The 113,365-nt window shown below is 61.6% G+C and carries 107 protein-coding genes (2 of these 107 cut by a window edge); 65 read left to right on the forward strand and 42 right to left on the reverse strand.

The genetic code is table 11. The features are described 5' to 3' along the window. The 3 genes from tssC to tssA all read right to left on the reverse strand — a co-directional run. Window positions 1-762 carry the 5' portion of a type VI secretion system contractile sheath large subunit gene (tssC, locus tag ATY78_RS20090; protein WP_088684063.1) on the reverse strand. The gene continues 720 nt to the left of window position 1, outside the view, so only the first 762 of its 1,482 coding nucleotides appear in the window; its start codon is at window positions 760-762; its stop codon lies off the left edge, out of view. Window positions 763-885: 123 nt separating this feature from the next. Then, window positions 886-1,407 (reverse strand): type VI secretion system contractile sheath small subunit, encoded by a 522-nt coding sequence (tssB, locus tag ATY78_RS20095; protein ID WP_088675571.1) that lies wholly within the window; start codon window positions 1,405-1,407, stop codon window positions 886-888. A 78-nt stretch (window positions 1,408-1,485) separates the two neighbouring features. Then, complete coding sequence (tssA, locus tag ATY78_RS20100) at window positions 1,486-2,550, reverse strand: type VI secretion system protein TssA (RefSeq protein WP_245313613.1); 1,065 nt, start codon at window positions 2,548-2,550, stop codon at window positions 1,486-1,488. A gap of 230 nt (window positions 2,551-2,780) precedes the next feature. Between tssA and tssH the strand changes: the two genes are divergently transcribed. From tssH to ATY78_RS20165, 15 genes are all read left to right on the forward strand, one after another. Then, on the forward strand, window positions 2,781-5,543 hold the full coding sequence (gene tssH, locus ATY78_RS20105) for a type VI secretion system ATPase TssH (protein ID WP_088684065.1): 2,763 nt from the start codon (window positions 2,781-2,783) through the stop codon (window positions 5,541-5,543). Between the two features lie 41 nt (window positions 5,544-5,584). Further along, complete coding sequence (locus ATY78_RS20110; RefSeq protein ID WP_009990920.1) at window positions 5,585-6,061, forward strand: type VI secretion system tube protein Hcp; 477 nt, start codon at window positions 5,585-5,587, stop codon at window positions 6,059-6,061. Between the two features lie 102 nt (window positions 6,062-6,163). Then, the gene (locus ATY78_RS20115) at window positions 6,164-6,589 is read left to right on the forward strand and encodes a Rap1a/Tai family immunity protein (protein WP_210191806.1); all 426 of its coding nucleotides are present in this window, start codon (window positions 6,164-6,166) and stop codon (window positions 6,587-6,589) included. Window positions 6,590-6,602: 13 nt separating this feature from the next. Next, window positions 6,603-7,106 (forward strand): type VI secretion system amidase effector protein Tae4, encoded by a 504-nt coding sequence (locus tag ATY78_RS20120; RefSeq protein WP_245313604.1) that lies wholly within the window; start codon window positions 6,603-6,605, stop codon window positions 7,104-7,106. 16 nt (window positions 7,107-7,122) lie between these two features. Beyond that, window positions 7,123-9,384 (forward strand): type VI secretion system tip protein TssI/VgrG, encoded by a 2,262-nt coding sequence (gene tssI, locus ATY78_RS20125; protein ID WP_088684066.1) that lies wholly within the window; start codon window positions 7,123-7,125, stop codon window positions 9,382-9,384. Between the two features lie 13 nt (window positions 9,385-9,397). Continuing rightward, the gene (locus ATY78_RS20130) at window positions 9,398-10,504 is read left to right on the forward strand and encodes a DUF2169 domain-containing protein (protein WP_088684067.1); all 1,107 of its coding nucleotides are present in this window, start codon (window positions 9,398-9,400) and stop codon (window positions 10,502-10,504) included. Window positions 10,505-10,593: 89 nt separating this feature from the next. Continuing rightward, window positions 10,594-12,060, forward strand: a complete 1,467-nt coding sequence (locus tag ATY78_RS20135; RefSeq protein ID WP_088684068.1) for a PAAR-like domain-containing protein — start codon at window positions 10,594-10,596, stop codon at window positions 12,058-12,060. A gap of 10 nt (window positions 12,061-12,070) precedes the next feature. Continuing rightward, a complete protein-coding gene (locus ATY78_RS20140; RefSeq protein WP_088684069.1) occupies window positions 12,071-12,823 on the forward strand; it encodes a GAD-like domain-containing protein in 753 nt (250 codons plus the stop codon). Window positions 12,824-12,951: 128 nt separating this feature from the next. After that, the gene (locus ATY78_RS28735; RefSeq protein WP_210191807.1) at window positions 12,952-13,341 is read left to right on the forward strand and encodes a DUF4150 domain-containing protein; all 390 of its coding nucleotides are present in this window, start codon (window positions 12,952-12,954) and stop codon (window positions 13,339-13,341) included. Continuing rightward, entirely contained in the window at window positions 13,275-14,063 is a 789-nt protein-coding gene (locus ATY78_RS28615; RefSeq protein ID WP_210191808.1) for a hypothetical protein, read from the forward strand. Before ATY78_RS28735 ends, ATY78_RS28615 begins: the two co-directional genes overlap by 67 nt. 386 nt (window positions 14,064-14,449) lie before the next feature. Next, the gene (locus ATY78_RS28740) at window positions 14,450-15,349 is read left to right on the forward strand and encodes a hypothetical protein (RefSeq protein ID WP_210191809.1); all 900 of its coding nucleotides are present in this window, start codon (window positions 14,450-14,452) and stop codon (window positions 15,347-15,349) included. Then, complete coding sequence (locus ATY78_RS28745; RefSeq protein WP_210191810.1) at window positions 15,343-15,597, forward strand: hypothetical protein; 255 nt, start codon at window positions 15,343-15,345, stop codon at window positions 15,595-15,597. Before ATY78_RS28740 ends, ATY78_RS28745 begins: the two co-directional genes overlap by 7 nt. Next, window positions 15,594-16,769: a hypothetical protein gene (locus tag ATY78_RS20155; protein ID WP_088684070.1), complete on the forward strand. Its 1,176-nt coding sequence runs from the start codon at window positions 15,594-15,596 to the stop codon at window positions 16,767-16,769. Before ATY78_RS28745 ends, ATY78_RS20155 begins: the two co-directional genes overlap by 4 nt. A 36-nt stretch (window positions 16,770-16,805) precedes the next feature. Then, entirely contained in the window at window positions 16,806-17,543 is a 738-nt protein-coding gene (locus ATY78_RS20160) for a GAD-like domain-containing protein (RefSeq protein WP_088684071.1), read from the forward strand. Window positions 17,544-17,587: 44 nt separating this feature from the next. Continuing rightward, complete coding sequence (locus ATY78_RS20165) at window positions 17,588-18,763, forward strand: hypothetical protein (protein WP_088684072.1); 1,176 nt, start codon at window positions 17,588-17,590, stop codon at window positions 18,761-18,763. Window positions 18,764-18,787: 24 nt separating this feature from the next. On the opposite strand, the gene ATY78_RS20170 is transcribed toward ATY78_RS20165, so the two are convergent. Further along, complete coding sequence (locus ATY78_RS20170) at window positions 18,788-19,336, reverse strand: hypothetical protein (RefSeq protein ID WP_088684073.1); 549 nt, start codon at window positions 19,334-19,336, stop codon at window positions 18,788-18,790. A gap of 433 nt (window positions 19,337-19,769) precedes the next feature. Here ATY78_RS20170 and ATY78_RS20175 point away from each other — a divergent pair, with 433 nt between their 5' ends. Continuing rightward, entirely contained in the window at window positions 19,770-20,300 is a 531-nt protein-coding gene (locus ATY78_RS20175; protein ID WP_088684074.1) for a chemotaxis protein, read from the forward strand. Between the two features lie 51 nt (window positions 20,301-20,351). Here ATY78_RS20175 and ATY78_RS20180 read toward each other — a convergent pair whose 3' ends face one another. From ATY78_RS20180 to ATY78_RS20190, 3 genes are all read right to left on the reverse strand, one after another. Further along, window positions 20,352-21,797: an aldehyde dehydrogenase gene (locus ATY78_RS20180; protein ID WP_088684075.1), complete on the reverse strand. Its 1,446-nt coding sequence runs from the start codon at window positions 21,795-21,797 to the stop codon at window positions 20,352-20,354. Window positions 21,798-21,902: 105 nt separating this feature from the next. After that, window positions 21,903-22,829 carry a DMT family transporter gene (locus tag ATY78_RS20185; RefSeq protein WP_088684076.1) on the reverse strand — a complete coding sequence of 309 codons (927 nt, stop codon included), beginning with the start codon at window positions 22,827-22,829 and terminating at the stop codon, window positions 21,903-21,905. Between the two features lie 181 nt (window positions 22,830-23,010). Then, window positions 23,011-23,970 (reverse strand): LysR family transcriptional regulator, encoded by a 960-nt coding sequence (locus ATY78_RS20190; RefSeq protein ID WP_190237496.1) that lies wholly within the window; start codon window positions 23,968-23,970, stop codon window positions 23,011-23,013. A gap of 132 nt (window positions 23,971-24,102) precedes the next feature. Between ATY78_RS20190 and ATY78_RS20195 the strand changes: the two genes are divergently transcribed. The 8 genes from ATY78_RS20195 (at window position 24,103) to ATY78_RS20230 (ending at window position 33,534) form a co-directional block, all read left to right on the forward strand. Next, window positions 24,103-25,278, forward strand: coding sequence for an aminotransferase class V-fold PLP-dependent enzyme (locus ATY78_RS20195; RefSeq protein ID WP_088684078.1), 1,176 nt, complete (start codon window positions 24,103-24,105; stop codon window positions 25,276-25,278). A gap of 328 nt (window positions 25,279-25,606) precedes the next feature. Further along, window positions 25,607-26,452 carry an ABC transporter substrate-binding protein gene (locus tag ATY78_RS20200; RefSeq protein WP_245313605.1) on the forward strand — a complete coding sequence of 282 codons (846 nt, stop codon included), beginning with the start codon at window positions 25,607-25,609 and terminating at the stop codon, window positions 26,450-26,452. An 8-nt stretch (window positions 26,453-26,460) separates the two neighbouring features. Continuing rightward, window positions 26,461-27,513 carry an amino acid ABC transporter permease gene (locus ATY78_RS20205; protein WP_245313606.1) on the forward strand — a complete coding sequence of 351 codons (1,053 nt, stop codon included), beginning with the start codon at window positions 26,461-26,463 and terminating at the stop codon, window positions 27,511-27,513. After that, the gene (locus tag ATY78_RS20210; RefSeq protein WP_088684080.1) at window positions 27,510-28,313 is read left to right on the forward strand and encodes an amino acid ABC transporter ATP-binding protein; all 804 of its coding nucleotides are present in this window, start codon (window positions 27,510-27,512) and stop codon (window positions 28,311-28,313) included. The genes ATY78_RS20205 and ATY78_RS20210 overlap by 4 nt, the downstream gene beginning before the upstream one ends. A gap of 53 nt (window positions 28,314-28,366) precedes the next feature. Beyond that, entirely contained in the window at window positions 28,367-28,744 is a 378-nt protein-coding gene (locus tag ATY78_RS20215; protein WP_088684081.1) for a Rid family detoxifying hydrolase, read from the forward strand. A gap of 182 nt (window positions 28,745-28,926) precedes the next feature. Continuing rightward, complete coding sequence (locus ATY78_RS20220; RefSeq protein ID WP_088684082.1) at window positions 28,927-30,858, forward strand: diguanylate cyclase; 1,932 nt, start codon at window positions 28,927-28,929, stop codon at window positions 30,856-30,858. 100 nt (window positions 30,859-30,958) lie between these two features. Continuing rightward, complete coding sequence (locus tag ATY78_RS20225) at window positions 30,959-33,253, forward strand: FdhF/YdeP family oxidoreductase (RefSeq protein WP_088684083.1); 2,295 nt, start codon at window positions 30,959-30,961, stop codon at window positions 33,251-33,253. Beyond that, window positions 33,250-33,534 carry a hypothetical protein gene (locus ATY78_RS20230; protein WP_088684084.1) on the forward strand — a complete coding sequence of 95 codons (285 nt, stop codon included), beginning with the start codon at window positions 33,250-33,252 and terminating at the stop codon, window positions 33,532-33,534. Before ATY78_RS20225 ends, ATY78_RS20230 begins: the two co-directional genes overlap by 4 nt. Window positions 33,535-33,543: 9 nt before the next feature. On the opposite strand, the gene ATY78_RS20235 is transcribed toward ATY78_RS20230, so the two are convergent. From ATY78_RS20235 to ATY78_RS20265, 7 genes are all read right to left on the reverse strand, one after another. Continuing rightward, entirely contained in the window at window positions 33,544-34,542 is a 999-nt protein-coding gene (locus ATY78_RS20235; protein WP_088684085.1) for a helix-turn-helix domain-containing protein, read from the reverse strand. 766 nt (window positions 34,543-35,308) lie between these two features. Next, complete coding sequence (locus ATY78_RS20240; protein WP_088684086.1) at window positions 35,309-36,562, reverse strand: DUF3422 domain-containing protein; 1,254 nt, start codon at window positions 36,560-36,562, stop codon at window positions 35,309-35,311. Between the two features lie 19 nt (window positions 36,563-36,581). Further along, on the reverse strand, window positions 36,582-37,661 hold the full coding sequence (locus ATY78_RS20245) for a glycine betaine/L-proline ABC transporter ATP-binding protein (protein WP_088684087.1): 1,080 nt from the start codon (window positions 37,659-37,661) through the stop codon (window positions 36,582-36,584). Next, the gene (locus ATY78_RS20250) at window positions 37,654-38,541 is read right to left on the reverse strand and encodes a proline/glycine betaine ABC transporter permease (protein ID WP_088684088.1); all 888 of its coding nucleotides are present in this window, start codon (window positions 38,539-38,541) and stop codon (window positions 37,654-37,656) included. The genes ATY78_RS20245 and ATY78_RS20250 overlap by 8 nt, the downstream gene beginning before the upstream one ends. 94 nt (window positions 38,542-38,635) lie before the next feature. Further along, on the reverse strand, window positions 38,636-39,637 hold the full coding sequence (locus ATY78_RS20255) for an ABC transporter substrate-binding protein (RefSeq protein WP_088684089.1): 1,002 nt from the start codon (window positions 39,635-39,637) through the stop codon (window positions 38,636-38,638). 67 nt (window positions 39,638-39,704) lie between these two features. After that, window positions 39,705-40,499 carry a pyrroline-5-carboxylate reductase dimerization domain-containing protein gene (locus ATY78_RS20260; protein ID WP_088684090.1) on the reverse strand — a complete coding sequence of 265 codons (795 nt, stop codon included), beginning with the start codon at window positions 40,497-40,499 and terminating at the stop codon, window positions 39,705-39,707. Between the two features lie 11 nt (window positions 40,500-40,510). Continuing rightward, a complete protein-coding gene (locus ATY78_RS20265) occupies window positions 40,511-41,140 on the reverse strand; it encodes a TetR/AcrR family transcriptional regulator (RefSeq protein WP_088684091.1) in 630 nt (209 codons plus the stop codon). Window positions 41,141-41,289: 149 nt separating this feature from the next. Here ATY78_RS20265 and ATY78_RS20270 point away from each other — a divergent pair, with 149 nt between their 5' ends. From ATY78_RS20270 to ATY78_RS20360, 19 genes are all read left to right on the forward strand, one after another. Next, the gene (locus tag ATY78_RS20270; RefSeq protein WP_088684092.1) at window positions 41,290-43,326 is read left to right on the forward strand and encodes an NADH:flavin oxidoreductase; all 2,037 of its coding nucleotides are present in this window, start codon (window positions 41,290-41,292) and stop codon (window positions 43,324-43,326) included. Between the two features lie 42 nt (window positions 43,327-43,368). After that, a complete protein-coding gene (locus tag ATY78_RS20275; protein WP_088684093.1) occupies window positions 43,369-43,971 on the forward strand; it encodes a dimethylsulfoniopropionate lyase in 603 nt (200 codons plus the stop codon). A gap of 138 nt (window positions 43,972-44,109) precedes the next feature. Further along, window positions 44,110-44,859 carry an electron transfer flavoprotein subunit beta/FixA family protein gene (locus tag ATY78_RS20280; protein ID WP_088684094.1) on the forward strand — a complete coding sequence of 250 codons (750 nt, stop codon included), beginning with the start codon at window positions 44,110-44,112 and terminating at the stop codon, window positions 44,857-44,859. 26 nt (window positions 44,860-44,885) lie between these two features. Beyond that, window positions 44,886-45,815 (forward strand): electron transfer flavoprotein subunit alpha/FixB family protein, encoded by a 930-nt coding sequence (locus tag ATY78_RS20285; RefSeq protein ID WP_088684095.1) that lies wholly within the window; start codon window positions 44,886-44,888, stop codon window positions 45,813-45,815. A 16-nt stretch (window positions 45,816-45,831) separates the two neighbouring features. After that, window positions 45,832-46,533 (forward strand): dimethylsulfonioproprionate lyase family protein, encoded by a 702-nt coding sequence (locus tag ATY78_RS20290; protein ID WP_088684096.1) that lies wholly within the window; start codon window positions 45,832-45,834, stop codon window positions 46,531-46,533. Then, window positions 46,530-48,194, forward strand: coding sequence for an electron transfer flavoprotein-ubiquinone oxidoreductase (locus ATY78_RS20295; protein ID WP_088684097.1), 1,665 nt, complete (start codon window positions 46,530-46,532; stop codon window positions 48,192-48,194). The genes ATY78_RS20290 and ATY78_RS20295 overlap by 4 nt, the downstream gene beginning before the upstream one ends. Before the next feature lie 36 nt (window positions 48,195-48,230). Continuing rightward, the gene (locus tag ATY78_RS20300) at window positions 48,231-49,358 is read left to right on the forward strand and encodes an S-(hydroxymethyl)glutathione dehydrogenase/class III alcohol dehydrogenase (protein ID WP_088684098.1); all 1,128 of its coding nucleotides are present in this window, start codon (window positions 48,231-48,233) and stop codon (window positions 49,356-49,358) included. Between the two features lie 2 nt (window positions 49,359-49,360). Then, entirely contained in the window at window positions 49,361-50,197 is an 837-nt protein-coding gene (gene fghA, locus ATY78_RS20305) for an S-formylglutathione hydrolase (protein WP_088684099.1), read from the forward strand. A 55-nt stretch (window positions 50,198-50,252) separates the two neighbouring features. Beyond that, window positions 50,253-50,825 (forward strand): S-(hydroxymethyl)glutathione synthase, encoded by a 573-nt coding sequence (gene gfa, locus ATY78_RS20310; protein WP_088684100.1) that lies wholly within the window; start codon window positions 50,253-50,255, stop codon window positions 50,823-50,825. Window positions 50,826-51,183: 358 nt separating this feature from the next. Then, a complete protein-coding gene (locus ATY78_RS20315) occupies window positions 51,184-51,900 on the forward strand; it encodes a GntR family transcriptional regulator (protein WP_088684101.1) in 717 nt (238 codons plus the stop codon). Then, the gene (locus tag ATY78_RS20320; RefSeq protein ID WP_088684102.1) at window positions 51,897-52,808 is read left to right on the forward strand and encodes a dihydrodipicolinate synthase family protein; all 912 of its coding nucleotides are present in this window, start codon (window positions 51,897-51,899) and stop codon (window positions 52,806-52,808) included. The genes ATY78_RS20315 and ATY78_RS20320 overlap by 4 nt, the downstream gene beginning before the upstream one ends. After that, on the forward strand, window positions 52,801-54,318 hold the full coding sequence (locus tag ATY78_RS20325) for an aldehyde dehydrogenase (protein WP_088684103.1): 1,518 nt from the start codon (window positions 52,801-52,803) through the stop codon (window positions 54,316-54,318). Before ATY78_RS20320 ends, ATY78_RS20325 begins: the two co-directional genes overlap by 8 nt. Continuing rightward, a complete protein-coding gene (locus ATY78_RS20330; protein WP_088684104.1) occupies window positions 54,315-55,661 on the forward strand; it encodes an FAD-binding oxidoreductase in 1,347 nt (448 codons plus the stop codon). The genes ATY78_RS20325 and ATY78_RS20330 overlap by 4 nt, the downstream gene beginning before the upstream one ends. A gap of 72 nt (window positions 55,662-55,733) precedes the next feature. Beyond that, complete coding sequence (locus ATY78_RS20335; protein ID WP_088684105.1) at window positions 55,734-56,585, forward strand: glycine betaine ABC transporter substrate-binding protein; 852 nt, start codon at window positions 55,734-55,736, stop codon at window positions 56,583-56,585. A gap of 87 nt (window positions 56,586-56,672) precedes the next feature. Further along, on the forward strand, window positions 56,673-57,764 hold the full coding sequence (locus tag ATY78_RS20340) for a glycine betaine/L-proline ABC transporter ATP-binding protein (protein WP_088684106.1): 1,092 nt from the start codon (window positions 56,673-56,675) through the stop codon (window positions 57,762-57,764). Between the two features lie 20 nt (window positions 57,765-57,784). Beyond that, window positions 57,785-58,633, forward strand: a complete 849-nt coding sequence (locus ATY78_RS20345) for an ABC transporter permease subunit (protein WP_088684107.1) — start codon at window positions 57,785-57,787, stop codon at window positions 58,631-58,633. Next, window positions 58,630-59,481: an ABC transporter permease subunit gene (locus ATY78_RS20350; protein WP_088684108.1), complete on the forward strand. Its 852-nt coding sequence runs from the start codon at window positions 58,630-58,632 to the stop codon at window positions 59,479-59,481. The genes ATY78_RS20345 and ATY78_RS20350 overlap by 4 nt, the downstream gene beginning before the upstream one ends. Window positions 59,482-59,496: 15 nt before the next feature. Continuing rightward, window positions 59,497-60,495, forward strand: coding sequence for a 4-hydroxyproline epimerase (locus ATY78_RS20355; protein WP_088684109.1), 999 nt, complete (start codon window positions 59,497-59,499; stop codon window positions 60,493-60,495). A 29-nt stretch (window positions 60,496-60,524) separates the two neighbouring features. Beyond that, on the forward strand, window positions 60,525-61,538 hold the full coding sequence (locus ATY78_RS20360) for a GlxA family transcriptional regulator (protein ID WP_088684110.1): 1,014 nt from the start codon (window positions 60,525-60,527) through the stop codon (window positions 61,536-61,538). Between the two features lie 12 nt (window positions 61,539-61,550). Here the strand turns inward: ATY78_RS20360 and ATY78_RS20365 are convergent, their stop codons facing one another. The 3 genes from ATY78_RS20365 to ATY78_RS20375 are packed head-to-tail and all read right to left on the reverse strand — an operon-like array spanning window position 61,551 to window position 65,204. Then, window positions 61,551-62,831 (reverse strand): Xaa-Pro peptidase family protein, encoded by a 1,281-nt coding sequence (locus ATY78_RS20365; protein WP_088684111.1) that lies wholly within the window; start codon window positions 62,829-62,831, stop codon window positions 61,551-61,553. A gap of 41 nt (window positions 62,832-62,872) precedes the next feature. Further along, window positions 62,873-63,940 carry a hybrid-cluster NAD(P)-dependent oxidoreductase gene (locus tag ATY78_RS20370; protein ID WP_190237504.1) on the reverse strand — a complete coding sequence of 356 codons (1,068 nt, stop codon included), beginning with the start codon at window positions 63,938-63,940 and terminating at the stop codon, window positions 62,873-62,875. 10 nt (window positions 63,941-63,950) lie between these two features. Next, window positions 63,951-65,204, reverse strand: coding sequence for an aromatic ring-hydroxylating dioxygenase subunit alpha (locus ATY78_RS20375; RefSeq protein WP_088684113.1), 1,254 nt, complete (start codon window positions 65,202-65,204; stop codon window positions 63,951-63,953). A 111-nt stretch (window positions 65,205-65,315) separates the two neighbouring features. Here ATY78_RS20375 and ATY78_RS20380 point away from each other — a divergent pair, with 111 nt between their 5' ends. Continuing rightward, the gene (locus tag ATY78_RS20380; RefSeq protein WP_088684282.1) at window positions 65,316-66,203 is read left to right on the forward strand and encodes a LysR substrate-binding domain-containing protein; all 888 of its coding nucleotides are present in this window, start codon (window positions 65,316-65,318) and stop codon (window positions 66,201-66,203) included. Here the strand turns inward: ATY78_RS20380 and ATY78_RS20385 are convergent, their stop codons facing one another. From ATY78_RS20385 to ATY78_RS20400, 4 genes are all read right to left on the reverse strand, one after another. Beyond that, entirely contained in the window at window positions 66,204-67,856 is a 1,653-nt protein-coding gene (locus tag ATY78_RS20385; RefSeq protein ID WP_088684114.1) for an acyltransferase, read from the reverse strand. A gap of 131 nt (window positions 67,857-67,987) precedes the next feature. Continuing rightward, a complete protein-coding gene (locus ATY78_RS20390; RefSeq protein ID WP_088684115.1) occupies window positions 67,988-68,458 on the reverse strand; it encodes a cyclophilin-like fold protein in 471 nt (156 codons plus the stop codon). A 13-nt stretch (window positions 68,459-68,471) separates the two neighbouring features. Next, a complete protein-coding gene (locus tag ATY78_RS20395) occupies window positions 68,472-69,218 on the reverse strand; it encodes an SDR family oxidoreductase (RefSeq protein ID WP_088684116.1) in 747 nt (248 codons plus the stop codon). A gap of 24 nt (window positions 69,219-69,242) precedes the next feature. After that, window positions 69,243-70,439, reverse strand: coding sequence for an MFS transporter (locus ATY78_RS20400; RefSeq protein ID WP_088684117.1), 1,197 nt, complete (start codon window positions 70,437-70,439; stop codon window positions 69,243-69,245). A 96-nt stretch (window positions 70,440-70,535) separates the two neighbouring features. Between ATY78_RS20400 and ATY78_RS20405 the strand changes: the two genes are divergently transcribed. After that, window positions 70,536-71,432, forward strand: a complete 897-nt coding sequence (locus ATY78_RS20405; RefSeq protein ID WP_088684118.1) for a LysR family transcriptional regulator — start codon at window positions 70,536-70,538, stop codon at window positions 71,430-71,432. A 54-nt stretch (window positions 71,433-71,486) separates the two neighbouring features. On the opposite strand, the gene ATY78_RS20410 is transcribed toward ATY78_RS20405, so the two are convergent. Then, window positions 71,487-72,233, reverse strand: coding sequence for an SDR family oxidoreductase (locus ATY78_RS20410; protein ID WP_088684119.1), 747 nt, complete (start codon window positions 72,231-72,233; stop codon window positions 71,487-71,489). Between the two features lie 28 nt (window positions 72,234-72,261). Beyond that, window positions 72,262-72,654, reverse strand: a complete 393-nt coding sequence (locus tag ATY78_RS20415; RefSeq protein WP_088684120.1) for a DoxX family protein — start codon at window positions 72,652-72,654, stop codon at window positions 72,262-72,264. Window positions 72,655-72,810: 156 nt separating this feature from the next. On the opposite strand from ATY78_RS20415, the gene ATY78_RS20420 reads away from it, so the two are divergent. Beyond that, window positions 72,811-73,191: a helix-turn-helix domain-containing protein gene (locus ATY78_RS20420; RefSeq protein ID WP_088684121.1), complete on the forward strand. Its 381-nt coding sequence runs from the start codon at window positions 72,811-72,813 to the stop codon at window positions 73,189-73,191. 30 nt (window positions 73,192-73,221) lie between these two features. Here the strand turns inward: ATY78_RS20420 and ATY78_RS20425 are convergent, their stop codons facing one another. Continuing rightward, complete coding sequence (locus ATY78_RS20425) at window positions 73,222-73,716, reverse strand: Lrp/AsnC ligand binding domain-containing protein (RefSeq protein WP_088684122.1); 495 nt, start codon at window positions 73,714-73,716, stop codon at window positions 73,222-73,224. Window positions 73,717-73,887: 171 nt separating this feature from the next. Between ATY78_RS20425 and ATY78_RS20430 the strand changes: the two genes are divergently transcribed. The 3 genes from ATY78_RS20430 (at window position 73,888) to ATY78_RS20445 (ending at window position 80,671) form a co-directional block, all read left to right on the forward strand. Next, entirely contained in the window at window positions 73,888-74,094 is a 207-nt protein-coding gene (locus ATY78_RS20430) for a hypothetical protein (protein ID WP_088684123.1), read from the forward strand. 28 nt (window positions 74,095-74,122) lie between these two features. Then, window positions 74,123-77,830 carry a trifunctional transcriptional regulator/proline dehydrogenase/L-glutamate gamma-semialdehyde dehydrogenase gene (gene putA, locus ATY78_RS20435; RefSeq protein WP_088684124.1) on the forward strand — a complete coding sequence of 1,236 codons (3,708 nt, stop codon included), beginning with the start codon at window positions 74,123-74,125 and terminating at the stop codon, window positions 77,828-77,830. A gap of 312 nt (window positions 77,831-78,142) precedes the next feature. Further along, window positions 78,143-80,671, forward strand: a complete 2,529-nt coding sequence (locus ATY78_RS20445; RefSeq protein WP_088684126.1) for a methyl-accepting chemotaxis protein — start codon at window positions 78,143-78,145, stop codon at window positions 80,669-80,671. A gap of 28 nt (window positions 80,672-80,699) precedes the next feature. On the opposite strand, the gene ATY78_RS20450 is transcribed toward ATY78_RS20445, so the two are convergent. Continuing rightward, window positions 80,700-80,900: a hypothetical protein gene (locus tag ATY78_RS20450; protein WP_088684127.1), complete on the reverse strand. Its 201-nt coding sequence runs from the start codon at window positions 80,898-80,900 to the stop codon at window positions 80,700-80,702. 225 nt (window positions 80,901-81,125) lie between these two features. Beyond that, entirely contained in the window at window positions 81,126-81,437 is a 312-nt protein-coding gene (locus ATY78_RS20455; protein ID WP_088684128.1) for a hypothetical protein, read from the reverse strand. A 255-nt stretch (window positions 81,438-81,692) separates the two neighbouring features. On the opposite strand from ATY78_RS20455, the gene ATY78_RS20460 reads away from it, so the two are divergent. Genes ATY78_RS20460 through ATY78_RS20470 form a run of 3 tightly spaced genes read left to right on the forward strand, consistent with a single transcriptional unit; the run spans window position 81,693 to window position 84,080 of the window. Beyond that, the gene (locus tag ATY78_RS20460) at window positions 81,693-82,598 is read left to right on the forward strand and encodes a LysR substrate-binding domain-containing protein (protein WP_088684129.1); all 906 of its coding nucleotides are present in this window, start codon (window positions 81,693-81,695) and stop codon (window positions 82,596-82,598) included. Between the two features lie 55 nt (window positions 82,599-82,653). Further along, complete coding sequence (locus tag ATY78_RS20465; protein ID WP_088684130.1) at window positions 82,654-83,784, forward strand: HPP family protein; 1,131 nt, start codon at window positions 82,654-82,656, stop codon at window positions 83,782-83,784. Between the two features lie 17 nt (window positions 83,785-83,801). Beyond that, the gene (locus tag ATY78_RS20470; protein ID WP_088684283.1) at window positions 83,802-84,080 is read left to right on the forward strand and encodes a DUF6522 family protein; all 279 of its coding nucleotides are present in this window, start codon (window positions 83,802-83,804) and stop codon (window positions 84,078-84,080) included. 159 nt (window positions 84,081-84,239) lie between these two features. On the opposite strand, the gene groL is transcribed toward ATY78_RS20470, so the two are convergent. Then, a complete protein-coding gene (gene groL / locus ATY78_RS20475) occupies window positions 84,240-85,868 on the reverse strand; it encodes a chaperonin GroEL (RefSeq protein ID WP_088684131.1) in 1,629 nt (542 codons plus the stop codon). A 369-nt stretch (window positions 85,869-86,237) separates the two neighbouring features. On the opposite strand from groL, the gene ATY78_RS20480 reads away from it, so the two are divergent. The 6 genes from ATY78_RS20480 to ATY78_RS20505 all read left to right on the forward strand — a co-directional run bounded on the left by ATY78_RS20480 (window position 86,238) and on the right by ATY78_RS20505 (window position 90,728). Then, window positions 86,238-86,528, forward strand: a complete 291-nt coding sequence (locus ATY78_RS20480; RefSeq protein WP_088684132.1) for a hypothetical protein — start codon at window positions 86,238-86,240, stop codon at window positions 86,526-86,528. Window positions 86,529-86,725: 197 nt separating this feature from the next. Then, a complete protein-coding gene (locus ATY78_RS20485) occupies window positions 86,726-87,079 on the forward strand; it encodes a hypothetical protein (protein ID WP_088684133.1) in 354 nt (117 codons plus the stop codon). 15 nt (window positions 87,080-87,094) lie between these two features. Further along, a complete protein-coding gene (locus ATY78_RS20490; protein WP_088684134.1) occupies window positions 87,095-87,427 on the forward strand; it encodes a four-helix bundle copper-binding protein in 333 nt (110 codons plus the stop codon). 12 nt (window positions 87,428-87,439) lie between these two features. Continuing rightward, entirely contained in the window at window positions 87,440-87,766 is a 327-nt protein-coding gene (locus tag ATY78_RS20495) for a DUF2934 domain-containing protein (protein ID WP_088684135.1), read from the forward strand. A 5-nt stretch (window positions 87,767-87,771) separates the two neighbouring features. Further along, a complete protein-coding gene (locus ATY78_RS20500; protein WP_088684136.1) occupies window positions 87,772-88,191 on the forward strand; it encodes an HD domain-containing protein in 420 nt (139 codons plus the stop codon). A gap of 158 nt (window positions 88,192-88,349) precedes the next feature. Beyond that, entirely contained in the window at window positions 88,350-90,728 is a 2,379-nt protein-coding gene (locus tag ATY78_RS20505; protein WP_245313607.1) for a PAS-domain containing protein, read from the forward strand. 48 nt (window positions 90,729-90,776) lie between these two features. Here the strand turns inward: ATY78_RS20505 and ATY78_RS20510 are convergent, their stop codons facing one another. After that, on the reverse strand, window positions 90,777-91,019 hold the full coding sequence (locus ATY78_RS20510; protein WP_088684137.1) for a type II toxin-antitoxin system prevent-host-death family antitoxin: 243 nt from the start codon (window positions 91,017-91,019) through the stop codon (window positions 90,777-90,779). 258 nt (window positions 91,020-91,277) lie between these two features. Here ATY78_RS20510 and ATY78_RS20515 point away from each other — a divergent pair, with 258 nt between their 5' ends. After that, the gene (locus ATY78_RS20515; RefSeq protein ID WP_088684285.1) at window positions 91,278-91,976 is read left to right on the forward strand and encodes a histidine phosphatase family protein; all 699 of its coding nucleotides are present in this window, start codon (window positions 91,278-91,280) and stop codon (window positions 91,974-91,976) included. 28 nt (window positions 91,977-92,004) lie between these two features. Here the strand turns inward: ATY78_RS20515 and ATY78_RS20520 are convergent, their stop codons facing one another. The 7 genes from ATY78_RS20520 to ATY78_RS20550 all read right to left on the reverse strand — a co-directional run bounded on the left by ATY78_RS20520 (window position 92,005) and on the right by ATY78_RS20550 (window position 100,094). After that, window positions 92,005-93,855: a DUF2264 domain-containing protein gene (locus tag ATY78_RS20520; RefSeq protein ID WP_088684138.1), complete on the reverse strand. Its 1,851-nt coding sequence runs from the start codon at window positions 93,853-93,855 to the stop codon at window positions 92,005-92,007. Between the two features lie 75 nt (window positions 93,856-93,930). Then, window positions 93,931-95,205: a sugar ABC transporter substrate-binding protein gene (locus tag ATY78_RS20525; protein WP_088684139.1), complete on the reverse strand. Its 1,275-nt coding sequence runs from the start codon at window positions 95,203-95,205 to the stop codon at window positions 93,931-93,933. 40 nt (window positions 95,206-95,245) lie between these two features. Further along, window positions 95,246-95,959 (reverse strand): YesL family protein, encoded by a 714-nt coding sequence (locus tag ATY78_RS20530; protein WP_088684140.1) that lies wholly within the window; start codon window positions 95,957-95,959, stop codon window positions 95,246-95,248. Window positions 95,960-95,979: 20 nt separating this feature from the next. Next, window positions 95,980-97,089, reverse strand: coding sequence for an ABC transporter ATP-binding protein (locus ATY78_RS20535; protein ID WP_088684141.1), 1,110 nt, complete (start codon window positions 97,087-97,089; stop codon window positions 95,980-95,982). Window positions 97,090-97,104: 15 nt separating this feature from the next. After that, entirely contained in the window at window positions 97,105-98,277 is a 1,173-nt protein-coding gene (locus ATY78_RS20540) for a glycoside hydrolase family 88 protein (protein WP_088684142.1), read from the reverse strand. A gap of 3 nt (window positions 98,278-98,280) precedes the next feature. Continuing rightward, the gene (locus ATY78_RS20545; protein ID WP_088684143.1) at window positions 98,281-99,117 is read right to left on the reverse strand and encodes a carbohydrate ABC transporter permease; all 837 of its coding nucleotides are present in this window, start codon (window positions 99,115-99,117) and stop codon (window positions 98,281-98,283) included. Further along, entirely contained in the window at window positions 99,114-100,094 is a 981-nt protein-coding gene (locus ATY78_RS20550; protein WP_184467648.1) for a sugar ABC transporter permease, read from the reverse strand. The genes ATY78_RS20545 and ATY78_RS20550 overlap by 4 nt, the downstream gene beginning before the upstream one ends. 224 nt (window positions 100,095-100,318) lie before the next feature. Between ATY78_RS20550 and ATY78_RS20555 the strand changes: the two genes are divergently transcribed. Beyond that, window positions 100,319-102,109 carry a heparinase II/III family protein gene (locus tag ATY78_RS20555; protein ID WP_088684144.1) on the forward strand — a complete coding sequence of 597 codons (1,791 nt, stop codon included), beginning with the start codon at window positions 100,319-100,321 and terminating at the stop codon, window positions 102,107-102,109. 11 nt (window positions 102,110-102,120) lie between these two features. Next, the gene (locus ATY78_RS20560; RefSeq protein WP_088684145.1) at window positions 102,121-102,963 is read left to right on the forward strand and encodes a carbohydrate-binding protein; all 843 of its coding nucleotides are present in this window, start codon (window positions 102,121-102,123) and stop codon (window positions 102,961-102,963) included. Here ATY78_RS20560 and ATY78_RS20565 read toward each other — a convergent pair. Continuing rightward, window positions 102,958-103,968 carry a helix-turn-helix domain-containing protein gene (locus tag ATY78_RS20565; RefSeq protein WP_088684146.1) on the reverse strand — a complete coding sequence of 337 codons (1,011 nt, stop codon included), beginning with the start codon at window positions 103,966-103,968 and terminating at the stop codon, window positions 102,958-102,960. The two genes, ATY78_RS20560 and ATY78_RS20565, sit on opposite strands and share 6 nt — an antisense overlap. Further along, window positions 103,965-104,543: an isochorismatase family protein gene (locus tag ATY78_RS20570; protein WP_190237497.1), complete on the reverse strand. Its 579-nt coding sequence runs from the start codon at window positions 104,541-104,543 to the stop codon at window positions 103,965-103,967. The genes ATY78_RS20565 and ATY78_RS20570 overlap by 4 nt, the downstream gene beginning before the upstream one ends. A 181-nt stretch (window positions 104,544-104,724) precedes the next feature. Between ATY78_RS20570 and ATY78_RS20575 the strand changes: the two genes are divergently transcribed. Beyond that, window positions 104,725-105,393, forward strand: coding sequence for a response regulator (locus ATY78_RS20575; protein WP_088684148.1), 669 nt, complete (start codon window positions 104,725-104,727; stop codon window positions 105,391-105,393). After that, window positions 105,383-106,783, forward strand: a complete 1,401-nt coding sequence (locus ATY78_RS20580; RefSeq protein ID WP_088684149.1) for a sensor histidine kinase — start codon at window positions 105,383-105,385, stop codon at window positions 106,781-106,783. Before ATY78_RS20575 ends, ATY78_RS20580 begins: the two co-directional genes overlap by 11 nt. Window positions 106,784-107,029: 246 nt before the next feature. Here the strand turns inward: ATY78_RS20580 and ATY78_RS20585 are convergent, their stop codons facing one another. The 4 genes from ATY78_RS20585 to ATY78_RS20600 form a co-directional block, all read right to left on the reverse strand. Further along, a complete protein-coding gene (locus ATY78_RS20585) occupies window positions 107,030-107,911 on the reverse strand; it encodes an ABC transporter permease (RefSeq protein ID WP_088684150.1) in 882 nt (293 codons plus the stop codon). A gap of 12 nt (window positions 107,912-107,923) precedes the next feature. Further along, window positions 107,924-108,742, reverse strand: coding sequence for an ABC transporter ATP-binding protein (locus ATY78_RS20590; RefSeq protein ID WP_088684151.1), 819 nt, complete (start codon window positions 108,740-108,742; stop codon window positions 107,924-107,926). A gap of 94 nt (window positions 108,743-108,836) precedes the next feature. Next, a complete protein-coding gene (locus ATY78_RS20595) occupies window positions 108,837-109,850 on the reverse strand; it encodes an ABC transporter substrate-binding protein (protein ID WP_088684152.1) in 1,014 nt (337 codons plus the stop codon). A 273-nt stretch (window positions 109,851-110,123) separates the two neighbouring features. Next, a complete protein-coding gene (locus ATY78_RS20600; RefSeq protein ID WP_088684287.1) occupies window positions 110,124-110,852 on the reverse strand; it encodes a FadR/GntR family transcriptional regulator in 729 nt (242 codons plus the stop codon). 206 nt (window positions 110,853-111,058) lie between these two features. Here ATY78_RS20600 and ATY78_RS20605 point away from each other — a divergent pair, with 206 nt between their 5' ends. After that, window positions 111,059-111,244 (forward strand): hypothetical protein, encoded by a 186-nt coding sequence (locus ATY78_RS20605; protein ID WP_088684288.1) that lies wholly within the window; start codon window positions 111,059-111,061, stop codon window positions 111,242-111,244. 10 nt (window positions 111,245-111,254) lie between these two features. Here ATY78_RS20605 and ATY78_RS20610 read toward each other — a convergent pair whose 3' ends face one another. Further along, on the reverse strand, window positions 111,255-112,262 hold the full coding sequence (locus tag ATY78_RS20610; protein ID WP_088684153.1) for a LacI family DNA-binding transcriptional regulator: 1,008 nt from the start codon (window positions 112,260-112,262) through the stop codon (window positions 111,255-111,257). A gap of 206 nt (window positions 112,263-112,468) precedes the next feature. On the opposite strand from ATY78_RS20610, the gene ATY78_RS20615 reads away from it, so the two are divergent. Beyond that, on the forward strand, window positions 112,469-113,365 hold the 5' portion of the coding sequence (locus tag ATY78_RS20615; protein WP_088684154.1) for an alpha-L-fucosidase. Its footprint extends 423 nt past the window's final position; the window shows 897 of its 1,320 coding nt (coding positions 1-897); the start codon lies at window positions 112,469-112,471; its stop codon lies beyond the right edge, outside the window.

The raw sequence follows: 113,365 nt of genomic DNA on the forward strand, positions 1-113,365 counted from the left end.
GACCGGGCTGGTCTTCGGGCCATAGGGCATGCGGGCCAGCACGCGCGGCATGGCGAGAGTGACGAAGCGGGAATCGTCGCTTTCGCGCAGGCTGCGCCACTTGGCATATTCCACCGTCTCGAAGATCTTTTCGAGATCGCGGGGTTTTGCCAATTCCCGGAAATCCTCGAAGCCGAACATGCGGGGGCTGGCGGCCGAGATGAACGGGGCGAAGGCGGCCGCCGCGATCATCGAGACGCCCTGGAGAAGCTGGACGTCGTCGAAGGAATTGTCGAATTCGTAATCGCCGATCAGCGCACCCATCGGTTCGCCGCCCGGCGTGCCGAACTCGTCTTCATAGACCGACTTGAAAAGCCGGGACTGGTCGAACTCGACCGCCTTGGCAAGATCCTTGGCGACGTCGCGCTTGGAAGCGTTGAGCACGCGGATCTTCAGATTGGCGCTGGTCTCGCTGTTCTTGACGAGATAGTGCAGGCCGCGCCAGGCGCCTTCGAGCTTGGTGAACTCGGGCGACTGCATGATCGCCGAGAGCTGGCTCGAGATCGCCTTGTCGATCTCGGCAATGGCATTGTTCAGCGTGATCGTCAGGTTGCGATCATAGGTGACGGTGCCCTTCAGGGCCTGGTCGGTGAGGGTGCGCAGGAGGTCCTGGGTACGGTCGGGTTCGGTCTGGCGGGTGGCCGCAACGACCTTCGAAAGCAGGTCCTGATCAGGCGCGAACCCGGCTTCTTCCCTTGTCTGCAGTTGCGTTTCAGCGGTCATCTATCGATCCTTTTTGCGAAAGCGGCGGCCCTCGAGGGATGGTTTCCCTTCAAAAGGGGCCGCTGCCGGACAACGACTCTTCAGAATTTCAGCGCAGGCCTGCCGGCCCGCGATTCCAGGCATTCAGTTCACCACGTCCTTCGGCTCGTCGGCCTTGCCGCCAAGCTGGGCGATCAGCTGCGAAAGGTCGGCCTTGTTCTGCAGAATGTCTTCGAGCAGCCGTTCCAGCTCTTCCGAGCGGTCCGCCTTGCTCATCAGGTCGCGCAGCTGGTTGCGGGCATTGAGCAGCGCCTTCAGCGCCGGCACCTGGTCGACGATCGCGCCGGGTTCGAAATCGGCCATGCTTTCGAATTTCAGCGAAACCGGAAGCTGAGTTCCGTTGTTTTCCAGCGTGTTCTCGACCGAGATCGTCAGGCCGGGCGTCATCCGGCGCATGACGTCGTCGAAGTTGTCGCGGTCGACCTGCACGAATTTGCGCTCGCCGAAGGGCTTCAGCGGCTGCGTGGGATTGCCGGAAAAGTCGCCGAGCACGCCGACGACGAAGGGCAGTTCCTTCACCACCATCGCGCCTTCGGTTTCCACCTCGTATTTGATGTGGACCCTGGGCTTGCGAACCCGTTCCAGTTTCTCATGCACACTTGCCATCGAGATTCTCCTTCGTCTCATCGGCGGATTGCGAATAGGAATGCTGCAGATTGCTGCCGGTCGGCCGGCCGCGCGCTATCAGCCTCCCCTGTCGGATACGGGCTGTATGCCGGCCGCCGTCAGCACGGCGTTGCGCGCGTGCTGTTCGGGCAGGAGCTCGGCAAGAAGCTCGGAGAAATCCATGCGGCCGCGGCGCACCAGCGTCTCGATCGACATGGAAATGGGTGAATGGGGCTCCGTGCGGCGGAAATAGCGGGCGACGACGGCCAGAAGCTCGAAGGCTTCTTCCCGCGAACGAATCGTTTCGGCGCTGATGGGCCGCGGGCGAACGGCCTCGGTCTCTTCGGCGCCGGCGGGGTGCAGCGGTTCGGGGGCATGCGCGGCAGGGGCCTCGGAAGCCGCCACGGAATCTTCTATTCCGGCAAGCAGCCGGATTGCAGCGGCCGCCTCTTGCAAAACGTTGCGTGTATTCGAACTCGGCGGCGCCTGGTCGCCGCAGTGTTCGTCAAGTATTTCGACCATGCGGTCGAAAGCGGCGATGCACTCGGTCAGGACGCCGAGATAGGCTGACATTTGCGCGACACCGGCTTCGGCGGCCGCCTGCTGCAATTCCTTGCGCCGTTCGATCTCGTTCGGGCGCTGCGAAAGCTGGAAATCCCACAGCGAAAAATGGGCGAACCTCCCGCCCGGGATCAACGATGTCAAACGAATAGCCTGGATCAGCGTTCCTTCGCCGCCCACACCGTTCAGGCCTGCGAAAGGCGCGAACCGCTCCTCGAAGTCACCGTCCCCGATCGAATGCAGGGTGTCGAAATACTGTTCTAAAAGCGACGCGGTTGCAACATATACGTCACGCAATCCTGAGAAGCCGTTCAATCTCAGCTGGGCTTCGGCAAGCCAGGCCAATACTTCGATGTCCTTGCTCCTGGAAGAAAGGATTTGCAATCCAAGATTGCTAACATCGTGCCAAGCAGGTGCAATCGTAATAACTTCACCCGGAGAAATACTACGTTCGGCTGTACGAGCGGCGTTTCTCGCGTCCTTAATTCTATAGTATATTTCGCGATGCATAGTATTGTTTCGTACGTTTTCTCCGCACGGCCGATCTTTTTCAAGTGGATCTATGATTTCTCGGACGTTCACGCTGTTAAATACCTCAAAAATAAGAGCATACTGCGAAGAGCGGGCATTTTGGGCGGCTTGTATTGGATTGTCAACCATTTAGGAACGATGACGGATTTGTGACGACTTTCCTTATGCTCGCTTTTTTAAATAGAGTCGCTTTTGTTCTGGACAAGGGTTTATGAGCGCCCTAGTTGTTGCTTCGCATCACGAGAGTGCGCCGAATTTCGACGTATAAACAGGACTTGCGGATGTCTCATATCGATCTCAATCGTCTCATTAGAACGCTTGAGCCCAATCTACGTGTCGGTCTTGAGACAGCGGCATCGCTTGCCGTGCGTCATCAGCATGCCGTCGTCGACATTGCCCACTGGCTTCGCTCGCTTCTTGATATTGCGGGCTTTTCCGCCGTTTTCGAAGAGCTCGCGGTCTCCTCCGAGACGCTGAGAGCGGAACTCGACGCGGCGATCGCCGACCTTCCGAGGGAAGCCGGCGCCTCGCTTGCGCTCTCGCCGAACCTGCTTTCCCTCGGCCGGGAGTCCTGGCTGGTTGCATCGCTGCAATGCGGGCGCAACATCGTGCTTCTGGCCGACCTGCTGGCCGCGCTGATGAACGATTCGGCGCTGCGGGCCGTCATCCGCGGCATTGCCCCCTCCCTGCGCAACCTCGACAGAGCGATGCTCGACAGGTTGCTGGAGAAGGCGGCGCCCGGCCCGTCGGAACCGCTTTCCGTGCCTGCGGCCGCATCGGGGGACAATGAATTCCTGCGGCTCTACACTCACGACATGACGGCGGACGCGCGCGCCGGCCGCATCGATCCCGTCATCGGGCGCGACCGCGAACTGCGGCAGTTGATCGATATCCTCATGCGCCGGCGGCAGAACAACCCGATCCTCGTCGGCGAGGCTGGTGTGGGCAAGACCGCGGTGGCGGAAGCGCTGGCGCTGGAGATCGCCGCCGGCAACGTGCCGGACCGGCTGAAGGACGTGAAACTGCTGCTCCTGGATCTGAGCCTGCTGCAGGCCGGCGCCGGCGTCAAAGGCGAATTCGAGCGGCGGCTGCATGGCGTGGTCGATGCGGTGAAGACATCGCCGCAACCGATCATCCTGTTCATCGACGAGGCCCATGGGCTGATCGGCGCCGGCGGACAGGCAGGGCAGGGCGATGCGGCCAATATCCTGAAGCCCGCCTTGGCGCGGGGAGAGCTGCGCACGATCGCGGCGACGACCTGGGGCGAATACAAGCGCTTCATCGAGAAGGATGCGGCCCTGACCCGCCGCTTCCAGACCGTGCATGTCCGCGAGCCGGATGAAGAGTCCGCGATCCGCATGCTGCGCGGCGTCGCCGAAAGCCTGAAGACCCACCACAAGGTTCGCATCCGCGACGAGGCGATCGTCGCCGCCGTCCGGCTTTCGGCGCGATATCTGCCCGACCGGCAGTTGCCCGACAAGGCGATCAGCCTGATCGACACGGCCGCCGCCGCGGTCGCGCTTGCGCGCCAGACGCTGCCGGAGGCGCTGAAATCGCTGACCGAGGAGCGCGATCTTCTGGAAGCCGAATCAAGCTGGCTGGCGCGCGAACCGGAGACGCCGGAAAAGCTCGCCCGGCTTGAAGAGATCGCGGTCAAGCAGCAGGAGATCGCCTCGGACATCGAGGCGCTCCGGTCGAAATTCGACGAGGAGAACCGGCTCGTCCGGGAGGCCGACCGGCTGGAGGAAGTCTTCTCTCCCGACGATGTCGTCGCCCCCCTGGCGCCGGCCGACAGATCAGGCGAAGGCGCGAATGTCGCGCCGTTCCCGCCGCAGGCCATGACCGCTGAAAGCGCGCGGGCAGCCCTTGCCGTGACGGAACGGTGCCTCGCCGCGGTAACCGACCGGACGCCGCTGCTGCCGCGCGTCGTCGACAAGGAAGTCGTCGCCGCCGTGGTCGCCCGCTGGACCGGAATTCCGCTCGGCAAGCTGCTCGCCGACCAGATCGAGACCGTCAAGACGCTCGATGCAAGGCTGAAGGAAAGGGTGCTCGGCCAGGATGCCGCGATCGGGCGGATCGCATCGGCCATGCGCGCGGCCCGCGCCGGGCTTTCCGATCCGCGCCGCCCGCCGGCCGTCTTCCTGCTCGTCGGCATGTCCGGCACCGGCAAGACCGAGACCGCGCTGTCGCTCGCCGACATGCTCTATGGCGGCAGCCGCTATCTGACGACGATCAACATGTCTGAGTTCAAGGAGGAGCATAAGATTTCGATGCTCCTCGGCTCGCCGCCCGGCTATGTCGGTTACGGCGAAGGCGGTGTGCTGACGGAAGCGGTCAGGCGCAGGCCCTACGGTGTGCTGCTGCTCGACGAGATCGACAAGGCCCATCCCGGCGTTCAGGAAATCTTCTACCAGGTGTTCGACAAGGGAACGCTGCGCGACGGCGAAGGCCGCGACATCGATTTCAAGAATACCACCATCGTCATGACCGCCAATACCGGTTCGGAGATGATCGCAGCCCTTGCCGCCGATCCCGAGACCATGCCGGAGGCGGATGCGCTGGAAGCGATGCTGCTGCCGGAGCTGCAGAAGCATTTCAAGCCGGCCTTCCTCGGCCGCACGACGGTGCTGCCCTTCATGCCGCTTGGCGCCGAGACGCTCTCGGGCATCGTCGATATCCAGATCGGCCGCATCCGCGAGCGGGTCGGCGCCACTTACGGGACGACGCTTTCGCTGTCGCCCGAAGCGCGCGAGGCGCTGATTTCCCGCGCCCGCACGAGCGAGATGGGCGCCCGCGCGATCGAGGTGATGATCGCGCGCGACCTGCTGCCCGTTCTGTCGACGTTTTTCCTCGATGCGGTGGCGCAGCAGAAGAAAATTACGGGGATCACCATCGGATACGACGGCCGTCAATTCGGTCTCGATGCCGAAGAGGCCGCCCCAAAGGAATTCGACACGCCGGGGGTAAACCGGTTGTCGGATGAAGTAGCCCCGAGCCGCAAACGCACTCGGGGAGCAGGAAGAAGAAAGGCAACTACGCCTTAGACGCAACTAGGCACTCAACCGCCAACAGGAGAGCTGACAGAATGCCGATTTATCTGCAAATCGACGGTATCCAGGGTGATGCGACCCACGAGCAGCATCGCAAGTGGATGGACATCGAAGCCATTCACTGGAACGTTTCCCGCAACATGAACACCTCCGCTGGTTCGGCGGCGAACCGCGAAGCTTCCGAGCCGACCGTTTCGGAAGTGATCCTGACCAAGGTCAGCGACTCCTCGTCGACCAAGCTCTTCCAGGAGGCCTGCTCGGGCCGCACCGGCAAGCGCTCCGTCATCCATCTCGTCACCACAGGCAATCCGGGCGACACCTACATCGAATATTCGCTCGAGAACACGCTGATCGCCAGCTACTCGATCGATTCCAACGGTGATCGCCCGGTCGAGACGATCAAGCTGAACTTCACCAAGATGGAAGTGAAGTATACGCCTTACGACGACAAGCACTCGCCGCAGTCGCCGATGATCGCCTCTTACGATCTCGCCACCACGAAGGCCGCCTAAGTCAACCCAACCTTTCCGGCGTCGGCATCTGCCGGCGCCGGAAGGCCGCCGGGGCGAGCCCGCGTCGGCAATCTGAACTCTCTAATTTTTGTGAGCTGGTGGATGAAGTCTTCGCACGGCAATGGCCGTAATTTGCCCAATGCGTGGAAGCGCGATGGCTGGATGGGTCCTGCCTTGGCCTTTCTGCTGCTTTTCGGCACCACGCCCGTCCAAGCGCAGCAGCCCGATATCTGGCGGATGAACAGCCAGCAGCTCCTGGAAGCGCTCAAGGGCGATGCCGCACCGGAAATTACCAATCCGGAACTTCGCCGGCAGGTCTCATACGAGCGTGGTGCGGCTTACGTAGCCGGCGTTGCCGATGCGACAGATGGAAAGACCTGGTGCGTGGAAGGCGGTGTTCTCATTCACGAACTGACGGACCGCGTCTTCAGCCATCTGCAAACACTGGCGCCGGAGACGCTGCAGCAAAACGCTGCGATCTTCGTGTCCGCAGCGCTCAGCAAATCCTTTCCCTGCAAAGAAAAATGATTTTGGAGCCGACATGATCAACGTAGCCTTTGATACCCTCTACGCCAATTATCCGAGCAGCGCCACATACCGGCCTAACTATGTCAGCCAGGAGGATCTTTTCCGCGAAATCGGGTGGGACGCGCTTCTGAACAACCCGCTCTATGCGAATACCTGCGCGGTGCGTGTCAGCCTCGCTTTGGTGAGGTCCGGTATCAAGATCTCCCCGAAATCCCACAACATCCTCAAAGGCCCGCACGCCAACAAGGGCTTGGAGGTTTCCATGCGCCGGCTCGCCGATCTCCTGGCGACCACTCTGTATCTCGGCAACTACGAATCCTACACTTCCGCGACGGCGCAATCCGGTATTGGCGCCCGCAAGGGCGTCGTTGCCTTCAACGGCATACCCGGTTACCGGGGTGGCGGGCATATCGATCTGGTCACCGGGGCTGCCGACGCGGCCCAGTGCGCCTCTTCCTGCTATTATCAATCACAGTCGATCTGGTTCTGGCCGCTCCTTTCGAGCCGCACGTCCTGAGGTGTGAGGCCAGCCCATGAACGACCAGCCCTCTGCCGCCGATTTCATCCAGGCGAACCGCATTCTGAAGATCGTCTCGCCGCTCGGCGAGGACCAGCTTCTGCCGGAGCGCGTGACGATCGAGGAAGGCATTTCCTCGCTCTTCGAGATCAAGCTTTCGGCGCGCGCCAAGAAGCCCTCCGTCAAGCCGGAGGAACTGATCGGCCGGCTGATGGATGTCTCCGTCGAGGTGCAACAGGGCGATGGCGAGGGCAGCGTGCGACGCCCCTTCAACGGCCTGGTGACCGAGCTCAACGAAGGCCCGCCGATCACCCGCGGCCTCCGGTCCTATTCCATGGTGCTCAGGCCGCAGATGTGGCTGTTGTCGCGCCGCTCCGACTGCCGCATCTGGATGGACAAGACCTCGGTCGACATCGTCGAGACCCTGTTTTCCGAGCACGGCATTCCCGCGCCGGATACCTCGGGCGTCATCACGCCACCGCCGCCGCAGCATTATTCGGTGCAGTGGAACGAGACGGACCTTGCCTATCTCACCCGCCGCTTCGAAGAGGACGGCCTGTTCTACTGGTTCTCCCACGAGGACGGCAAACACAAGCTGCATGTCGCCGACGGCGCCCGCTCCTGGCTCGGCCCGTCGCCGTCGGCGCAGGGCGAGGGCCGGGTTCGCCTGGCGCAGGGATCTGCCGACCGCAACCACATCACCGAATGGAGCCGGCGCTATTCCTACGTGCCGGGCCAGCGCGCCGGCGCCGACTGGAACTTCGAGACGCCGCGCATGGTGCCGGGCACCATGACCCCGTCGCTCGTGCAGATGCCGGAAGCCACCAAGCGCGAGCTTTACGAATATCCGGCGCGCATTTCTTCCGTCGCTGAAGCCGAGCGGGCGGAAAAACTCAGGATGCAGGCCTCCGAAGCCGATCACGACCGCGTCTTCGGCGGCTCGACATCCCGCATTCTGGAGGCCGGGCGCCGCTTCACCCCCTATGAAGTCGCCCATCCCGACCATGCCTATGAGGAGCATGTCGTGATCAAGGCGGTCCATACCGTCGTCGATCGCTCCTACGAAACGAACAGCAACGAGCCCGAATATACCAACACCTTCGAGGCGGTGCCGTCGCGCGTGCCGATGACGCCGCATCGCGAGACGAAGCGGCCGCGCATCGAAGGCACGCAGGTGGCGATCGTCGCCGGTCCCGCCGGCGAGGAGATCCATCCCGACCAGTACGGCCGCATCAAGCTGTGGTTCCCCTGGGACCGCAAGGCCAAGAAGGACGGTTCCGACACCTGCTGGGTGCGCGTCAGCCAGGTCTGGGGCGGCGGCACCTGGGGCGCCCAGGTCATTCCGCGCATCGGCATGGAGGTGATGGTCGCCTTCGTCGACGGTGATCCGGATCGGCCGCTGGTGACAGGCGTCGTCCCCAATCCCTCCAACACGGTCCCCTACGATCTGCCAGCCAACAAGACGCGCATGGTCATGCGCTCGAACACACATAAGGGCACCGGCTTCAACGAAATGACCTTCGAGGACGAAGCCGGCCAGGAAAACATGTTCTTCCATGCGCAGAAGGACCAGACGACGCGCGTACTGAACGACCGCACCAAACGCATCGACCGCCACGAGGTCTCGGCCATCGGCGCCAACCGCACGGTGGAAGTGGGCGGCAACCAGAAACACGAAGTCGGCGGCTCGATGAACACCGTCGTCGGCGGTACGGGGCCGATGGCGATGGCGCTGATGGGAGCGGTCAGCGGTCTCTCCGGGCACACGGCCGGGCTGCTCGCCCAGGCGGGGCAAATTGCCGGCGGCGGCGGTGCCGGGCTTGCGGCCTTTGCCGGCACGGTTGCATCTTCGGCGCTCGGTTTCCTCGGCGCTGGCGGATTGGGGAGCCGCGAAGGGGTGGTGTCGGGACCATCGCCCAGAGCCGATGCGGGCACGGCGCTTGCCGGCTCCGGCACGGGTGTCGGCGACGCTGCCTCGGGCCTTTTCCCGCTGCCCGGCATCATGAACACGATCGTCGGCGCTTTCAAATCAGACACGATCGGCATTGCGCGGGCCGAGCAGATCGGCATGAGCAAAGTGACCAATGTCGGCCAGACCTCGCTCGAAAGCGTTGGCAAGTTCAAGAAGATCGCCGTCGGTGAGGAATTCGTCATCGAATGCGGCGATTCCAAATTCATCATGAAAGCCAATGGCGAAGTGATCATCCTCGGCAAGACGTTCAATTTCGTCGCGACCGAACATTTCCAGATGCGCGGCAAGCCGATCGATCTGAACTGAGGAGGAAGCGCGCTTGGAACTGATCAACCGGCTTCCTTTTCCGGCCATGGCTTTCCGGCAGTTCGACGCGAACGGCGATTTGGATTGCGTTGTGGCCGTGCGTGGCACGTTCGAACACGTTCAAAACGACAGATTGCGTTTGTGTCGCGAGCAGGAGGATTTTCAGTGGGAGGACGGCTATGACGGCGATCCCCATAGCAGCCCGCTATTGCGCCAGACGGACCTCACGCCGGAGAAAGTTGGGACCGACATTACGTTTCTGGGCAATGCTTATGCGCCGGGCGGCGTTCCCGCATCCTCATGGCAGGTCGGTCTGCGCGTCGGACAGCTTTCCAAAAGGCTCGAAGTCCACGGTCCACGCTTCTGGAAACCCGTCGTTAAGGAAAAGTGGGCGGGCTTTTCGGCGAAGGAAGCCAAGCGCGTGCTGACGGATTGGCAACTGAGCGAAGCCGAGCCCGCATCCCAGGTGCCGATCTGCTGGAGCAAGGCGTATGGCGGTCAGATCCCCGGCACCGGCGACCCGGAAACCGAGACGCCTGTCGATGTGGAAGCGCGCAATCCGCTCGGCTGCGGCATCGTCAATCTCGGCATGCCGGCGGATCATGCGCCCGTCGCAGCACCGCAGATCACTTTGCTTGGGGAGAAGCTGAACTGGCGCGAGTCGATCGAGCCGCAGGGACTGGGCCTGGTGTCGCCGTGGTGGCGATCTCGCCAGCAATATGCAGGCACCTACGACGATCTCTGGCTCAACGAGCGTCATCCACTTCTGCCTGAGGATTTTGACGCACGCTTTTGGCAAAGCGCTCATCCGGATCTCGTTGTTATGCAGCATCTCGGAGGACATGAAGATTACGAGCTACGACATCTCCATTCGCGTCATTCCATCGCCGAGGGCCGTTTACCTGATTTGACACTCGGTGTTCATTGCCTTCGCGAGGGAACGGGCGATTGGCGAGTCTTGAAACTTGACGGACTGCATTTCGATTGGCGTTTCGACGATCGGGTCACGTTGACTTGGCGTATCCGGTTTCCCTTGCCGGAAGCCACAGATGCAAAGCTCACCTTAACGCGTGTTCGCTTGGCTGCATCTTCTCCTAACGAACCGGTGGCATCGGCGTGATCTGCGAGGAGGGCTCTCGTCTGAATCATTGAGTGGCTGCGGGTGCCGCAGACTGAACATTCTTTAGATAAACGGAGACTGCAAGCGACATGAGCCTTCCGTCCGCCACTGATATCCGTATCGGCGATCCGGAGTATCCAAGTCCTTGGACGACCAGTCGTCCTTTAGAAGCACTGCGCGATACTGACGAAGCGCGGATCGTGTCGCTCGCACCGGATGTTTGTCTGACTCCGGTGGGATCCTCCACAGTGCCAATTCCTTACCCAATTGTCGATTATTGCGGCCACGACCGCAGTTTCACGCCAACCGTGCGGTTCGCTGGCAAGAAGGCCATGGTCATGCGTTCGTGTACTACACATGTACACGGCGACAAGCCGGGGGTGCGAAAGGGCGTTAAATCCGGGACCGTTGAAAGCATTTGCGAACCGATAGGCCATGCCTCCCAAATCAGGGCAGAGGGTTCGCACGTTATCCGGCATCTGGATCGCTTCTGGATGAACAGCCGAAACACGCAAGGCGAGGCTCTTTTTGTCCGTAGCACCGCAACGTTCGCTGCACCCAAAGACGATGATCCTGTATGGGGCTCGTTGCGTTATACGCAGCTTGCCGCAAACGACGATCCTAAAACTGCTTCGGATACAGCACCACCTGGCGCGATTCTCGGTTTCGTGGCGCCTGTAGGCGGTATCCCGGCGCTAGCGGGAGGGGGAACAGCGACTGGCGGCGCGGTCGCGGGGGGCGCCACTACCACCGCGGGAACTGCGGCTGGTGTCGGTCTTGGAACCGCATTACTTGGAATAGGCGTCTTTGCTGTGGGCGTACTTTTCCCCACCAACAAAACCAACTTCTCGGACTTCATTCCACAAGACGACCATGAACGGCAGCTTGTTCAAGATGCTTCGCAACGAATAGGTCGCCTTCCATTTTGGGACGGCGGACAATCCATAAAACAAGAAACGCTTGCGCAGATATACCAGCGCAGGCAGACCCAAACTCAGACTCAAACCCAAACGCAGATTGGCCCGCGTCCCCAGGCTGTTCCGCTTCCAGCGACCGGGAATGGCCGTGTAAGCAACCCGCGATGCTATCTGCTGCCATTTTACTTTACTACGCCTGTGCGGGGTACGAGAGCGGAAATGCAGAGGCAGCTCACTCTGCAACAGGGTGTTTTGAACGGTAAGAATCCGTGTACGGCCGCAGCGGATATTGCCCAGTATCCCGTCAACAAGCCTATCGGGGAGGCTGCAAGGCCTGGGGAGCGTCAGCGTCTGTTGACCATAAGAGCAAACCAGATCCGGGCACTTAATCCTAGCCTTTCCCCTGCGCAAGCGATGGCGCGCGCCCAACAAACGGCCGTTCGTCAAGATGCAATCCATACTCTCGATATGGTTGCTGGTGGACAGCCAACGGTATTTTCCGGGCTTGGCGGTCGTAGCGAGAATCGATCCATAGGATCTCAATGGGGAGGTGGAAAGGCTGGAATTCTCAATGATTATGCTACAACTCAATGCCGAAATGGTTGCCCCAGGATGCAGACATCCCTGATCGCGATTTGAGGAGATACGAATGACCGCAGAAGAATTTCTTGAGGCGCGAGGCAAGCCCCACGAGGCAAGAAGGATCTCGGAAGACGAAGCGGAAAGTATTGTGGAGCGCGTTCCAGAGGACCTGATAGAGTTCTGGATGCAACATGGTGTAGGATATTATGCAAACAGGAACTACTGGCTCTGCACGCCGGCCCTTTTCGAGGGCTTCTTTCGCCAGATTTTGGCGAATGTGCCGGAATTGAATGCCGATGACCTGTCCGCCTTCGGATATTCGAGCCTCGGAACCGTCAATCTCTGGCATAGGGCAGGACGACATTTCACGTTTTCGCTTGATGTCGCGCTGCTGATGGATTTGACGAGCAGAACCCGAACTGATCCTCCACCCCATGACCTGGAGGAGATCTATCGGGCGGCTGGTGTGGACATGCCCCACAACGCGGTCGAATTGTTTCTGGAAGCCAGGTCTGCGCCGGAGGACATCTGGAGCATATTGCTGGGGGCAACCAGCGCCGATTCATACAAGGCAATTTATGACGATAACGGTAAAGCCCTTACGCCGCAACTCCGCCGAAGCCTGGGTGAACTTTCGCAGAACGAGATCTATTTCCGAGACAGAAATGCTGAAAGAAATACGGTTGATCACTATCAAAAACTGAAAATTTCCGAGGCCGTCCCGCGCGTGCCCGGTGAGATCTACTATTCATTTGCAATCGAGGTCGGGGGACAGCAGCAAATTGTATCTCAAACGATTCCCTCTGGTAGCGTCCGCTAATTTGTGTGGGCCTATGGTTGTTGCCGCATCGCATGTCCACCTCCGCCGCAGCAAGCAGGAAATCGCACTGCCGCCATGCGGGTTCAAGTCAAAGTTGTGGCTAGTGGTTCTATAAATAGGGTAGCGGCATGAGCATCCCGCGCGATAATTATGTCGGTGAGCCCGACTATCCGGCGCCTTGGACGACGAAGCAGCCGCGCGAAGGTTTGCGTGATCTTGACGAGGCAAAGATCGTCTCGCTGTCGCCGGATGTATGCCTGACACCGGTCGGCTCCTCGGCTGTTCCCATTCCCTATCCGATCGTCGACTATTGCGGGCACGACAAAGGCTATACGCCATCCGTGCGCTTTACCGGCAAGAAGGCGATGGTTATGCGCTCCTGTACGACGCATGTCCACGGCGATGCTCCGGGAACGAAAAAGGGTGTCAAATCCGGCACTGTAGAAAATATTTGCGAGCCGATCAGGTGCGGGCCGAAGGTTCCCACGTCATCCGCCATCTCGACCGCTTCTGGATGAACAACCGGAACACCCAGGGCGAAGCGATCTTCGTGCGTAGCACCGAGACCTATGATCCGCCACTTGATGACGATCCTATAAAAGGATCACTGGCAGCCCAGAAACCGATACAGCTGGCGTTTGATGCCACTTCCCCCGAAGGGCAGAGGCTATTGCGTGAATTCATGGCGCGTCAGGCGGAGCAAGGCGCGACACAGCCTAAAAGCACTCCCTCGCTTGGACGCAAAGGTCGTTTTGGCCGTCCCATCCCGGGCGGTGGATTAGCTGGAGCAGCAATTGCTCTCGGAGAGATACAAAATCAATATTACGCTGGCAGCAGACTTCGGCGCTTGCGAAATAGCCTTGAAGAACAAGGTACACTGGTTGATCCAAGCAACTCTCGCGAACTTCAGGCACTATCGAATTATTCCGAAAATCTTGGTGGAACCAGTTTCGTAAGACGAAATTTCTTCCCCCCGATGACGGAGGACGAGGCTCTCAACCAACTGAAAATGGAGCTTCAAGAAGCCAGGAAAGAAGAAGCGCGAGAAGCAACAGCCGCCGTCCTAAGTTCTAAAAAGCTTGATGCAGCCCTTGGTCAAAATGTCCGTGTAGATGTCAACGAGGATGAATGGCCCTGTATCGTTGGTCCTTCCAAATATGTCGAAACGATTTGCCCGGGCGAGGCGCATCATATCATTCCGGATATGGTATATCGTCTGGGTACGGCTCCGGAAACTTAGGCAGAAAAAGACTCCACTGCCGGGCGTATTCCGAATTCGCCTACCTATAATCAGGGACAGGCTATTTGCCTTTCGCCTGGCATGCACCGTACCAACGACGATGCAGTTCACAAGTCGCTCAATCCGGCTCTCGCGAGCTTGGGAAAAAACTATAACCCTCAGGGTACGGCTCCACTCGGGGCGCTTCTTGATGAGGTTTATATGGCAATAGGCCAGGTGAAGGAGTTGCCGGAAAAATGCAAGAAAATGGCAAAGGTTGCGGCGGAAGGACAAGTTGGGCTGAATGAAGATCAACCGGGTCGCACCACGATACGTCCGCTCCGACTACCGGGCGGGCAACGCGTGATAGATGTCCTAAAGGCTGGCGCTTATTAAGGTTAGGAAATATGAAGCCATTCGATCCGCTCCGCCTCGACGGAGCCATTGCCCTGGCAAGGGACACATTCTGCGTGGTGTTCAGCGGGAGGGACTACGAGGATATGCACTCGTATATTCTCGTTTATGAAGGTCGGTTCAATCAGCCATGGTCCCGCTCTGACGTTCCCCGTAAGATTGATAGTCTTGCCGGTAGAATTGGAGAGGATGGACGACCGATCATCTACGCCCTCAGCGATGAAGGCGATGTTTATACACTTCCCATGGGAAAAGACTCTTCGCATCGAAAAATAGTCGGCGCTGGCGTCTATTCCGACGATTCGGCCGACCTCGGCTACGTCAATTCCATGGCCCTAACTGGGGAAGCGTTGTTCGTAACCGGTTATCACTCGCAGCTTTACCGTCTGACGGATTCCGATGTGGGCTGGTTTCACAAGGAAAAGCTGCCGCAAGTACCTGAAACCTACGATTATCTCGTCTTCGGTGATTTGAATGGCCCGACTGAGGGCAATCTCTATATGAATGTGACCTATTCGCCCGTCAACACGCGGCGAGCTCTTACCCAAGAAGAAAATGCTCGGCGTCGCGAACTTATTGAACAAGGACGAATTGAAGAAGCATCTGCGATTAGAGAAGCTGCTAAGCAGGGGCGCGCGCGGGTAAACGAAGGCCGTCTCTATCACTGGAATGGACAGGAATGGCGGGTGGTCGCCAAGCCACGTTCCACTAAGCACCATCCCGAACCAGAAACCCTTTCGGACATCTTCATCGAATCTCTAGACAAGATCTGGGTTGTCGGCGGCAATGGCGTCATCTTATGTGGGAATGCGAGCATGGTTTTCAGGATATCTCCTTCAAAGGAAATAATGAAAATCTGCGCTCGATCACGAAATTCAAAGATCGGATGGTGATCGCATCGGATTATGCACTGCATTGGTTCGATGGGCATCTGTTATCCCCGCTGAAACCGGTTCTCGATCCGAGCATCAATCGCAACATTCCGAACCCTCTTAAGGTTCATGCCGTCGACGACGTCCTGTATTATTTCGACTTCAAGCATGGCGTTCACACCTTTGACGGCGATCGCTGGACAGAGATCGAAATTCCGCCTGAGTTGCTGGAGCGCGATTTCAACGGGCTACCACCTAGGCGAAAATGACCGACGCAATCGACGATAAAGAGTTCGAAGAACTTTATGGAGCGTGGGAGCCAACACTTTACGCGGCGGCTATGGCTGATAATCGATACTTTGCGCTTTTGGTCGGCGGTCCGCGCTGGGACGATCCCTATACTATCATTCTAACACGTGATGCCAAGGCGCAGACATTCTCGCGCCTTGATGTGCGGCGGGAATTGCGGGATGTCAGGGTCGTGCCGCGGGCCGATGAAGTAAGTGAGCCGTCCTATGTGGCGCTCAGCCTGAACGGCGACATTTATCTGATCAGTCCCAACGGCGCGCAGCATTCAGTCATCCCCGGAACCCAAGCCGAATCTGATGACGCGCCAGAGATTTTGTTCAGCTCCATTTTACCGGTTGGGGATCAATGGCTGGTTGCGGGCGGGGAAGGTTTTCTAAAGCTTGGTAAAGAAAAATCCTGGCAAGATGTCTCTCCTCCTCTACCGACAGAATATCCCTACAAGGTCCCCGATTGGACGATCGTAGGAGCCAATCAGGCGGGTGATATCTTCATTGTTGGCACGCAGACGGCGAATGCGCGGCACTTCAATCTCTATCCCGGGCACCCTCTATATCGGAAGGATATGCCCGATGAGGAGCGCTTTGAATTGAAGAAAAAACTTTACGCCGAAATGGACAGCTATCCGCGTCTAAAAACACTTTTCACTGGTCGGCCCGGCTCTTGGAAGCAGCAGGCATTGCCGGATCGTATAGCTCGGTCCCTGCCCGCGTATTCTTATATCGCCGATGTCGAGAGTGATGGGTCCGACGCTGACTATGTCATCGGTGGCGACGGTCTGGTAATGAAGGGCAATCCGCAAGCCGGGTTTACCGATGTTTCGTCCATTGCCGACCGCGAGAAAAATTTTAAGGATGGCGCTCGCTTGCGCAATGAGCTGATCCTTGCGACTGGCACGGAATTGTTCCGGTTCGACGGTCATTTTGCAAAGCCGTTCGCGCCTAAGGTGAAGATGCGCTCCGCCCCTTTCGTCCTGCAGCCGAGCGCAATCTTCGTCCAGAACGAGAAGCTCTATGTGTTTGATTACGGGCTTCGTTACTACATCTTGGACGATGAGGGCTGGCACCAATACGACATCCCGAAAGAGCTTTCGGCAAGGCCATTCAAGGGTGGCGGTGACAAAGTCGGGCGTTGATCGCTGTCGAGCGACTGATGAGCATCTGGAGCCAATATGTCTGTTACACCTCGGCGCCCGCTGCAGGAAGTCCTGGATGAATTCGGGCCGCTCAAAGATGGTACAACGGTTTCTGCTTCGCAGGCTGAGGGCTATCGTGGGAGGTTGCCAGACGCCATGGTTGATTTCTGGATTGAGCACGGCCGCGGGCAGTGGCGGGACGGCCTCTACTGGATCTGCGATCCCGCGCCGATCATGCCTGTTTTGAATACGTTGTTTGCCGGCGATCCGGAATTCGATGCCGTAAGAATGGTGCCCTTCATGCGTGATGCATTCGGCGAAGTCAGCATCTGGCACCCTAAATTTAAGGTGATCACGCTCAACGTAAATCTTGGCACCGTCGCCACCACGGACATCACTACCAAGGTTGTCGAGGACGTCCCTCCTTTCGATGATGATATGGCGGTAGCTGCCGCCGTGGACGCCAGTGTTTTCGATCTTCGTGGCTGGGTGGATGCTATGACCGGCAAGCCTGTTTTCGATTCTGTGCGCCGCCGGCTCGGTCCGATTACGGCTGATCAGGTCTACACCATGGTCCCGCATTTCCGCCTCGGCGGCGATGGCACGGCCAAGGATTTTTCAATCGGCGGCTTCATCGAATATCTGGGTGTTTTGTCCCAGATGGGATCCTTTACATTGGAACGCTATATCGATCCGAAGGAAGGTGGTCGGGGTCCCTTTGGACATCTCGAAGCTGTCCGCACGATCGGTCATGACCGTCTGATCGATAATTAACACGCGCTTGCCTTAGGTGCACTCAGCATGATGAAGCCCACACCATGACAAACCCCGACGCCAATCTGTTGCGCACATTCATCTCCGACGAAAACCAAGCCTTCGCCGAGCGGCGCCACGGAAAATTCTGGCCCGCCAATCATCATCGGATCGGCCCTTTGGCGGCCAAGGTTTCCGGATTGCTCGATCCGAATGAGCAAATCGATTTCTATTTCCATTTCATGCGCGCCGCCGCGGTCCCTTCGGTCGGCGACAAGGAGATGCCGCTGCTGCTCGAGGCTTACGGGTGCATGCTGCCGTTTCTCGATCTTGGCGGCATCATCCAGATGTCGCGGCGGCACAAGCTGCTGTTCGTGTTCGGGTTCGACGATACCGGCGCCCTGCCGAGCGGCGAGACGGTTTCGGCCAAGGCGCTGAAGGCGCGCCTCAAGCTCATCACGCAGGTCGGCGCTTATACGACGATGCCCGCCCAGCGCGAGAAGAAGGCGAAGTTTGCTCCCTTCGCCGGCGAGGCGGTGCGTCTCCTCGAGGTTTTCCGGCATCTCGGCTATCGCCACGACAGGCGCTATGGCGAAGATCTCTACAGCGTCACCGATCTCCGCTTCTGGGGCATGGTGTTCATCTGCTTGCTCAACAAGGCGACCCGTGCCGATCTCCTTGCCGATATGCTGGAGGGCAAATACGATCTCATGCGGCGCGCCGAGCAGCAGGCGATATTGCACCGTTATGTCGAGGTGGTCCTGCCGGATGTCGGGCCCGATGAAGAACGTTTCCTCATGCTCGCACAACGGCTCAAGAAGATCGAGCTTGCGCGCCGCAACGCCACCGAATCCGTCGACCTGGCGCAAAGGCTGAAGTTGCCATTTGGCGAAGAGGAGGACTGGGAAATCCATATTGCGGTCCCGCTGCGCGGCACCGAAGACCATCCTCTGATCGCCCGGAACGCCGTACGATTGCATATCCGGCCAAATCCGGATTGGGAGTGGGAATTGAGTGCGCGCATCGCCGGGCGCGGGGAATTCTCGGAAGACGAAAAGAAGAGCTACAGAAACGAGCTCGGGTTTCCCCTTCTTGGGCGCGGAAACCTTCATGCTTTCCCCACCTGGCTGAGACAGCTGCGTGAGAACAACGGCCTCGATTTCGATATCGGCGCCGCCGACATCCGGGTTGGCCGCAAGCGGGCGGCAGCCAAACTTGTCGCCCGGTGGCTGGAGAGCTGACCCGTTCCGGCTTGACCGGCGCGCCTACCTCTCGAAGCGTGCGAGCATCGTCCTGAGCTGAAGGTTCTCGGCATGGAGCTGTTCGGCCCGCAACCGCTTGAGCCGTTTGTTTTCCGCTTCGAGAACGGCGATTTCCCGTTCGGGGATCAGATCGTTTTCAGTTTCGAATTGCAGGCTCGGATTCTCGCTGCCGATCGCGGCCGGCTTGCGTTTGGAATATTTTCGAGGGACGTTCTCCGTCACGGCTGCAGGCGCCGCCGGCGGGCTCTCTGGCGCGGGTGCTAGGGCAACCGGGGTCGCGGTTTCTTGTTGTGCCGTTTCCGACGTCGGCGTTTCCGTGGCCTTCGCATCGATCAGGTTTTCGCCGGCGGGGAGGTTGTTCAGCGGATCGGGTCGCGTGTCGGGAGTTTCGGTCGGGGCTTCGACTGCATGGAACGGATGCGACGACTGCTGCTGCACTTCGCGGGCCAGAGCCTTGAAATCCGTGTCGCCCCAGATGGAGTTCGTCCGCGCCTTCGGCTGCCGTCGGCCCGACTTGAATTCGACGACGAATTTCCGTTGCGGCGTTTTCATCTATTCTCGACCTCAGGAAGCTGTCAAAGCCCGCTCGATCGGCGGTGCTGGGTTTCTGCCGGCACGGGAATATATTGCCTCGCCGCGCGCTTCAACCGACCAGTGCGGGAGAAATGCGGTTCTGCGAGGGCATCCGCGGCTGCCGGCATCCTGAAATCCATCCGTTCCGCTCGAGCATGATCAAAATACGCAGAGATTATCCGTTCTGCGCGAAAAACAGTCGGCTGCGGAGGCGGCGAAGGATTTCCTTAAGCGTTACCGCCTTGGATGGGCTCGTCTTCTGTCACCGGCGTGATACCGGCTCGCTCGAATGTGGCAGTGGCGCGATAGGTCAGCAGGCATATGGAATAAGACATGGTTCATAGCAGTTTTGCTTTCATGCTCCGCCACGGGTCTTGCGGCAACGGTGCTTCGCGTTAGGGCTTGGGTAGGCATGGTGGAGACAACGAACAGCGCCGGGCAGGACATCAGGCATCGCGATCCCGATCAGAAAGCCAGATTCTGTGCTGAAATCGCGGCATTGGTCCCTGCCGTCATGAGCGGCGATCTGGCGGGGCGAATGAGCACCGACTATGCGGATGCGGATATTCGTCGTTCGGCAGCCATTCTCAATGAGCTGATCGCGTCGATCGACGACAACCTGTCCGATTTCAACGCGGCGATGGATGCTCTCGCGCATGGAGATCTCCAGGCCGGCATGCGGGACAAACACCGCGGCGCGTTTGGACAATTGCAAAAGAACTTCAATCTCGCCCTGGTGACGATCCGAACGGTGCTGGGGGAACGAGGTTCGGATCAGTTTGCGGACAGGGCGACGACATTCGGCCGGATGCTGGCGGGCTCCGCACCGACTGAGGCCGCAAACGAAATCCGGGCCTCCGACGAGGATTCGCGGCCTATCCCTTCGCCGCCCCACGACCTCTGGCTGAAGCTTGCCGAGGCTCTGGCTCGCTTCTCGGCCTGAGCGGACAGCGCGCCACGACAGATAAGCATCGCGGCGCGGTAGCGGCTTTCCCTAGAAGGGATAATGTTGGGCGGAATCCTCCACCGTGATCCAGCGCAGATCGGTGAATTCTGCAATCGCCGCCTTGCCGCCGAAGCGGCCGTAGCCGCTGCCTTTGACGCCGCCGAAAGGCATTTGCGCCTCGTCGTGCAGGGTCGGCCCGTTGATGTGGCAGATGCCGGATTCGATCTGCGCCGCAACCGCCATGGCCCGCTTGACGTCGCGGCTGAAGACGGCCGATGAGAGACCGTATTCGGTGTCGTTGGCGATGCGGATCGCTTCCTCTTCGCCGGAGACGCGAATGATCGGCTTGACCGGGCCGAAGGATTCTTCCGAATAGATGCGCATTTCAGGGGTGACGTGATCGAGCAGCGTCGCCTCGACCACGGTGCCGGAGCGCTTGCCGCCGGCCACGAGTTTCGCGCCCTTGGCCGTGGCGTCGGCGATCAGCTCCTCCATTTTCTTCGCCGCGTCGAGGCTGATCAGCGAGCCGAGTACGACATGGCCGCGCGGGTCGCCGGCCGGGAGCTGGCTGGCGCGGGCGGCCAGTTTGGCGACGAACTGATCGGCGATCGCCTGGTCGACGATGATCCGCTCCGTCGACATGCAGATCTGGCCCTGATGCATGAAGGCGCCGAAAATGGCGGCATTGACGGCGCCGTCGATGTCTGCGTCGTCGAGAATGACGAGCGGCGCCTTGCCGCCGAGTTCGAGAAGGGCGGGTTTGAGATATTTGCCGCAGGTCTCGGCTATGATCCTGCCGACCTTGGTCGACCCGGTGAAATTGACGCGCCTGACAGAGGGATGGGCGATCAGCGCGGCGACGATCCCGGCCGCATCCTCGGGCGCATTGGTGATGACGTTGATGACGCCGGCGGGCAGGCCTGCTTCAGTCAGAGCCGTGGCGATCAGCCGGTGCGTGCCGGGGCATTGTTCGGATGCCTTGAGGATGACGGTGTTGCCGCAGGCGATCGGCATGGCGATGGCGCGGGTGGCGAGGATGACGGGCGCATTCCAGGGCGCGATGGCGAGGCACACGCCCGCCGGCTGGCGAATGCCCATGGCGAGTGTGCCCGGCTTGTCGGAAGGAATGATTTCACCCGAAATCTGCGTCGTCATGGCGCCGGCCTCGCGCAGGATATTGGCCGCGAGCATGACGTTGAACCCGGCCCAGGGCGCGGTCGCGCCGGTTTCCTCGATCATCAGCCGGGTGAACTCGCCGACCTTGGAATCCATGATGTCGGCCGCCTTCATCAGGATGGCGCGGCGCTGGCTGGGGCCGGTCTTCGACCAGGCGCTGAAGGCGGCGGAAGCGGCATCGACGGCCGCGGCAACATCGTCCAGGCTTGCGGCGGCGGCGCGGCTTGCGAGCTTCTCGGTGAAGGGATCGAGGCGATCATAGGTCCGGCCGCCGGAGGCCGCGCGATCCGCGCCGTTGATGAGAAGAGAGATATTCATCGTGGGTCTCCTGCGACAGAATGAAAGCCGAGGACTTTTGCATGGAAAGGGCTTCGCACCCCGCCGCCGTCGGCGGTAGGATTAGCGCCGTTGATGCGGCGCGCGTCAAGAGCCCGGCATGGCCTCGGCACCTTGCCCGGCCGATGCGGAACGGGCTCCGCCACTCTTCACCAGCGTCGTCCCGCCGATGATCAAGGCCAGCGCCAGGGCGTCTGTCCAGAAGAGCTGTTCTTTCAGGAAGGTGGCGCCGATCGCCATTCCGACGATCGGGATGAGATAGTTGACGGTCGACGAAAAGGCGGCGCTCGCACGCTTCGACAAGGCAAGCAGGGATAACCAGCCAAGCGTGGTGCCGATAACGCCGAGGGCGATGCAGGAATAGATCACGTTCAGCGGAATAGGCTTGTCGAAATCGGAAACATGGACGAACGGCACCAGGGTGATCGATGCAACGACCAGACTGAGAGTGGCCGTTCCTAGCTCGTTCGTGGGGCGAAAAAAGCGGACGGATACGATGGTGACGGCGATGCAAAGCGCCGCCAGCGTCAATGCGCCTAGGCCATATATCATGGCTGCGTCGAGATTTACCTTCCCGCGCGCATAAACAATCGCGAAGACACCGGCAAAACCGATCGCCAGGCCGGCAACCGCGCGGGACGTCAGCTTTTCGTCCTGCAGGCACAGATGCGCGATGATCGCTGAGAACATCGGCGTGAGCGCCATCATGACGGAAGCAAGGCCGCTGGGGACTGTTTCCTGGCCAAGCGTCATGAGACCGAAGGGAAGGGAATTTCCGATCACGGCAAAGACGAGGATGGGCTTCCAATCACGAAAGATCCACCTGTAACCTCTGACCGAAAAGGCGGCCCAGCCGAGAAGCGCGAGAGCCCCGATCGCAAACCGCAGAAAGACGACGGTTCCGCTGGACATCGCCGTAAACGCCACCGTGGTGAGGCTGTAGGCACTGCCTCGGCAAAGAGCGAAGATAACCAGGAGAACGATGCTGCTGCCGGTCGATCGATCTAGTTTCATGGTCTCTTGTCAAGGTTGGAGGTCGGCCCCGCGCGCGAGGTCGCGGCCCTCCGTCGACGATCAGGCGAGCCGCGCGCTTTGTTTTAATTCATGGAGTGGCGTGAAGAAAATTCGATTTCGTCATGTGAGGGATGATCTGCATTCATAGATTGGCTTGTGTGCGCTGGCGCTTCGGCTGCCCTCAGCCGCGCGTGACGAAAGGACCGGCGGCCCGGGCCGCCTCCTTGCGTATTTGCCGATCTGCGTAGATCCCTTCGATCAGCCGCTTCAGCCACGTCGTTGCCGGGTCGCTCGCCATTTGCTTGTGGATGATCAGCGAGATCGGCATGGACGGGAGCGCAATAGGGGCCTTCGTCAGGCCGACTTCGCTTTTCTCGTCGAGAGTGAGGAGAATGCTGTCGGCGCAATGGGTGATCAGGTCGGAGCCTCGCAGCACCCAGGGTATCACGAGATAACTGGGTATCGTTGCCGCGACGTGCCGCTGTAATCCCATTTCGCGCAGAACTTTGTCCGCGAGCCCTTCGGACATGCCGTCGGCGGAGATCTGGATATGAGTGGCGGCCAAATATCGTTCGAGGGTCAGAGGTTGGCTGAGCAGCGGGCTGCCGCTCCATATCGCACAGACCAGATCGTCCCGGCCGACTTCGGACAACAGCAGGTTCTGGTCGTCCTGGTCGAAGTTGAGGACGATGGCGCAATCCAGCTTTCTCGTCAGGATCAGTCTTCCGACTTCCTCCTTGGATGTCGGCATCACGTTCAGAGTCGCGTGCGGGGCTTCCGCGCGGAAATGCTTGATCAGTTCCGGGATCACCATCGCGCCGTGATAGTCGATAAGCCCGACCCGGAAGACCCGTCTCGTCTGATCGGGTACGAACAGTTGATAGCGATCGATCGTGGCTCGGATGCTCGCCAGCGCGTCGGAAATTTCGGCGGACAATTCTATGGCCCGTGGGGTCGGCTTCATCGATCCGCCGTCACGAACGAATAATTTGTCCTTGAACAGCGCCCGCAGCTTGCCGAGGGAATGGCTGACGGCGGACTGAGTCCGCCCGAGGCGTTCGGCGGCAACCGTCACATTGCCCTCTCGTATGAGCACGTCGAATACGCGCAGAAGGTTGAGATCGATTCCGCTGAAGTTCATCAAACCTCTCCTGATGGAATGAGCCGCATTCATTTTTTACATTAGCATATCGAATTTGCTTCATCCATCTTCGCTCTCTACTATCGATCCGCGAGCGGACATAAGTCCGATTGGAAAACGAGAGCTGTGGCTATGGACGAGAGAAAGCTAAGGGATATACGCAGCGATATCGCGTATCTGAAGGATAAGATTTACGTCGATAATGCAGCGGTAACGCCGGTTCCGGAGCGTGTTCGGCTGGCAAGCGAACATTACAACACGATCATTGCAGAACAGCTCCGCGATGCGAAGGAAGCCTCGAAACCATACTTCGAGAAAGGCCGTGCCCTGGCCGCAAAACTCGTCGGCTCGTCACCGGAAAATGTGGCTTACGTCCAGAATACCTCGCATGGTCTCTCCCTGGTGGCGCTCGGTGTCGATTGGCGGCCGGGAGACAACCTGGTCGTCTGCGCGCAGGAGTTTCCTTCAAATTACCTATGCTGGGTGCAGTTGGCCGCCAGGGGTGTCGAAGTTCGCCAGATATCGTCGCCGGATGGGCGCCTGGAGCCGGATCAAATTCGCTCGGCGCTGGACAGCCGCACCCGCGTCGTCGCCCTGAGCCATGTGCAGTTCTACAGCGGCTTCAGGGCCGACATATCCACGCTGGGGGCTCTCTGCTCCGAGTTCGGCGCGATGCTGGTCGTTGACGGCACACAGTCGATCGGCGCCATCGATCTGGATGTCGGAGCAACAGGCGTCGACGTTCTCGTCGTCAGCGCGCATAAATGGCTTATGGGACCACGCGGGATCGGTTTTGCCACCTTCTCCGACCGAGCGCTGCGCGAGATCACGCCGCAGATCGTGGGCTGGCTCAGCGTAAACGACCCGTTTGCATTTCATCGGACGCTCGATTTCCTCCCCGATGCACGGCGGTTCGAGCCGGGGACGGCGAACGGATGCGGAATCCTGGGGCTCGCGGAACGCCTCGCTCAGATCGACGAACTCGGCATCGAATGGATAGAGAACCGCGTCCTGTATCTGAACGAACTGCTCTGCGAGACGGCTCTGCGTCACGGGATCCAGCCCGTGCACCAGTTCGAGCCCAGATCGCGCTCGGGCATTACGCTCCTGCGCAAACCAGGGATAGGAGCGGCCGAACTGCATTCGGCTCTCACCGCGCAAGGGGTTTATGCCAGCATCCGAAACGGTGCGATCAGGCTCTCCCCCCACTATTACAACACTGTCGAAGAGATGGAGGAGATTGTCTCGATCATGGTGTCGGCCGGGGGGCAAACGAATGAACGGCATGCTGTTTCGTTCTCGCGATAAATTTCGCGCGAAGTCATGATATTTCGATTGGCCGGCCAACTGCGGCAAGGCTGACAATACGAACCTGTCGAGCGCCTGCACCGGCTCATGCCTTTGCAGGCGCAAGCGTCTTTGCTTTGGCCCTCGGATCTCCGTGATGGATCGGTGGTGAGAGACGCCCACTTCAACTCAGCGGTGAACGATTTCGACGGATGCGAAATACGCTGCCGGCCGGTCATGAGCTTCGAAATTGAATGAATACAGTGCATATTGTATATGACAACTATCGATTTGAATAATTCTATGGCCCGCGCGAATATTTCTAAGCAACCAAAAAGGGGAGGCGGAAATGACAAGAATGCTTTGCAATGCGCTGGTCATCGGAGGAATGGTCGCAGCCAATGCTGCCTGGGCTGGTGACTTGCCCAAGAACGACGATGTGCAGTCAACCGGGAAGCTGACCATCCTCAGCCCGATGAACTATGCGCCCTTCGAATTCGTCGGCGAAGACGGCAAGCCCGCGGGTCTCGATATCGAGCTTGCTCAAGCCATGGCCGATGAACTGGGCGTCAACCTCGACATCGTCGTGACGCCTTTTCAGACAATGTTCCCCAGCATCGCGGCCGGCCGCGGCAAAATCGCCTGGAGTACCTTCACCGTCACTGGCGAAAGACTGAAGATCGTGGACTTCGTTTCGTTCCTGAAGTCGGGCATCGTTCTCATCACGCCGGCCGATAAGGTTTCGAAGTTCAAATCAAAAGACGATGTCTGCGGCGCAAAGATCGCCGTTCACGGCGGCTCGTCGGCGGATTTCGCGGTCGACAAATTGAGCGCGGACTGCAAGGCGGCCGGCAAGCCGGACATTCAGAAGGCGCTTTATCCCGAGCAGAAGGACACGATCCAAGCCGTTCTGGCCGGCCGGGCCGATGGTCGATTGGATGATACGACCGCGGCGATCTACTACGTCGATCACAGCAACAATACGATGGCGGTCGCGCCGGGCGAGTACTTCCCTCTTCCGCTCGGGGTGGCGGTGCCGAAAAACGACAAGCAAACCGCCGAGATGATGCAGAAGGCTTTTCAGCATCTTATCGACAACGGGACCTATCTGAAGATTCTCGACAAATACAAGATGGGGCCGGCGGCGGTGACGCATTCGGAGGTGATCACCAGCGCCGACCAGCTGCCGCAGTAAAGGCGGCGATGGCTTCGCGGCCGGTTTCGGATGCGAAGCCATTCGGTTTCCCTACGGAAATTCGCGTCAAGCCGGTCGAGTTCGGCCGGTTTGCGCCAATCGGATCGAGAACTATCATGTCGAAAACATCTGGAAAGGGCGTACAGGCCTCCGCGCAAATCAACGCCGACAGCCTGACGGTCGTGCCATTGCGCCATCCTTTTCGCGTCGCAGCCATAAGCATCGTCGCGGTTGGATTGCTCGCCGTCGCCTACGCGATCTTCACCAATCCCAATTTGCAGTGGCCGGTCGTCAGGCAGTATATGCTGCACCCCGTCATTCTCGAGGGGCTGAAAACAACACTGATATTGACGGTGGTCATCCTGTTTTGCGCCGTCGTGCTCGGCACCGCCGTCGCGCTGATGATGCTGTCTCCCAGCAGACTGCTTTCTGTCCCTGCGCGCGGATATATCTGGCTCTTTCGAGGGGCTCCAGCCCTCGTCCAGATCATATTGTGGTACAATCTGTCGCTCGTCTTTCAAACCATCACCTTATGGATTCCTGGGATCGGAACGGTATTTTCGGTGCCGATGAACGATGTGATGACGCCCATCACCGCCGGGGTCCTGGCGCTCTCCCTGCATGAATCCGGATATATGGCGGAGATTATCCGTGGCGGGCTCAAGTCTGTCGCCAAGGGGCAAACCGAAGCGGCGATTTCGCTTGGGATGACCCCTTCCCAACTGATGCGTCGCATCATCCTGCCCCAGGCGATGCGAATTATCATTCCTCCGACCGGCAACGAAGCCATCAACCTTCTCAAGATGACTTCGCTCGTGAGCGTCATCACGGTGGCCGACCTGCTCTATGCCGCCCAGTCCATCTATGCGCGGACCTTCGAGACCACGCCTTTGCTTCTCGTCGTCACCTGCTGGTACTTGATCATCGTATCCATCATGACGTTCGGCCAGTACCATCTGGAACAGTATTTCTCCAGGGACGAGCAGCCGCTTCGGAAGTCCTTCCTCGGCACTTTGATCAAGTCCGCCTTCAACTTTCGCCACCGGGAGATTGCAGCATGAGCGCGCTTATCTCGCATAAGGAAAAATTCGGAGTGGCGCAGAACGTCATGGTGCATGCGTCTGCCGTCCGGAAGTCGTTCGGGCACCTCGAAGTCCTGAAGGGCGTCGACCTCCAGGTTCCCGAAGGGTCCGTCGCCTGCATCATCGGTCCGTCGGGATCGGGCAAGAGCACCTTCCTGCGGTGCATCAACCACCTGGAGGAGATCAACGGAGGCCTTCTATTGGTGGACGGTGATTTCGTCGGCTACCGGCTCGAAGGTGATAAGCTCTACGAACTGTCCGCAGCGGCGATTTGCAGGCGGCGTGCCGACATCGGCATGGTGTTCCAGCAGTTCAATCTCTTCCCCCATATGACCGTTCTGGAAAACCTGATCGAAGCTCCGACGCGTGTTCGTGGGGAGGATGCCGCCAGCGCCAGGAGACATGCTCTCCAGCTTCTCGATCGAGTCGGCCTGAGCGAGAAGGCGGGTTCCTACCCTCGAAGCCTTTCGGGCGGACAGCAGCAGCGCGTTGCAATCGCCCGCGCGCTGGCCATGAAGCCGAAGGTTCTGCTGTTCGATGAACCCACTTCCGCGCTCGATCCCGAGCTCGTCGGCGAGGTCCTGGCGGTCATGAAGGATCTGGCCACCAGCGGCATCACCATGGTGGTCGTCACCCATGAGATCGGTTTTGCCCGCGACGTTGCCGATCAGCTCGTTTTCATGGATGGCGGTGTCGTCGTCGAGACGGGAGAGCCGCGCGAGATGATCGCAAATCCCAAGTCCGCGCGCACGCGCGAATTTCTGGCGAGAGTTCGCTGATGAAGGCGTGCGCCGTTGGCGCGCATTCGTAACATCGATCATGGATACAGAACATGCAAAAGATAGATACCGCAACCGCTCCGAAGGCCATCGGGCCCTATTCTCAGGCAATCGCTCACAACGGCTTCTTGTTCGTGTCGGGCCAGCTTCCGTTGGACCCGGCGACCGGAAACATATCCGGCGAGACCTCGGCCGAGCAGGCTCGTCAATGCCTTGATAATCTGCGGGCCATCGCCGAAGCTGCCGGGGCCGATATGAGCAAAGTCGTCAAGACGACAGTGCTGTTGGCCGATCTGGCGGCATTCGCAGCGGTCAACGACGTCTATGCCGGTTATTTCAGCGACCCCTTTCCGGCACGAGCTTGCTATCAGGTCGCGGCACTCCCCAAAGGCGCCCTCGTCGAGATCGAGGCCGTGATAGCGCTGGAATAATGCCCGCGCAGCTTGGTGTCGGATATCCGGCTTTCAACTCGGACGCGGCATGCGTTGCAGCCAACGCCGCCGCGCAATTTTTTTCTGCGATCCGCCGATAAGCCGGGAAAGAACCGGTATCTGCGGGCGAATATGGCCCGGATGGCTCTCCGGTTTAACCAAGATCAAACGAGTTTGGCCGTATGGTCAATTCGTTACATGTCTTGGAAGGTGGATCCAACGCGGTGAATGGCATCTGGACGCAATTTGGTGGCAACCTTTCTTTCGTGTGCCTGGCAATTTCGCTTTGGGCGCATTTCTCGATCCAGTTTCAGTGCCGGTCGTCCACGCAGGAAAAGATCACCTTCGGTATCGTAGCCGGCGGCGCCTCCGTCGGGTCCATATTCCTGGCTATCGAATTCAACTCCGGCATCTATATCGACCTTCGCTTTGCCCCGCTCGCCCTGGCCGGCATGTTCGGGGGGCCGATTGCGGCGGCTTTTGCCGCTTCGCTGGCGATCGCCTTTCGTTTCGTCGTCGGCGGCGCCGCCATGATCGACGGGATCATCGCGATCCTTGCTGCGACCGGCATCGGTCTGGCGGGCTATTTTTGGACACGAAAGAGATCTCCGGAGTTCCGGGACGTTGCGTTGCTGAGCCTTGGCCTCGGCATTGCGCTGGTCGCGTCGATGGCCTTGCTTCCCACCCTGGTGAATGCCCATGTGCTGGCCAGCATCGGTTTTCCGCTGACATCGTTGAATTGTCTGGCGACGGTGCTCGGCGGTTTCGTCCTCCTGAAGACGCAGCAATGGGAACTGGAGCGGAGCATATTGGTGACCGCGTTTTCGCAGTCGCCCGATTATCTCTATGTGAAGGACCGGAACAGCCGCTTCATCACGGTCAATGAAAACATGACCCGCCTCTTCCGTTTCCGGACGACGGCGGAGATGACCGGATTGTCGGATTTCAATCTGATGTCGCCGCCGCTCGCGGAAGAACTGTATCATCTCGAACAGCAGGTGATGGAGACGGGGAAGCCGCTGATCGACTCCACCGAACGGATCGAAGGCCGGTTCCTGCTCGCTTCCAAAGTGCCGCTGAGGGACAAGCAGGGGCGGGTGATCGGCCTTGCCGGCGTGACGCGCGATATGACCGAACGGACCGCGCTGGAGCGGGAGCTGCGCGAAAGCAAGAACCTGCTGTCGCATGCGATGGCGAATATGTCCGACGGCATCGCCATGTACGACGGCAAAGGCTTTCTTATCTTCTGCAACGATCAGTACCGCGATGCTTTTCCGCTGTCCGGGGACGCCCGCGTGGTCGGCGCGCATATCAGTGACATTCTGCGCCGCGTCGTCGAAACCGGCGAGCGGCCCGCTATCGCGGAGGGTGATCCGGAGGAGTGGATGAAGGCCGCCAGCGCCTCGCTGCACAGCAACAAGGACGAAGAGGTTCAGCTTCACAACGGCGATTGGCGCAGCATCCGAACGAGGATTGCCGGAGACGGCACGGCGATGGCCGTCGTCTCTGATATCACGGCGACGAAGCAGGCGGAAATCGCGCTCAGGCTGTCGGCGGAACAGTTGAAAAATCTCGCCGAGACCGACGGGCTCACCGGCATCGTCAACCGTCGGGCCTTCGACGAGACTTTCGCGCGCGAGACAGCCGGCAGCACCAGGAGAAACACGCCGTTCAGCCTGCTGATGGTCGATATCGACCGCTTCAAGGCTTATAACGATACTTACGGCCATCCCGCCGGAGACCAGTGTCTGCGCGTCGTCAGCAAGTGCCTGCGCCACTCCGTCAGCCGCCCGGCGGATATCGTCGCGCGTTACGGCGGCGAGGAATTCGTGGTGTTCCTCCCCGATACCAGCGCCAAGGGCGCGATGATCGTTGCCGAACAATTCGCACGCCGCCTTGCCAAGGAAAACATCGCGCATTCCGGCAGTGAATTCGGGCGGGTAACGGCGAGCATCGGCATAGCCTGCGCAACGGGCGCTGTCCTGAGGACCAACCCGAACCGTCTCCTGACGGAGGCCGATGCCGCGCTCTACGATGCCAAGACGCAGGGGCGCAATCGCATCCTGGCCCATTCGCCCAATCCGGACCGGCATGTCATGAAGGATGCGGGTTAGCGGGATCGCGCGGACGCGGCGCCTTTCTTGATAGATTTTTTCTATCGAACCATCGTTGGTGCGGCCTTGATGTTTTTCCGGCTTCGACGATACAGGGCGCATGGACACAAAATTCATCGGTAAGAAATCGTCGGCGGCCGGCGGCTGGGGCGCCCTGAAGAGCTGCGGCAAGCAATTGCTGCAAAGCGGCATGCCCATCTCCGGGGCGCGGACGATGCTGAAGGCGAACCAGCCTGACGGTTTCGATTGCCCGGGCTGCGCCTGGGGCGATCCGGAACACGGATCGTCGTTCGAATTCTGCGAAAACGGTGTGAAGGCCGTCGCCTGGGAGGCGACGGAGAAGCGGGCGACCCCTGCCTTCTTCGCAGCGAACACCGTCACCGAGCTTCGCCGGCTGTCGGATTACGAGCTGGAGCTCAACGGCCGCCTGACGCATCCGATGCGCTACGACGCGGCGAGCGACCGTTACCTGCCTGTTGCCTGGGAGGACGCCTTTGCCGAGATCGGCAGCATCCTCAAAGGTCTCGACAATCCCAACCGGGCGGAGTTTTACACGTCGGGCCGGGCGAGCAACGAGGCGGCCTTCCTCTATCAGCTGTTCGTGCGCGTTTACGGCACCAATAATTTTCCCGATTGCTCCAACATGTGCCACGAGGCGAGCGGCATCGCCATGAAGCAGGCGGTCGGCGTCGGCAAGGGCACCGTGCTTCTGGAGGATTTCGAAGAGGCCGACGCTATCTTCGTCATCGGCCAGAACCCCGGCACCAACCATCCCCGGATGCTCGGCGACCTCCGCCGCGCGGCGATACGCGGCGCGCGCGTCGTCGTCTTCAATCCCCTTCGCGAGCGCGGCCTGGAGCGCTTCTCCGATCCGCAGGACAAGATCGAGATGCTGCGCGGCGGCTCGACCGACATCGCCAGCCACTACCTGCAGCCGCATCTCGGCGGCGACATGGCCGCGGTCAGGGGCATGGCGAAGGCGGTTTTGGCCGCGGAAGACGCGGCTGCCGCCGCCGGCCTGCCCTCCGTCCTCGACCATGCGTTTCTTGCCGAACATTGCGCCGGTTTTGCCGAATACCGGGCAGCCGTCGAGGCGACCGGCTGGGCCGAGATCGAGGACCAGTCGGGACTGAGCCGCAAGGAGATCGAAAAGGCGGCCGAGGTCTATATCAAGGCCGAACGGGTGATCTGCACCTGGGCGATGGGTGTCACCCAGCACCTGCATTCGGTGGCGACGATCCGCGAGATCGCCAACTTCATGTTCCTGCGCGGCAATATCGGCAAGCCCGGCGCCGGCCTCTGCCCGGTTCGCGGCCATTCCAACGTGCAGGGCGACCGCACCGTCGGCATCAACGAAAAGCCGTCGGACGATTTCCTCGATGCGCTGGAGAAGCACTTCGGCTTTGCCGTTCCCCGCGACCATGGCCATAATGTGCTTGCCGCAATCGGGGCGATGCTCGACGGTTCGGCCGAGGCTTTCATCGGCCTTGGCGGCAATTTCGCGCGCGCCACGCCCGACAGCGCGCTCGTCGAAAAGGCGCTGCGGCGGCTGAAGCTGACGGTCCATATTGCGACCAAGCCCAACCATTCGCATCTCATGCCGGGCGAGACGGCCTTCATCCTGCCGTGCCTGGGGCGCACGGAGATGGACCGTGATGCCGCGGGCGGCTCCCAGCTCGTCAGCGTCGAGGATTCGATGAGCATGGTGCATGGCTCCGCCGGCATCAACCGGCCGGCCTCGCCGCATCTTCTCTCGGAGGTTGCCATCATCGCCGGCATGGCGCAGGCGACGGTCGGTTCCGCCGTGGTCGACTGGGCGGAACTCGCCGGTGACTACGATCTTATCCGCGATCATATCGAAGCGACCATTCCGGACTTCGAAAACTATAACGAGCGCCTGCGCAAACCGCGCGGCTTCCACCTGCGCAATGCGGCGGCGCATCGGGAATGGCAGACGCCGGCCGGCAAGGCGGCGTTTTCGTCCGAGGCGCTTCCTGACGAGACGGTGCACCAGCGTGCGCGCAAGGGCGAGGGCCGTTTCGCCCTGCAGACGTTCCGGTCGCACGACCAGTACAATACCACCGTCTACGGCCTCGACGACCGATATCGCGGCGTCTACGGAGAGCGGCAGGTCATCTTCATCCATCCCGAGGATCTGGAGGCGATGAATGCGAAAGCCGGCGACCGGGTCGACGTGGTCGGCGAGCACGATGACGGCATAGCGCGCATCGCTGAGGATTTCCGCTTCGTGCCCTATGACATTCCGAGGGGCAGCATCGCCGGCTATTATCCCGAATTGAACGTGCTCGTGCCGCTTGGCAGCGCCGGCACGGAGAGCGATACGCCAACCTCGAAATCGATCATGGTCTCCTTCCGCCGGCGAAATGCCGCGTGAGCGACGAGGCGCCGGAGGCCGGCCGGTTTCTCGCTCTCGTCGCCGCGGCGCAAGAGCGGGATGGCAGGCTCACGTCCATACAGGCGGGCCTCCTCGTTGCGGCGGAACTGGGGATTGCATCTGACAGCCGCTCCTTTGCGCGCATGCTGGGGATCGCGCACTCCCTCGTGCTGCGGGAGCTCAACGCGCTCGCCGAGCGCGAAGGCGTGCTCGAGATCGTCAAGCGGGACCCGAGGACGATGAGAGTGCATTACGCGCTGCCGTCTACCTCTTCGCCGTAAGCGGCGTCCCTACCGGTGGCCGACACGCTTTCTGGTGTCGGAAGGATATTCTCCGTATGTCGACCTGTAGACCGCGGAAAACCGGCCGAAATGAAAGAAGCCCCATTTCAGACAGATTGCCCTCATGGTCTCGTTGCTCTCGGGATCGAGCAGGTCCTGCCGCGCCGCGCGCAGGCGCAGTGTCAGCAGGTAGGCAGCGGGAGAGGTTCCCCTGAATGCACGAAAGCCGGTTTCGAGCGCCCGGCTGGATACGCCGGCGGCTTCGGCGACCTTCGGCATGGTGATCGGCTGGTCGATGTTGGCCTGCATGAATTCGATCGCCTTGCGGATATGCCTGGGAGCGATCAACGCTGGTCCCTTGTCCAGGAAGTGGGAGAGGCGATTGGGCACCATACGCACGACCAGCTCGGCCAGCGCCTGCGTCATATGCGCCATGGCGATCGGGGATTGCAGCAGCGGCCCGTCATCGCGCATGCCGATGGCGATCGTTTCCGTCAGGCTGGCGATCGTGCGGCCGGCCGGCGTGGAGAGATCGAGTTCGGGCAGGAGATCGAGAGAGCCGCTGAACGGTATCTCGAAGGTCTGGCCGATCGTCTGAAGGATGACGGACCAGTTGATCAGCAATTCATCGATGACATTGGACTGCCCGTGCATGATGACGCTGTCAGGCTCGAAATTGTTATAGAGCAGCAGTTTTCCCTGTCCCGCCTCGGCGACGCGGGACCCATAGGTCACGCCCATGCCGCCGCTGCGCGGCACGACGATCGACAGATATTCGGCCGTATCCACCGTCGGCTCGATGTTGAACTGAAACTCTGCCTCGTGATAGCCGGTGAGCAGAACCGCGCTTTCGGTCGCGGAAAAATCCAAACCCCAATGAAAGTCCTGAGAGCGGCCGACAGGCTCGGCATCGAATGCGCCAAAGGCGCCGCCAAGGGTTTCGACCATGTTGTCGAAGGATGAACCGCGAAATCGAAACGAGAATGGCGGAGGGGTGTTTTCGGACATGCTGCTCCCGGTGCGTGGTTGTGTCGACGGCATCCGACATACATGGATGCCGGTTTGACGCATGTTCTTCTTGCGGCCGCGCAGGTCGCCATTGACCACCTTCCTCGGTCGCGTCGGTACAGGCGGAGGGGTGATAGGAAGCTTAGCCTGATGTTACACGATCCGAGTTCGGAGCGCAGCAAGTCGGCCGCATCAAACTGCGGGTTTGATGGTGCGTTCTAGCCGGGCGCGGGTGCAAATGTGATCGAGGGGGCGCGAGGTTGCCTGCCGAAGGATATCTAGTGGACCGCTGAGATGGCCTTCGGCAGGCAGACAGGCAAGCATACGCACAGGATGGGGTGCGTATGGATGTATCCTTCCATCCTCTTGGGGTGACGGATGGATGGATTTCGCTTTGGGACCGCGGACCATCATGGACCCGGTCAAAAGTCATCTTATTGTTCCACAGCGATCGAGCAATTATCGGATCACGATATTATTGGCCGATCGGTTTTTCGCGACGCAGTCTGGACTAAACTTGCGCAAAATGTATAGGCGGGCTCTCTCCCGGAGCGCCGTGCTTCCTTTCGGGCGCACGAGGGATCGAACACTTTCAATCCTCACATCCCGCTTTTCGAAAAGCGATTCCGATTTTTGGACTAAACATCCGGGCCGGCCGTTCGAGGTGTTGGCCTGCGCAAAGCGGACACAGATCTCAAATTTCTCATTTGGCATAAGCGAAGTGTTCATGCCAGGCTCGTCGGTCGAGGATCGCGCCGCCCGCGCGCTATTCGTGCGCTTTGGTGGGGGCGCCGGCAATGCTCCTGCGGACATGGCGAACCGCGGTCCAGACGGCAAAGAGCACGAGGGGGATGGCGCCGAGAACGGCGAGTTTGGTCACGTGCGGATCGACGCCCAGGGCGGAGATGCTTTCGAGGCAGATCTTGGCGAGGCCGATGGCATAATAGGTGATGGCGATGACGGAGAAGCCTTCGACCGCCTGCTGAATATGCACCTGGATGCGCGCCCGCTCTTCCATCGAGGTCAGCAGCGAGGCGTTCTGGTCTTCGAGCTGCACCTGCACCGTGGTTCTCAACAGGTCGCCGGCGAGGCTGACGCGTTCGGCCAGTTCGTCGAGGCGGCGTTCGGCGGCGCGGACCGAGCGGACGGCCGGCTGGAATCGCCGGTCAATGAAGGTGCCGATCCGCTGACGCTGCTCGGCGCGCTCCTCGCGAAGCTCCGACAGGCGGCTGGCGACGATCTCGGCATAGGCGTTCGTCGCGCCGAAACGGTGGCGGGCGAGCGCGGAGAAATTGAGGACATCGGAAGAGAGCCTGGTCACTTCGGAAAGCAGCGCCTTGTCGACTTTGACGGCGCTCTGCATATGCGCGATCAGGAGGTCGAGGCGCCGGTCGAAGGCCGAAAGTTTCGACACCGTCTCACGCGCCATCGGCAGCGCCAGAAGCGCCATCATCCGGTAAGTCTCTATCTCCAGGAAGCGCCTGACCATGCGGCCGGTGCGATAGGCGTTGAGGTTTCGATTGAAGAACAGGAATTCGACGAAACCGCTGTCGCTCAGCCGGAAATTCGAATGCACTTCCGCATCGCCGCCGCCGACCTTGGATGCGACATAGTCGAGCTTCGGTTTTTCGAGAGCCTGCCCGTCCTTCTCGTCGCGAACCAGCACGCGGACGGCGGCAATGACCTTGCCGTCGATCTGCCGGCAGCAGGTCTGAAAGGCTTCAGGCGGGTTGCTGCCGGGTTCGGCGGATGCGGGGATGACGAAGGTGAGGGTCAGGAATTCGGTATGGGCTTCCCATTTCAGCCGGCCGCCGCCGAAGCGGCCGATGCCGTGGCTGCCCTGGTGTGTCGTGGAAACATCCTCCAATCCCGGCAGAGAAGCGGGAAGCGGAGGAGGGGCGTTGTCGCCGACGATGGCGACGTGCCAGACATCGGTGTCGCCGTCAAAATAAAGCGACGGCCGCGCATGGAGCTCGTTGTGTAACTCCTTGCGCAGCGGATGCTCGGACGCCAGTGGCATGCCTCTCCCTCACGGAGCTTCAGAGCGCGACCGAAAGGGCACTATTGCGTTGGTGAGCCGCCTCTTGCGAGTTCACCATAGCGCTGGCAAGTTGACGGAAAGTGACGAGGCCCAAAGTTTCCCCGGATGGAGAAATCACCCTGGCATCGCCTTCCGGCGCGGACGCCAGCATCCGGACGGCTTCTTCGACGGTCGTTCCCGCCGCAATCGCCAGCCCGACCGGCGCCGCACCGGAGTGCACCGGCGTCATGACGGCTTCGACGTGGATGACGCGGCCCCGGTTCACTTCCTTGACGAAGTTGGCGATGTAGTCGTCGGCCGGGCGCAGGACGATGTCCTGGCTGGTGCCCTGCTGGATGACTTCGCCGTCGCGCAGGATGGCGATCTGGTCGCCGAGGCGCAAAGCCTCGTCGAGATCGTGGGTGATGAAGACGATGGTCTTCTTGATCTCCTTCTGGATGTCGAGAAGGACCGTCTGCATATCCGTGCGGATCAAGGGGTCGAGCGCCGAATAGGCCTCGTCCATCAGAAGCACCGGCGCATCGTTGGAAAGTGCGCGCGCCAGGCCGACGCGCTGCTGCATGCCGCCGGAAAGCTGGTTCGGATATTTCCGCTCGAAGCCCTTCAGCCCGACGCGCTCGATCCAGCGCATGGCGATTTCAACGGCTTTCGCACGCTCCATGCCCTGCACTTCGAGGCCGAAGATGGTGTTGTCGAGGACATTGCGGTGCGGCAGAAGTGCGAACTTCTGGAACACCATCGCCGTCTGCTGCCGGCGAAACGTCCGCAATTCGGCTTCGTTCATCTTCACCACGTCGACGCCGTCGACCAGCACTTCGCCCGATGTCGGATCGATCAGGCGATTGATGTGGCGGATGAGCGTCGACTTGCCCGAACCGGAAAGGCCCATGATGACCTGAATGCAGCCGGAGGGAATCTCGACATTGATATCCCTGAGGCCGAGGACATGACCGTGTTTTTCGTTGAGTTCGGTCTTCGTCAGGCCCTTCTGGACCGCGTCGACATAGGTCGTGGGGTTGGGGCCGAAGATCTTGTAGAGGTGGCGGATCTTGATGCCGCCGAAACGATGCTCAGCCATGGACGGTCTCCTGATGCTTCTGGAGCCTTTTGCCATAAGCCTGGCTGACCCGGTCGAAGATGATGGCGATGCCGACGATGGCAAGGCCGTTGAAAATGCCCAGCGTGAAGTATTGGTTGGCAATTGCCTTCAGCACCGGCTGGCCGAGGCCCTGGACGCCGATCATGGAAGCGATGACCACCATGGCGAGCGCCATCATGATCGTCTGGTTGATGCCGGCCATGATGGTGGGGAGCGCCAGCGGCAACTGCACCTTGAACAGCTTCTGCGAACGCGACGTCCCGAAGGCGTCGGCGGCTTCCAGCACGTCCTTGTCGACCAGACGGATGCCGAGATCGGTGAGCCTGATCATCGGCGGGATGGCGTAGATGACGACGGCGATCAGGCCTGGCACCTTGCCGATGCCGAGCAGCATGACGACCGGGATGAGATAGACGAAGCTCGGCATCGTCTGCATGACGTCGAGGATCGGGTTGACGATACGCTGCAGCCGGTCTGAGCGGGCCATCAGGATGCCGATCGGAATGCCGATGGCGATGGAGAGCACGGTACAGACGAAGATCATCGAGACCGTCCGCATCGTGTCGTCCCACATGTCGAAATAGCCGATCAGCAGCAATGTGACGAGACAGCCGACGACGATCTTCAGGCTGCGGCTCGCAAACCATGCGATGACGAGGATGATCGCCGTAATGATCGGCCAGGGCGTCTGCGTCATGAAGCGCTCGGCGGCGATGAGGAAATGCTGGAGCGGGACGAAGAGGCTTTCGATGCCGTCGCCATAGCTGCGCGTAAAGGCACGAAAACCGTCGTCGATCGCCTTCTTCAGATTTCGAAGCGCGTCGTCGTTCATGTGTGGGAATTTATAAAACCATTCCATTCGGATCCCCTTTTTCTTCAAAGAGCCGTGGCAGTCTTTTTGATTTTATCGGCAGCGAGAGGCGGTGCGCTTTCGCGCACCGCGTTAGTCAATGTTAAAGCGCAGCTTCGATCTTCTTGGCTGCTTCAGGCGAGACCCACTTGGTCCAAATGTCCTTGTTTTCTTCAAGGAAGTGCTTGGCGCCGTCTTCGCCGGTCGCCTGATTGTCGGTCATCCAGGCCATCAGCTTGTTGACAGTGTCGTTGGACCAAGAGCGCTTCTTCAGGTAGTCCATCACCTCAGGCCCGACCTTTTCGGAGAAGGGCTTGGCAACCAGGGTGACGACGTGGTCGACCGGCCACGCTGCGGCCTTCGGGTCGGGGCAATCGGCAACGGTGATGCAACGCTTCCATTCGGCGGCATCCTCCGGCACGCCGGCTTCCAGCTTGACCATCGCGTATTTGCCAAGCAGCGCGGTCGGCGCCCAGTAGTAGCCGACCCAGCCTTCCTTGCGTTCGTAAGCCTTGGCGATCGAGCCGTCGAGACCGGCAGCCGAGCCGGTGTCAACGAGCGTGAAGCCCGCCTTCTCGGCGTCGAAGGCCTTGTAGAGCTGCGAGGTGACGACGGTGCCGCCCCAGCCCTGCGGGCCGTTGATGATGGCGCCCTTCTTGGCATCCTCGGGATCGGGGAAGAGTTCCGGATGCTTCAGCACGTCGCCGATCGTCTTGATATCGGGATGCGCCTCGGCGATGTATTTGGGAATCCACCAGCCCTGCACGCCACCGTCCGGCAGCGGCGAGCCGACCTGGACGATACGGCCTTCGTCCGTGCCCTTCTTGACGACGTCGGGCAGCAGGTCGATCCAGGCTTCGGGCGCGATATCCGGCTGGCCCTTCTCGGCCATGGAGGTGATCGTCGGGACGGTGTCGCCGACGGTGATGTCGGCCTGGCAGCCGTAGCCTTCGTTCAGGATGAACTTGTCCAGGTTGGAGAGAACTTCGGCGCTCTGCCAGTTCATGCTGGCGATGGTCACGCTGCCGCATTCGGCGGCGCTGGCGAAAGACGCGCCGCCGATCAGGCCGAACGTCAAACATGTCGATGCAAGTAGTTTCTTCATTCTCGTTCCCTCTGCTTAACGGCTTGTGTTGTCGAACGGGGCGCCGCAGAACCCGTTCCAACGGTTGTCAGGAAGGTTCTCCCATACTCACCGATTTCTTGAATGCCGCCGAAAGGCCACTGGCGACCGAAGCGTCGAACCCGGCGGCGCGCATCGTTTCGATGGCTGCCGCGGTGGTGCCGCGATAGTCGAGAAAGGCCTGAACGACGTCATCGGGACATTCGTCGCTGCGATCGAGCAGCCGGCCGGCGCCCGATATCACCGTGTTGACGGCACGGCGCGCAACCTCGGCCGGCAGGCCATGAGCAACGGCGTCGCGCATCATGGCCGCGGCAAGCAGGGCCGGGAATGCCGGCCCGGAGCCGGTAAGGCCGGTGAGGTAATCGATGTCGCTTTCCCTTGCGACCTCGTCTTCAGACCCGCAGGTTTCGAAAATGGCGCGGACGAGCGCCCGGTCATCCCCGGTGATGCCGCTCGCGCCGATCCAGGGCGTATAGGATTTCGCCACTTCCGCAGCGGCATTCGGCAGGGCGCGCACGACGCGGCCGGTCTTGTGGCGCTCCGAAAGGGCGCTCAGGCGAATGCCGGCCATGACCGAGATGACGAGCTTGCCGGCGGCGTCGACTTGAAGCGGATGCCAGTCGTCCGGGCGGACGGAGAGAAGGATCACGTCCGAGCGGTCGGCAAGCTCCTGGCTGTCGGCGGTCCAGAAGGAATCCGGGAAGCGCTGCGGCTGCTCTCTGCGATAGGAGAGGCAGAGATTTTGAGGATCGACCAGGCCGGAATCGAGGATCGAACCGGCGATGGCTCCACCGAGCCAGCCGCCGCCGCCAATAATACCGATCCTCAAGGAAACGCTCATCTCGGTTTCCTCTAGCCGGGCCTATAGCCATGCCGGGCGAAGAAGCGGTCGAGCTCCCTCTGCTGCGGCACTTCGCCCGTGTAGATCGCGATATACTCCGGAATCCGTTTCATGCGGATGGCGAGTTCCTCCCTCGATTGCATGGAAATGTAGCCGATCTGAACGAGGTAAGTTGTCCGCGCTCTGACATCTGATGTCGTTTCTGGTACCCCGAACCGCATGAACATGCGTTTGAGCGCCTCCATGCGAATTTGATCGGCCTGCTGGACCTCGGCCAGGAGTTCGTCCGACTGCAGCGCCCAGCTACGTACGGCAAACTCGAATTTGGCGTCGAAGAGGTCGGTGTTCAGCCAGCAATCGAAAACGTTGAGCATCGCTTCGGCCAGAGATTCCGCGTAGGCTTCGGACTGCTTGACGATATTGCCGGTGTTTTTCTCGCGCCATCGCGCCACGAGTGCGCTCAACAGTTCCTCCCGATCCTTGAAGAACCAGTAGAAGCTCGTTCGTGAGAGGTTGAGCTTCTTCGCCAGAGGCAGAATTTTCACCGAATCCACGCCTGAATCCAGAAGGGAGTGGTAAGCCGCTTCCAGCCATCCCTCCTGTGATCCGCGCCAGCCAGTGTCGTTCAAAGCCTGATCCATACATTATCTCCTATCAAATTCCGGAGCCTTGCGCAAGAAAAATGTACACAAGTGTCGAAAATAACGACTTACTTGTTTTCAACATTGACACATATGTACATTGCGCTTAGCGTCTCGTCTGACATATTTTTAATACGGAACCACGGCCCATGTCGAACGATCCTCTCCTTCAGCCCTACCAGCTCAAGCATTTGAAGTTGCGTAACCGTATCATCGTCACCTCGCACGAGCCGGCCTATCCCGAGGACGGCATGCCGAAGGAGAAATATCGGGCCTATACGGTGGAGCGCGCCAAGGGCGGCGTGGCCCTGACGATGACGGCGGGCTCGGCCGCCGTTTCCAGGGATAGTCCGCCCGTCTTCAACAACCTACTGGCTTACAAGGACGAAATCGTGCCCTGGATCAGGGAGATGACCGACGCCGTGCATGAAGAGGGGGCGGCGATCATGATCCAGCTCACCCATCTCGGCCGGCGCACGCGCTGGGACAAGGGCGACTGGCTGCCCGTCGTCGCTCCGTCGCATCATCGCGAAGCTTCGCACCGCGCCTTCCCGAAGAAGATGGAAGACTGGGATATCGAGCGCATCATCAAGGATTTCGCCGATGCGGCCGAGCGCATGAAGGCAGGCGGCATGGATGGAATCGAGCTGGAGGCCTACGGCCACTTGATCGACCAGTTCGCGTCTCCGCTGACCAACGAACTCGACGGCCCCTATGGCGGCGCGCTCGAAAACCGCATGCGCTTCTGTCTCGATGTGTTCAAGGCGGTCCGCGAGAGGGTCGGGAACGAATTCATTCTCGGCGTGCGCTATACGGCGGACGAATGTCTGCCCGGTGGCAACGGCCAGGCCGAAGGCATCGAGATTTCGAAGCGGCTGCGCGACAGCGGCCTCATCGACTATCTGAACGTCATTCGCGGTCACATCGACACCGATGCCGGCCTGACCGACGTCATCCCGATCCAGGGCATGGCGAACTCGCCCCATCTCGATTTTGCCGGTGAAATCCGCGCCGCGACCAACTTCCCGACCTTCCACGCCGCGAAGATTCCCGACGTCGCCACAGCGCGCCACGCGATCGCAGCCGGCAAGGTCGACATGGTCGGCATGACCCGTGCGCACATGACCGACCCGCACATCGTCCGCAAGATCATCGAGAAGCGGGAAGAGGATATCCGCCCCTGCGTCGGCGCCAACTACTGTCTCGACCGCATCTATCAGGGCGGGGCTGCCTATTGCATCCACAATGCCGCCACCGGCCGCGAGCTGACCATGCCGCATATTCTTGCGAAGGCCGATCATAAAAAGAAGGTCGTCATCGTCGGCGCCGGCCCGGCTGGTCTGGAAGCGGCGCGCGTCGCCGGGGAGCGCGGCCATGAGGTCGTCGTCTTCGAAGCGGCGAACAATCCGGGCGGCCAGATCCGGCTCACCGCCCAGAGCGAGCGCCGCAGGGAAATGATCAGCATCATCGACTGGCGCATGAGCCAGTGCGAGAAATACGGCGTCACCTTCCACTTCAACAGCTGGGCCGAAGCCGACACGATCGAGGCCGAAAATCCTGACGTCGTCATCATCGCCACCGGCGGCCTGCCGCATACGGAAGTTCTGACGAACGGCAACGAGCTGGTGGTCTCCTCATGGGACATCATTTCCGGCGACGTGAAGGCCGGCTCCAACGTGCTGATCTTCGACGATGCCGGCGATCATGCCGGCCTGCAGGCGGCGGAGTTCCTCGCCAAATCGGGCGCCAAGGTCGAGATCATGACGCCGGACCGGTCCTTCGCGCCGGAGGTCATGGCCATGAACCTGGTGCCCTATATGCGTTCGCTCCAGAAGTACGACGTGACCTTCACCGTTACCTATCGCCTGGAGGCCGTCGAAAAGAGCGGCAACCAGCTCGTCGCTCATATCGGCAGCGATTACGGCGGCATTGCCCGGCAGCACAGCTACGACCAGATCGTCGTCAATCACGGGACCATCCCGCTCGACGAGCTCTATTTCGAACTGAAGCCCAAGTCGAAAAACCTCGGCGAGATCTCGCACGACCAGCTTCTGCAGGGGGAGCCGCAATCCGTCATTCGCAATCCCGAGGGCAAATTCCAGCTGTTCCGGATCGGCGATGCCGTCGCTGCGCGCAACACGCATGCCGCTGTCTATGACGGTCTGCGCATCGCGAAGGATATATGATCGCAATAACTGCCGGCTGCCAGCCGATCGGGAGAGGATGATATGAGTGTGCGTAATGAAAGCCTCCAGCACTTCCTGGAGGCGGCTTCCCTGGCTTTCGGCCAGTTCGCCGAGGCTCCGGAAGCCCGCCGCTCGGTCGGTCAGATCTTTGCGGCGCTGGAACGACCGGGAACGGCGCGCGGGGGCAAGGGAAGCCGGCTGCCCGTCTGCGCTCACCTCGATATGGCGCTCGCGGTCGATACGTCCTATGCTTGCCTGGCGCGGTTGATCGAGGGGTTCAAAGGCATCGAGCCAATGCTTGAATGGGGTCGACGCACCAAGTATGACCACACGGCCAGCGACAATTTCGTCGATGGGCATGCCAATGCCATGATCGTCGGGCCGGGCGGATTGGAGGAGCGAAGCGACCTGTGGTTCGGCGTGACGTTGATGGCGCCTCACGTGCGCTATCCCGATCACGACCATGCGCCGGAGGAAGTCTATCTCGTGCTTTCCAAGGGGGAGTTCCAGCAGGGGGAGGGGAACTGGTTTTCGCCTGGTATCGGCGGATCGTTCTACAATATTCCCGGGATCAAACATGCCATGAGGTCGGTGGAGACGCCGCTCTTCGCCTTCTGGGTGCTGCTTGCCGATCGGCCGCATTGACGGCCTGAAGTCTGAAGCATGTCGCGCAAAGCCGTGCAGCGGTTTTGCGATAACGGCATGCGTAAAACAAAGAATTAGAGCGCGGGCCAAGCGAATCTGAAAGATCGCGGCGCGCTTTGGAATAAAAGGGGTTCGCACATGAAGATTCTCGTGCCCGTCAAACGGGTTGTCGACTACAACGTGAAGATCCGGGTTCGTCCGGATGGCACGGGTGTCGAGCTTGCCAATGTGAAGATGTCGATGAACCCGTTCGACGAGATCTCGGTGGAAGAGGCGCTGCGGCTGAAGGAAGCCGGCAAGGCGGAGGAAGTGGTGGTCGTGTCGATCGGCCCGGCCAAGGCCGAGGAGACGCTGCGGACGGCACTTGCCATGGGCGCCGACCGGGCGATCCTGGTCGAGACCGACGATGCCGTCGAGCCGCTCACTGTGGCCAAGATCCTGAAGGCGGTCGCCGATGCCGAACAGCCGAGCTTGATCATCACGGGCAAGCAGGCGATCGACGACGATTCGAACCAGACCGGCCAGATGCTGGCGGCGCTCTTGGGTTCGGCCCAGGCGACCTTCGCCTCGAAGATCGAGATTGGTGACGGCAAGGCGACCGTGACCCGCGAGGTCGATGGCGGCCTGCAGACGATCGAGATCAAGCTGCCGGCGGTCGTCACCACCGATCTGCGTCTCAACGAACCGCGTTATGCCTCGCTGCCGAACATCATGAAGGCGAAGAAGAAGCCGCTCGACAAGAAGACGCCAGCCGATTTTGGCGTCGATACGACACCGCGGCTGAAGGTGCTGAAGACCGAGGAGCCGTCCGGCCGCAAGGCCGGCGTCAAGGTCAAGTCGGTCGCCGAACTCGTCGACAAGCTGAAGAACGAAGCCGGCGTGCTCTAATCGGGTTGGAATAGGAGTAATTATCAATGACCATTCTTCTTCTGGCCGATCATGACAATGCCAGCCTTTCCGACCAGACCGCCAAGGCGCTGACCGCGGCAAGCCAGATCGGCGGCGATATCCATGTGCTGGTCGCCGGCAAGGGCGCCAAGGCTGCGGCCGATGCGGCGTCAAAACTCTCCGGCGTCTCGAAGGTGCTGCTCGCCGAAAGCGACGAGCTTGCCAACAATCTGGCCGAGCCGCTTTCCGACCTGATCGTTTCGCTGGCCGGTTCCTACGACACGATCCTCTCGGCCGCGACTTCGGTCGGCAAGACGGTGCTGCCGCGCGTGGCCGCTCTTCTCGATGTCGCCCAGGTCTCCGAGATCATCGAGGTCGTTTCATCAGATACCTTCAAGCGTCCGATCTATGCCGGCAATGCCATCCAGACGGTGCAGGCAAGCGATGCCAAGAAGGTCATCACCGTGCGCACCGCTTCCTTCGCCTCCGCTGGTGAAGGTGGTTCGGCAAGTGTCGAGGCAATCCCGGCTGTCTCCGATCCCGGCCTGTCGCGTTTCGTCTCCGATGCGCTGTCGGCCTCGGAACGTCCGGAACTGACCTCGGCGAAGATCATCATCTCGGGCGGCCGGGCACTCGGTTCTGCCGAGAAGTTCAAGGAAGTCATCCTGCCGGTTGCCGACAAGCTCGGCGCCGCCGTCGGCGCATCGCGTGCCGCCGTCGATGCCGGCTATGCGCCGAACGACTGGCAGGTCGGCCAGACCGGCAAGGTGGTCGCGCCCGATCTCTATATCGCCGCCGGTATTTCCGGCGCCATCCAGCATCTGGCCGGCATGAAGGACAGTAAGGTGATCGTCGCCATCAACAAGGACGAGGAGGCGCCGATCTTCCAGGTCGCCGACTACGGCCTCGTCGCCGATCTCTTCGACGCACTGCCGGAATTGCAGAAGGTGCTCTGAGCGGGAGAAACCGAACGTGGCTCGCGTCGTGGGACGTCCAATCAAACCTGGTGCCGACCTTCTCCTCAACGATGATACGAAGCCGGCCTATGTTCGGCTGCACGACATCGGGAGGGAGAGGCGTCCGCAGCCGCTGCAGGAATTCCTCAACGGCGTCGGCGGGCTGATGCTGTCGGCGGAAGCTCCTGCCGTTGCCAGTTTCGTCGCCGGCAAGGTTCTCCAGAAGCTGCTCAAGACAGGCAAGATGCGCGCCGAGGGCCAGCCTCTTCCCGGCGCGCCGGAAGGCCTTGATGATGCCATTACGCATCTTGCAAAGTCAGGACGGAAATACGAGGCGCTCGCCGGCCAATTCCGCAGCCTCGCCGACAGCCTGCTCTGGCGGCGCGGCCGCTCCGGACCCTTCGCCAGCCTGAATTTCGGCAATACGCACTCCCATGCGGTCGTGGTCGGGCCTGGCGGCATGGAGGAACGCGCCGATCTCCGGCTCGGCGTCATCTATATGAATCGCTACACCCGGTTCCCCGATCATGTTCAGACGCAGCCGCGCGCTTTCCTTTTGCTGTCGCCGGCGGAAATCTCCCTTGGCGATTCCCAGTGGTTTTCTGCCGCGACCGGCACAGTCTTCGCAAACGACGCCGGGCAATCCTTCGCGATAAGATGCACGGCCCGCCCGCTTCTCGCGGTCTGGTGCCAGGTCGAGCCGGAGACGAATGGATGAGCGAGATGACTGACCTGCCCGAACGCGAGAGCATGGAATTCGACGTCGTGATCGTCGGCGCCGGTCCGGCCGGTCTGGCGGCGGCGATCCGGCTGAAGCAGGTCGATCCGGAACTGTCGGTCGTGGTGCTGGAGAAGGGCGCCGAGGTCGGGGCGCATATCCTGTCAGGCGCCGTCGTCGATCCGATCGGCATCGATAGGCTGCTGCCCGGCTGGCGCGAGGATGGCGATCATCCCTTCAAGACCGAGGTGACGGCCGATCATTTCCTGGTGCTCGGCCCGGCCGGCTCGATCCGCCTGCCGAACATGCTGATGCCGCCCTTGATGAACAATCACGGCAACTACATCGTCTCGCTCGGAAACGTCTGTCGATGGCTGGCTGGCAAAGCGGAGGAACTCGGCGTCGAGATCTATCCGGGCTTTGCCGCAACCGAAGTGCTCTACAATGAGGCGGGTGCCGTCATTGGTGTCGCCACCGGCGACATGGGCATCGAGAGGAACGGCGAGCCCGGCCCGAACTATACCCGCGGCATGGAACTGCTCGGCAAATACGTGCTGATCGGCGAAGGCGTGCGCGGCTCGCTCGCCAAGCAACTGATCGCCAAGTTCGACCTGCAGAAGGATCGCGAGCCGCAGAAGTTCGGCATCGGCATCAAGGAACTCTGGCAGGTCAAGCCCGAGAACCACAGGCCGGGTCTGGTGCAGCACTCCTTCGGCTGGCCGCTCGGCATGAAGACCGGCGGCGGCTCCTTCCTCTATCATCTCGAAGACAATCTGGTGGCGGTCGGCTTCGTCGTGCATCTGAACTACAAGAACCCCTATCTCTACCCCTTCGAGGAGTTCCAGCGCTTCAAGACGCATCCGGCGATCCGCGGCACCTTCGAGGGCGGCAAGCGGCTCTCCTATGGCGCTCGCGCCATCACCGAGGGCGGCTACCAGTCGGTGCCGAAGCTCACCTTCCCCGGCGGCGCGCTGATCGGCTGTTCGGCCGGTCTGGTCAACGTGCCGCGCATCAAGGGCAGCCACAATGCGGTGCTGTCGGGCATGCTGGCGGCCGAGAAGGTGGCGGCGGCGATCGCATCGGGCCGCAGCCATGACGAGGTCATCGAGATCGAGAACGAATGGCGCAAGGGCGACATCGGCAAGGACCTGAAGCGGGTGAGGAACGTCAAGCCGCTGTGGTCGAAGTTCGGCACGGCGCTGGGCGTGGCGCTCGGCGGTCTCGACATGTGGACCAACACGCTGTTCGGCTTTTCCTTCTTCGGCACGCTTGGTCATGGCAAGACCGATGCGCAGTCATTGGAGCCGGCCGCAAACCACAAGCCGATCGCCTATCCGAAGCCGGACGGCGTTTTGACCTTCGACCGTCTGTCCTCGGTGTTCCTGTCGAACACCAATCACGAGGAGGACCAGCCGGTGCATCTCAAGGTCAAGGACATGGCGCTGCAGAAGCGATCGGAGCACGACATCTATGCCGGTCCGTCGACGCGTTACTGTCCGGCCGGCGTCTACGAATGGGTGGAGAAGGATGGTGAGGAGACCTTCGTCATCAACGCCCAGAACTGCGTGCACTGCAAGACCTGCGACATCAAGGACCCCAACCAGAACATCAACTGGGTGCCGCCGCAGGGCGGCGAGGGGCCGGTCTATCCGAATATGTGACAACCGAAAATTCAATTTAAGAGGAAGGATATCGAAATGGACGTTCGCGCCGCCGTTGCCGTTCAGGCAGGAAAACCGCTCGAAGTGATGACCGTGCAGCTCGACGGCCCGAAGGCCGGCGAAGTGCTGGTGGAGATCAAGGCGACCGGCATCTGCCACACCGACGACTTCACCCTGTCGGGCGCCGACCCGGAAGGCCTCTTCCCCGCCATCCTCGGCCATGAGGGCGCCGGCATCGTCGTCGACGTCGGCCCGGGCGTCACCTCGGTCAAGAAGGGCGACCACGTCATTCCGCTTTATACACCCGAATGCCGCGAGTGCTATTCCTGCACGTCGCGCAAGACCAATCTCTGCACCTCGATCCGATCAACCCAGGGTCAGGGCGTGATGCCGGACGGCACGAGCCGCTTCTCGATCGGCAAGGACAAGATCCATCACTATATGGGCTGCTCGACCTTCGCCAATTACACGGTGCTGCCGGAGATCGCGCTCGCCAAGATCAATCCCGACGCGCCCTTCGACAAGGTCTGCTACATCGGCTGCGGCGTCACCACCGGCATCGGCGCGGTCATCAATACCGCCAAGGTCGAGATCGGCGCGACCGCGATCGTCTTCGGCCTCGGCGGCATTGGCCTGAACGTGCTGCAGGGGCTGCGGCTTGCCGGCGCCGACATGATCATCGGCGTCGATATCAACCCGGATCGCAAGGCCTGGGGCGAGAAGTTCGGCATGACGCATTTCGTCAATCCGAAGGAAGTCGGTGACGACATCGTGCCCTATCTGGTCAACATGACCAAGCGCAACGGCGACCTGATCGGCGGCGCCGACTATACGTTCGACTGCACCGGCAACACCAAGGTGATGCGCCAGGCGCTCGAAGCTTCGCATCGCGGCTGGGGCAAATCCATCATCATCGGGGTTGCCGGCGCCGGCCAGGAAATCTCGACGCGGCCGTTCCAGCTCGTCACCGGGCGCAACTGGATGGGCACGGCCTTCGGCGGCGCGCGCGGGCGCACCGACGTTCCGAAGATCGTCGATTGGTACATGCAGGGCAAGATCCAGATCGATCCGATGATCACCCACACCATGCCGCTCGAAGACATCAACAAGGGCTTCGACCTGATGCATAAGGGTGAATCGATCCGCGGCGTGGTGGTCTATTGAGCATGAAGACGATCTCGACCGACAAGTCTTACGGCGGCACGCAGGGCGTTTACGTCGAACGCTCCGAGGCCTGCGATTGCGACATGACCTTTGCGGTGTTCGTGCCGCCGCAGGCCGCCAAGGGCAAGCTGCCGGTTCTGTGGTATCTGTCCGGCCTGACATGCACGCATGCCAATGTCATGGACAAGGGCGAGTATCGGCGGCTTGCCGCCGAACTCGGCCTGATCGTCGTCTGCCCGGATACCAGCCCTCGCGGAGACCATGTTCCCGACGAAGCGGACAACTGGCAGTTCGGCAAGGGTGCGGGCTTTTACGTCGACGCCACCGAGCCGCCCTATTCGGCGAATTATCGCATGTACAGCTATATCGCCGACGAATTGCCGAAGCTTGTTGGAGCCGAGTTTCCGGTCGACATGGACCGCCAGGGGATCTTCGGCCACTCGATGGGCGGACACGGCGCGATCACGATCGCGCTCAAGAACCCGGATCGCTTCCGCAGCTGCTCGGCCTTCGCGCCGATCAGCCATCCCTCGGTTTCCGGCTGGTCGAAGCCGGCCTTCCGGAAATATCTCGGAGCCGACGAAAAGACCTGGCGGGCCTATGACGCCTGCTCGCTGATCGAGGACGGGCATCGTTTCCCCGAACTCTTCGTCGACCAGGGAACGGCGGACAGCTTCCTGGAGGATGGGCTGCGCCCCGACGAGTTGAGACAAGCCTGCGAGGCGGCTGATATCAACCTCAAGCTCCGCATGCAGGAAGGCTACGGCCATTCCTACTTCTTCATTTCGACATTCATGGAAGACCATCTGCGCTGGCACGCGCAGAGGCTGGGAAATTGATTGCAGAGCTCGGCCGGGCATAACGCAAACGGCCAGGGAGGGAAGGAGAAAATCAATGAGCAGCATAGCCATTCATCCGGCAGTGGATTCAGGCTTTCGAGCGACTGACGCCGCCTTTGCGGGCGGGACGCTCGTGTGCAAATGCGCGAGCAACCCCGTCAAGGTCAGGATCAAGGGCGACATCGCCCACAACCACGCCTGCGGCTGCACCAAATGCTGGAAGCCAGAGGGAGCGGCCTTCTCGGTGGTGGCGGTGGCGCCGACCGAAAATGTCGAGGTGCTCGAAAACGGCGACAAGCTCGCTGTCGTCGATCCCGCGGCCTTGATCCAGCGCCATGCCTGCAAGGAGTGCGGCGTGCATATGTACGGTCCGGTCGAGCGCGAACATCCGTTCCAGGGGCTGTCGTTCGTCCATCCCGAGCGCTTCCAGGAAAGCGGCTGGGCGAAGCCCGGCTTCGCGGCCTTCGTCTCGTCGATCATCGAAAGCGGCTTCGACCCTTCGAAGATGGACGCCGTCAGGGCGCAGCTCAAGGCATCGGGCCTCGAACCCTATGATTGCCTCTCGCCCGGCCTGATGGACTATATCGCCACCTGGACCGCCAAGAAGAGCGGCGTTCTCGCCGCATAATTCTTCGGGGAGCGCCGAACAGGCGCTCCTTTTGAAGTTCAGCGATCGACCTCGGCCAGAGACAATCTCGCCGACCTGCCACAATAGCCCATGAGACGAACCCCGCGACGGCTGCCGCCGCGGGGTTTTCGCTGTGTCGGTCACTCCTGAAACACGCAGGGCATCAAGCCCCTCGATCGGCGGAAACGTTCTCCCTTGCATGGGGACGCCGATCATCGTCGGCGCTCAACCGCATGCTCTCCGTTTATTGTGTATCTTAAGAATAATGAATGTGTACATAGAGTACACAATTGTTGACTCCGTCCGGGAGGCGTGTCATCTTCACAAGCGTAGGGCAACGAGCGGTCGGAGATCGACGATGGCGAAGACACCCAAGAGCAATCTCTACGAAGATCTGAAACGCCAGATTCTGACGATGGAGCTGGATCCGGACGCCGATCTGGACGAGGTCAGTCTGAGTGAGAGGTACGGCCTGTCGCGGACCCCGGTGCGGGACATATTCCGCCGTCTGGCCGGTGAGGGCTATATCGATATCCGCGAGAACAGGGGGGCGCGGGTCATCCCGATGAACCACTCCACGCTGCGGAATTTCTTCCTCGTTGCGCCGATGATCTATGCGGCGATCGGCCGTCTCGCGGTGCAGAATTTCAAGCCTGCGCAATTGTCCGACCTGAGGCAGACGCAGGAGCGCTTCCGAGCCGCCAGCGAGACCATGGACCCGCTGGCGATGGTTCTGGAGAACAACCGCTTTCACGAAATTTTCGGCGAGATGTCGGGCAACGTCTACATGCAGCCGAGCCTGGGCCGGCTGCTGATCGACCACGCGCGCATCGGCCACACGTTCTTCCGGCCGAGAAACGAGGACATGCGGCGGCGGCTTCGGCTGGCCGTCGAGCATCACGACAGCTTCATCGCAGCGCTTGGCGCTCACGATGAGGACGCCGTCGTCGACCTCGTTTTCGAACACTGGGAATTGTCCCGCGAGAACATGGAGATGTTCATCGCTCCGCAAGGCCTCAAGGCGGACGCCTTCGTCGGCGGTCCGGCCACGCAATTATTGGAGAAGTCATCGTGAAATTTGAGGGGATCTATACGCCGGCGATCACGCCGCTCGACCGGAGTGGTCAGATCGACCGGCCGGCATTTGCCGCCGTGCTCGAATCGCTGATCGAGGCCGGCGTCCACGGCATCATCGTCGGCGGCTCGACGGGCGAATACTACGCCCAGAGCGGCCAGGAGCGTTTCGAGCTTGCGGCTTACGCGAAAGAGGTCATCGGAACTCGGTTGCCGCTCATCATCGGCACCGGCGCCACGCGCACCGAGGATTCGGTCGAATATGCAAAGGCGGCGAAGGAAATCGGCGCGGATGCGATCCTGGTGTCGTCGCCGCCCTATGCGCTGCCGACCGAACGCGAAAACGCTGTTCATGCCCTGACGGTTGACCGCGCCGCGAACCTGCCGATCATGCTCTATAACTATCCCGCCCGCATGGGCGTGGTGATGGGCGAGGAGTATTTCTCCCGCGTCGGCAAGTCGAAGAACGTCGTCGCCATTAAGGAAAGCTCCGGCGACATGGGCAATCTTCACCTGCTCGCCCGGAAGTTTCCGCATATCGCGCTGTCCTGCGGCTGGGACGACCAGGCGCTCGAGTTCTTCGCCTGGGGCGCGAAGAGCTGGGTCTGCGCCGGCTCCAACTTCCTGCCGCGCGAGCATGTCGCCCTCTACGAAGCCTGCGTCGTCGAAAAGAACTTCGACAAGGGCCGGGCGATCATGAGCGCGATGCTGCCGCTGATGGATTTCCTCGAATGCGGCAAGTTCGTCCAGTCGATCAAGCACGGCTGCGAAATCATCGGCCTGAAGGCAGGCCCGGTGCGCGCGCCGCTGCGCGGCATGACCTCCGAAGAGAAAAGAACCCTTGAGACTGTCGTCGCCACTTTGAAGCGCACGGTCGCCCAGATCACGTCGGGAGCCAACCATGCATGAACCTTTGACCGCCGCCGAATACAAGGCACTCGCCAAAGACCTCACTCTGCCCACCAATGCCTTCATCGACGGCGCGTACCGTCCGGCGAAGTCGGGCAAGACCTTCAAATCCACCAATCCCGCAACCGGCGAACTCCTCGCCGAGATCGCTGCCTGTGATGCAGGCGACGTCGACTACGCCGTCGCCAAGGCCCGCGAAGCCTTCGACGATGGCCGCTGGCGTCAGCTGACGCCTGGCGCGCGCAAGGAAACGCTGATCGAGTTCGCAAAGCTGCTGGAGCGCAACCGTCACGAACTTGCCGTCATGGAAAGCCTCGACAGCGGCAAGCCGGTCCGCGAGTGCCAGACCGTGGATGTCCCCGACACGATCCACACGATCCGCTGGCATGCGGAGCTGATCGACAAGCTGTACGACAACACCAATTCCGTCGGCCCCAATGCGCTGGCCATGGTCGTTCGTGAACCTATCGGCGTGGTCGCCTGCGTCCTGCCATGGAATTTCCCGCTGCTGATGCTCGCCTGGAAAATCGCGCCGGCGCTCGCCGCCGGCTGCTCGGTGATCGTCAAGCCCGCCCAGGAAACCACGCTGACGACGCTGCGTGTCGCCGAACTGGCGCTCGAGGCCGGTATCCCGGCAGGCGTTTTCAACGTCGTCACCGGCAGCGGCAAGGATGTCGGCGAACCGCTCGGCCTGCATATGGATGTCGACATGGTCGCCTTTACCGGATCGACTCCCACCGGCCGTCGCTTCCTCCACTACTCGGCCGATTCCAACCTCAAGAAGGTGGTGCTCGAATGCGGCGGCAAGAACCCGGCCGTGGTGCTTGAAGACGCTGAAGACCTCGATCTCGTCGCCGAGCAGGTGGTCAACGGCGCCTTCTGGAATATGGGCGAAAACTGCAGCGCATCCTCGCGCCTCATCGTTCACGCCAGCATCAAGGACGAACTCCTCAAGCGGATCGGCGCCTATATGCGCGAGTGGAAGACCGGCGATCCGCTCGATCCGGAAAACCGCATCGGGGCGCTCGTCAGCAAGAGCCATTTCGAAAAGGTGAGGTCGTTCCTCGACGACGTGAAGAGCGAGAAGCTTTCGCTGGCCTTCGGCGGGCAGACCCAGGACGGCGTCTACATCGAGCCCACGGTCGTTGACGGCGTCACACCGGCCAGCCGCCTGTTCAAGGAGGAGATTTTCGGGCCGATCCTGTCGGTAACGACATTCGAGACCCTCTCCGAAGCCGTGGCTCTCGCCAATGACACCAATTACGGCCTGACCGCGTCGGTCTACACGGGCAGCCTGCGCAATGCGATCCGGGTGTCGCGGGATATCCGTGCGGGTCTGGTCACCGTCAACTGCTTCGGCGAGGGCGATGCGAGCACGCCGTTCGGCGGCTACAAGGAGTCCGGCTTCGGCGGCCGCGACAAGTCGATCTTCGCCCACGACAATTACTGCGAACTGAAGACCATCTGGATCGACGTATCCGAACGGTCTGTCGACGAGACGATCCGATGAGCCGACATGTGATCAAGCACCTGCCGACCGATACCGGTGTCTCGGGATGGGAGGCGATGAGTGAGCGTGCCTTTCCCGTGACGGCGCTTGAACACGACATAACCGCCGACTGGCTGATCATCGGCGGCGGATTTGCCGGCCTGTCGGCGGCACGCCGCCTCTCACAGTCGCGCCCTCAGGACAAGATCGTCATCCTGGAGGCGCGCGAACTCGCCAAGGGACCGGCCGGCAGGAATTCCGGCTTCATGATCGACGTGCCGCACAACCTGTCCTCGGGCGAGTATTCGGTATCCGACGAAGAGGCGACCAAGGAGGAGATCCGGCAGAACCGCATGGCGATCTCCTTCGCAGCGGATGTCGCGGCCGAATACGGCCTGTCCAGGGAAACATTCGATCCCTCGGGCAAGGTGAATGCGGCCGCTTCCGAGCGCGGGCTCGGGCTCAACGACAACTACAGGAAGTCGCTGGAGAAGATCGGCGAGGAACATCGCGTTCTCGACGCCGATCAGATGCGGGAGATGACGGGCTCGCGCTATTATCGCGGCGGGCTCTATACGCCGGGCGCGGTGATGATCCAGCCCGCCGACTATATTCGCGGCCTGGCGCGCGGCCTTTCCTCGAAGGTCGCCATCCACGAACACTCGTCGGTGCTGGAGCTTTCGCGCGAAGGCCGGAGCTGGAAGGCGAAGACCGCCCGCGGCTCCGTCTCCGCGCCGAAGGTCATTCTGGGCGTGAACGGCCATATTCAAAGCTTCGGCCATTTCCGCGGCCGGCTGATGCATATCTTCACCTATGCTTCGATGACGGCGGCTTTTTCCCAGAACGAATTTGCAGGCGATGTCACCGGCGTCGATCGCTGGGCGCTGCTGCCGGCCGATCCGATGGGCGCAACGGTGCGCAAGATCACCACCGACGGCCGTTCGAGGATCGTCGTCAGGACGCGGTTCACCTACGACCCGAGCCTCAAAGTGTCGGAAAAGCGCGTCGCCGGTATCGCCGCCGAACAGCGCCGGTCCTTTGACGCCCGGTTTCCCGGAATGGAGCGCCTGCCGATGGAATATAGCTGGGCGGGCGCGCTCTGCCTCAGCCGCAACCATGTGCCGGCCTTCGGCGAGGTCGAAGAAGGGCTGTTCTCCGCCTGCTGCGAAAACGGTCTCGGCACCGTCAAGAGCACGCTTGCGGGAATGATGGCGGCCGACCTGGCATCGGGCGCCGGCAGCCCCGAGCTCGACAAATTCAAGAACCAGCCGGAACCGACCAGACTGCCGCCAGAGCCCATCGCGTGGCTCGGCGTCAACTCGGTCATCCGCTTTCAGGAATTGCGTGCAGGCCGCGAGGGATGATTCCTCGGGTCACGCAATATGAAGCTGCCCGTCAGCAGACTTCAAAGGGAACGTAAAACAGGAGTAACAACAATGAAAAATTTGTGGAAGGCGCTTTGCGCCGCTGCGATGGTGGGGATCAGCATCCTTCCCGCTCGCGCGGAAGAAAAGACGATCAATCTGGGCACGATGGCGTGGGAAGACCTGACGCCCATCACCGGCATCACCAAGAAGGTTCTCGAAGACGCCGGCTACACGGTGAAGGTGACCGAGTTCTCCGAATGGGGCATCGCCTATGCCGCTCTCGCCAAGGGCGATATCCAGGCTCTCACCTCGCAGACCGACTACGTGGCCTCGGACTATTGGGACAAGAACAAGAACCGTCTCGAAAAGATTTCGCCGGTGTCGCATGGCCTCTACCAGGGCGTTGCCGTTCCGAAATATGTCCCGATCGACTCGCTGGAACAGCTCAATGAAAACGCCGACAAGTTCGGCGGCAAGATCATCGGCATCGAGCCGGGCGCCGGCCTGATGCGCGATACGGCGAATGCGGTCAAGGATTACGGCCTGAAGCTCCAGCTCGTCGAAGGCAGCACGGCCGCGATGACGGCGGCGCTGAAATCCGCCTACGACCGCCAGGAATGGATCGCGGTCACGATCTGGGAGCCGTCGTGGATGGTCCAGAAGTACGAGGTCAAGTACCTCAAGGACCCGAAGGGCGTATTCCCGCCGCCGCAGACCTATTACTGGATCGGCCACAAGGGCTTCTCCGAAGAATATCCGCATGCCCGCGAAGTCATGGCCAGCGTCTACGTGCCGATCGCCGACATCACCACCATCAACGGTGCGGTCAAGGACGGCAAGACCATGGACCAGGCCGTGCAGGATTGGATCGGCGCCCATGCCGACCTGATCAAGCGCTGGGAAAACATCAAGAAGAACTAAGACGCCTCGTGGCCGTCCGCTCCACCGGGCGGCCACCCTGAAGCCCAATGAAAGAAGCCGGCGCCAATTGGCTCAAAGGGGATCGCCATGAAAACCGTAAACACCGATTTCAATGATGTCCTGATCGACTGTCAGTCCCTGTGGAAAGTCTTCGGCGCCAAGTCCGCCGCTGCGATGAAATCGATCAGGGAACGCGGCCTCGGCAAGAAGGAAGTCCTGCAGGAATTCAACTGCGTCGTCGGTGTATCCGAGGCGAGCCTCCAGGTCCGCCGCGGCGAAATCTTCTGCATCATGGGCCTGTCGGGAAGCGGAAAATCGACGCTCATCCGCCTTCTCAACAAGCTGATCACGCCGAGCTCCGGCAAGGTCCTCGTCAAGGGACGGGACATCGCCAGCCTGTCGCCGGCCGATCTCAGGCAGATGCGGGCCAAGAACATCGGCATGGTGTTTCAAAGCGTCGCCCTCCTGCCGCATCGCACGGTATTGGAAAATGCGGCCTTCGGACTGGAAGTCCAGGGGATCGCGAAACCGCAGCGAAACAAGACTGCCGCCGCAGCACTCGAGAAGGTCGGCCTCGCCGATTGGGTGAGCCGGTATCCGGGCGAGCTTTCCGGCGGCATGCAGCAGCGCGTCGGGCTTGCGCGCGCGCTGGCTTCCGATCCCGAGATCATCCTGATGGACGAGCCGTTCAGCGCCCTCGACCCGCTGATCCGCCGCCAGCTGCAGGATGAATTCCGCCAGTTGACCAAAGCCCTCGGCAAATCGGCCGTCTTCATCACGCATGACCTCGACGAGGCGATCCGCATCGGCGACCGCATCGCCATCATGAAGGACGGCGTCATCATCCAGACCGGCACGGCCGAGGAAATCATCCTCAATCCGGCCGACGCCTATGTGGCCGAATTCGTCGCGGGCATTTCCCGCCTTCACCTGATCAAGGCGCATTCCGTCATGCGCAGCGTTTCCGAGTTCCAGCAGGGCGCGCCGAATTCCGATATCGCGTCGCTGGCGCGCACGACGCCGGACGCCGACATCGACGAGCTCATCACCTTGACGATGCAGTCGGAGCGCGACGCCATCGCCGTCGTCGACAACGATCAGGTCGTCGGCGTCGTCACGCCGCGCAGCCTGCTGATGGGCGTCAAGGGAACCTCCGCCCACGATCTGACGGCGGCGTGATCCCAACTGGAGGTATTGAGATGGATACTTCAGCCTTCACCGATCTTTTCGACGAATGGACGGACTCGGCGCTCGAATGGGTGAGCGACAATGGCGAGTTCCTGTTCGACTATATCAGGCAGGTGCTCGAAGGGCTCTATGACGGGATCCTGTGGCTCCTGCAGCTTCCACCCTTTTACGTGATCGCCCTCATCGTGGCGCTCATCGGCTGGCGGCTGGTCAATGTCTGGTTCGGCGCTCTCGCCGGCGTCGCATTGGCGCTCTGCTTTTCCATGGGTCTCTGGCCGGAAACGATGAGCACGCTGGGTCTGGTGCTGACCGCGACCTCGCTCGCTTTGGCGATCGGCATCCCGATCGGCATTGCCGCTGGTTTCTTTACCGGCCTCGACCGCTTCATGGAACCGGGCCTCGACCTGATCCAGACGCTGCCTCCTTATATCTACCTGCTGCCGGCGATCGCCGTGCTCGGCTACGGCCCTGCCACCGCGATGATCGCGACGGTGATCGTCGCCGTGCCTCCGGCCATCCGCCTGACTTCTCTCGGCATCCGGATGACGCCCAAGGAGTTCATCGAACTCGGAGAGGCGCTCGGAATGACGCCGGCGAAGATGTTCTTCAAGATCCGCCTTCCCTTTGCGCTGCCGAGCATCATGGCAGGCATCAACCAGAGCCTGATGATGGCCTTCGGCATGGTGGTCATCGCCGGCATCGTCGGCTCCGGCGGGCTCGGAGAGACGATCTATGGCGCGATCAGAACGCTCGATATCGCGACCTCGATCAATGGCGCGATCGCCATCGTGGTATTGACCATGGTGATTGACCGGATAACCCAGAGCGCTGCCCGCCTGGGAACAGGGAGGAAGTCATGAATCCTGCGAACCTGCAGTTTTCGCCCGGCGCTTTCCTCGCGCCTGCGGTCGATTGGCTCAACACCAACCTTCACCCGCTCTTTGCTGCCATCAGTGCGGTGGTCGAAGCGGTCCTTTCGGCAATCGAGGCGGCGCTTCTCTTCGTGCCCCCCTTTGCGCTGATCGCGATCGTCGTCGTCCTGGCGTTCTTCGCCGTCAGCCTGCGCGCCGCCATCCTTGCCGGCCTTTGCCTCGGCTTCTGCCTTCTCGTCGGGCTGTGGACGGCATCGATGCAGACGCTCGCGCTGGTCACCGTCGCCGTCATGATTTCCGTGCTGATCGCCTTCCCGATCGGCGTGCTCTGCTCGCGCTACAAGACGCTGGAGGCCGTGGTTCGCCCGATCCTCGACGTGATGCAGACCGTGCCGCCATGGGTCTACCTCATTCCGGCGGTGATGATCTTCAGCCTCGGGCGCGTGCCGGCCATCATCGCCACCATCGTCTACGGCATTCCGCCGATGCTGCGCCTGACGACACTCGCCTTCAACCAGGTGCCGAAGGTGTTCATCGAGCTCGGCAGCGCCATCGGCGCGCCGCCGCGCTCGATCCTCTGGAAGATCGAGATCCCGCTCGCCAAGCAGACGCTGCTCGTCGGGCTCAACCAGTGCATCCTTCTGTCGCTGGCGATGGTCGTGCTCGCCGGCCTCGTCGGCGCCGGCGGTCTCGGCGCGGAAGTGACGCGCGGCCTGACGCGCATGGAGATGGGGCTTGGCCTGCGGGCGGGCCTTGCGATCGTCGCGGTCGCCCTGCTGCTCGACCGGCTGTCGCGCGGCCTGCTCGACCGCGGCAGTCTGCCGAAGGCGAGATGAGCAAGGATTGACGGGATGAGAAACAGCTTCTTCTGCATCGACGCCCATACCTGCGGCAACCCGGTCCGCCTCGTTGCCGGCGGCGGTCCACTGCTGCCGCACTTGCCCATGGGCGAACGACGGGAGATCTTCGTCCGCGACCATGACTGGGTGCGCAAGGCGCTGATGTTCGAGCCGCGCGGGCACGACATCATGTCGGGATCGATCATCTATCCGGCCTATCGCCAGGATTGCGATTTCGCCGTTCTTTTCATCGAGGTGAGCGGCTGCCTGCCGATGTGCGGCGCCGGCACCATCGGCACCGTGACCGCCGCGATCGAAGAAGGATTGGTCAAGCCGCGTGAGCCCGGAAGGGTCGCCATCGAAACGCCGGCGGGCAGGGTCGACGTCACCTATGAGGTGAAGGATGGATATGTCGATTCCGTTCGTCTCCACAATGTCGCGAGCTATCTCCATGAGGCCGATGTCGCGGTGGATGTGCCAGGAATGGGCCGCCTGCGCGTCGATATTTCCTATGGCGGCAATTATTATGCGGTCGTCGAGCCGCAGGAGAACTGGAGCGGGCTTGACGGCATGAGCGCATCCGACATCGTCGGCTGCAGCCAGAAGCTCCGGGCAGCACTTGCCGATGTCTGCAATCCCGTTCATCCCGACGATGCCAGGATATCGGGCGTGCACCACGCGATCTGGTGCGACCGCCCGGTGAACGATGTTTCGGACGGGCGCTGTGCGGTCTTCTACGGCGAGAAGGCCATCGATCGCTCGCCGGGCGGCACCGGCACTTCGGCGCGCATGGCGCAGCTCCATGGGAAGGGACGGCTTACCGTCGGGTCGCGCTATCGTCATGAAAGCCTGATCGGAACCATCTTCGAGGGCCGGGTGGAAGCCGAGGCAAAGATCGGGCCTTATCGCGGCATTCTCCCGAGCATCGGAGGCTGGGCGCGGGTCATCGGGCATAACACCATTTTTGTTGACGATCGTGATCCGCTAGCGCACGGTTTCCAGATTAGATGAGCGCATTCAGGGACGGTGATGAGATGACTATGCGACCCGGGCAGCATCGGCAGGCAGACGGAGCCGCGAAACCCGCCGCCCGGCTCAAGGTTGGGTTCGTTCTGTCGCGGTCGTTCACGCTGTCCGCCTTTGCGCTGTTCGTGGATACGCTGCGGCTTGCCAGCGATGAGCAGGACCGTTCCGGAAGGGTGCTTGCCGACTGGCAGGTGATCGGCAGCACGCGTCATCTGATCACCTCGAGCTGCGGCGTCCAGGTTGCGCCGACGTCCGATTTCGTCGATCCCGCGCGGTTCGACTACATCGCCGTCGTCGGCGGCCTTCTCAGCGTGGAAAACCCCGTCGACCAGCAGACCATCACCTTCCTCAAGCAGGCGGATGCCAAGAAGGTGCCGCTGATCGGCGTGTGCACCGGTTCGTTCATCCTTGCCGCGGCGGGGCTGATGAAGCGGCACGAGTCCTGCGTGAGCTGGCTGCATTACAGGGAGTTCCGCGAGCGGTTCCCAGAACTCAGCGTTCGCTCCGACCGGCTCTTCAATCTCGATCGCCAGCGCGGGTCCTGCGCCGGCGGCAGCAGTGCTGCCGACATGGCGGCGTTGCTGGTCCGGAAATACATCAGCCGTGATGCCGAACGAAACGCGCTTGAAGTGCTGCAGATCGAGAAGGCCCGTGCTCCGGCCGACATTCAGCCCCGGCGTCCGCTCTACGACGATTACGACGATGCCCGCGTCAAGGCGGCGATGATCACCATGGAGCAGTTCGTCGACGGCAGCATGCCGATCGAGAAGCTCGCCGCCATGGTCGGGCTTTCCCGGCGGCAGCTGGAGAGAATCTTCATCGAGAAGACGGGAATGTCTCCCGCCAAGGCCTATAACCGTGTCCGCATGGAGCGGGCAAAATCGATCCTTGCCCAGTCGAAGGCGCCGCTGATCGAGATCGCGCTGGATGTCGGCTTCGAAAACGCCTCGCAATTCACGAGGACGTTCAAGCGCACATTCGGGCAGACGCCCTCCCAGCACCGCGCGGCCGCTGCGAGAGCGCACTGAACGCAGAGAGTTTCAGATCTCTTCCCAGGGAAAGCTGTCCAGCCGTTCCGCGCCCTTGGCCGTGATCAGGGCCTGGGTCTCCAGCTTGATGCTTTCGGAGCCGGCCTCGGCGATCAGGCTTTCGACATTGAGCACCATGCCTTCCTCGATGATGCCGCTGAAATCGGGATCGAAATCCGGATGCAGCAGGACGCCGGGCCACTCATCCGCCATGCCGGTTCCGTGCAGGGCGAGGGTGTATCGATAGGGCTGGTATTTCTCCGGAATCTGCCATGAGTGTTCGTTGAATTCGCCGAATGTCATGCCAGGCCTGATGATGGAAAGATTGTACTCGATCTGATCCCTGGCTGCGGCGTAAAGCTCCTTCTGCTTGGCGTTCATGGCGACATGGCCCGCCGTCCATGAGCGCGAGAGATCCGCGCAATAGCCGTAGGGACCGATCATGTCGGTATCGAAGGAAATCATCTCGCCGCGCTTGATGACGTAGTCCGAACATTCCTGATACCAGGGATTGGTTCTCGGACCCGCGGTCAGAAGCTTGGTTTCGAGCCACTCGCCGCCGCTGCGCGCATTTTCGAAGTGCAACTCGGCCCAGATCTCGCGTTCGGTGCGGCCGGGCTCGGAAACTTCGTACATCCGCGCCATGCCGGCTTCGCAGACGCGGATCGTCCATCGCATCAGTTCGATCTCCTCGGCGCTTTTGATCGACCGCGCCCGCTCGGCCAGTTCCTGGCCGTCGAGCAGCGTAAATCCGCGTTCCCGGAGTTCGAATGCGCCTGACGGTTCGAGCCTGTCCACCGCCAGGCGCCTGTTGCCGCCGCTGGTCTTCATGAGATGCGTGACCTCGTCCGCCCAGGCTTTCAGCCGAGGCTCCATCAGGTTCCCGGCGGTGAAGAATATCCACGACTTCGCCGTCCGGATCTCGTCGATGCCGGGCAGTCCGTCATTGACGTGCTCGGCGCCTTCGAATTCGAAGAGGATCGCCGGACCGTCGGCGAGGATCAGGGCGTAGCGCGACGGATTGTGCATCGTCCAGATGCTCATGTTCGAGGAATCGAAAGCGTATCGGATGTTGACGGGATCGTAGAGCAGCAGGGCGCCGCAATCCCATTCGCGCATCTTCAGGCGCAACCGTTCCAGACGGTAGCGGCGCGCCCTGTCGAGCGTTTCGGCCGGCACGGGACTCATGAGGGGCCGGTCGGCTCCCTCGGGGTTGAGATAAGCCTGCTTTCTCTCGTCCTTGAAGATGGTCGAGCCGGATGGCTCGGTGGAACAGCTTTCGTCTCGCAGCATCCGAGGCAATCCTTCCGGTTCGTGAGGTGGGTGGGCGGTGCTCAGCGCTCGATGACGAGATCGCTGAGCGGCTTGGAGCAGCAGGGCAGGAAGAAACCGGCGTCGATTTCGCGCTGCCGGATTCCGCCATTGTGGCTCATCTCCACCGAGCCGGAGACAAGCTTCGACTTGCAGGTCCCGCAGACCCCGTTCGAGCAGGAGGAGGGCAGGCGGACGCTGCCTTTCTTTGCCGCTGAAAGCACGGTCTGGTCTGACGGGACTTCCAACGTCTTGTTCTGTTTCGAGAATTCGACCTGGAAAGTCCTCGTCGCCGGCTGTACTTCGACGTCGAGGCCCGGCTCGTCGATGACGGCGGCGTCGAAGCTCTCTTCGATATAGTTTTCTACCGGGACGCCGAGAGCCGCCGTGATCGAACGCGCCGCCGCCATGAACGGCGCGGGACCGCAGCACATGACGACGCGTTCGGCAATGTCGGGAACGGCAAGCTTGAGGAATTCCGGCGAGATCCGGCCGGTCAGCCCTGGCCATGCTAATTCGCCGGCGACCGTCTCGGGAAGAAACTGGAGACGCAGTCCCTTCATCCTCGCTGCGAGCCCCGAAAGGTCATGGCGAAAGATCAGATCGGCAGGCGTTCTCGCCGCGTGCAGGAAGACGATGTCCGACGCTTCGTAGCGGTCTGCCAGATCACGTGTGATCGACATGACGGGCGTGATGCCCGAACCTCCGGAGAGCAGCAGAAGCTTGATCTTCTCGCCCTTGGGTCGGATGAAATGACCAAGCGGTCCTTGACCCTTGACGGTCATGCCTGGAGCCATGTGGTCGTGGAGCCAGTTCGATATCCGGCCGCCGGGCACGCGCTTGACCGTCACCGTAAAGGCGTTGCTTCGATGGGGCGACGACGAGATGCTGTAGCATCGCGCCTCGCCATCCGAACCGCTGGGGAAGTCGAACAGAAAATACTGGCCGGCATCGAAGTGGAAATGCTTGCCTTCGGGCGACGCGAACGTGAAGCTTCTCACGTCATGCGTCTCCTGATGGACGTCGAGACAGACGAGGGTCTCGTCGGTCTCCGAATCCCAGACCTGCTGCGCGCTCTGACCTAGACGCATGGATGTGAGGTCAATACCCATGGGCGCGCATCCGGTCGATGTACCAGGCGGCGAACTTGTCGAGGTTCGTCTCGGAGAAGCGGGAATAGGGGCCGGGCTGATAGGCGGGATCGAGCGTGCCGGCATGCGAGCGGGCAACGAGGTCGGCATCCTGGTCTGTCGTCGCGATCCAGACGTCCGTCAGCTTGTCGAGATCGTAATCCACGCCTTCGACGGCATCCTTGTGAACCAGCCATTTGGTGCGCACCAGCGTCTTGCCCGCCGAAAGCGGAATGACGGTCGCCACCACCGCATGGTCGCCCATGAAATGGTTCCAGCTGTTGTGACCCCAGAGATGGGTATCGCCGAGATCCTTGCGGGTCATGTGGCCGAGCAGCTTGGAAGATGCGGCGGTGGCGTCATGGGTCTGGGATTCGCCGGCACCTGATATGATCAGCCGCTGCGTGCGGAAGTTGGTGGCGCAGTCGGTGAGCTGCTCGACGGCGGCCGAGGGAAAACCGTCCGCCTCCCAGGCCTGCGTGCGTTCCTCATAGAGCCGGAAATGCTCTTCCGCCTGTTCGCGATCCTCGGGGCTCAGCGTTTCCGGGTCGAAGCCGAAGTCGAGATCGACGAAGGAGACGCAGAGTTCCGGATGGTTCGCGGAGCAATGGTAGCACTCGCGATTGTTCTCCATCGTCAGCTTCCAGTTGCCGTCCTCGATGACGTCGGTCTGGTGGGCGATCTTGGCATTGCGGATATCGTAGGGAGCCAGCCGCTCGACCATGGTCTGCTCGAGGAGCGCGATGTCTTCGGGCGGATTGTCGGAGAGGCAGACATAGATCAGCCCGCCGATGGATTTGAAGGTGACGGGCTTCAGGCCGCGACAGTCCTTGTCGAAATCCTTGCCCATGTGGGGAGCGTAGCTCAGCTCTCCCGTCAGCTCATAGGTCCAGGTGTGATAGGGACAGACGAGCTTAGAAACGATCGTCTTGCCCGCGTCGAGAAGGCGGGAGCCGCGATGGCGGCAGACATTGTGGAGGACACGGAGTTCGCCGTCGTCGTCACGCAGGAGGATCAGGCTCGTCTTGCCGATATCGATCACCGTGGCGTCGCCGGGTTCGGGAACGTCGCAGTCGAGGCCGACGCAGATCCAGTGCTTGTGGAAGAAGACGTCGATGTCAGCTTCGAACACATCTTCCCTGGTGTAGAGGCCGGCCGGCAGGGAATGGCCGTCGGCACGGGCTTCGAGAAGGGCCGAAATCGAAGATGGAAGCTTGTTTAGCATGAGAACCTCTTATGTGAGAGTTTCCCTAGATTGCGCTTGCAGTTATGGGGTTTCAACGGCATAAAAAATCACGCTCGCATAAGTTTTTATCATGCGAAAAGAGGATTGAAGATGCAATTCCGAAAACGGCTCCCGTCGCTGACGGCCCTGGTGACGCTGGAGGCTGTGCTCAGACGGAAAAGCTTCACGACGGCCGCGACCGAGCTCGGCGTCACCCAGGCGGCGGTCAGCCGGCAGATCGCCTTGCTGGAGGAGGAGTTGGGCCAGCCCCTGTTCGTGCGCAAGCACAGGGCAATCGAGCCGACGGCGGCCTGCATCAGTCTCGGCGCGACGCTGGCGAAGAGCTTCGCCGATATCGCAGAGAGCGTGGAAGCGATGCAGTCGCGCAGCCAGGACGTGGTGACGATCGGGGCGACCGTCGCCTTCTCTTCCTTCTGGCTGCTGCCGCGGCTGGCGGAGTTCCGCCGGGCGAATCCGGGCATATTGGTACGGGTGATCTCCCAGGACAGCCCGATCGCTCTCGACGATGGAGAGATCGACGTGGCCATCCGCTACGGCATGCCGCCCTTCAGCGATGGAACGGTCATCGCCTCGCGCGGCGACGTCGTCTGCCCCGTCTGCTCTCCCGACCACCTCAGGCGCCGGGGAGATGGCCCGCTCGGCTCCGCCGACGAATTCATCGAAACGGATGTGCTCGATCGTTCCTGGTATGGCTGGGCGCAATGGGTGTCGCTGACCGGCGGTAATATCGAGATCAAGCCGTCGCTTCGCTTCAACCATTACACCGAAAGCATCGCGGCCGCGCGTGCCGGGCAGGGGATTGCACTGGGATGGCGCATGCTGATCGGCACCTTCCTGGAGGACGGAACCCTGGTGCCCGCCTCGCAAGCCGAGCTTGCCGCCGAAGGCCGCTACAACGTGATCGTGCCGATCAAGGCCAAGCGCAGCCATGCGCGCGATCTCGCCGCCGCCTGGCTGACGGCCTCGCTGCACGGCTGATCAGAAGCCAAGCCCAGGCGTTGCCGTCCGGTGCACGCCCTTGGGGACGAAGGCGAACTGGTCCGCGAGGCCGAGGAAATCGGCCGCCAGGTGAATGACCGAAAGCCACATCTCCGTTCCCTGCAGGCTCGCTTCGCCGCCGTCGGCGAACGGGAAGCCTTCGCCATCTCGCCATCTGTTGAGCGCCCGCGAGATGAGGCTGCGGGCGATCGCCTCGCCATCGGCCCGGCGGTAATCGGTCTGCCGGGCAATCAGCAGCAGGGGATGGATCGTATCGAGCAGGTTGCAGGCATTGTACTTCGCGCCGGCGAAGCCCTTGTGGTTGCGATAGTTCAAGTGAACCGTTTCGAGCGCCGCGTGCGGATGGGGAAGGGCTGCGCCGAACTGGGCATAAGTGCCGCGTGTCAGGCGATAAAAGCCGTTCACCGGCTGGAGCCATCCCTCCAGCGCCGTCGGCTCGCCCCATAGGCCGGAGACGCCGTCGGCATTCCGGCTCAGCCATTCGAAAAGCGCCTGCCGCGAACGCCGGATGCCGAAATACCGGGCGTTGAAATACATGGCGGTGCCGATGGCATCGACCACGCTGCCCGAGTGCCACGCCCGGCTTTGCCAGGGCAGCGCGCGCAGCCATGCGTCAAGCTCTCCGGCGTCGAGCTCGACCGCCTGGACAGGATGCCGCGGATTCGAGCCGAGCAGTTCAAGCGCATAGCCGACCGACAGAACGTTATAGAGCGCCTTCGGATCATCCCTCAATACGCCGCCGTGTGCACGCGCATGCTCCTCCGGAAAAAGGCCGGTCTCCCGGTCCTGCAGACCTTGCAGGCGCTCCACGGTCTCTGACGGATCGAGTCCGGACGGCAGCTGGCCGAAGCCGGCTGCGATTTCGATCGCATCACACAGGTGCCGGATCGCCGGCCGTCTGACGCCGTCCGCTTCCAGCGATTCATAACTTCCCTGCGTTCTCCACCGTGCAAGGATATCCGGCCATTGCTCTTTCGCCTTCTGCCCGAGCCTGACCAATTGGTCTTCGGTATCTCCCGCGCTGGATTTCCTGGCCGCCGAGCCTCGGCTGCGCAGCACCCGGGCAGGCACGCCGCCGGCAATCGCCATGGCGGGAATGTCCCCGGTGACGACCGCCCCGGCAGCAATGACGGCGCCATTTCCAATCGTGATGCCATCGAGGATCACGCAATTGGCGCCGATCCACACATCGTCGCCGATGGTTATGCCGATGCTGGCGACACCCTGCTTGTGTATGGGCAGATCAGGATCGTCGAAGCCATGATTGAAGCCCACGATCGACGCATGCGAAGCAATCCTGACCCCATTGCCGCATGTCACCCTGCCGGAAACGCAGGCATAGGGATTGACGGAGCAATCGTCACCGAGCACGACATCGCCGCGCACGAGCGCGTGCCCCGCAATCCACGACCGCTCGCCCATCGTCAGGCTTTCGGTGAAGATCGCGGCATTCTCGGCGATATAGGACGTCTCGGCCAGCGCGGCCGCGCATGATCGCCTGAGCGCAGCCTTGCGGGCGAGATGAGCGGGATGATCGAGATCCGACGCGATACGCTCCCAGGGAAGATATTGCAGCCGGCGCGCTTCCTTATCCTCGCTCGCCGGTGCCTGCGGGCTGTTGGCGTGATCCATCCTGTTCCTCATTCCCGGATTCGACCGCCGAATATCCGTCTGCCTGCTGCGGTCCGTTGGTCGCGGCATCAGACAGCGGGAGCCGTTCGAAAGCAAGACTGTCCGGATGGTGCATGCTGAGAAGCCCGTCGTCAGATGCGCTCGATGCGGGCCGAATACTCGCCGCGCACCAGCAGCGCTTCGAAGCCATTGTCGAAGCGGCCGAGCCGGATCAGCCCGTCCCATCTGTAGTCCGCGTAAAACAGGGCGAGGTTGCCCCACGGCTTGAAATAGCAGAGATCGCCCGACTGTTCGTTGCCGAAGGGGCCGCTGCCTTCTTCCGTGAGCTTGCGCGGCAAATGGACGATCTTCTCGTTCCTGCCGTAGTCCTCGATCTTGAGGTCCAGGGGCAGCATGGAGGCGAGATCGCGTACCGTCGGGTTGTCGTAGAGTGTCGCGGTCAGGGTCAGGTTATTGAAGCCTATCCTGATCCTGACGTCGGTCGGCTCCTGGCTGGCCGGATCGTGTCTTTCCTGCCCTTGCGCCGCGAAGGGTATGGCAGCGACTGCCAAGGCTCCGCTCAGCACAGCGCGACGGCACATGTTTTTGGGTGTCGTAAACATGGCGCGACTCGCATCAGACGGGTTGGGCCGTGGGCCGGAACAGGATCTCATTGATGTCGACATCATCAGGCTCGCTCATTGCGAAGGCGACCGTTCGGGCAAACGTATCCGCGCCGATAGCGATCCTGCTGACGAATTCCTGTGTGCCGGCTTGAATGTCTTTCTCACTGATATGCTCGAGCAGCTCGGTTTTGACTGCGCCGGGTGAGATGATCGTGGTGCGGATATTGTATGGCTTTGCTTCCTTCCGCAGCCCCTCCGAAAGCGCGCGCACGGCGAATTTCGTGGCGCAATAGACGGCAGCACCCGGATCGACCACATGGCCGTAGACGGAAGACACGTTGATGATATGTCCTGACTTCCGCGCCTTCATGTGGGGAAGCGCTGCCGCAATGCCGTAGAGCACGCCCTTGATGTTCACGTCGATCATGCGGTCCCACTCGTCGACCTTCAGCCGTTCGAGCGGCGCAAGCGGCATCAGGCCGGCATTGTTCAGCATCACGTCGACATGGCCGAACGCGGCGACGGCCGTGTTGACGAGGTTCCTGACTTGATGTCGATCCGTGACGTCGGTCTGGACCGCCTTGGCCTTATGGCCCTTGGCGGACAATTCCTCGGCCAGCGCCGCGATGCGGTCGGCTCTGCGCGCGCCGAGGACCACCGAAGCGCCGCGCTCGGCAAGGTGGCGCACCGTGGCTTCGCCAAGCCCGCTGCTCGCGCCTGTTATGACGACGACTTTGTTTTCGATTCCTCCAGACATGATGATGATCTCCTGTTTTGGGGGTTAGGCACGGCGGCCGGCGATGGCGGCGATGGCGGCGAGGACAGCCGAACCCGCGAGAAGGCAGGCGGCCAGCAAGAAGGTGCTCCACCATCCCGCGGTGTCGAACAGGATGCCGCCGGCGAAAGCGCCGCCGGCGATGGCAAGCTGGATCAGCGCCACTTGCAACCCGCCTGCCGCTTCCAATTCACCGGGAACGACGGCGGCCATCCAGGTATTCCAGGCGACCGGTATCGGCGTCGAAAAGAATCCCCACATCACGAGCAGAGAGGCGGTGAGCGCCGCGAACGGCCCGAGCGCGATCAGCAGCAGGGCAAGGATCGCAAGAGCCGTCGGCAGGCCGATCAGTACGGGGAGGAGATGCCGCCGGGCGATGAAGCCGATGACGGAGGTACCAGCCAATCCGCCGGCGCCGAGGCCGAGAAGCACCATGGACAAGACATTCAGTTCCAGTCCCGTCACGCCCTCCAGAAACGGGCGAAGGTAGATGGACAAGGCGTTCTGGCCGATGAAGGCGAGACCGGTCGCCGCCATTCCGATCGCGAATGTGCGATTGCGCAGCAGCCCGAATATCCCGGCCACCGAGACGGTTGATGTCGCGGGCATCCTCGGTAGCACGGCCAGTTGCCAGACGAGCGCGGCAATTCCGATCGGCACGGTGACGAAGAAGGTGTCGCGCCATCCGATCAATCCGCCGAGAAAACTGCCGAGCGGCGCGGCAAGCACGAGCGCGAATGCGGTGCCGCCTTGAAGAAGGGCGATGGCCTTGGGCAGGTCGCGATCGGAAGCCAGGCGCGCCAGAATGGCCGTCGACAGCGACCAGAAGCCGCCGATCGAAACGCCGACCAGTGACCGCCCGACGAGAAAGACGGGGAAGTTGGGTGCCAGCGCAACCGCCAGGCTCGAGGCGACGAGAACCGCCGTATAGAGCAGCACGACGGATCTGCGGTCGATCTTCGCCAGGAAGACATTGCCGAAGAGGCTGGTGACAACCGCAAAGACACCCGACACGGTGATCGCCAATCCGGCTTGCCCTTCCGACACCGAGAGATCTCCCGCAATCGGCGTCAGAAGGCTCACGGGGAGAAACTCCAGCCCGACCAGAAGGAACGTCAGAAGCGAGAGACAGGTCACCGCGCTCCACCGCGTCGCAGCACCTTCCGCCAGCGAGGTTTCGTTCAATGTCAGCTCGATACTCATCCGTGGTCTCCCGTCCGTTTCGAGAGAGAGATAGCCGGGCTGGTTTTGCGCGACTAGAAGCTATAATCTGAATGTCGTGATGAGGGAGATTCAACAATGCGGCGCGACGAGTTCACTGAAATGCGCGCGTTTCTGGAGGTGGCGCAGGAGCGGAGTTTCACGCGCGCCGCATCGAAGCTCGGAGTGACGCGCTCGGCGCTCAGCCATACGATCAGCGCGCTCGAAGCACGGCTCGGCGTCCGGCTTCTTTCCCGCACGACGCGCGATGTGGCGCCGACGGCGGCCGGCGCGCGCCTGATGGAGAGCATTCAGCCTCATTTCGAAAGCATTACTGCGGAAATCAGCGCGATCAGCGCGCTGCGCGACAAGCCTTCGGGCCCTGTCCGCATCGTCTGTCCAGACGATGCCGTCGACCTCGTGTTCCGTCCACGGCTGACGGCATTTCTGCGTGACTATCCTGATATCACCATCGAACTCATCGTCGACAATGGGTTCACCAATATCGTCGAACGCCAGTTCGACGCCGGCGTGCGGCTCGGCGAGGCGATTGCGCGCGACATGGTGGCCGCCCGTATCGGTCCCGACGTCTCTTATGCCGTGGTCGGATCACCGGACTATTTTGCGCGCCGCGCCGCGCCCGCGGTCCCGCACGACCTGACGGACCACAACTGCGTCAACCTGCGGCTTCCCACGTCGGGCGCGCTCTACGCGTGGGAGTTCGAGAGGGATGGTCGCGAGTTCAGTGTCCGTGTCGAGGGCCAGCTCGTGATGAGCAACATAGGGCCGGCGATCAATGCCGCTCTCGATGGCGTGGGGCTGTCCTACGTGCCGAGGGACCTCGTCCGGCGATATCTGGACAGCGGCGATTTGCAGGAAGTGCTCGCGGACTGGGCGCCGACGTTCCAAGGATATCATCTCTATTACCCCAGCCGCCGCCATCCATCCCCTGCTTTCGCCGCCTTCGTCGAAGCCTTCCGCTACCGGCAGAGGTAGCGACCCTCATTGGATAAGAGGGCGCAGTCCACCGCGCCCTCTTGATATGGGCGCTTAGCGGCCGCTGTCGATGATTGCGCCGCCGTCGGGGGTCAGGCTGTAGCCGGTGATGAATTGCGAATCCTTGCTGGCGAGGAACAGGGCCACCGGCGCAATGTCGTCTTCCGGCGAGCCGAAACGGGCAAGCGCGCTCATCGGCGGGGGAACCTCCTTTTCCACGGCGCCCCAGGTATCGGCGATCGGCAGGATGTTGTTCACGGTGATGTTGTCGGCGCCCCATTCGCGTGCCGCCGTGCGGGTCAACGCGCGCACCGCCTCCTTGGCCATGTTGTACGGACCGTATCCGGCGAGGCCAATCGTGCCGGCCATCGAACCGAAGTTGATGATCCGGCCTTCCCCGCTTTTCCTGAGGTGAGGATAGCAAGCCTGCATGAAACGCAGATAGGCGATCGGCCCGGTGTCGAAGTTCCGTTGCAATTGTTCGGCTGGGAGGTCGATGACCGAAGACAAGACTGCTGAACCATCGAAAGCATTGTTCACCAGAATATCGATGCGTCCGTAGATTGCCACGACCTTGTCCACCGCGGCCGTGATCTGACCGGCTTGAGCGACGTCGCAGACGACGCCGAGCGCCGTGCCGCCCGCTTCGATGATATCGGCAGCAACGCGTTCGACACCTTCGGGTGTCCGCGAGAGAATAGCGACTTCGGCTCCTTCGGCCGCAAACAGCTTCGCGGTGGCGCGGCCGATGCCGCGGCTTGCGCCGGTGATGATGGCAACTTTTCCATTGAGTCGGTTCATTTCTTTCTCCGTGATTTGGGTTGGGGTATCAACGCATCGCAGCCTGGACGTAAGGGGAAGGCACGCCGCGGGCATCGTTCTGCGTGGCGAATGAGGTGACCAGCAGTGCCAGGCCGATCGCCGCTGGCAGAGCGCCGGCAGGTTTTCGAACGCCGACATGTGCGAAGCCGGACAGCAGCAAGTGAAAGAAGATGCCGGCATAGGCGAGATCGCTGAGCGGCACGCTGACGCGCGAAAGGATCGCGGCCGGGCCGAGAACCTTGACGACGATCATGAACGGAATGAGGAAGGGAGCCTTGAAACCAAGCTCCCCCAGAGCCTCGCGAACCCAGTCTCTCCGTGTGACATAGAGGGTCGCTGAAGCGAGATAGAGCGCGGATAGAAGCGCCGTGCTGATCCAGTATCCGTAAAATTCAAGCATGAGTTATCCCTGTCGCTGCTCACGCAGCAACATTCCTCTCGTCGAGTCTGTCGGTTTATCTATGAGGGGCGCTTCTTGCTGCGCCCCCCGGTGCATGGGTGGAAAATGTCGTCTAAGATCAATCTTTGTAAGTAGGATGAATTACTTGCTGCTAGTATGGAAAAGCAGACTATGGCCGATGGCGAAATCAATATGCATGAGGAGATGCGGCGTGCATTCGCGCTGCTTTCCGGCAAATGGAAGCTGGAAATCATGTGGCTGCTCAATCAGCGGGTCTACCGGTTCGGCGAGTTGAGGAAGGCCATTCCCGGCATCACCCAGCACATGCTGACAGCGCAACTGCGCGAGCTCGAAGCGGATGGCATGGTCTCCCGCACCGTCTTTGCGGAGGTTCCCCCGCGGGTCGAATATACGATCACGCAAAAGGCGCGGAGTCTCGGTCCGACGATGGAGGCGTTGACGGCATGGTGGAACGAGTACGGCAAAAGCGTACCGGTAAAACCGAGTGCACGCGGGCGTAAAGCGAGAGGCGGCTGAACGGAGGCGGGTCGATAAACGACCTCACAGTCACGAAAGACTGGAACCGAACTTGTCCCAGCCTTCCTTGATCGTCTCCATCGCGACATTCGTCGAGGTGTTGGCAACGTGCGGCAGCGTCGAGATGCGCTCGCCCAGCACGCGGCGGTAGCGGCCGATGTCGCGGGTGCGGATCTTCAGGAGATAGTCGAACCGGCCGGCGATCATGTGACACTCCTCGACTTCCCGGATCTTCTTGATGGCGTCGTTGAAGCTTTTGAGCGCCGCCTCGCGGGTGTCGGAGAGCTTCACCTCGACGAAAGCGATGTGGTCGAGCTGCATTTTCGCCGGGTTGAGGACGGCCTTGAAGCCTTCGATATAGCCGTCGTTGATCAGTCGCTTGAAGCGGATCTGGCAGGGCGTCTTGGAAAGCCCGACGCGCGCGGCGAGATCGGTGATCGACAGTCTCCCGTCCTCGGCGAGAGCCGCGAGGATCTTTCTGTCGAACTGGTCCAATTCACTAAAGATGTCGGTTTCTGTGGCCATTTGAACTCTCGGTGATCGCTTTATAAGTTCATACGGCTTGAAAACCACTAAAATCAAGTGAGATCGCGATTTGCGGCTATGGTAGATTGTGCGTCGGCAGTGGGAGGAAGGCGTGAGCGCCTGGCGCATTGCCGGGATCGGCAGCGGCGCCGCACCAGGAGGGGATCACGGATGCACGAGAAACAAGCGGATGACGAGCGGAAGCCCGACTTGCTCGCTCACTACAGGCCGGTGGCGATAAGAGCGGTTGCGGCAGCATTCACCCTCAAGCGCGACAAGCCGGATGCGCGCCCGCTTTGCGAGACGGAATATTCCGGCCCCGCTTTTCTGGATGATGCGCTCTGGGATGACGAGCCCGGTGTTCCATTTATCCGTTAGACGAAACATTCTTTGATCAGGGACTCCCATGTTGAACGCAGCGATCGACCCCGCATCCTCCAATGATCCCGCCGGCAGCGCGCCGTTCGCCGCTTTTGCGCCGCCGATCCGGCCGCAATCCGAGCTCCGCCAGGCGATCACATCAGCCTATCGCCGTCCGGAAACCGAATGCCTGCCGCCGCTCGTTGCGGCCGCGCGCGTTTCCGAGGCCAAGCGTTATGACATCCGCAGCACGGCCCGCACACTGATCGAGGCGCTGCGCGCCAAGCACAAGGGCACCGGCGTCGAAGGGCTGGTGCAGGAATATTCGCTTTCCAGCCAGGAAGGTGTCGCGCTCATGTGCCTTGCCGAAGCGCTGCTGCGCATTCCCGACACGGACACCCGCGACGCGCTGATCCGCGACAAGATCGCCGAGGGCAACTGGACCTCGCATATCGGCGGCGGCAAATCCATGTTCGTCAACGCGGCCACCTGGGGTCTCGTCGTCACCGGCAAGCTGACTTCGACGGTCAACGACCGCAGCCTGTCGGCGGCGCTGACGCGGCTGATCGCGCGTGCCGGCGAGCCGGTGATCCGCCGCGGCGTCGATATGGCGATGCGCATGATGGGCGAGCAGTTCGTCACCGGCGAAACGATCGAGGAAGCGCTGAAGCGCGCCCGGCCGCTCGAAGCGCGCGGCTTCCGCTATTCCTACGACATGCTGGGCGAGGCCGCGACGACCGCCGCCGACGCCGAGCGTTATTTCAAGGATTACGAGAAGGCGATCCACGCCATCGGCAAGGCGGCGGATGGCCGGGGTATCTATGACGGTCCCGGTATCTCGATCAAGTTGTCGGCCCTTCACCCCCGTTATGTCAGAGCGCAGGCCGGCCGAGTGATGGGCGAGCTGCTGCCGAAGGTCAAGGCGCTCGCGGTTATCGCCAAGGGTTACGATATCGGCCTCAATATCGATGCCGAGGAGGCCGACCGGCTGGAGCTTTCGCTCGATCTCCTCGAAGAACTCTGCTTTGCCCCGGAGCTCGGCGGATGGAACGGGCTCGGCTTCGTCGTGCAGGCCTACGGCAAGCGCTGCCCCTTCGTGCTCGATTACATCATCGATCTCGCCCGCCGCTCCGGGCGCCGGATGATGGTCCGTCTCGTCAAGGGCGCTTATTGGGATGCGGAGATCAAGCGCGCTCAGTTGGACGGTCTCGACGACTATCCGGTCTATACCCGCAAGATCTACACCGACGTCGCCTATATCGCCTGCGCACGCAAGCTGCTGGCCGCCGCCGATGCCGTCTTTCCGCAGTTCGCCACCCACAATGCGCAAACGCTGGCTGCGATTTATCATCTGGCAGGGCCTGATTTCGCGGTCGGCAAATACGAATTCCAGTGCCTGCACGGGATGGGCGAACCGCTCTATGACGAGGTCGTCGGCAAGGAAAAGCTCGACCGGCCCTGCCGCATCTATGCGCCCGTCGGAACGCATGAGACGCTGCTCGCCTATCTCGTCCGCCGCCTGCTCGAAAACGGCGCCAACTCCTCCTTCGTGCACCGCATCTCCGATCCGAACGTCTCGGTCGAGGCGCTGATCGCCGATCCGGCCGAGACCGTCGCGGCCATGCCCGTCGTCGGCGCCCCGCATGTGCAGATCGCGGCACCCAAGGCCCTTTACGGCAGCGCGCGCGCCAATTCGAGCGGCCTTGATCTCTCGAGCGAAACCACGCTTTCGGACCTGGCGGAGACGCTCGCCTCCACGGCTGTCACGCCCTGGCATGCGCTTCCGATTCTCGCCGATGGCTCCACGGATGGCGTGACACGCGATGTCCCCAATCCCGCCGATCACGGCGACGTCGTCGGCACGGTGACAGAGCTGAAAGTCGAGGAGGCCGCCCGTGTGGTTGCGATGGCGGCCGAGTATGCGCCGCAATGGGCGGCGGTGCCGCCGGCGGAGCGCGCCGCCTGCCTCTATCGGGCGGCCGATATCATGCAGGCCCGCATCAAGGTGCTGATGGGCATCATCATGCGCGAGGCCGGCAAATCGGCCGCCAACGCGGTCGGCGAAGTGCGCGAGGCGGTCGACTTCCTGCGCTATTATGCCGATCAGGCCCGCAAGACCCTCGGTCCGTCGCATCTGCCGCTCGGCCCGATCGTCTGCATCAGCCCGTGGAATTTCCCGCTGGCGATTTTCACCGGCCAGGTTGCCGCAGCCCTCGTCGCTGGCAATCCCGTGCTGGCGAAGCCGGCCGGCGTGACGCCGATCATCGCCTCGGAGAGCGTGAAGATCCTCCACGAAGCAGGTGTGCCGGTCGGCGCGCTGCAATTCGTGCCCGGCAGCGGCCGCCTCGGCGCGGGCATGGTCGGCGCTCAGGAAACGGCCGGCGTCATGTTCACCGGCTCGACCGAGGTCGCGCGCATGATCCAAGCGCAGCTTGCCGAACGCCTGTCGGCAACCGGCAAGCCGATCCCGCTGATTGCCGAAACCGGCGGCCAGAACGGCATGATCGTCGATTCCTCCGCCCTGGCCGAACAGGTCGTGGCCGACGTCGTGACATCGGCCTTCGACAGCGCCGGCCAGCGCTGCTCGGCGCTGCGCGTCCTCTGCCTGCAGGACGACGTGGCCGACAGGACGCTCGCCATGCTGAAGGGCGCCTTCCGTGAATTGACGATCGGCCGCACCGATCGCTTGAGCATCGATGTCGGGCCCGTCATCAACGACGGCGCCAAGACGGAGATCGACCAGCATATCGAAGCGATGCGCGCCGCCGGCCGCAAGGTGGAGCAGTTGCCACTGCCGCAAAGCGCTGCGGCGGGCACCTTCGTTCCGCCGACGATCATCGAGATCAAGTCGCTGTCGGACCTGACGAGGGAGATCTTCGGTCCGGTCCTGCATGTCGTCCGCTTCAAGAGAAACGGTCTCGATCGCCTGATCGACGACATCAACGCATCGGGCTACGGCCTCACATTCGGGCTCCACACCCGGCTCGACGAAACGATCGCGCATGTGACGAGCCGCATCAAGGCCGGTAATCTCTACGTCAACCGCAACATCATCGGCGCGGTCGTCGGCGTGCAGCCTTTCGGCGGCCGCGGCCTGTCGGGAACCGGCCCGAAAGCCGGCGGTCCGCTCTATATCGGCCGGCTGGTGCAGCGCGCGCCCGTGCCGCCGCAGCAGGATTCCGTGCATACCGATCTCGCTCTTCGCGATTATATCGTCTGGCTCGACAAGAAGGGCCTGACGGCGGAAGGGGAAGCGGCGCGCGGTTATGCGAGCCGTTCGGCGCTCGGGCTCGAACGCGAACTCGCCGGTCCCGTCGGCGAGCGCAATCTCTACGCGCTCCATCCGCGCGGTCGAATTCTTCTCGTGCCGCAGACCGAAGGCGGGCTGCATCGCCAGATCGCCGCCGCTCTTTCCACGGGCAACCATATCGCCGTCGACGCGGGCTCCATATCGAAGTCGGTCCTGGCGGATCTGCCGGCGGCTCTCGCCGGCCGGATTTCCTGGGCGTCGGATTGGGAAAAGGATGGGCCTTTCTCCGGTGCGCTCGTCGAAGGCGATCGCGACAGGGTTCTTGTCGTCAACCGGAAGATCGCCGCGCTGCCCGGTCCGCTTCTCCTAGTCCAGGCCGCGACCAGCGAGGAACTGGCGAGCGATCCCGAAGCCTATTGTCTCAACTGGCTGCTGGAGGAAGTGTCGACCTCGATCAACACGGCCGCTGCCGGCGGCAATGCGAGCCTGATGGCGATCGGCTGAATGAATCAGGACGAGGGCGCGAAATACGCCCTCGATGCCCCTGACCCAGGCTGTCAACCTCTCCATCGTCATGCTCGGGCTTGTCCCGAGCATCTGCCTCCGGTCGATAGGGCAGCAGATCCTCGGCACAAGGCCGAGGATGACGTCGAGTAGACGGCGGGGTTTATCAGCGAATCTCGGGATGCGGAAAATGGGGCCTTGGGTACGCATTTGGCGGCTCCGAGGAAACTCGACACCATTGACCATTTTTTTAGCAGTTGCGGCTACGGTGGCACGATCAGGCGGGACCATTCCTGGGACGGGGACTATTTTATGGCGTTGATTGATCGACTGTTGCAGCGCATGCGGATCGTGACGAAGGTTCTCTTCTTCGTGGTGCCTCTGATCGTCCTCATCGCCGGTATCGGCCTTTTCGGTTATTTCACCGCTGGAACGCTCAAGGGCCAGATGACCCTGACGCGGCAGACGATCGATACGCTTTCCAGTTTCCAGCAACTCAGATCCTCGCTGACCGCCTTTACCGATCTTCCGACGGCGGCCACGCGCGACCGGCTGATCGCCGGCATCTCCGATCAGGAGAAGGGTGCTGCGACGCTCGACGCCATGCTGGTCGACCCCTCGCAGAAGCAGAAGATCTCGGCGGTGCGCGAACTCGGCGGCAAGATGCAGGGCGGCGTCGACGCGCTTTGGGCCGTGGCCCAGGAGCGCACGAATACCGAACAGGCGATCGATCAGGCTGTGGCGCAGCTTTTCAAGGAAAGCCAGACCGCCCGTAAGCAGCTCGACGTTCTCCAGGATCAGGCGAACGGAAAAGAGGCCTTCGTCCGGGCGCTGCTCCTCGATGCCTCTGTCTACAAGAATCTCGCGCAGCGCATTGCAAAATTGCGCAAGGCGGCCGCGCAGGCAACTGCCCCCGCGGATATCGCCGGCGCTCTCGGCAATCTCCTGCCGCCGCTCGTCAAGGAGGTCGGCGGGAGCGCCGCAGTCGCCTCCGACAAGGCCCAAAGCCAGATTGCAGCGCTGAAGCCGGTATTGGACAAGCTCGCCGCGATGGCCAAGGACAGCGCCAATCTTACGCTCGATGGCTATGCTGCCGTCGACCAGGATCTGCAGGGCTTCGAGGAGAAGTTCGGAAAGCTCGCCTCCGGGAATGCCGATACCGCTATCGAGCGTTTTGTCGGCATGGATGCGAATATCGCCACGCTTCGCTCGATGGTGGCGATCGTCAATACCGCTTTCAAATCGATCGACGATCTGCGCCTGCACCTGAGTGAATTGAACAGGCGGGTCGATGCAGAGGCACGCGATGCCGTTCTCGCCGATCTCAAGGCGCTGCGCGAAAGCGCTGCCGAGCTCGTCCCCTTGAGCGGGAAAAACGCCGCCTTGCAGGAGCTTGCGAAGAAGATCGAGCCGTCCCTCGCCTCGATCGAAAAGGACAGCTCGCTCCTGATATCGATCGCCGACCGGTGGCAGAAGAACAGGGAAGCGGCGACCGAGCTCGTCGCTGCGGCAAGCAGCACACTCGAGCAATTCGTCAGCACCGCGCAGGAAAGCGGCAAGGAGATCAGCCAGCGTTCGGCCACGATGTCGCTCGCGGCGATGATTGCGGGCACGGTGCTTGCGATCATCGGCGGCCTCATGCTGATCGAAACGCTGCGCGGCCCGCTGAAGCGCATCACCCAGACCATGATGAGGCTTGCCAACGGCGATCTCAACGTCCCGATCGGCGACGGCAAGCGCGCCGACGAGATCGGCGACATGATCCGCTCCGTCACCGTCTTCCGCGACCAGGCGCTGGAGAAGACCAGGCTGGAAGAGGTCGCGGAAGCCAACAGGGCGCGCGACGAACTGGAACAGGCCCGCCGCGCGGCCGAGCAGGCGCGGATCGAGGCGGAACAGAGCGAAGCTCTGAACGCGCTCTCCGATATGCTCGGCAAGCTCGCCAACGGCAATCTCGCCGCCGAAATGAGCGAGGATCTCGCCGCGGATTATGTCGCCATGGCCCGCACCTACAATCACGCCATCGATGCGCTGCGCCTTACGCTCGCCGAGGTTCGCAACACGACCTATGAGATCGCCGAGGGCAGCACCAATCTTTCGGGCGCCGCCGACGATCTGGCCCGCCGCACGGAACAGCAGGCCGCAGCCCTCGAAGACAGTTCGCGAGTGCTTGGGGAACTGACCGCCAGCGTGCGGGAGACGGCTGAAAATGCGAGCCAGACGTCGCGCTCCGTCGCCGAGGCCCACCGCCAGGCGGAACACTCCGCAGCCGTCGTCGCCAAGGCCATCGACGCGATGGGCGCCATCAACCGGTCGTCCGAGAAGGTCACCAGCATCATCGGCGTGATCGACGAGATCGCCTTCCAGACCAATCTTCTGGCGCTCAACGCGGGTGTCGAAGCCGCACGCGCGGGAGAGGCCGGCAGAGGTTTTGCCGTGGTGGCGCAGGAGGTTCGCGAGCTTGCGCAGCGCTGCGCCACGGCCGCCCGCGAGATCAAGCAGCTCATCTCCAACAGCGCGACCCAGGTCGGCGCGGGCGTCCAGCTCGTCGAGGAAACCGGCAAGGCGCTTTCGGAAATCATGCAGCACTTCACCTCGATCAACGGGCTGGTGCAGGTCATCTCCTCTGCCACGACCACGCAATACAAGGGCATCGACGAGGTGAACAACGCCGTGCGCGATGTCGAGCACATCACCCAGCACAATGCCGCCATGGTGGAGGAAAACACCGCCGAGATTCACCGGCTCCGGCATCAGGTGGAGGTGCTGAACGAAAGAATTTCCCACTTCCAGACCGCGGTCGCCGAGGGCCGCAGGCCGTCGATCGCGCTCGCCTCCTGACGGCGCAGGCGCTTCCCGGCGACTTGCATCAAGCCCCGGGACAGAGGGGGATGTCGGCTGACGCCTGCCGGCGTTCGCATTCGGTGCGGAACGAGCGATATTGCCAGAAACCGTCTGGGCTTTCCCGCCGGTAGACGGTTTCGAGCCAGAACACTGTGTCGTCGATCGGCAGGACCGGATGCCATGCATACCATTCCGACCAGATCTTTCTTGCGGGATCGCTCTCCATGATCGTCGCTCATCGAATGAGTTTCTGTGTCGCCGATCTCTGACCGGGCTTCTCCATATTCTATATTAGAGAATTATGATTCAAGATCATTCTTGATTTGAAATCATTTTCACGTGTCGCTTGAAATATTCTCCGGCTGCCACCGGAACGTTTCCGGTTGCGCAAGCGCATCGACGCGATGGAATGGAAGCCGTGAAGGCTTGGGCGGAATGGCTTTATCCGCACTCAGGCGATCGAGCGCAGCCCGAGATAGGCGGCCAGGCTGACGGCGGAGAGCGCGATCGTCAGCTTGGGCCTTGCGTCGTCGAACATGGCGGCCAGCAGGAGGCCGAGCATCAGGATGACGGATTTTGCCCAGAGGTCCTGGTCGGAAACGGTGAAAGCGATTGCCGCCAGAAAGACGGTGCTTGCGACGATCGTGACCGGAGCGGACTTCTCGGCGATATCGCCGGCCGAAAAATAGGGCAGAAGAAAACGCCGCATGCTCAAGCCGGAAGCAACGCTTAGGAGAAGACAGGTCAGGACAAGGTGCAACATGGGTCTTCGTCGGTCGATCTGCAGATGGAATTGCAGATGCAAACCTCGTGCCAGCCCGAAACCCCCGTGCCATCGGTCCGACAGCGGCATATTCGGGCCTGTCTGGCTATTTCCTCGGCGTCGCGTTTCTTTTTTCGGCAACCGTTTCCGCTTTCGCTCGGATAGGAAAATTATATCGCAATACGACTTGAGTCGGGGCGATGGTTTTTATATAGAGAATTATCCGTCTCCATAATTTCGAAAACGAGATTTTCATTGGACCTTTCGTCGATCGAGATATTCCTCGCCGTCGCCAGCGACCGCAGCGTTACGAAAGCCGCCAGGGCCGTCGGGCGGGTGCCCTCGAACGTGACGACGCGCATCCAGCAATTGGAGGAAGATCTCGGCGCTTCCCTCTTCAGCCGTGACGGCAAGAAGATGACTTTGACACGCGAAGGGGAGACCTTCCTCGCATACGCCAACAGGCTGATGGCGCTTGCGCTCGAAGCGCGCCAGGCCGTGCGGCCGCTTGCCCCCTCGGGAACGCTGCGGGTCGGCACGATGGAGAGCACGGCGGCAAGCAGGCTGCCGGCGGCGCTGACCCAGTTCAACCAGATGTGGCCTGACGTCTCGCTGCAGCTGACGATGGGTGCCTCCCGCGATCTTGCCCGCGCGGTGCTCACCGAAGCCCTGGATTGCGCGCTGATCGCCCGTCCGCCCAGGGCGATGCGCGAGGAGGATTCGGATTTCGATGCCGAGCTGAAGACGCTGGCGATGGAGCCGGTCTTCGTCGAGGATCTGTTGATCGTTCTGCCGTCAGGCCATTCCCCGATCAAATCCGCCGCCGACCTTCGCGTCGGCGCGCTTGCCGCCTTGGAGCCCGGCTGCACCTATCGCAGGATCGCCGAGAACTGGGCGCGCAAATCGAGCGCCCTGCCGACCAGCGAGCTCGGCTCCTACCATGCGATCCTGGCAAGCGTTGCGGCCGGCAACACGGCCGGCGTCATGCCGAAATCGGTTCTCGACCTCATGCACTGGCCGACGTCGCTCCAGACCCACCCGCTGGGGCCTGTCGAAACGCTGCTCGTCTCGCGTAGGAATGACCGCCCCAGCGCGTTCAATGCCTTCCACGAAGTTCTCAGCGCGACCAAAGGAAGAGATATCAGGCTGGCGATGAACTAGCCCGAACGTCTTTCCTTCAGCCGCCCGATCATCCTCGCTCAATATTGGTCTTGTCATGCAGTATCCCGTTTCCCCGAAGGTGGGACCGAGCCGCTTCCGTCGCTTCCGCCTGTTCTCGCCGATCCTGGCCGGGGCGACCTTGCGCGAGCGATTGATCGCCTGCCTCGGCGCTTTGCTGGCGATCGGCCTCACCGGCGTCATCAGCGGCTATTTCTTCGGGCAAGGGCCGCATCTTCCGTTGATCGTGGCGCCGATGGGGGCTTCCGCCGTGCTGCTTTTCGCGGTGCCGGCAAGCCCGCTGGCGCAGCCATGGTCGATTATCGGCGGCAACACCATCTCCGCCATGATGGGCATCGTCGCCGCCTATTTCATCCGTGACCCGATCATCGCGACCGGCGTCGGCGTGTCGCTTGCCATCGGCGCGATGTCCTTCACGCGCTGCCTGCATCCGCCGGGCGGGGCTGCGGCGCTGACCGCCGTTCTCGGCGGGCCTGTCGTTGCCGGATGGGGATTTCTCTTTCCCTTCGTGCCGGTCGCCCTGAATTCCTGCATCCTCGTCGGTCTCGGCCTGCTGTTCCACAAGCTTTCCCGGCGGAACTATCCGCATGTCGTCCCGAAGCCCGCCGAGAATACGCACCAGACGATCGACCTGCCGTCCGCCGTGCGGGTGGGCTTTCGCGAAGAGGATATCGATGCGGCTCTCGAAACGCTTGACGAAACCTTCGATATCGATCGCGCCGACCTCAGCCGGCTGCTGCAGCAGGTCGAGCTACAGGCGACCATCCGGTCGAACGCCAGGATCAGTTGCGCCGATATCATGTCGCGAGATGTGATCGCCGTTGGCGAGGCGGCCGAACCTGCGGCCGCACGCCAGCTTCTCCTGAAACACAATATACGCACGCTGCCGGTGAAAGATCCCGAAGGCCGCCTCATCGGCACCGTCGGCTTGCGGGAATTGTCGGCGAGCACCGAGACCATCGCGGGCGCGATCTCGAGGCCGGCGGTGGCAAGGCCAGCGGATGCGGCCCTGTCGCTGCTGCCCGTGCTGACCGACGGGCGCACACATGCCGTCATCGTCGTCGACGAGGACCACCGAATCCTCGGCCTGATCTCGCAGACGGATCTCCTGAGCGCCGTGGCGCGGCTGCTGCCGAACGACAGCGCCCCGATCCCGGCCGTGGCCTGATGGTGAAGGATGAACCGATGCTGATCGAACGCGACCCGAACGGGGATTTCATACTGGATTCAACCGAACTCGCTGAGCGGTTCGGCCTGTCGCAGGCCGATCTTCGCCGCCACATGCGGCATGGCTCCATCGTCAGCTCCGTCGAAATCGGCACGGCCGAACATGCGGGCACGAAGCGGGTGTCGCTCCGCCTCGGCAACAGGCTGTGGCGCGCCGTGCTGAACGACGAGAACGAAGTTCAGCACGAGGAGATGACCATTCTCAGGCGAAACACGCCCGGGCAGCCGCCGCGCTGACATCGCTGCCCATCCGCGAACACCTTCCTTGGCCACCTGATAATCGAGCCGATGCTCTAAAGCGCTTCGCGATCTTTCAGATTCGCTTGCCGCACTTTAGGTTTTGGTTTTGCGCATGTCGTGAGCGCAAAACCGCCGCACACTTTTGCGCGACATGTTTTAGAAATCCATCCCGCCGCCCGGAGGCATTGCCGGAGAAGCGTCCTTCTTCGGCCGCTCGGCGATCATCGCTTCGGTCGTGACGAGAAGGCCGGCGATGGAGGAGGCGTCCTGTAGCGCGGTGCGCACCACCTTGGCCGGATCGATCACGCCCTGCGCATAGAGATCGCCATATTCGCCGGTCTGGGCGTTCCAGCCATGGGAGAACTCGCTCTTCTCGCGCAGCTTGCCGACGATGACCGAGCCTTCCGCTCCGGCATTTTCGGCGATCTGGCGGGCCGGCGCCTCGAGGGCGCGGCGGACGATGTCGACACCGACGCGCTGCTCGTCATTGGCTGCTTTGACGGCGTCAAGCGCCTTGACGGCGCGCAGCAGCGCCACGCCGCCGCCCGGCAGAATGCCTTCCTCGACCGCCGCACGGGTGGCATGAAGCGCGTCGTCGACGCGATCCTTCTTCTCCTTCACCTCGACTTCAGTCGAGCCGCCGACGCGGATAACGGCAACGCCGCCGGCGAGCTTGGCAAGGCGTTCCTGCAGCTTCTCGCGGTCGTAGTCGGAAGTGGTTTCCTCGATCTGGGCCTTGATCTGGGCGATGCGGCCCGAAATGTCGGACTTGGAGCCGGCGCCATCGACGATGGTGGTGTTCTCCTTCTCGACCGAGACCTTCTTTGCCCGGCCGAGCATGTCGAGCGTGACGGTCTCGAGCTTGATGCCGAGGTCTTCGGAGATGACGGTGCCGGCGGTCAGGATGGCGATGTCTTCCAACATGGCCTTGCGGCGGTCGCCGAAGCCGGGAGCCTTCACGGCGGCGATCTTGAGGCCGCCGCGCAGCTTGTTGACGACGAGCGTCGCGAGCGCTTCGCCTTCGACATCCTCGGCGATGATGAGGAGCGGCTTGCTGGATTGAACCACGGCTTCGAGAACCGGGAGCATCGACTGCAGGTTCGAGAGCTTCTTCTCATGGATGAGAATGTAGGGATCTTCGAACTCGGTCCGCATCTTGTCGGCGTTGGTGACGAAATAAGGGCTCAAATAGCCGCGGTCGAACTGCATGCCTTCGACGACTTCGAGTTCGGTTTCGGCGGTCTTGGCTTCTTCAACGGTGATGACGCCGTCATTGCCGACCTTTTCCATGGCCTTTGCCAGATAGTGGCCGATTTCCGCATCGCCATTGGCCGAGATCGTGGCGACCTGGGCGATCTCGGAATTGTTGGAGATCTTGCGGGCATTGGTCTTCAATTCCGCGACGATGGCGCTGACGGCAAGATCGATGCCGCGCTTCAGGTCCATCGGGTTCATGCCGGCTGCAACGGCCTTGGCGCCTTCGCGGACGATCGCCTGGGCGAGAACGGTTGCGGTCGTGGTGCCGTCGCCGGCGATGTCGCTGGTCTTCGAAGCGACTTCGCGGACCATCTGGGCGCCCATGTTTTCGAACTTGTCCTCGAGTTCGATTTCCTTGGCGACCGAGACGCCGTCCTTGGTGATGCGCGGAGCGCCGAAGGACTTGTCGATCACGACGTTACGGCCCTTCGGGCCGAGCGTGACCTTGACCGCATCGGCGAGAATGTCGACGCCGCGCAGCATCTTGTCGCGGGCTTCGGTGCTGAATTTGACTTCTTTAGCAGCCATGTCCTCACTCCTTCATAGGCAGCTAATTGACGGATCTTCGCAGTGGATCTCAGGCAGCCCGACAGGCCAGGTAATCAGCCCGAGCGGGTCGCTAAATCGCGCGCGCGCCTGCGCGATTGAACTGGTTTGACGTTGTTCGATTTCAAGAGGGTGGCCAAAAATTGGCGCTCTCGGTCAGCGATTACCGACGCCTGACGGAACAGAAAATCGGATCCTGCGTTCGACATGAAGACGATGGTCGTCGCGCTCGGATTTCGGGCGAGTTCCAGCCGCACCAAGGCTTGAATTCAGATTTCGGCATCCCCAGCTCTTCGGTGATCGAGGCTTGATGAGCTCGGTTATGTCCCACGTCTTTTCGGAGTGGCTGAAATGGAAGAAAGAACCAATATAATCAAAGACCTCAGTATCGAGGAACGCGAAGAAGTCTTCGTCGACATCGCCCGTACGCTGGAGGATACGGCCCGTGAGGCGCTGGTGGAGGGCAACAGCCACTTTGCAGCCCTTTCCACCAACATGGCCGAAGCGATCCGCGTCAATGCCGACGAGCTTGCCCGCGATGATCCCGAAAATGCCGAACTCGTCCTGCAGGAGGCGACGGCGATGATATTGCAGTTCGAAGCGGTGCATCCCTATCGCATGGTAAGCATGGCCGTTCATTGAGCGCCGGCCACCTGCTCGGGCGGCCGTCCTTCCAAATCAATCGCTCCTTCCGGAACTCTCGCTGCCTTGGACGGTTATTGGATCACAGCATCGAAGGTGATCCGTGGCGGTTCGGGGTTTACACGCCTTGTCCATAACGCCGCCGGGTCGGCTGTCAGGCGTGAACATGCTTTTGCATGATGGAAGGAGGATCTGGCATGACTTCCAATTCGATTGTGCCGCCCGAGAGCGGCACTGATGACGCGCGGTCCGCCGATACGGCGGAGGCCGAGAACGATCGCAAGAAGGCATTGGAAAATGCGCGACGCAACGCAGGGTCCGCGGCCGATCGCGATAGCGGCACCGAAACTCCAAGCCTGAGACTTGCGAGGGAGTATCTTCGCCTCGGCGGCCGCCGCCGTTCCAAGATCGACGACAACATCACCACCGTTCGCCAATGGGAGGAGGATCCGCCGGAGGCCGAACGGTTCTGGCAGGAGCGGGTCGAGACGCTTTCGAAGGCCGACCGCAAGCAGGTGGAGGATTTTCTGCCGACCATCAACACGCCCTGACGAGGAGGATGGAAAATGCATCAGCTCGACGCGAGAATGCAGGCATGCATCGACAATTGCCTGCGCTGCTACAGCGTTTGTCTCCAGACCGCGATGAACCATTGTCTCGAAGCGGGCGGCAAGCATACCGAACCCGCGCATTTCAGGCTGATGATGGCCTGCGCCGAGATCTGCCGCACGTCGGCGCACTTCATGCTGATCGGTACGGATCACCACAAACACACCTGCCGCGAATGCGCGGAGATCTGCTCGGAATGCGCGGCCGATTGCGAAAGGGTGGGCGACATGCAGGCGTGCGTCGATGCCTGCCGACGCTGCGCCGAAAGCTGCCGCGACATGGCAGCCTAGCTGGAGGAGATCATGGCCATAGACAAGCACGAGCAGATCCGCCGGCGCGCCTATGAGATCTGGGAGGCCGAAGGCCGTCCCATGGGCGCGGACCTGCGCCATTGGCAGCAGGCCTGCGACGAACTGGCCGGCGAGAACGAGCATGAGACGCTGCAGGATCTGATCGACGAAGACGACCGGGACGACGCGGCTCTGCTCCAGGGGGCAGGTGAGAGCGGCGATTTCGATCCGCCGCGGGCGGCGCCTGCCCGAGTTGCCGAGACAAGAGTGTCAGATGTCGAGATCACGACGGGCGAAAAGCCTTCCCTTGGGAAGGTCAGGCAGACCGAGGGGCCGTGATTTCAATGCAGCATCTCGACCACGCCATCCAGATCGCGCTCGAAGCGCATGACGGGCAAACGGACAAGACCGGCCGGCCTTTCTTCGAACACTGCCAGCGGGTTGCCCTTCTCGTCTCCGGCGAAGAAGCGCGAACCGTCGCCTACCTTCATGACGTCGCCGAGAAAGGCAGTGGCTGGACGCTCGACAGGTTGCGGGAAGAAGGTTTTCCGCCTGTGATCATCTCCGCCGTGGATGCGCTGACACGGCGGCTCGACGAGCCGAACGACGAATTCGTCAGGCGCGCGGCGGCAAACCCGCTCGCTTTGCCCATCAAGCGGGCAGACCTCGAAGACAATCTTCATCAAGCCGAGCAAGCCGGCAAAAACCCGGAAAAATACCAGCGCGGGCTGGATCTCCTGCGGGAGATAGAGAGCGGTGGCTAGGCTCCTCCGCCGTTGTTTCTGCCGCGGCTGCCGTAAATCGATCTGCGAGCAAACTATTTTTCAACCATAGAACGCGGAAACAATGTGATGCCGACCTCAGGTGAGGCGCATGTTAACCGGCACGACCTATAGTCGCGTTCACATGAACAAACTGGGGGATGGTCTTGTCCGACGATCTGCACACGATCATTGCAATGGGCGGCACTTTGTCGAGCCTGCCCGGCATCGGCGATCGCCTTGCGCAACAGGGTATCGTGATCGATGTTCACCACGACCGGAATGAATTCCACCGGCGTGCAGGCAGCCGCCCCCTGCCGGAGCTGATCGTGCTGGACGCCGCATCGCCGGAGGGGCGCGGTCTGGAAGACTGCCGCCGTCTCAAGGAAGACGTTGGCACCCGCGATATTCCGGTGATCATCCTCGTCTCGCCGCAGGATGAGGAAAGCACGGTTGCAGGGCTTGCCGCCGGGGCGGTGGATTGTGTTTCCAGCCTCGTCTCCGCCACGGAGCTCGTCGCCCGCATCAAGAGACATATCGCGCTCGGCGCGGTTCACGCGCGGCTGCAGGGACGGAATGAACAGCTCGATACGGCGCTTGCCAGCATGGGGCAGGGCGTATGTCTGTTCGATGAGGGCGGCCGGCTGCTGCTTTCCAACAGCCGTTACGCGGAAGTCTACGGCCTCGATCCCTCCGTCATCCATCCGGGGCAATCGCTCGAGGACATCCTGAACCTGCGCCACGAAGTAGGCGCCGTTCCCTTCACGTCGACCTCCGAATATCTCGTCTGGGCCGAGGCGACCAATACGGGCGATACGCCCCAGGATTGGGTCAAGGAACTCAAGTCGGGCCAGATCATCCGCGGTTATCACCAGCGCACGCGCGACGGCGGCTGGGTATCGACCCACGAGGATATCACCCAGGCCTGGCTCGCCGAGAAAGCCCTTGCCAAGGCGCATCTTCAGGCAGAGCACGCCGAACAGGAAGCGCGCGCCGCGCATGCCCGGCTTCTCGCCGCTTTCGAGGTCGTTCCGGAAGGGCTCGTCCTGTTCGACGCCGAGGACCGCTTCGTCCTGTGGAACCGCCGATATGAACAGCTTTATGAGGAAAGCGGCGACAAGCTTCTGAAAGGAATGCGTTTCGAGGATCGTCTGCGCGCGGGTATCGAATGCGGCCAATATCCGGAAGCGATCGGACGCGAGGAGGAATGGCTCGCCGAGCGGCTGGCATATCATACCCGGCCCAGCAGCAAGCACGAGCAGCGCCTGCCCGGAAACCGATGGATACGGATCGAAGAACGGCGCATTTCCGATGGCGGCAGCGTCGGTATCCGCGTCGATATCACCGATCTCAAGATGCAGGAAGCCTCGTTCAGGCTGCTGTTCGAAGGCAACCCGATGCCCATGTGGGTCTATGATCGGGAAACGCTGAAATTTCTCCACGTCAACCAGGCCGCCATAGACCATTACGGTTATAGCCTGGACCAATTCCTGACCATGACGCTGCTCGACATCCAGGTGCCGGAGAACGTGGCCCAGCCGAAAGCCGTCTTCGATGCGGAGGATCAGGTTGCCTCGACCAGCGCTTCCCGGCATCTCAAGGTAGACGGCGCGGCCATCGACGTCACGGTCTATTCCACCTGCCTGAACTACAAGGGCAGTGCGGCATCGCTGATGGCCGTCGTCGACGTCACCGAAGCCAAGCGCGCCGAAAAGGCGCTGCTGCACCACCGCGACACGCTGGAAGAGATGGTGCGCTCGCGCACCGTCGAACTGGCGCGGCAGACCGAAGAACTCGAACGGATGCTCGAACAGGAAAAGCAGATCAACGAATTGCAGCGCCAGTTCGTCTCGATGGCATCTCATGAATTCCGCACTCCGCTCGCGGTGATCGACGGCGCGGCGCAGCGGCTCATCCGCCGCAAGGAGGCGGCGACGCCGGAATTCCTCGCCGAAAAGGCGGAGCAGATCCGAAGCTCGGTGTCCCGTATGCTCGAACTGATGGAAAGCATTCTTGCCGCGGGCCGGCTGGATCACGGCCGGATCGCCATCGTCCATAAGCCCTGCTCGATTACCGAGATCATCGAAACCTGCAGCGCCCGCCAGGAAAGCATCCGGCGTTCCCACCGTTTCCTGCTCGAACTGGATAGGCTTCCCCCGACCATCTTCGGCGATCAACCCGCTCTCGACCAGGTCTTCAGCAACCTCTTCTCGAATGCCGTGAAATACGCGCCGGACGCTCCGAACGTCCACGTCACCGGCTGGCAGGAAGGGGATAGCGTCTGCATCAAGGTGCGCGACGAAGGCATCGGCATCGATGCCGACGACCTTCCGAAGATGTTCCAGCGCTATTTCCGCGCCAGAAGCTCCACAGGCATCGCCGGCACCGGCATCGGCCTCAATCTCGTCAAACAGATCATCGAGCTTCACGGCGGAACGATCGAGGTGACGAGCAGCCGCGGGAACGGCACGACGTTTACGCTCAGGCTTCCGGTCGGCGCGGAGATGTCGGATGAACTGCGCGTTGCTGCTGGCCGCTAGGTTTGGGGCGGAATCAAGCACAACGACGGAGGCCTTGAGGAAAGGCCGTTAGGGGCGTTGTCCTTCATCGCGCCAAGCGCGGATCTCCTCCGGCGTCGTCAACTGACGGCCGGCGCGTTGCGCCCTGATCTCGGCAATCAGCGCATCGATATCGTTTTCTCGACGGATGCGGGAAAGGCGGGCAACGGGCGTGTTGCCTCGCGAGATGATAACGTCTTCGCCTGCTTCGACCTTTACCAGCAATTTGGACAGATGAGTTTTTGCTTCGCCGACCTTAACTTTGACCGTCATGACGGTTCTCCCTTATTTGTATAGCTGGTCGAGCTCGCTGCTCGCGCAACGATGGGCTCGAAATCGCGAATTAGTCAATCGCAAAGCTGGCGGATCATCGGGATAATGAAGAACGGGCTAGTCGCTATATCTTGGACGGGCCGGCCGAACAAACTGCCGAAGCGTCTGTGGAAGTGACCGTACAAATGCCGGAAAAGCGTTTAAGCCTGTCGTTTGCCAAGGCTTTGCATTGCAGCAGCTTTCATAGGTTTTACGCTATTGACGACAATATTTCTTCTTCGACACGGTGAGACGATCTGGAATGCCGCCGGCCGCTTTCAAGGTCAAAAGGATTCCCCTCTCACTCAGAGAGGGCAGCAGCAAGCGGATCAGATGGGTGAACTTCTCGCCCGCGAACTCAAGCGGTACGCCGGCCAGATCGACATTCATGTCAGCCCGTTGGGTCGCACAAAGGAAACGGCGGCGCGGATTGGACGATATGTGCCATTGGCCAGCCGCGACGAACCACGTTTGATGGAGGTTACGACTGGATCATGGGACGGCATGAGCCACTATGAAATCGATATGGAATATCCGGGCATGCTCGAAGGTGCCAACGGTTTCGACTGGTTCTTTCGATCGCCGGATGGAGAAACATTCGATGCAGCCTTTGCCCGCGTCGAGGAATGGTTGTCGGGACTTCGCTCGACGACGATCGCCATATCCCACGGACTGACGGGGAGGCTGATACGAGGTGTGTATCTCGGACTGTCCAGACGGGAAATGCTGGAACTGCCGGTGCCGCAATGCGGATTCTATCGCCTTCAAAATGGTCAAGCCGAACTTGTTGAATCTCCGCCGACGAAACGCGATCGCAGTGTCGACCTGACGGCAATGCTCAGCGATCAGGAGCTTGCGGCGATTGTGAAGTCACATATGGAGCTGGGGCTCAATCACCTCGACTTCGATCTGCCATGAGCGGCAGACAGCGCGCGCCCTCACTAAACTACATCAGAAGCGCGAATGCCGGCACCCGCACGCCGTTCTCACGGAAGTGCCGCTCCAACTCACCAAGATCCGGGCAGGCCGGTGGGTTGTCCAGCGCCTGTGCCCAATTCTCATGAACAGGCAGAGCCATTGCCGCGGTCACAAGCACGGTTATTCCCGGGGCGATGTCGCCGCGCAGTTGCGGCAGCAGGGTCTTGGCGTGGATGAGGTTGGTGTTGGGGATCGGGCTCATCGCGTGGCCGGTTCTCGGATGAGGCGAGAGGTCGACGATGGCGCTGATGTCGGTCTGACCGTGCCAGACGGCATGGCCTTCCGCCTGCTCGGATCGGTCGGCGTTGAAATCGGCGCGCTCGATCGCAAAGCCGCCCTCGATGGTGCTGAGTGCACGCGGCGTCGCGATGCGGTGGATGCGGATGTGCCAGGGATTGGCGGGAAGCAGCCAGGTTTCGATGGTGACGTCGTTCCAGGGGCGCCAGCGGGAATAGAGCCGGTCGCCTGCGATCAGCGCCTCCTCCATGATTTCGCGCATGCGGAAATGGACGCCATCATCGGAGAGGCCGAGCATGCCGTCGAAGCTTGCGGCGGTAAAATTCCGGTCGTCGGCTTCGATGTTGAAGGCGTAGCGGGTGGAATAGACGAATTTCGAATATTTCTCGTTTGCGCCGCGCATCTTGTCGTGCTGCTGGCCGGAGGAAAGCACGACCACATTTCCCGGCGTGTGCATGGCGACCATTCCGGCTTGCTTCAGCGCAATAGGCTCGGGGAAAACAGGCTGCGGCGCCTCCGCAGCGGTCCAGAACGGATGATCGGCGGCAAGGGCGAGCGGCAGGAAGAATTTCAGCGCCCAATAGGGCGAGCCGGGCGAATTGTAGCTCTCGCTCATCAAGAGGTTCGGATAGCCGTAGCCGACGGAGAGCACGCCATCGCGATCGGCAATGGGTATGGCCGACCACCAGCGGATATGACGCATGTAGTAGCCTTTGATCTCAGCCCAAGGCAGCGCCTCGACGCCGGCAAAGGCGAGCGCGCCCCAGAAGCCGCCGGCCGCGAAGCGATAGGCCTGGCTGCGGCCGAAGGCGAGGGCGGCGCCATCGGGGCCAAACCAGTGGCGGATATCCCCGGCAAAGGTCCGGGCGCGATCGCGGAAGCGCTCCTTGCGGGCTTCGTCGCCGCGCGCCAGCACGGTGTAGATCAGGCCGTAGAAATGCATGGCGAAGGGAATGTAGTGGTCGACCCGCCTGACCGGCCCGTCGCGATACCAGCCGTCGCCGAGGTCGAAGGCTTCCAACTCGTCGAGATAGGCGACGGTTTTGCCGTGGTCGAACGCCACGCCGACGCGCTCCAGCCCGAGATCGATGAGGACGCGGAAGAATTTCCAGTTGTTATCGATGAATTCCAGTTCGCGCGCCGCAAGCAGATAGGCGGCAACAGTCTTCTTCTGACTGTCGTCAAGCGGCTCCCAGATATGTTCGGGCACGAGCGCCAGCGCGAAGCCGACGGCTGCGAGCTCGACGAGCCGCTGGTTGCGGTCGGCGAGATCGCCCCAATATTCGGGATGGGCGGGATTGGTCCCGTTTGCAAGGCCGCGCCGATAGAGATCCCAATGCGGAAAATGTCCGCCGCCGGCAGCAAGGGGAACGATGCCCCAGAGCGGCCGGGCAAACCCTTCCAGGTCAGCCGCCGCCCGGTCGAAGATCGCGCCGGCTGCACCGAGACGCACGCGGGCGCCGCCTTCGGAAAAATAGGGCAGGAGCGGCGCGAAGAGATCGTTGACGGCCTTGGCGAGGTCGTCGCGGGTCCTCAGGGGATTGCCGAAAAGCGGGTTGGCCCTGGCGGGATCATAAATCATCGTCAGCTCGATACTTAAAAACAGGATCGGCCGCGGGCCGGATACTGGCCCGCGGCCGTTGATATCGCGTGAGGCTTACTTGATGGCCTTCACGCCTTCGGTCATTTCCTTCAGCCCGTCGTCGATGGAGGTGTTGTCGGTCATGATCGCGTCATGCGCCCGGTTGAGCACCACTTCGATCTTGGCGGCGTTCGGGTTGACCGCCATCTCCAGATAGGCCTTCGAGGGTATCAGTGCTTCCTTGCTGGCCGCGTCCTCGGGGAAGCCGGGCGTTGCCGCGATCTTGGCGCTGACGTCAGCGGTCTTGAGCGCGGGGAAGGTGCCGGTCGAGGCGATGACGGCCGCGCCCTCGGGGCCGGTGACGAACTTGATGAAATCGAGCGCGGCTTCCTTGTGCTCGGAATTGGCGTTGACCGCGAGGCCCGAGATTTGCGCTGCCGTCGTGCCGGCCGCAACGCCGTCGGGATGCGGGAACTTCACGATGCCCCAGTTCTTGCTCTTCGATTCACCCGACTTCACCTTGGTGATCTGGGTGCCGACGAACCAGGTCCCCATCGGCAGCATGCCGATCGTGCCGTTGAAGAAGAGCGCCGAATAATGCGTGTTCGACGTCTTCAGGAAGGCGTAGGAGGGGATCGCGCCGTCCTTCTGCAGGGTGAGTGCCCGTTCGTACCAGGGCTTCAGGAAAGCATAATCGCCATCGACCAGCGTGTGTTTTCCGTCGAGGATGCCGGGCAGCTGGACGGTCGAGCGCCAGGTATGCAGCAGCGCGCCATAGGTCTTGTTGGTGCCCATGCCGCCGGCAAGCTTCTCGGCGGTTTCGTCGAACTGCGCCCAGGTCATGTCATTCGTGGGATAGGGCACGCCGGCTTTGTCGAAAATGTCCTTGTTGTAATAGACGACCCAGAAGTCGGAGCGGAACGGTATCGAATAGATCTTGCCGTCGATGGTCAGTTCTTCGATCAGGCCGCCATAGGGCGCCGGATCGATCTTCTGGTCCTTCACGAAGCCGCTGAGATCGGCGATGTTGCCGGCGCGGACCAGGTTGGTATAGCCCGGCACGTCCTTGACGGTGACGACGTCGATGTCTTTCGAGCCGCCGGTCAGCTGCGTCGAGATCATCTGCTGATAGTCCTGCGAGCCGAGATCCATCGGCTCGAACTTCACGTTGGGATGCTTGGCCTGATAGGCCTCGATCAGCGGCTTGTAATAAGCTGTCTTGTCCCAGTCCCACAAAGCCCATTTGAGCGTCACGGCGTCCTCGGCAAGTGCGGCACCTGCCGTCGTTGCGGCCAAGGTGAAACCCGCCACGGCGAGTTTCATCGTCCTCCCGAATTTATCCATATACATTCCTGTTCTCCTTCCCTGGATCGTCTCTGGATCAGTTGTTTTATGAAGCGTTTGGTGCATGCGGTTTACGGTGCGGGGGCAAGTCCAGAACCATCACCGCCGTCCGATGGACGCCGAATGCGACGGCGAACATTCCGAGTGAAAAATTGAAGGTTGCCGGCATGAAGACGGAAACCGGATAGAAGAGGATATGCGCGAGCCACAGGGCGGCATTGAAGGCGAGTGCTGCAAGCGCCGGAAGCGGACGGACGACGGAGGCGAGCGCGGCGAGGCGCAGCAGCCGCAGCGCCGGCAGATCGCGCATCACCATCAGCACGATGAGATGGCAGGCGGTGACGGCGAGGAAGGCGGTCGCGACGAGGGCGATCGCGAGCGGTGCAGCCAGCATCAGATTATCACGCGCGCCGGCGGCATAGGTGACGATCGCATGGACGCCGATTGCAAGCGCGCCTGCCAAGGCGAGGCCCCAGGCGGTGGCGCGCAGGAAGTATCGTCGGAATGCTTCGGTGAAGTCCCTGAGCAGATAGGTGTTGCGGTCTTCGACCAAGGCGACCGAGACGCGGGCCATGGCCACGAGTGCTGCCGGCAGCGTCACCACGAGGAGCGAGGCCAGCAGGAACAGGATGTTCAGCTTGACCATCTCCCACCATTCGCGGGCGAGGATGTCGGCGAAGAGCGCAAGGCCGGTCTTTGCAGGCGCATCCTTCGGAATGCCCGGCCCCTCCTTCGTCCACATGTCCCGCAACCACTGCATGGCCGTCTCCCGAAGGCGCCTCAGTAAAGAATCGAGCGTTCCGTTTCCTTGTCGAACAGCTGCGCATTGCTCATGTCGGCGACCAGCGTCGCCTCTTCGCCGATGCCAGGCCGGAAGCGCGGCGAGACGCGGGCGATGAGATTGCGCCCGCCTGCCACCATGTTCAGGTGCACTTCAGAGCCCATGGGTTCGGCTAGCTCCACCACTGCCTTGAGTGGCGCCAGATTCTCGGCTGGAATATCGGCCGGCGGCAGTTCGTGGAAATTCTCCGGACGGATGCCGAGCACCACGTCGCGGCCCTCATAGGGCGCGATCCTGCCCTTGTCGAAATGGGCGGGCAGCGGCAGTTCCCGGCCGTCGAAGACCGCGACGTAGCCGTCGCCTCGGCGAAGGATGGTCGAGGGCAGCATGTTCATTTGCGGCGCGCCGATGAAGCCGGCGACGAACATGTTGACGGGACGGTCGTAGAGGTTCTGCGGCGTATCGACCTGCTGGATGTGCCCATCCTTCATGACGACGATGCGGTCGGCCATGGTCATGGCCTCCACCTGGTCGTGGGTGACGTAGATGAAGGTGGCGTTGAGCCGCTTGTGCAGCTTGGTGATTTCGCTCCGCATCGTGCCGCGCAGCTTGGCGTCGAGGTTGGAAAGCGGCTCGTCGAGAAGGAAGACGGCCGGATTGCGCACCATGGCGCGGCCGAGCGCCACGCGCTGGCGCTGCCCGCCCGAAAGCGCCTTCGGCTTGCGGTTCAGGAGATGGGTGATGTCTAGGATTTTCGCAGCGTCCTGTACCTGGGCATCGATGAAATCGCGCGATACCTTTCGGAGTTGCAGGCCGAAGGCCATGTTCTTGTAGACGGTCATATGCGGGTAGAGCGCATAGTTCTGGAAGACCATGGCGATATCCCGGTCCTTGGAGGGGACGTCGTTCATCACGTCACCGCCGATCCGGAGCTCGCCGCCCGAAATCTCCTCAAGGCCGGCGATCATCCTGAGCGTCGTCGATTTGCCGCAGCCGGAAGGACCGACCAGGATGATGAATTCCTTATCGGCGATTTCCAGATCGATATCGTGGACGACGGTAAGCGCGCCGTAGGATTTGTTCAGCTCTTTAAGCGAAATGCTGGCCATCGGGTTCTCCTGACGTCACCAATAGGAAGACCAGCGGCGCGAAAGGCGCGTCAAAGCTTCCATGTAATAATAATCTCCCCAGGAGACGCATTCATCGACGCCCTCGCCGCGGCAGGTGTTGAAGGGCGATTTCTTCGAATAGGTGGCGTGCAGCACCAGGCCGTTGGAAACGGTGGGGTCCTTGACCGCATAGTGGTCGGCGAGGCTCTTCATCATGCGCCGCGCCAGGGTGCGGTAGCGTTCGGCGGCTTGCGCCTCGACGAGGTCGGCCATTTCAAGCAGGCCGCAGGCGGTGATCGACGCCGAAGAGCTGTCGCGCGGCTCGCCGTCGCCATCGGAAAAGACGAGATCCCAATAGGGCACCATGTCGGCCGGCAGCCGATTGAGATAGAAGGCGAGCAGCCGGTCGAAGGTTTCTTGATATTCATTGATCCGCTCATAGCGATAGGAGACCGCCATGCCGGCGATGCCCCAGGCCTGTCCGCGCGCCCAGGCGCTGTCGTCCCGGTAGCCCTGTTTGGTGGCGCCGCGCACCGGCGCTCCGGTGACCGGGTCCATGTAGAAGGTGTGATAGGTGGAATCGTCCGGCCGCACCGAATTGGCGAGCGTGGTGCGAGCATGAATGAGCGCGATCTCTCGGTATTTCGGGTCGCCGGTCTCGCGGCTTGCCCAGTAGAGAAGCGGCAGGTTCAAGAGGCAGTCGATGATATAGCGGTATTCCTCCGCCTTGCCCTTGTGGCCCCAGGCCTGGATGAACTGGCCGATCGGCTGGAAGCGCTCGATCAACTGGTCGGCCGCAAGGATCGCAGCCTTGCGCCCGTCTTCGTCTCCGACGAGCTTCCAGGCGGCGATGCAGGAGGGCGAATAGAGAAAGCCCATGTCGTGGTGGTCGGTCTCGATACGGTTTTCGATCCGGTGCAGGAAGGACTGGACCTGGATTTGTGCGGCATGGCGGAAGACCGGGTCGCCGCTATGCTCGAAGGCGAGCCACAGTTCGCCCGGCCAAAAGCCGGCCGTCCATTGGGTGTTGGCCACGGCGGGAAAGAAGTTTCCGACACTCGAATGGTTCTGCGAGGCGTAGGTGAATTCGGGAAGGTTGCGGCGGATCTGCGCGACGGCGAGATCGAGCGCGGCTTTGACCTCTTCGTCGGTGATCGGCTGCGGGGCGACTGAGGAAACGGCGTTCATGGATTAACCCTTCAGTCCCGTCGAGGCGATGCCCTCGACGAAGAAGCGCTGGAGAGAGAGGAAGACGACGAGAACCGGAATGAGGGCGACGACGGAGGCCGCCATGATCAGCCCGTACTCGGCCGAATATTGCGAGATGAACATGCGGAGACCAATCTGGACGGTCTTGAGCTCCGTCTTGGTGAGATAGATCATCGGCCCGAGGAAATCGTTCCAGGTGGTGACGAAGGTGAAGATCGTCAGCGTCGAGAGCGCGGGCTTCGACAGCGGCAGCATGATGCGCGCCCAGATCTGGTACTCGTTCATGCCGTCGATGCGGGCCGCCTCGCAGAGCTCGGTCGGGATCGACATGTAGAACTGCCGCATCAGGAAGACGCCGAAGGCGGTGAAGGCCTGCAGGCAGATCAGCGCCAGATGCGTGTTGTTGAGGCCGAATTCGCGCATCAGCAGGAATTGCGGCACCATATAGACCTGCCAGGGCATGGCGATGGTGGCGATATAGCCGAGGAACAGCGTGTTCTTGTAGGGGAAATTCAGCTTGGCGAAGGCGTAGGCCGCAAAGCTGGAGGTAAGCAATTGCAGCAGCGTGACGATGATCGTCAGCTTCGAGGTGTTGTAGATGAAAAGGGCGAGCGGGATCTTCGTCCAGATATCCACATAGTTCTGCCATTGAGGCTGCGAGGGTATCCACTCGATCGGGAAGGCGAAGACGTCGCGGCTGAGCTTCAGGGAGGCCGAGAGCATCCAGGCGAAGGGCATCAGCATGACCAGCGTCACCGTGATCACGATGGCGTAGAGAAGGACCGTCTTGAGGGTAATCTTGCGTCCGGCGATCCTCATGCCTCGTCCTCCCGCTGGCGCCGGAACTGGAAGACCGTGACGGCGAGCACGAGGAAGAACAGCACCAGCGACACCATGCTGGAATAGCCGAGATCCCAGGAGATGAAGGCCTCGTTGTAGATGTGATAGACGAGGACGAGCGTCGAGGTGCCGGGGCCGCCCTGGGTGATCATGAAGATCTGGTCGAACACCTTGAAGGACTGGATCGTCAGCATGACGGTGACGAAGAAGGTCGTCGGCCCGAGCTGCGGCACGGTGACGTGGATGAACTTTTGCCAGGAATTGGCGCCGTCGAGATCGGCGGCCTCATAAAGCTCGGCATTGATGCCCTGCAGGCCGGCCAGATAGATGACCATGTAATAGCCCATGTTCTTCCAGATGCCGAAGAGGATCACCGTGACCATCGCCCAATGGCGGTCGGCCGCCCATCCCGGCATGTTCTTCGGATCGAGGCCGAGCGTGTAGAGGATCATGTTCACCGGTCCCATCTCGGGATTGAAGATCATGTTCCAGACGACCGCGACGGCGACCAGCGAGGCGACATAGGGGAAGAACATCGCAGTGCGGAAGAAATTCCGCCCCACGATCTTCTGGTTGAGGAGAACGGCGAGGCCGAGCGCGCAGAGCAGCGTCGCCGGCACCGAGGCGACCGTATAGATCACCGTATTCCAGAAGGCGGCGATGAAGGCCTTGTCCTCGAAGAGCCGCCAGAAATTGTCGAGGCCTGCGAATGTGATCGCATTCGAGCCGTCCCAATGCATGAAGGCGAGCGCGAAGGCGAAGAGGATCGGGCCGAGCGTGAAGACGGCGAAGCCGAGGAAATTCGGCGCGATGAAGGAATAGGCGACGAGCGCGTTGCGCAGCTTGCGCTGGCGCTTGGACAGGACGGCGACCTTCCGGCGGGGCGTTGCCGGAACGCCATCCGTTGCGATGGCCGAATTCGATATGGACACCGATGCTTCCTCCTGGGCGGACATTCTGCAGCTGACGGCTCGCGGAGATTTCCGAATCCTCGATCCGGAACATCCGGGCGGCTGAATGCCGCCAGTTCTTCCTCCTGCCATCGACATAGCACATATCCGGTATTGGTCAAACAAGTTCTGAATAGATCATACAAATTTTATGGCAGGCGCCGAAAACATATGATAGGTGAACGTGAAGACCGGTTGCGCGTCGAGGCTATTCGAATGCGGGGAGGGACATGTTCAGCGAGATTTCAGGGGAATTGCCGGACAGTTTGGGCGATTTCACTCCCGGCGCGATCGCTGCGGATCGCGCCATCTGGAACGCCGTGCCGCAGACGATGCGGGATGCCGTCCTTCGCGATGCCGAAACCACGCTTGCGCGCAGCTGGCCCCTCATCACGGCCTCCGATTACCGGGAATACACGGAGACGGGCAACCGCTCGCGCTTCGAGGAGCTTTATTTCACGCGGCGGCGGATGCTCAACGATCTGGTGCTCGGCGAACTCGTCGAAGGCGGCGGCCGGTTCCTGCCTGGCATCGTCGACGGCATCTTCCTGATAACGGAGGAGAGCGGCTGGCAGCTTCCGGCGCATAATGCCTATGAACGCGGCGGCCCGCGCCTGCCGTTGCCTGACAATTCGCAGCCGGTCGTCGATCTCTTCGCCGCTGAAACGGGTGCCTTGCTTGCCACCGTCATCGCCCTGCTCGGCGATGAGCTCGACGGCATCAGCCCGGAGATTGCGGCGCGTGTGAAACGCGAGATCGAAATCCGCATCCTGACGCCCTATCTCGGCCGGCATTTCTGGTGGATGGGCCGCGGTGGCGAGCGGATGAACAATTGGACGGCCTGGATCAGCCAGAACGTCCTGCTGACCGCCTTCTCGCTGAAGACCGATCAACCGACGCGCCGCGCCGTCGTCGAAAAGGCGCTTGGCAGTCTCGATGCCTTCCTGAAGGATTATGCCGAGGACGGCGCCTGCGAGGAGGGCGTGCTCTATTACCGCCACGCCGCACTCTGCCTCCACGGCGCGCTGACTGTTCTCGATAGCGCAGCACCCGGCCTGTTCGGCAAGATCTGGCGGCAGCCCAAGATCCGCAACATGGCCGAATATATCGCCAACATGCATGTGGCCGGCCGTTACTATTTCAACTTCGCGGATTCTTCCGCCGTGGTCGAGCCCTGCAGCGCCCGGGAATATCTGTTCGGAAAGGCGGTTGGTTCCGAGATGCTGGCGGATTTCGCCGCAGCTGACAGGGCCACGGCGGATAATTCGCACCTGCCCGGGGAATGGAACCTCTGGTATCGCGTGCAGGAATTGCTGGTGGGAACGCTGCCCGCAGCCGAGCCGCGTCCGGAACCCCCGCGCGATATCTTTTATCCCGGCATCGGCCTGTTCGTCGCCCGCGACGGAGCGTTTTCGCTCGCGGTCAAGGGCGGCAACAATGGCGAAGGCCATAATCACAACGATGTCGGCAGCGTCACGCTCTACAAGAACGGACGCCCATTCCTGATCGACGTCGGCGTCGAGACCTATACCGCCAAGACCTTCTCGCCGCGCCGCTACGAAATATGGACGATGCAGTCGGCCTATCACAACCTGCCGACTTTCGAAGGCGTCATGCAGTCCGCCGGCGAAGCTTTCGGCGCTAGGGATGTCGAGGTCGAATTCGGCGATGATCGTGCGCGCATATCGCTCGGCATATCAGGCGCCTATCCCCCGGAAGCGGATCTGCGCAGCTATCGGCGCACCGTTTCCCTGATGCGGGGCCGCCATGTCGAGATCGTCGACGCTCATGACGGAGACAAGCCGGCGGTCCTGTCGCTGATGACGTGCCTCGCGCCGACCGTCACCCCCGAGAAAATCGATCTCGCCGATCTCGGCAGCATTTTCGTCGAGGGCGCCGGCACGATCGAAGTCGACGAGATCGAGTTGGATGATCTCAGGCTGAGATCGGCCTGGCCCGAAAAACTCTTCCGTCTGCGCCTGCCGTTTGCCGGCAAGCGCCTGACATTGCGGATCGTCTGAGGAGGGCGAGCATGGAATTGACGCTGAAGATCGTGGATGCCGATGGGTTCGTGCTGGCAAGCTCGACAGGTCAGGACGAGACGTTTCTGGTCTATCGCCAGAGCTATGGCGAGGGCGACTGCGTCATCGTCGAGGCTTCCGAGCCGGGGCATGTCTTCCTCGCGCTGGACAGCGCGGTCCATCCCGCCCTGGTCTACATGAGGGACGGCGCCTATTCGTTTGCCGTGCCCTTCGGCGACAAGCGCAAGTCCTATTCGCCGAACGCCTTCAAGGGCGATATCCACCGGCTTTCAGCAAGACGCGCGCGGCCCGACGAGATCGCTCAAAGGCGCAATCTCGCCCTGAACCCCTGGGACGATCACGCCAACCGCACGCTCTTTCCACATGCGCATGCCAATGTGGAGACCCGCGGCGAGGCGGCCTTCGCGGCGCGCAACGCCATCGACGGCGAAAAGGCCAACGACAATCACGGTTTCTGGCCCTATACGAGCTGGGGCATCAACCGCGATCCTCAAGCCGCGCTGACGGTGGAGTTCGGCCGGCCGGTGCGGATCGACGAGATCGTCTTCTATCTCCGGGCGGATTTCCCGCATGATTCCTGGTGGGAAAAGGCAAGCGTCACCTTCTCGAATGGCAGGAGTTTTTCATTCCCGCTGGTGAAATCGGGCGCCGCGCAGAGCTTTGCGATAGAGCCGTGCATCGTCGAATGGGTGGAACTGCACGGCCTTGTAAAGGCCGAGGACAGTTCGCCCTTTCCGGCGCTGACGCAGATCGAAATCTGGGGGACGGAAGTGGCTGGTGCCGTCGCTGTCGAAGACGAGGCCGGGCGCGCCGCCCTTCCTCTTGCTCTATGAACCGACGGCCAGCTTGGGCCGCGCTGCGCTTGGCGGGCTGTCATGCAGGCGGTTCCAGGCACGGCGCAACTGCCTGGCCGAGCCGAAACCGGCGCGCATCGCCACGGCTTCCATATCCAGCCTCGAGCCGGCGAGCATCTCGCGGGCGAGGGCTACGCGCATGCGGTTGACGAAATCCGTGACGCTCATGCCGGTATGTTCGTTGAACAGCCGCGAGAGGTTTCGCGGGCTGGCGCCGCTGAGGCGCGCGAGCGAGGCGACCGACCAATCGCGCGAGGGATCGGCGGCGACGGCGTCCTGGGCGCGATGGATGGCCGGGTGGATATGGTTGCGGCCTTCGAGCCAGGGTGAAAGCTGCGGGTCCGAGCCGCCGCGCCTGAGATAGACGACGAGATAGCGTGCCACCGCAAGCGCGCAGGCATGTCCGGCCGCTTCGGCAACGATGTGCAGCATGAGGTCTATGCCGGCGGTGATGCCGGCGCTCGTCAGGCGCTCTCCATCCTCGACATAAAGCCGGTTGTCCCGGATGCGCGCGGTGGGCGCAAGCCGCGCCAGATCCTCCATGCAGCCGTGATGGGTGGTGCATTCGCGGCCGTCGAGCATTCCGGCCTCTGCGGCGAGCAAAGCGCCCGAGCAGATCGAGGCCAGCCGAACCCCGGGACGAATGGCCCGCTTCAGCCAAGCGACGATCGCAGCCTGGTCGGCGCGCTCCTCTTCGTCCCAAGGACGATTGTTGTCCATCGGCGCGTCGGCGCTGCCCGCGATGATCACAAGCGCCTGATCGGGCAAACGTTCCGGCAAGGCGGCGACACCCGTCACGGCAAGGCCGATCGAACTGCCGACCGTTGCCGACGGACCGATATAGGTGACGCCGAAGCGGACCGCCGTCTGTTCGAGGTTCGCCTTGCGCAGCACTTCGATCGGGCCGGCGACATCGAGCAGCAGCACGCGCGGCGGAACGACGACGTAGACGGGAATATCGAAGGGCTGCGCTGTATCCGTCATGCCGCGAGTTGCTCTCCGAGCCCCGCCAGCGCCTGTTCGACAGTGGCGATCCGGGCAAAACGGCCAGACAGGACCAGTTCCGTCCGGCCCCGGATTTCTCCGGCGCTCCAGGTGCGGCCTGCCGCGTCGGTCATCGGGAAGGTCAGGGTCGCTTCACCGGCATAGTCGACCTGATAGCCGAGATCGGAGGCGTGGCGCGTCGTGGTCTCGCAGCACTGTTCGGTGCGGATGCCGGAGACGATGATGCGGCGAACGCCATTCTCGGTCAGCCATACGTCGAGCCCGGAGCCGACGAGCGCGCTGTGGCGGCTCTTCTTGAAGATCGCTTCAGGTGCGATCCTGAGCGGGGCGAGGGTTTTGACGAAGCCGGAGGCCTCCGAGAACGGGCCGCTTCCATCGACATGGAAGATCTGGACGACGGGTATCCCGCGAGCCTCGGCGCCGGCGATCAGAGCCTGCTGGCGTTCGATATAGGCGGAGGCGAGGTCTTCATCCCAATAATCGCGCTGCCGGAAGGACTCCTGGGCGTCTATGACGAGAAGAATGGTTTCATGGCCGGACATTTTCTGCTCCATGGCGGTTGATCATGAAGCCATATTCGACGACATGAAGACAGAGGAAAATGCATGTGCCGGACAAATAGCGGACAATTCGCGCCAATGCCTGTTTAAGGCAGCCTCGGCCGGCAGCAATGGACAAGATGCAGCTCCATGGATACGCTTCCGCCAAGCCCTCCGCACGTGCTAAGGGGGATGGATGAGACTGCTTGTAGTGGAGGACAACAAGGATCTGGCGGCTTGGCTGGGCAAAGCCCTGCGGCAGGCGCAGTACACTATCGACCTTGCCTATGACGGCGAGGATGCCGAACATCTGCTCAAGGTGGCGGAATATTCGGCGATGATCCTCGACCTTTCGTTGCCCAAACTTGACGGGCTGACGCTTTTGAAGCGGCTGAGGCAATCGGGAAACAAGCTGCCGGTCATCATCCTGACTGCGAATGCGAGCCTGGACGGCCGTGTGGCCGGGCTCGACAGCGGCGCCGATGACTATCTCGCCAAGCCCTTCGAAATCGCCGAACTCGAAGCGAGAATTCGCGCGGTCGTCCGCCGCGGCCAGGATCGGGCATCCTCGGAGATCACAGTCGGGAACCTGCGCTTTTCCGGCGGCACGCGGCAGTTCTTCGTCGAAGGTGAGCCGCTGCAGCTGACGCCGCGGGAATATGCCGTTCTCGAACAACTGGTCATGAAGCTCGGCACCACGGTCTCGAAAGCCGCCCTCTCCGAAAGCGTCTTCGGTTTCGACGACGAGGCCGATCCGAGCGCCATCGAAATCTATGTCCACCGGCTGCGCAAGAAGCTCGAGAACAGTTCGGTGCAGATCGCGACGCTGCGCGGGCTCGGCTATCTCCTCCGACATGTCCAATAGCGTCGTGACCAAGGCTGGGGGAACGATCGCGCGGCTCAGCCAGAGCCTGAGAGTACAATTGCTCTGCTGGGTGCTGCTGACGCTCTTCGGCGCGATCGCCTTCAATCTTTACGACAGTTTCTGGTCGGCCGACGCGACGGCAAAGCTGGTGACGGATCGAACGCTCCTCGCCTCCGCCCGCGTCATCGCCGAGGCGGTGCGTGTCGATGAAGGCGGCAATGTTCAGGTGGATGTGCCGCCGGCTGCGCTCGAGATGTTCGATACCGGCTTCGGCGACCGGGTCTTTTACAAGGTCATCACCGTCTGGGGCAATCTGGTGAGCGGCTTTCCCGATCTGCCGCTGCCGGCCGTCCAGCGCGTCGGTGAGGATCGCGCTTTCCACGGCGCCGATGTGCGCGTCCTGATGCTCGATCATCCGGTCGTCGGTCTTCCCAATGACGGCACGATCTCCGTGACCGTCGCCGTGACGCATAACAGCCAATATGCGATGCGAAGGCAGTTGTGGCTTTCGGATTTTTCGAAGCAGTTCGTGCTCGTCTTCCTTGCAAGCCTGGTGACCATCCTCGGGCTCCAGCGCGGCCTCGCGCCTGCTCTTAGGCTGCGGGACGCCGTGCGCCGGCGCGGGCGCAACCGTCTCGATCCGCTGCCGCCGAAGATGGTCCAGAGTGAGCTGCGTCCGCTCGTTCATGCGCTGAACGATTACATGGAGCGCGTCCAGAACCAGATGGCCGCGCAGCGGCGGTTCGTATCGAACGCGGCGCATCAGTTGAGGACGCCGCTCGCGCTGATTTCGACGCAGGCGAGCGTGGCGTCCCGCGAAGACGATGCCGCCCGCCGCGACGAGGCGCTTGCCGCGCTGCGCACCAGCACCCGGCAGATTTCGCGCCTCGCCAGCCAGCTTCTCACCTTGTCACGGGCCGAACCCGGCAGCCGCCGCCCGCGTAGCGATGCGACGGACCTCAGCAAGGCGGCCCGTGAGATCCTGGAAGCGCATGCAGAAGAGGCGCTTAGGCGCAACATCGATCTCGGTCTGGAGGCGGATGGCTCCGTCATCGTCGAAGGCGACGGGACGATGCTGCGCGAAATGCTGGTCAACCTCATCGACAATGCGATCCGCTACAGCAAAGCCGATGGGCGCGTGACCGTCGCCGTCGGCCAGGCGGACGGTCACGCCGTCGTCACCGTCGAAGACAATGGGCCGGGCATTCCAGAAGGCGAGCGCGAGCAGGTTTTCGAACGGTTCTACCGGATCATGGGGACGGAAAGCGAAGGGAGCGGCCTCGGGCTTGCGATCGTGCGCGAGGTCGTCGAAGGGGCCGGAGGTTCGGTTTCGCTTGGTGATGCGGAGGAGGGCGGTCTTATCGTGACGGTGAGACTTCCGCTTGCTTGAACCGGCGACGCATCAAATGAACAAAGGCCGGGGTATGGTGCCCGGCCGGAGTTTAATGACACTCCTCGCTCTCTACCCGGCGTCATCCTCGGCCTTGTGCCGAGGATCTGCTGCCCTATCAACCGGAGGCAGATGCTCGGCACAAGGCCGAGCATGACGAAAGAGAAGTTGGCCGACTTGCTTAACAAACAGAAGGCTGGGCATCGCGCCCAGCCTTCGCTTCGATCTGCCTTGGGAGGAGGCGGATTATTGCGTATCGAGGTGCTGCTGCGGGCGCCATTTCGCCAGGCGGTTCTCGATCAGCGTCATGATGTATTCGGCAAAAAGCGTGACCACCATGACGAGGAGGATGGCCGCGAACATGCCGGCGGCGTCGAAGGTGCCCTTCGCAATCGAGATCAACTGGCCGATGCCGAAGCGGGCGCCGACGAATTCGCCGACGATGGCGCCGATGATCGCAAAGCCGAAGGAGACGTGCAGGCTGGCGAATATCCAGCTCATCGCCGAGGGAATGACCACCGTGCGCGTTACCTGCCAGTCGGAAGCGCCGAGGATACGGGCGTTGGCGATCATGTTGCGGTCGGCTTCGCGCACGCCCTGGAAGGCGTTGGCGAAGACGACGAAGAACACCATGATGAAGGCGAGTGCGACCTTGGACGGCAGGCCGAGACCCATGATCATGATGAAGATCGGGGCCAGGACGACGCGGGGGATGGAGTTGATCGCCTTGATGTAGACGGAGAAGATGTCGGAGAGGAAGCGGTTGCGGCCGAGGCCGATGCCGACGAAGACGCCGGTGATCGAGCCGGCGAAGAAGCCGATCAGCGCCTCTTCCATCGTCACCCAGAGATTATACCAGAGCGACCCTTCGGTGGTGCCCTCGGTCGCCCATTCGTAGAGCCGCTCGATGACGCCGCTCGGGCTCGAATAGAAGAACGGGTCGATCCATTGCATGTTGGAGGAGAGCTCCCACATGCCGATCACGAAGACCAGGATGGCGATCTGCCAGAAGCGCACCAGCGTGTTGCGCCGGCGTATCGCCTTCATTGCGGAGGCTTCGATCTCGGCATCCGACGTGCCCGGACGAAACAGGGTGGCCGAACCGGCCTCGAAAGTCGTGTTTGCCATGATATCCTCCCGTCAGGCCGCTTCGCTTGCGCGGCGGTAGCTGGTTTCGACCTCTTCGCGCAGGTCCTCCCAGATGGTCTTGCAATAGTCGATGAAGCTCTGTTCGTAGCGGATCTCCGACACGACGCGCGGGCGCGGAAGATCGATCGGATAGACCGACTTGACCGTGGCTGGGCCGGCGGTGAGCACATAGACCTTGTCGGCAAGCGCCACGGCCTCTTCGAGATCGTGGGTGACGAACACCACGGACGCCTTGCGTTCTGCCCAGAGCTTCAGCAGCTCTTCGTGCATGACCGTGCGGGTCTGCACGTCGAGCGCCGAAAAGGGCTCGTCCATCAGCAGGATTTCCGGTTCGTTGATGAAGGTCTGCGCCAGGGAGACACGCTTGCGCATGCCGCCGGAAAGCTGATGGGGATAGTGATGGAGAAACTTCGACAGGCCGACACGGGCCAGCCAGTCGCGGGCGCTCTGTTCCGCCTCGGCGCGGGACTTGCCGCGGAACAGCGGACCGGCCATGACGTTGTCGATCACGTTCTTCCAGGGAAAGAGCGCATCGGTCTGAAACGCGAAGCCGACACGCGGGTCGATGCCGGTGATCGGCCCGCCCATCAGGCGGACTTCGCCGGCACTCGGGCGGGCAAGCCCCGTCACGAGGTTGAGCGTCGTCGACTTGCCGCAGCCGGTGGGGCCGACGACGGCGACGAACTCGCCTCGGGCGACCGTCATGTTGAAATCGCGCAGCGCCGTCAGCGACTTTCCGGTCGGCGAGACGAAGCGCCGGCTGACATTGATCAGCTCGATCGCCGGGGTCTGTTTGTTGTCCTGTTGCATGGTGATACCTGAGGCGTGCTTAAGGGCGCGCACGCAATGCCCGTGATCGAACGGACGCCGCTTCCGCTCGGGAGCCGGAAGCGGCGTGGCGGCCTCACTTGACGTTCTTGACGAACTCGGTCGTGTAGGTCTTGGAAAGGTCGATCTGCTTGCCCTTGACGTTCTTGGAGAACTCCGAGAGCACGGCAAGCACGGTCTGCGGACCGTCTTCCGGCATCACGCCGTCAGGCGTGAACATGCCCTTGCCCTCGTCGAGCGCCTTGACGTAGCCGTCCTTGTCGCCGACGTAGAAATCCTTCGGCATCTTGTCGGCAATCTCGGCGGCGGAATGCGTATTGATGTACTTCAGCGTCTTGACGAAGGCGTTGGCGAGTTTCTGTGCCTCGTCCTTATGTTCCTCCACCCAGGACGTTTCCATATAGAGCGAGGCCGCCGGATAGGTGCCGCCGAGCGCCTTGCGGGTCGCTTCGACGGTGCGCATGTCGACGAGAACGCTCGCTTCACCCGTCTTGATCATCCGCGAGATCGTCGGCTCCGTCGTCATGCCGGCCTGAATCTGATCCTGCTGCATGGCGGCGATGAAGGTGCCGCCGGCGCCGACTGGAATGGTGACGACGTCGCCGGGCTTGAGGCCGGCCTTTGAGGCCATGAAGAGGGTGAGGAAGTTGGTGGAGGAGCCGAGACCGGTGACGCCGAGGCTCTTGCCCTTGAAGTCGGCGGGCGACTTGATCTCGGGATGCTTGCTCGAAACCATCTCGACCTCGCCCGGCGCCTGGCTGAACTGGACGATGGATTCGACGAACTTGCCCTTGGCCTGCAGGTCTACACAGTGGTCATAGAAGCCGACGACACCCTGCACGGCGCCTGCAAGGAGCTGGTTTTCGGCGTCGACGCCAGCCGCTTCGTTCAGCAGCTCGACATCGAGACCTTCCTCTTTGAAGTAGCCCAGGGATTCGGCGAGCTTGGCCGGCAGATAGATCTGCTTCTCATAGCCGCCGACCATGATGGTGATCTTGTCGGCCGCGCTGGCGGCGCTCGCCGTGAATGATGCTGCAGCGAAAAGCGCGGAAAGAGCGACGGTGTGAAAAAGGCTGCGTGAAGAACGCATTGATATCTCCTCCTGATGGTTTACCCGCATCGTCGTCTCGTCACCTTGACCCGTGTCTCCTCCACGATGCTGCCCTTTCCTAAGACGTCGAAGCTTTCAACTAGCTTTCAGCCGCAGACAGGTTAACAGCCCGTCCATGCATCACGCCGATATGGCTGCGGACGTCCCTTACAATAGACGGGGCTGGGCAATCGGCCAGCAGATTTGCTCGCGGCGGCCGGGATAGCGGTTCGTCTGGTGATGTCTGCAAAGCTGCAGCGCTTTGCGCCAGCCTCAGCTCGTAAAGCTTCGCAGATCCTTCAGCAGGTTGCGATACCGAGCCTGGCTGCCCACCAAATGCTCACGCATGGCGTTGCGGGCCGCCTGATCGTCCCTGTCGGAGATCGCTACGATGATCGCTTCATGTTCCCGGTGTATGAGCTTGCGGTAGGCGGTCTGTTCGGCCGTCCTCGTTTCCGGGACGACCCGCGATTGCGGGATGATCGCCGAGCCCTGGGCCTCGAGGAAGTGCTTGAACAGCGGATTGTTCGTCGCCTCGGCGATGGCGACATGGAGTTCGAGATCCGCCTCGCGGATAGACTGGTCGGTCTCGATGCAACGGAGGATTTTCCGGTGGCATTCGAAGATCGCTTCCTCCTGCGCCGGCGAGCGGCGCAGCGCGGCGAGCCCCGCCGCCTCGATTTCGACAGGGGTGCGGATCTCCAGCACTTCCAGATCGGAGGCGACGCGGGCCTTGTCGACTTTCCGGCCCGACAGCGCCGGGTCGGGGCTGATCACGAAAATGCCCGCGCCCTGGCGCACCTCGACCAGCCCGTCGGAGCGAAGGGCTGCCACCGCTTCGCGCACCACGGTCCGGCTGACGCTGTGCGTCTCGGTCAGTTCATGCTCGCTCGGAAGCTTGTCGCCGGCGGCGTACTGGCCGCTGAGGATCGCTTGGCGAAGGCTTTCGCCGACCTGTGAAACCAGCGACCCCGAACCCCTGCTGCGATCCTTCCCCTGAATAGCCACGCCTCGACCCCCGCATCGGCTTCGATCCGGACGCCGAACCTGCGACATTCCGAAATTACGATTCATCACACATGTATGACAAATCTTGCGCGCTTTCAATGGATGCGCGGTTGCGGCGCTTGCCGATTTTGGCGGTAGGGCGGCGCCGTCATGAATATAAGTTATTCGCTATGATTGCGATGGTCGATAAGGGAGCTTCGATGGAAACCACAATCCCGACTGAACATGTTCCGCTGCCGCTTGCTCAGGAGAAGCGTCGGAGTTTGACCCTTGAGGCACTGGTTGATGTGGACGAGGGCAGGACTGTCGATCACGGGTTGATGCGAGCATGGGCTGATAGCCTCGATGATGATCGGCCTCTTCCCTTGCCTCGTGAGGAAGTTTAGGCAAGCGCCTTTACAGCCGCCTTGTCGACTCTCCACGCACGAATCTCGGCGTCAGGATGAAATCCTGCGGCGGCTCGGCGGCGGCCTCGGGGGTTGCGATCCTGGCAAGCAGGCGCTGTGCGGCCAGTTCGCCGAGTTTCTGCGCATCCTGCACGACCATGGTGATGCGCGGCGTGATGACGTTGCTCCAGGGCACGTCGTCGACCATTGCCAGCGAGACGTCGTCGGGACAGCGGAAGCCCATCTCCTGCATCACCTGCAGGGTTGCCAGTCCCGTCATATTGTTGGCGCCGATGATGGCGGTCGGCCGGTCGCGGCGGGTGAGCAGGCGCATCGCCTGCGTATGGCCGCCGCTCCTGGTGTAGCCGCCCTCGACCACCAGCGAAGGATCGACGTCGACGCCGGCGCCGGCCATCGTGTCCATGAAACCTTTCAGGCGCTCGTCGGCGGTGTGCAGGCCGCTCGGACCTGATATGAAGGCGATACGCCGGTGGCCGAGCTGCAGCAGGTGCTCGGTCAGGATCGTCGTCGTCAAAGGATTGTCGGAGCCGACGAAATCGCGCTCGGCGCCCTCTACCTTCTGGTCGAACATGACGATCGGCGTCTTGAACTCGCGCAGGAAGGTTGCGTATTCCGCGCCGCGCCCGTTTGCCGCCAAGGCGATGCCGGCGATCTTCTGCGCCTGCAGCCGCTCCAGGAGCGCCCGTTCGAGATCGGCCCTGCCGGAGGAGTCGGCGATCAGCACGAAATAGCCGTGGTCGAGCGCCTGGTGCTCGATCTCGCGGCGGATGTCGCCGAAGAACATGTTGCCGAGATTGGCCGAGACGAAGCCGATCAGCGAGCTGCGCCCGCGCGCCAGCGTCTGGGCTACCGGATCGATGCGGTAGCCGGTCGATTGTATCGCCTGCTGGATGCGGTCGAGCGTCTCGGCGCCGACCCGCTTCGGGCTGTTGAGCGCGAGCGAGACGGTCGAGATCGAAACCCCCGCCAGGCGCGCGACATCTCGTATGGTCGTCATGTCTATCGAACCGGTTCTAAAGCTTTCTTTTGTCAGATTTTATTCGCCGTTGCAACAGAACTTGGCTAAATGCCTACTTCTGAGCCGGCTATTTCGAAGTTTTCGAATTGCGAATTTCGGCTTGACAGGGGATGGATCAAGGAGGATGTTCGCTTACCGAACCGGTTCGACATGACGTTAAACCGGAAAACAGGGAGGAGAAACCTGTGACGAGTTCGGAACGCCTGCCGGAAAATCCGGTATCGGGAGCGGGCAAACACGCCTGGTTCAGCCATGATCGCCTCGGCATGTTCATCCATTGGGGCCTTTATGCGCTTGGAGCCCGGCACGAGTGGTTGAAGAACCGCGAAGAGCTGACTGACGACCACTATCAGCGCTATTTCGAGAATTTTGATCCCGATCTCTACGATCCCAAGGAGTGGGCGCGCCGCGCACGTCTTGCCGGCATGAAATATGTCGTGGTGACGACCAAGCATCACGAGGGCTTCTGCCTCTGGGACAGCAAGGTCACCGATTACAAGGCGCCGAACACGCCCTGCGGCAAGGACCTGCTGACGCCGCTCGTCGAAGCCTTCCGCGCCGAGGGGCTGAAGATCGGCTTCTATTATTCGCTGCTCGACTGGCACCATCCCGATTTCCCGATCGACGTCCACCATCCCTTGCGCAACCATCTGCAAGCCGAGGCGCTGAACGCCGGCCGCAACATCGCCAATTACGCCGCCTATATGCGCGAACAGGTGCGCGAGCTCCTGACCGGCTTCGGCCGCATCGACATCATCTGGTTCGATTTCAGTTATCCCCGCCGCGAATATCGCGGCCTGCCCGGCAAGGGGCGCGCCGATTGGGAAAGCGAACGACTGCTTGCGCTGGTGCGCGAGTTGCAGCCCGAAATCATCGTCAACAACCGCCTCGACCTGCCACCCGGCACACTGCCCGACGTGACGACGCCGGAGCAATATACGCCGCGCGTGGCGCCGGCTCTTGCGAGCCAGGGCGTGCTCTGGGAAGCCTGCCACACCTTCAGCGGCTCCTGGGGCTATCATCGCGACGAGGAGAGCTGGAAGAGCCCGGAACAGATCATCCAGCTGCTCATCGATTCCGTC

Source organism: Rhizobium sp. R635, from assembly GCF_002211285.1.
In the GTDB taxonomy this organism is placed as follows: domain Bacteria; phylum Pseudomonadota; class Alphaproteobacteria; order Rhizobiales; family Rhizobiaceae; genus Rhizobium.

What these genes read in the sequence shown, in the direction of transcription:
- ATY78_RS20420 (WP_088684121.1), top strand. Translation starts at nt 72,811, where the DNA reads ATGGAAAAGCAGACTATGGCCGATGGCGAAATCAATATGCATGAGGAG.
- ATY78_RS20110 (WP_009990920.1), top strand. Translation starts at nt 5,585, where the DNA reads ATGCCGATTTATCTGCAAATCGACGGTATCCAGGGTGATGCGACCCAC.
- gfa (WP_088684100.1), top strand. Translation starts at nt 50,253, where the DNA reads ATGAGCAGCATAGCCATTCATCCGGCAGTGGATTCAGGCTTTCGAGCG.
- ATY78_RS20530 (WP_088684140.1), bottom strand. Translation starts at nt 95,959, where the DNA reads ATGCAGTGGTTGCGGGACATGTGGACGAAGGAGGGGCCGGGCATTCCG.
- ATY78_RS20330 (WP_088684104.1), top strand. Translation starts at nt 54,315, where the DNA reads ATGAGCCGACATGTGATCAAGCACCTGCCGACCGATACCGGTGTCTCG.
- ATY78_RS20390 (WP_088684115.1), bottom strand. Translation starts at nt 68,458, where the DNA reads ATGTTTACGACACCCAAAAACATGTGCCGTCGCGCTGTGCTGAGCGGA.
- ATY78_RS20550 (WP_184467648.1), bottom strand. Translation starts at nt 100,094, where the DNA reads ATGTCCGCCCAGGAGGAAGCATCGGTGTCCATATCGAATTCGGCCATC.
- ATY78_RS20220 (WP_088684082.1), top strand. Translation starts at nt 28,927, where the DNA reads ATGGTCAATTCGTTACATGTCTTGGAAGGTGGATCCAACGCGGTGAAT.
- ATY78_RS20570 (WP_190237497.1), bottom strand. Translation starts at nt 104,543, where the DNA reads ATGGAGCAGAAAATGTCCGGCCATGAAACCATTCTTCTCGTCATAGAC.
- ATY78_RS20270 (WP_088684092.1), top strand. Translation starts at nt 41,290, where the DNA reads ATGTCGAACGATCCTCTCCTTCAGCCCTACCAGCTCAAGCATTTGAAG.
- ATY78_RS20195 (WP_088684078.1), top strand. Translation starts at nt 24,103, where the DNA reads ATGGACGAGAGAAAGCTAAGGGATATACGCAGCGATATCGCGTATCTG.
- ATY78_RS20210 (WP_088684080.1), top strand. Translation starts at nt 27,510, where the DNA reads ATGAGCGCGCTTATCTCGCATAAGGAAAAATTCGGAGTGGCGCAGAAC.
- ATY78_RS28745 (WP_210191810.1), top strand. Translation starts at nt 15,343, where the DNA reads ATGGTGATCGCATCGGATTATGCACTGCATTGGTTCGATGGGCATCTG.
- ATY78_RS20285 (WP_088684095.1), top strand. Translation starts at nt 44,886, where the DNA reads ATGACCATTCTTCTTCTGGCCGATCATGACAATGCCAGCCTTTCCGAC.
- ATY78_RS20280 (WP_088684094.1), top strand. Translation starts at nt 44,110, where the DNA reads ATGAAGATTCTCGTGCCCGTCAAACGGGTTGTCGACTACAACGTGAAG.
- ATY78_RS20215 (WP_088684081.1), top strand. Translation starts at nt 28,367, where the DNA reads ATGCAAAAGATAGATACCGCAACCGCTCCGAAGGCCATCGGGCCCTAT.
- ATY78_RS20565 (WP_088684146.1), bottom strand. Translation starts at nt 103,968, where the DNA reads ATGACGGATACAGCGCAGCCCTTCGATATTCCCGTCTACGTCGTCGTT.
- ATY78_RS20265 (WP_088684091.1), bottom strand. Translation starts at nt 41,140, where the DNA reads ATGGATCAGGCTTTGAACGACACTGGCTGGCGCGGATCACAGGAGGGA.
- ATY78_RS20425 (WP_088684122.1), bottom strand. Translation starts at nt 73,716, where the DNA reads ATGGCCACAGAAACCGACATCTTTAGTGAATTGGACCAGTTCGACAGA.
- ATY78_RS28735 (WP_210191807.1), top strand. Translation starts at nt 12,952, where the DNA reads ATGAGCATCCCGCGCGATAATTATGTCGGTGAGCCCGACTATCCGGCG.
- ATY78_RS20120 (WP_245313604.1), top strand. Translation starts at nt 6,603, where the DNA reads ATGATCAACGTAGCCTTTGATACCCTCTACGCCAATTATCCGAGCAGC.
- tssB (WP_088675571.1), bottom strand. Translation starts at nt 1,407, where the DNA reads ATGGCAAGTGTGCATGAGAAACTGGAACGGGTTCGCAAGCCCAGGGTC.
- tssH (WP_088684065.1), top strand. Translation starts at nt 2,781, where the DNA reads ATGTCTCATATCGATCTCAATCGTCTCATTAGAACGCTTGAGCCCAAT.
- ATY78_RS20235 (WP_088684085.1), bottom strand. Translation starts at nt 34,542, where the DNA reads ATGTCCGAAAACACCCCTCCGCCATTCTCGTTTCGATTTCGCGGTTCA.
- ATY78_RS20345 (WP_088684107.1), top strand. Translation starts at nt 57,785, where the DNA reads ATGGATACTTCAGCCTTCACCGATCTTTTCGACGAATGGACGGACTCG.
- groL (WP_088684131.1), bottom strand. Translation starts at nt 85,868, where the DNA reads ATGGCTGCTAAAGAAGTCAAATTCAGCACCGAAGCCCGCGACAAGATG.
- ATY78_RS20535 (WP_088684141.1), bottom strand. Translation starts at nt 97,089, where the DNA reads ATGGCCAGCATTTCGCTTAAAGAGCTGAACAAATCCTACGGCGCGCTT.
- ATY78_RS20175 (WP_088684074.1), top strand. Translation starts at nt 19,770, where the DNA reads ATGGTGGAGACAACGAACAGCGCCGGGCAGGACATCAGGCATCGCGAT.
- ATY78_RS20295 (WP_088684097.1), top strand. Translation starts at nt 46,530, where the DNA reads ATGAGCGAGATGACTGACCTGCCCGAACGCGAGAGCATGGAATTCGAC.
- ATY78_RS28740 (WP_210191809.1), top strand. Translation starts at nt 14,450, where the DNA reads ATGAAGCCATTCGATCCGCTCCGCCTCGACGGAGCCATTGCCCTGGCA.
- ATY78_RS20275 (WP_088684093.1), top strand. Translation starts at nt 43,369, where the DNA reads ATGAGTGTGCGTAATGAAAGCCTCCAGCACTTCCTGGAGGCGGCTTCC.
- fghA (WP_088684099.1), top strand. Translation starts at nt 49,361, where the DNA reads ATGAAGACGATCTCGACCGACAAGTCTTACGGCGGCACGCAGGGCGTT.
- ATY78_RS20365 (WP_088684111.1), bottom strand. Translation starts at nt 62,831, where the DNA reads ATGCTGCGAGACGAAAGCTGTTCCACCGAGCCATCCGGCTCGACCATC.
- ATY78_RS20355 (WP_088684109.1), top strand. Translation starts at nt 59,497, where the DNA reads ATGAGAAACAGCTTCTTCTGCATCGACGCCCATACCTGCGGCAACCCG.
- ATY78_RS20595 (WP_088684152.1), bottom strand. Translation starts at nt 109,850, where the DNA reads ATGCGTTCTTCACGCAGCCTTTTTCACACCGTCGCTCTTTCCGCGCTT.
- ATY78_RS20405 (WP_088684118.1), top strand. Translation starts at nt 70,536, where the DNA reads ATGCGGCGCGACGAGTTCACTGAAATGCGCGCGTTTCTGGAGGTGGCG.
- ATY78_RS20540 (WP_088684142.1), bottom strand. Translation starts at nt 98,277, where the DNA reads ATGAACGCCGTTTCCTCAGTCGCCCCGCAGCCGATCACCGACGAAGAG.
- ATY78_RS20500 (WP_088684136.1), top strand. Translation starts at nt 87,772, where the DNA reads ATGCAGCATCTCGACCACGCCATCCAGATCGCGCTCGAAGCGCATGAC.
- ATY78_RS20455 (WP_088684128.1), bottom strand. Translation starts at nt 81,437, where the DNA reads ATGTTGCACCTTGTCCTGACCTGTCTTCTCCTAAGCGTTGCTTCCGGC.
- ATY78_RS20580 (WP_088684149.1), top strand. Translation starts at nt 105,383, where the DNA reads ATGTCCAATAGCGTCGTGACCAAGGCTGGGGGAACGATCGCGCGGCTC.
- ATY78_RS20495 (WP_088684135.1), top strand. Translation starts at nt 87,440, where the DNA reads ATGGCCATAGACAAGCACGAGCAGATCCGCCGGCGCGCCTATGAGATC.
- ATY78_RS20315 (WP_088684101.1), top strand. Translation starts at nt 51,184, where the DNA reads ATGGCGAAGACACCCAAGAGCAATCTCTACGAAGATCTGAAACGCCAG.
- ATY78_RS20225 (WP_088684083.1), top strand. Translation starts at nt 30,959, where the DNA reads ATGGACACAAAATTCATCGGTAAGAAATCGTCGGCGGCCGGCGGCTGG.
- ATY78_RS20555 (WP_088684144.1), top strand. Translation starts at nt 100,319, where the DNA reads ATGTTCAGCGAGATTTCAGGGGAATTGCCGGACAGTTTGGGCGATTTC.
- ATY78_RS20450 (WP_088684127.1), bottom strand. Translation starts at nt 80,900, where the DNA reads ATGGAGAGCGATCCCGCAAGAAAGATCTGGTCGGAATGGTATGCATGG.
- ATY78_RS20200 (WP_245313605.1), top strand. Translation starts at nt 25,607, where the DNA reads ATGACAAGAATGCTTTGCAATGCGCTGGTCATCGGAGGAATGGTCGCA.
- ATY78_RS20480 (WP_088684132.1), top strand. Translation starts at nt 86,238, where the DNA reads ATGGAAGAAAGAACCAATATAATCAAAGACCTCAGTATCGAGGAACGC.
- ATY78_RS20255 (WP_088684089.1), bottom strand. Translation starts at nt 39,637, where the DNA reads ATGAAGAAACTACTTGCATCGACATGTTTGACGTTCGGCCTGATCGGC.
- ATY78_RS20410 (WP_088684119.1), bottom strand. Translation starts at nt 72,233, where the DNA reads ATGAACCGACTCAATGGAAAAGTTGCCATCATCACCGGCGCAAGCCGC.
- ATY78_RS20325 (WP_088684103.1), top strand. Translation starts at nt 52,801, where the DNA reads ATGCATGAACCTTTGACCGCCGCCGAATACAAGGCACTCGCCAAAGAC.
- ATY78_RS20415 (WP_088684120.1), bottom strand. Translation starts at nt 72,654, where the DNA reads ATGCTTGAATTTTACGGATACTGGATCAGCACGGCGCTTCTATCCGCG.
- ATY78_RS20240 (WP_088684086.1), bottom strand. Translation starts at nt 36,562, where the DNA reads ATGCCACTGGCGTCCGAGCATCCGCTGCGCAAGGAGTTACACAACGAG.
- ATY78_RS20260 (WP_088684090.1), bottom strand. Translation starts at nt 40,499, where the DNA reads ATGAGCGTTTCCTTGAGGATCGGTATTATTGGCGGCGGCGGCTGGCTC.
- ATY78_RS20490 (WP_088684134.1), top strand. Translation starts at nt 87,095, where the DNA reads ATGCATCAGCTCGACGCGAGAATGCAGGCATGCATCGACAATTGCCTG.
- ATY78_RS20135 (WP_088684068.1), top strand. Translation starts at nt 10,594, where the DNA reads ATGAGCCTTCCGTCCGCCACTGATATCCGTATCGGCGATCCGGAGTAT.
- ATY78_RS20245 (WP_088684087.1), bottom strand. Translation starts at nt 37,661, where the DNA reads ATGGCTGAGCATCGTTTCGGCGGCATCAAGATCCGCCACCTCTACAAG.
- ATY78_RS20165 (WP_088684072.1), top strand. Translation starts at nt 17,588, where the DNA reads ATGACAAACCCCGACGCCAATCTGTTGCGCACATTCATCTCCGACGAA.
- ATY78_RS20430 (WP_088684123.1), top strand. Translation starts at nt 73,888, where the DNA reads ATGCACGAGAAACAAGCGGATGACGAGCGGAAGCCCGACTTGCTCGCT.
- ATY78_RS20155 (WP_088684070.1), top strand. Translation starts at nt 15,594, where the DNA reads ATGACCGACGCAATCGACGATAAAGAGTTCGAAGAACTTTATGGAGCG.
- ATY78_RS20575 (WP_088684148.1), top strand. Translation starts at nt 104,725, where the DNA reads ATGAGACTGCTTGTAGTGGAGGACAACAAGGATCTGGCGGCTTGGCTG.
- ATY78_RS20170 (WP_088684073.1), bottom strand. Translation starts at nt 19,336, where the DNA reads ATGAAAACGCCGCAACGGAAATTCGTCGTCGAATTCAAGTCGGGCCGA.
- ATY78_RS20400 (WP_088684117.1), bottom strand. Translation starts at nt 70,439, where the DNA reads ATGAGTATCGAGCTGACATTGAACGAAACCTCGCTGGCGGAAGGTGCT.
- ATY78_RS20360 (WP_088684110.1), top strand. Translation starts at nt 60,525, where the DNA reads ATGCGACCCGGGCAGCATCGGCAGGCAGACGGAGCCGCGAAACCCGCC.
- ATY78_RS20485 (WP_088684133.1), top strand. Translation starts at nt 86,726, where the DNA reads ATGACTTCCAATTCGATTGTGCCGCCCGAGAGCGGCACTGATGACGCG.
- ATY78_RS20300 (WP_088684098.1), top strand. Translation starts at nt 48,231, where the DNA reads ATGGACGTTCGCGCCGCCGTTGCCGTTCAGGCAGGAAAACCGCTCGAA.
- ATY78_RS20335 (WP_088684105.1), top strand. Translation starts at nt 55,734, where the DNA reads ATGAAAAATTTGTGGAAGGCGCTTTGCGCCGCTGCGATGGTGGGGATC.
- ATY78_RS20160 (WP_088684071.1), top strand. Translation starts at nt 16,806, where the DNA reads ATGTCTGTTACACCTCGGCGCCCGCTGCAGGAAGTCCTGGATGAATTC.
- ATY78_RS20340 (WP_088684106.1), top strand. Translation starts at nt 56,673, where the DNA reads ATGAAAACCGTAAACACCGATTTCAATGATGTCCTGATCGACTGTCAG.
- ATY78_RS20395 (WP_088684116.1), bottom strand. Translation starts at nt 69,218, where the DNA reads ATGTCTGGAGGAATCGAAAACAAAGTCGTCGTCATAACAGGCGCGAGC.
- ATY78_RS20505 (WP_245313607.1), top strand. Translation starts at nt 88,350, where the DNA reads ATGGTCTTGTCCGACGATCTGCACACGATCATTGCAATGGGCGGCACT.
- ATY78_RS20350 (WP_088684108.1), top strand. Translation starts at nt 58,630, where the DNA reads ATGAATCCTGCGAACCTGCAGTTTTCGCCCGGCGCTTTCCTCGCGCCT.
- ATY78_RS20545 (WP_088684143.1), bottom strand. Translation starts at nt 99,117, where the DNA reads ATGAGGATCGCCGGACGCAAGATTACCCTCAAGACGGTCCTTCTCTAC.
- ATY78_RS20465 (WP_088684130.1), top strand. Translation starts at nt 82,654, where the DNA reads ATGCAGTATCCCGTTTCCCCGAAGGTGGGACCGAGCCGCTTCCGTCGC.
- ATY78_RS20180 (WP_088684075.1), bottom strand. Translation starts at nt 21,797, where the DNA reads ATGAATATCTCTCTTCTCATCAACGGCGCGGATCGCGCGGCCTCCGGC.
- ATY78_RS20205 (WP_245313606.1), top strand. Translation starts at nt 26,461, where the DNA reads ATGGCTTCGCGGCCGGTTTCGGATGCGAAGCCATTCGGTTTCCCTACG.
- ATY78_RS20250 (WP_088684088.1), bottom strand. Translation starts at nt 38,541, where the DNA reads ATGGAATGGTTTTATAAATTCCCACACATGAACGACGACGCGCTTCGA.
- ATY78_RS20445 (WP_088684126.1), top strand. Translation starts at nt 78,143, where the DNA reads ATGGCGTTGATTGATCGACTGTTGCAGCGCATGCGGATCGTGACGAAG.
- ATY78_RS20370 (WP_190237504.1), bottom strand. Translation starts at nt 63,940, where the DNA reads ATGCGTCTAGGTCAGAGCGCGCAGCAGGTCTGGGATTCGGAGACCGAC.
- ATY78_RS20375 (WP_088684113.1), bottom strand. Translation starts at nt 65,204, where the DNA reads ATGCTAAACAAGCTTCCATCTTCGATTTCGGCCCTTCTCGAAGCCCGT.
- ATY78_RS20470 (WP_088684283.1), top strand. Translation starts at nt 83,802, where the DNA reads ATGCTGATCGAACGCGACCCGAACGGGGATTTCATACTGGATTCAACC.
- ATY78_RS20525 (WP_088684139.1), bottom strand. Translation starts at nt 95,205, where the DNA reads ATGTATATGGATAAATTCGGGAGGACGATGAAACTCGCCGTGGCGGGT.
- ATY78_RS20115 (WP_210191806.1), top strand. Translation starts at nt 6,164, where the DNA reads ATGAAGTCTTCGCACGGCAATGGCCGTAATTTGCCCAATGCGTGGAAG.
- ATY78_RS20585 (WP_088684150.1), bottom strand. Translation starts at nt 107,911, where the DNA reads ATGGCAAACACGACTTTCGAGGCCGGTTCGGCCACCCTGTTTCGTCCG.
- ATY78_RS20140 (WP_088684069.1), top strand. Translation starts at nt 12,071, where the DNA reads ATGACCGCAGAAGAATTTCTTGAGGCGCGAGGCAAGCCCCACGAGGCA.
- ATY78_RS20610 (WP_088684153.1), bottom strand. Translation starts at nt 112,262, where the DNA reads ATGACGACCATACGAGATGTCGCGCGCCTGGCGGGGGTTTCGATCTCG.
- ATY78_RS20185 (WP_088684076.1), bottom strand. Translation starts at nt 22,829, where the DNA reads ATGAAACTAGATCGATCGACCGGCAGCAGCATCGTTCTCCTGGTTATC.
- tssI (WP_088684066.1), top strand. Translation starts at nt 7,123, where the DNA reads ATGAACGACCAGCCCTCTGCCGCCGATTTCATCCAGGCGAACCGCATT.
- ATY78_RS20380 (WP_088684282.1), top strand. Translation starts at nt 65,316, where the DNA reads ATGCAATTCCGAAAACGGCTCCCGTCGCTGACGGCCCTGGTGACGCTG.
- putA (WP_088684124.1), top strand. Translation starts at nt 74,123, where the DNA reads ATGTTGAACGCAGCGATCGACCCCGCATCCTCCAATGATCCCGCCGGC.
- ATY78_RS20605 (WP_088684288.1), top strand. Translation starts at nt 111,059, where the DNA reads ATGGAAACCACAATCCCGACTGAACATGTTCCGCTGCCGCTTGCTCAG.
- ATY78_RS20590 (WP_088684151.1), bottom strand. Translation starts at nt 108,742, where the DNA reads ATGCAACAGGACAACAAACAGACCCCGGCGATCGAGCTGATCAATGTC.
- ATY78_RS20560 (WP_088684145.1), top strand. Translation starts at nt 102,121, where the DNA reads ATGGAATTGACGCTGAAGATCGTGGATGCCGATGGGTTCGTGCTGGCA.
- ATY78_RS20520 (WP_088684138.1), bottom strand. Translation starts at nt 93,855, where the DNA reads ATGATTTATGATCCCGCCAGGGCCAACCCGCTTTTCGGCAATCCCCTG.
- ATY78_RS20385 (WP_088684114.1), bottom strand. Translation starts at nt 67,856, where the DNA reads ATGGATCACGCCAACAGCCCGCAGGCACCGGCGAGCGAGGATAAGGAA.
- ATY78_RS20510 (WP_088684137.1), bottom strand. Translation starts at nt 91,019, where the DNA reads ATGACGGTCAAAGTTAAGGTCGGCGAAGCAAAAACTCATCTGTCCAAA.
- ATY78_RS20190 (WP_190237496.1), bottom strand. Translation starts at nt 23,970, where the DNA reads ATGAACTTCAGCGGAATCGATCTCAACCTTCTGCGCGTATTCGACGTG.